Annotated in this window: 102 protein-coding genes, 5 tRNA genes, 1 other RNA gene, 1 pseudogene and 1 riboswitch (1 of these 110 running past the window's edge); of the genes and pseudogenes, 61 read left to right on the top strand and 48 right to left on the bottom strand. The window is 64.1% G+C overall.

Annotated elements, in window-relative coordinates; all coding sequences use genetic code 11:
* Positions 1-25, bottom strand: the start of a protein-coding gene (locus tag IR187_RS04565; protein WP_194953522.1) for a glutathione S-transferase family protein. It extends 608 nt beyond the left edge of the window; the window shows 25 of its 633 coding nt (coding positions 1-25); its start codon is at positions 23-25; its stop codon lies off the left edge, out of view.
* A complete protein-coding gene (locus tag IR187_RS04560) occupies positions 22-957 on the bottom strand; it encodes a DMT family transporter (RefSeq protein WP_194953521.1) in 936 nt (311 codons plus the stop codon). The genes IR187_RS04565 and IR187_RS04560 overlap by 4 nt, the downstream gene beginning before the upstream one ends.
* Positions 958-1,049: 92 nt before the next feature.
* Between IR187_RS04560 and IR187_RS04555 the strand changes: the two genes are divergently transcribed.
* Positions 1,050-1,125, top strand: a tRNA-Trp gene (locus IR187_RS04555).
* Between the two features lie 601 nt (positions 1,126-1,726).
* Positions 1,727-2,383, top strand: coding sequence for a sensor histidine kinase (locus IR187_RS04550; protein ID WP_228765542.1), 657 nt, complete (start codon positions 1,727-1,729; stop codon positions 2,381-2,383).
* A gap of 115 nt (positions 2,384-2,498) precedes the next feature.
* Here the strand turns inward: IR187_RS04550 and IR187_RS04545 are convergent, their stop codons facing one another.
* From IR187_RS04545 to IR187_RS17065, 6 genes are all read right to left on the bottom strand, one after another.
* Entirely contained in the window at positions 2,499-3,836 is a 1,338-nt protein-coding gene (locus IR187_RS04545; protein WP_194953519.1) for a glycine zipper 2TM domain-containing protein, read from the bottom strand.
* Between the two features lie 830 nt (positions 3,837-4,666).
* The gene (locus IR187_RS04540; RefSeq protein WP_194953518.1) at positions 4,667-5,737 is read right to left on the bottom strand and encodes a sensor histidine kinase; all 1,071 of its coding nucleotides are present in this window, start codon (positions 5,735-5,737) and stop codon (positions 4,667-4,669) included.
* A gap of 286 nt (positions 5,738-6,023) precedes the next feature.
* A complete protein-coding gene (locus tag IR187_RS04535) occupies positions 6,024-7,283 on the bottom strand; it encodes a cation:proton antiporter (protein ID WP_194953517.1) in 1,260 nt (419 codons plus the stop codon).
* A gap of 163 nt (positions 7,284-7,446) precedes the next feature.
* On the bottom strand, positions 7,447-8,505 hold the full coding sequence (locus IR187_RS04530) for a L,D-transpeptidase family protein (protein ID WP_407699070.1): 1,059 nt from the start codon (positions 8,503-8,505) through the stop codon (positions 7,447-7,449).
* A 106-nt stretch (positions 8,506-8,611) separates the two neighbouring features.
* Entirely contained in the window at positions 8,612-8,812 is a 201-nt protein-coding gene (locus IR187_RS17070; RefSeq protein WP_324187642.1) for a DUF1989 domain-containing protein, read from the bottom strand.
* Positions 8,809-9,009 carry a DUF1989 domain-containing protein gene (locus IR187_RS17065; protein WP_324187641.1) on the bottom strand — a complete coding sequence of 67 codons (201 nt, stop codon included), beginning with the start codon at positions 9,007-9,009 and terminating at the stop codon, positions 8,809-8,811. Before IR187_RS17065 ends, IR187_RS17070 begins: the two co-directional genes overlap by 4 nt.
* A gap of 429 nt (positions 9,010-9,438) precedes the next feature.
* Between IR187_RS17065 and IR187_RS04520 the strand changes: the two genes are divergently transcribed.
* Positions 9,439-10,263 carry an HAD-IIB family hydrolase gene (locus tag IR187_RS04520; protein WP_194953515.1) on the top strand — a complete coding sequence of 275 codons (825 nt, stop codon included), beginning with the start codon at positions 9,439-9,441 and terminating at the stop codon, positions 10,261-10,263.
* A gap of 156 nt (positions 10,264-10,419) precedes the next feature.
* Here IR187_RS04520 and IR187_RS04515 read toward each other — a convergent pair whose 3' ends face one another.
* Together IR187_RS04515 and IR187_RS04510 are read right to left on the bottom strand one after the other, a co-directional pair.
* Complete coding sequence (locus tag IR187_RS04515) at positions 10,420-11,700, bottom strand: glycoside hydrolase family 130 protein (RefSeq protein WP_228765541.1); 1,281 nt, start codon at positions 11,698-11,700, stop codon at positions 10,420-10,422.
* Between the two features lie 34 nt (positions 11,701-11,734).
* Positions 11,735-14,002, bottom strand: coding sequence for a glycosyltransferase family 4 protein (locus IR187_RS04510; protein WP_194953514.1), 2,268 nt, complete (start codon positions 14,000-14,002; stop codon positions 11,735-11,737).
* Positions 14,003-14,369: 367 nt separating this feature from the next.
* On the opposite strand from IR187_RS04510, the gene IR187_RS04505 reads away from it, so the two are divergent.
* From IR187_RS04505 to IR187_RS04480, 6 genes and pseudogenes are all read left to right on the top strand, one after another.
* Positions 14,370-16,511, top strand: coding sequence for a catalase (locus tag IR187_RS04505; protein WP_194953513.1), 2,142 nt, complete (start codon positions 14,370-14,372; stop codon positions 16,509-16,511).
* Between the two features lie 12 nt (positions 16,512-16,523).
* Positions 16,524-17,756 carry an NAD(P)/FAD-dependent oxidoreductase gene (locus IR187_RS04500; RefSeq protein WP_194953512.1) on the top strand — a complete coding sequence of 411 codons (1,233 nt, stop codon included), beginning with the start codon at positions 16,524-16,526 and terminating at the stop codon, positions 17,754-17,756.
* Between the two features lie 132 nt (positions 17,757-17,888).
* Positions 17,889-18,518 (top strand): annotated as a pseudogene (locus IR187_RS04495) (tyrosine-type recombinase/integrase).
* A gap of 651 nt (positions 18,519-19,169) precedes the next feature.
* Entirely contained in the window at positions 19,170-20,201 is a 1,032-nt protein-coding gene (locus IR187_RS04490; protein ID WP_324187640.1) for an extracellular solute-binding protein, read from the top strand.
* Between the two features lie 71 nt (positions 20,202-20,272).
* Complete coding sequence (locus IR187_RS04485; protein ID WP_194953510.1) at positions 20,273-21,778, top strand: ABC transporter permease; 1,506 nt, start codon at positions 20,273-20,275, stop codon at positions 21,776-21,778.
* 9 nt (positions 21,779-21,787) lie between these two features.
* Positions 21,788-22,825: an ABC transporter ATP-binding protein gene (locus IR187_RS04480; RefSeq protein ID WP_194953509.1), complete on the top strand. Its 1,038-nt coding sequence runs from the start codon at positions 21,788-21,790 to the stop codon at positions 22,823-22,825.
* Between the two features lie 44 nt (positions 22,826-22,869).
* Here IR187_RS04480 and IR187_RS04475 read toward each other — a convergent pair whose 3' ends face one another.
* The 9 genes from IR187_RS04475 to IR187_RS04435 form a co-directional block, all read right to left on the bottom strand.
* Positions 22,870-23,646 (bottom strand): ABC transporter ATP-binding protein, encoded by a 777-nt coding sequence (locus IR187_RS04475; protein ID WP_194953508.1) that lies wholly within the window; start codon positions 23,644-23,646, stop codon positions 22,870-22,872.
* Positions 23,640-24,638, bottom strand: a complete 999-nt coding sequence (locus IR187_RS04470) for a FecCD family ABC transporter permease (protein WP_194953507.1) — start codon at positions 24,636-24,638, stop codon at positions 23,640-23,642. Before IR187_RS04470 ends, IR187_RS04475 begins: the two co-directional genes overlap by 7 nt.
* Complete coding sequence (locus IR187_RS04465; protein WP_228765540.1) at positions 24,635-25,525, bottom strand: ABC transporter substrate-binding protein; 891 nt, start codon at positions 25,523-25,525, stop codon at positions 24,635-24,637. Before IR187_RS04465 ends, IR187_RS04470 begins: the two co-directional genes overlap by 4 nt.
* A 69-nt stretch (positions 25,526-25,594) precedes the next feature.
* Positions 25,595-27,448, bottom strand: coding sequence for a TonB-dependent receptor plug domain-containing protein (locus IR187_RS04460; protein ID WP_194953506.1), 1,854 nt, complete (start codon positions 27,446-27,448; stop codon positions 25,595-25,597).
* A 177-nt stretch (positions 27,449-27,625) separates the two neighbouring features.
* Positions 27,626-27,844: riboswitch (cobalamin riboswitch) on the bottom strand.
* A 104-nt stretch (positions 27,845-27,948) separates the two neighbouring features.
* On the bottom strand, positions 27,949-28,425 hold the full coding sequence (locus tag IR187_RS16695) for a PspC domain-containing protein (protein ID WP_228765539.1): 477 nt from the start codon (positions 28,423-28,425) through the stop codon (positions 27,949-27,951).
* A 143-nt stretch (positions 28,426-28,568) separates the two neighbouring features.
* A complete protein-coding gene (gene rpoD / locus IR187_RS04450; protein ID WP_194953505.1) occupies positions 28,569-30,596 on the bottom strand; it encodes an RNA polymerase sigma factor RpoD in 2,028 nt (675 codons plus the stop codon).
* A 31-nt stretch (positions 30,597-30,627) separates the two neighbouring features.
* Entirely contained in the window at positions 30,628-32,511 is a 1,884-nt protein-coding gene (gene dnaG / locus IR187_RS04445) for a DNA primase (RefSeq protein WP_194953504.1), read from the bottom strand.
* Positions 32,508-32,954, bottom strand: a complete 447-nt coding sequence (locus IR187_RS04440) for a GIY-YIG nuclease family protein (RefSeq protein WP_194953503.1) — start codon at positions 32,952-32,954, stop codon at positions 32,508-32,510. Before IR187_RS04440 ends, dnaG begins: the two co-directional genes overlap by 4 nt.
* A 111-nt stretch (positions 32,955-33,065) precedes the next feature.
* Positions 33,066-33,518, bottom strand: a complete 453-nt coding sequence (locus IR187_RS04435; RefSeq protein ID WP_194953502.1) for a GatB/YqeY domain-containing protein — start codon at positions 33,516-33,518, stop codon at positions 33,066-33,068.
* 131 nt (positions 33,519-33,649) lie between these two features.
* Between IR187_RS04435 and carA the strand changes: the two genes are divergently transcribed.
* The 5 genes from carA to IR187_RS04410 all read left to right on the top strand — a co-directional run bounded on the left by carA (position 33,650) and on the right by IR187_RS04410 (position 39,690).
* Positions 33,650-34,846 carry a glutamine-hydrolyzing carbamoyl-phosphate synthase small subunit gene (gene carA, locus IR187_RS04430; protein ID WP_194953501.1) on the top strand — a complete coding sequence of 399 codons (1,197 nt, stop codon included), beginning with the start codon at positions 33,650-33,652 and terminating at the stop codon, positions 34,844-34,846.
* 23 nt (positions 34,847-34,869) lie between these two features.
* Entirely contained in the window at positions 34,870-35,148 is a 279-nt protein-coding gene (locus IR187_RS04425; protein WP_194953500.1) for a hypothetical protein, read from the top strand.
* Positions 35,148-38,468, top strand: a complete 3,321-nt coding sequence (gene carB, locus IR187_RS04420; protein WP_194953499.1) for a carbamoyl-phosphate synthase large subunit — start codon at positions 35,148-35,150, stop codon at positions 38,466-38,468. The genes IR187_RS04425 and carB overlap by 1 nt, the downstream gene beginning before the upstream one ends.
* A 96-nt stretch (positions 38,469-38,564) precedes the next feature.
* Positions 38,565-39,041: a transcription elongation factor GreA gene (greA, locus tag IR187_RS04415; RefSeq protein ID WP_194953498.1), complete on the top strand. Its 477-nt coding sequence runs from the start codon at positions 38,565-38,567 to the stop codon at positions 39,039-39,041.
* A gap of 13 nt (positions 39,042-39,054) precedes the next feature.
* Positions 39,055-39,690 (top strand): rhomboid family intramembrane serine protease, encoded by a 636-nt coding sequence (locus tag IR187_RS04410; protein ID WP_194953497.1) that lies wholly within the window; start codon positions 39,055-39,057, stop codon positions 39,688-39,690.
* On the opposite strand, the gene IR187_RS04405 is transcribed toward IR187_RS04410, so the two are convergent.
* The 4 genes from IR187_RS04405 to IR187_RS04390 form a co-directional block, all read right to left on the bottom strand.
* Entirely contained in the window at positions 39,687-40,235 is a 549-nt protein-coding gene (locus IR187_RS04405; protein ID WP_194953496.1) for an NUDIX hydrolase, read from the bottom strand. The two genes, IR187_RS04410 and IR187_RS04405, sit on opposite strands and share 4 nt — an antisense overlap.
* A 273-nt stretch (positions 40,236-40,508) precedes the next feature.
* A complete protein-coding gene (locus tag IR187_RS04400) occupies positions 40,509-41,195 on the bottom strand; it encodes a TPM domain-containing protein (protein WP_194953495.1) in 687 nt (228 codons plus the stop codon).
* A gap of 12 nt (positions 41,196-41,207) precedes the next feature.
* Positions 41,208-42,044, bottom strand: coding sequence for a TPM domain-containing protein (locus IR187_RS04395; RefSeq protein ID WP_324187639.1), 837 nt, complete (start codon positions 42,042-42,044; stop codon positions 41,208-41,210).
* A gap of 1 nt (position 42,045) precedes the next feature.
* A complete protein-coding gene (locus IR187_RS04390) occupies positions 42,046-42,642 on the bottom strand; it encodes a LemA family protein (RefSeq protein ID WP_194953494.1) in 597 nt (198 codons plus the stop codon).
* A gap of 122 nt (positions 42,643-42,764) precedes the next feature.
* Here IR187_RS04390 and mscL point away from each other — a divergent pair, with 122 nt between their 5' ends.
* Both mscL and ssrA read left to right on the top strand, forming a co-directional pair.
* Positions 42,765-43,181 (top strand): large conductance mechanosensitive channel protein MscL, encoded by a 417-nt coding sequence (gene mscL / locus IR187_RS04385; RefSeq protein WP_194953493.1) that lies wholly within the window; start codon positions 42,765-42,767, stop codon positions 43,179-43,181.
* A gap of 27 nt (positions 43,182-43,208) precedes the next feature.
* Positions 43,209-43,563: a transfer-messenger RNA gene (gene ssrA, locus IR187_RS04380) on the top strand.
* Positions 43,564-43,652: 89 nt separating this feature from the next.
* Here ssrA and IR187_RS04375 read toward each other — a convergent pair.
* Entirely contained in the window at positions 43,653-44,063 is a 411-nt protein-coding gene (locus IR187_RS04375) for a MerR family transcriptional regulator (protein WP_194953492.1), read from the bottom strand.
* A gap of 68 nt (positions 44,064-44,131) precedes the next feature.
* Between IR187_RS04375 and IR187_RS04370 the strand changes: the two genes are divergently transcribed.
* On the top strand, positions 44,132-44,761 hold the full coding sequence (locus tag IR187_RS04370; protein ID WP_194953491.1) for a cation transporter: 630 nt from the start codon (positions 44,132-44,134) through the stop codon (positions 44,759-44,761).
* Between the two features lie 279 nt (positions 44,762-45,040).
* Here the strand turns inward: IR187_RS04370 and IR187_RS04365 are convergent, their stop codons facing one another.
* Complete coding sequence (locus IR187_RS04365) at positions 45,041-46,168, bottom strand: helix-turn-helix transcriptional regulator (RefSeq protein ID WP_194953490.1); 1,128 nt, start codon at positions 46,166-46,168, stop codon at positions 45,041-45,043.
* A gap of 255 nt (positions 46,169-46,423) precedes the next feature.
* Between IR187_RS04365 and IR187_RS04360 the strand changes: the two genes are divergently transcribed.
* Complete coding sequence (locus IR187_RS04360) at positions 46,424-46,858, top strand: VOC family protein (RefSeq protein WP_194953489.1); 435 nt, start codon at positions 46,424-46,426, stop codon at positions 46,856-46,858.
* 20 nt (positions 46,859-46,878) lie between these two features.
* On the opposite strand, the gene IR187_RS04355 is transcribed toward IR187_RS04360, so the two are convergent.
* Together IR187_RS04355 and IR187_RS04350 are read right to left on the bottom strand one after the other, a co-directional pair.
* Positions 46,879-46,954, bottom strand: a tRNA-Thr gene (locus IR187_RS04355).
* A 17-nt stretch (positions 46,955-46,971) separates the two neighbouring features.
* Positions 46,972-47,844, bottom strand: a complete 873-nt coding sequence (locus IR187_RS04350) for a hypothetical protein (RefSeq protein ID WP_194953488.1) — start codon at positions 47,842-47,844, stop codon at positions 46,972-46,974.
* A gap of 63 nt (positions 47,845-47,907) precedes the next feature.
* On the opposite strand from IR187_RS04350, the gene IR187_RS04345 reads away from it, so the two are divergent.
* The 11 genes from IR187_RS04345 (at position 47,908) to IR187_RS04295 (ending at position 58,206) form a co-directional block, all read left to right on the top strand.
* Positions 47,908-48,483: a NifU family protein gene (locus tag IR187_RS04345; protein WP_194953487.1), complete on the top strand. Its 576-nt coding sequence runs from the start codon at positions 47,908-47,910 to the stop codon at positions 48,481-48,483.
* Positions 48,484-48,520: 37 nt separating this feature from the next.
* Positions 48,521-49,114, top strand: a complete 594-nt coding sequence (locus IR187_RS04340) for a malonic semialdehyde reductase (RefSeq protein WP_194953486.1) — start codon at positions 48,521-48,523, stop codon at positions 49,112-49,114.
* Between the two features lie 18 nt (positions 49,115-49,132).
* Positions 49,133-49,750, top strand: a complete 618-nt coding sequence (gene tsaB / locus IR187_RS04335; RefSeq protein ID WP_194953485.1) for a tRNA (adenosine(37)-N6)-threonylcarbamoyltransferase complex dimerization subunit type 1 TsaB — start codon at positions 49,133-49,135, stop codon at positions 49,748-49,750.
* Entirely contained in the window at positions 49,747-50,229 is a 483-nt protein-coding gene (locus IR187_RS04330) for a GNAT family N-acetyltransferase (RefSeq protein ID WP_228765538.1), read from the top strand. The genes tsaB and IR187_RS04330 overlap by 4 nt, the downstream gene beginning before the upstream one ends.
* A 105-nt stretch (positions 50,230-50,334) precedes the next feature.
* Positions 50,335-50,760: a MucR family transcriptional regulator gene (locus tag IR187_RS04325; RefSeq protein ID WP_194953484.1), complete on the top strand. Its 426-nt coding sequence runs from the start codon at positions 50,335-50,337 to the stop codon at positions 50,758-50,760.
* 129 nt (positions 50,761-50,889) lie between these two features.
* The gene (locus IR187_RS04320; RefSeq protein ID WP_194953483.1) at positions 50,890-51,315 is read left to right on the top strand and encodes a Fur family transcriptional regulator; all 426 of its coding nucleotides are present in this window, start codon (positions 50,890-50,892) and stop codon (positions 51,313-51,315) included.
* Complete coding sequence (locus IR187_RS04315; RefSeq protein WP_194953482.1) at positions 51,287-52,072, top strand: lysophospholipid acyltransferase family protein; 786 nt, start codon at positions 51,287-51,289, stop codon at positions 52,070-52,072. Before IR187_RS04320 ends, IR187_RS04315 begins: the two co-directional genes overlap by 29 nt.
* 7 nt (positions 52,073-52,079) lie before the next feature.
* Complete coding sequence (gene miaB, locus IR187_RS04310) at positions 52,080-53,426, top strand: tRNA (N6-isopentenyl adenosine(37)-C2)-methylthiotransferase MiaB (protein WP_194953481.1); 1,347 nt, start codon at positions 52,080-52,082, stop codon at positions 53,424-53,426.
* Positions 53,427-53,569: 143 nt separating this feature from the next.
* Complete coding sequence (locus IR187_RS04305) at positions 53,570-54,562, top strand: PhoH family protein (RefSeq protein ID WP_228765537.1); 993 nt, start codon at positions 53,570-53,572, stop codon at positions 54,560-54,562.
* A 424-nt stretch (positions 54,563-54,986) separates the two neighbouring features.
* Complete coding sequence (locus tag IR187_RS04300) at positions 54,987-57,209, top strand: TonB-dependent hemoglobin/transferrin/lactoferrin family receptor (protein ID WP_228765536.1); 2,223 nt, start codon at positions 54,987-54,989, stop codon at positions 57,207-57,209.
* 22 nt (positions 57,210-57,231) lie between these two features.
* Positions 57,232-58,206, top strand: coding sequence for a DUF6607 family protein (locus IR187_RS04295; protein ID WP_194953479.1), 975 nt, complete (start codon positions 57,232-57,234; stop codon positions 58,204-58,206).
* A 283-nt stretch (positions 58,207-58,489) separates the two neighbouring features.
* On the opposite strand, the gene IR187_RS04290 is transcribed toward IR187_RS04295, so the two are convergent.
* Complete coding sequence (locus tag IR187_RS04290) at positions 58,490-58,870, bottom strand: DoxX family protein (RefSeq protein ID WP_194953478.1); 381 nt, start codon at positions 58,868-58,870, stop codon at positions 58,490-58,492.
* A gap of 141 nt (positions 58,871-59,011) precedes the next feature.
* Here IR187_RS04290 and IR187_RS04285 point away from each other — a divergent pair, with 141 nt between their 5' ends.
* The 6 genes from IR187_RS04285 to IR187_RS04260 all read left to right on the top strand — a co-directional run bounded on the left by IR187_RS04285 (position 59,012) and on the right by IR187_RS04260 (position 64,680).
* The gene (locus IR187_RS04285) at positions 59,012-59,467 is read left to right on the top strand and encodes a carboxymuconolactone decarboxylase family protein (RefSeq protein ID WP_194953477.1); all 456 of its coding nucleotides are present in this window, start codon (positions 59,012-59,014) and stop codon (positions 59,465-59,467) included.
* Positions 59,467-60,333 carry a sigma-70 family RNA polymerase sigma factor gene (locus IR187_RS04280; protein WP_194953584.1) on the top strand — a complete coding sequence of 289 codons (867 nt, stop codon included), beginning with the start codon at positions 59,467-59,469 and terminating at the stop codon, positions 60,331-60,333. Before IR187_RS04285 ends, IR187_RS04280 begins: the two co-directional genes overlap by 1 nt.
* Positions 60,334-60,682: 349 nt before the next feature.
* On the top strand, positions 60,683-61,189 hold the full coding sequence (gene ybeY, locus IR187_RS04275; protein WP_194953476.1) for an rRNA maturation RNase YbeY: 507 nt from the start codon (positions 60,683-60,685) through the stop codon (positions 61,187-61,189).
* 17 nt (positions 61,190-61,206) lie between these two features.
* Positions 61,207-62,148, top strand: coding sequence for a hemolysin family protein (locus IR187_RS04270; RefSeq protein WP_194953475.1), 942 nt, complete (start codon positions 61,207-61,209; stop codon positions 62,146-62,148).
* 41 nt (positions 62,149-62,189) lie between these two features.
* Positions 62,190-63,347: a glycosyltransferase family 4 protein gene (locus IR187_RS04265; protein WP_194953474.1), complete on the top strand. Its 1,158-nt coding sequence runs from the start codon at positions 62,190-62,192 to the stop codon at positions 63,345-63,347.
* 7 nt (positions 63,348-63,354) lie between these two features.
* The gene (locus IR187_RS04260; protein ID WP_194953473.1) at positions 63,355-64,680 is read left to right on the top strand and encodes a replication-associated recombination protein A; all 1,326 of its coding nucleotides are present in this window, start codon (positions 63,355-63,357) and stop codon (positions 64,678-64,680) included.
* Positions 64,681-64,734: 54 nt separating this feature from the next.
* Here the strand turns inward: IR187_RS04260 and IR187_RS04255 are convergent, their stop codons facing one another.
* Complete coding sequence (locus tag IR187_RS04255) at positions 64,735-65,151, bottom strand: GFA family protein (RefSeq protein WP_194953472.1); 417 nt, start codon at positions 65,149-65,151, stop codon at positions 64,735-64,737.
* 233 nt (positions 65,152-65,384) lie between these two features.
* Here IR187_RS04255 and IR187_RS16950 point away from each other — a divergent pair, with 233 nt between their 5' ends.
* Positions 65,385-66,275, top strand: a complete 891-nt coding sequence (locus IR187_RS16950; protein ID WP_324187638.1) for a phosphatase PAP2 family protein — start codon at positions 65,385-65,387, stop codon at positions 66,273-66,275.
* 6 nt (positions 66,276-66,281) lie between these two features.
* On the opposite strand, the gene ptsP is transcribed toward IR187_RS16950, so the two are convergent.
* The 3 genes from ptsP to IR187_RS04235 form a co-directional block, all read right to left on the bottom strand.
* On the bottom strand, positions 66,282-68,579 hold the full coding sequence (gene ptsP, locus IR187_RS04245) for a phosphoenolpyruvate--protein phosphotransferase (RefSeq protein ID WP_194953470.1): 2,298 nt from the start codon (positions 68,577-68,579) through the stop codon (positions 66,282-66,284).
* A gap of 85 nt (positions 68,580-68,664) precedes the next feature.
* The gene (locus tag IR187_RS04240) at positions 68,665-69,414 is read right to left on the bottom strand and encodes a hypothetical protein (protein WP_194953469.1); all 750 of its coding nucleotides are present in this window, start codon (positions 69,412-69,414) and stop codon (positions 68,665-68,667) included.
* A 32-nt stretch (positions 69,415-69,446) separates the two neighbouring features.
* A complete protein-coding gene (locus tag IR187_RS04235) occupies positions 69,447-70,451 on the bottom strand; it encodes an NAD(P)H-dependent flavin oxidoreductase (protein ID WP_194953468.1) in 1,005 nt (334 codons plus the stop codon).
* A gap of 192 nt (positions 70,452-70,643) precedes the next feature.
* Between IR187_RS04235 and IR187_RS04230 the strand changes: the two genes are divergently transcribed.
* Together IR187_RS04230 and IR187_RS04225 are read left to right on the top strand one after the other, a co-directional pair.
* Entirely contained in the window at positions 70,644-70,814 is a 171-nt protein-coding gene (locus IR187_RS04230) for a YezD family protein (protein WP_194953467.1), read from the top strand.
* Positions 70,815-70,903: 89 nt separating this feature from the next.
* Positions 70,904-73,429, top strand: a complete 2,526-nt coding sequence (locus tag IR187_RS04225) for a TonB-dependent receptor (RefSeq protein WP_194953466.1) — start codon at positions 70,904-70,906, stop codon at positions 73,427-73,429.
* Positions 73,430-73,495: 66 nt separating this feature from the next.
* Here the strand turns inward: IR187_RS04225 and IR187_RS04220 are convergent, their stop codons facing one another.
* The gene (locus tag IR187_RS04220) at positions 73,496-73,651 is read right to left on the bottom strand and encodes a hypothetical protein (RefSeq protein ID WP_194953465.1); all 156 of its coding nucleotides are present in this window, start codon (positions 73,649-73,651) and stop codon (positions 73,496-73,498) included.
* A 346-nt stretch (positions 73,652-73,997) separates the two neighbouring features.
* Between IR187_RS04220 and katG the strand changes: the two genes are divergently transcribed.
* Positions 73,998-76,193 carry a catalase/peroxidase HPI gene (gene katG, locus IR187_RS04215; protein ID WP_194953464.1) on the top strand — a complete coding sequence of 732 codons (2,196 nt, stop codon included), beginning with the start codon at positions 73,998-74,000 and terminating at the stop codon, positions 76,191-76,193.
* 177 nt (positions 76,194-76,370) lie between these two features.
* Entirely contained in the window at positions 76,371-76,865 is a 495-nt protein-coding gene (locus IR187_RS04210; protein WP_194953463.1) for a YdeI/OmpD-associated family protein, read from the top strand.
* Between the two features lie 38 nt (positions 76,866-76,903).
* Here IR187_RS04210 and IR187_RS04205 read toward each other — a convergent pair whose 3' ends face one another.
* Positions 76,904-78,151, bottom strand: a complete 1,248-nt coding sequence (locus IR187_RS04205) for an aspartate kinase (RefSeq protein ID WP_194953583.1) — start codon at positions 78,149-78,151, stop codon at positions 76,904-76,906.
* Between the two features lie 159 nt (positions 78,152-78,310).
* On the opposite strand from IR187_RS04205, the gene ubiG reads away from it, so the two are divergent.
* The gene (gene ubiG / locus IR187_RS04200) at positions 78,311-79,036 is read left to right on the top strand and encodes a bifunctional 2-polyprenyl-6-hydroxyphenol methylase/3-demethylubiquinol 3-O-methyltransferase UbiG (protein WP_194953462.1); all 726 of its coding nucleotides are present in this window, start codon (positions 78,311-78,313) and stop codon (positions 79,034-79,036) included.
* Entirely contained in the window at positions 79,033-79,626 is a 594-nt protein-coding gene (locus tag IR187_RS17060; RefSeq protein WP_194953461.1) for a YdeI/OmpD-associated family protein, read from the top strand. The genes ubiG and IR187_RS17060 overlap by 4 nt, the downstream gene beginning before the upstream one ends.
* 10 nt (positions 79,627-79,636) lie before the next feature.
* On the opposite strand, the gene IR187_RS04190 is transcribed toward IR187_RS17060, so the two are convergent.
* The 9 genes from IR187_RS04190 to IR187_RS04150 form a co-directional block, all read right to left on the bottom strand.
* A complete protein-coding gene (locus tag IR187_RS04190; protein WP_194953460.1) occupies positions 79,637-80,575 on the bottom strand; it encodes a hypothetical protein in 939 nt (312 codons plus the stop codon).
* A 34-nt stretch (positions 80,576-80,609) separates the two neighbouring features.
* Positions 80,610-80,945, bottom strand: a complete 336-nt coding sequence (locus IR187_RS04185) for a hypothetical protein (protein ID WP_194953459.1) — start codon at positions 80,943-80,945, stop codon at positions 80,610-80,612.
* Between the two features lie 61 nt (positions 80,946-81,006).
* On the bottom strand, positions 81,007-81,678 hold the full coding sequence (locus tag IR187_RS04180) for a glutathione S-transferase family protein (RefSeq protein WP_194953458.1): 672 nt from the start codon (positions 81,676-81,678) through the stop codon (positions 81,007-81,009).
* Between the two features lie 78 nt (positions 81,679-81,756).
* Positions 81,757-82,188 (bottom strand): hypothetical protein, encoded by a 432-nt coding sequence (locus IR187_RS04175; protein ID WP_194953457.1) that lies wholly within the window; start codon positions 82,186-82,188, stop codon positions 81,757-81,759.
* A 255-nt stretch (positions 82,189-82,443) separates the two neighbouring features.
* Positions 82,444-86,967 (bottom strand): glutamate synthase large subunit, encoded by a 4,524-nt coding sequence (gene gltB / locus IR187_RS04170; protein WP_194953456.1) that lies wholly within the window; start codon positions 86,965-86,967, stop codon positions 82,444-82,446.
* Positions 86,968-86,991: 24 nt separating this feature from the next.
* Positions 86,992-88,119 carry a DUF2059 domain-containing protein gene (locus IR187_RS04165; protein WP_228765535.1) on the bottom strand — a complete coding sequence of 376 codons (1,128 nt, stop codon included), beginning with the start codon at positions 88,117-88,119 and terminating at the stop codon, positions 86,992-86,994.
* 23 nt (positions 88,120-88,142) lie between these two features.
* Entirely contained in the window at positions 88,143-89,585 is a 1,443-nt protein-coding gene (locus tag IR187_RS04160; RefSeq protein WP_194953454.1) for an NAD(P)-dependent oxidoreductase, read from the bottom strand.
* A 158-nt stretch (positions 89,586-89,743) separates the two neighbouring features.
* Entirely contained in the window at positions 89,744-90,544 is an 801-nt protein-coding gene (locus IR187_RS04155) for an undecaprenyl-diphosphate phosphatase (protein ID WP_194953453.1), read from the bottom strand.
* Positions 90,545-90,615: 71 nt separating this feature from the next.
* Positions 90,616-91,548 (bottom strand): complex I NDUFA9 subunit family protein, encoded by a 933-nt coding sequence (locus IR187_RS04150; protein WP_194953452.1) that lies wholly within the window; start codon positions 91,546-91,548, stop codon positions 90,616-90,618.
* 202 nt (positions 91,549-91,750) lie between these two features.
* Here IR187_RS04150 and IR187_RS04145 point away from each other — a divergent pair.
* A tRNA-Leu gene (locus IR187_RS04145) sits at positions 91,751-91,837 on the top strand.
* A 107-nt stretch (positions 91,838-91,944) separates the two neighbouring features.
* Here the strand turns inward: IR187_RS04145 and IR187_RS04140 are convergent.
* Positions 91,945-92,020 (bottom strand) — tRNA-Thr (locus IR187_RS04140).
* Between the two features lie 288 nt (positions 92,021-92,308).
* On the opposite strand from IR187_RS04140, the gene IR187_RS04135 reads away from it, so the two are divergent.
* The 5 genes from IR187_RS04135 to IR187_RS04115 all read left to right on the top strand — a co-directional run bounded on the left by IR187_RS04135 (position 92,309) and on the right by IR187_RS04115 (position 101,990).
* On the top strand, positions 92,309-94,084 hold the full coding sequence (locus tag IR187_RS04135) for a M14 family metallopeptidase (protein ID WP_194953451.1): 1,776 nt from the start codon (positions 92,309-92,311) through the stop codon (positions 94,082-94,084).
* A 147-nt stretch (positions 94,085-94,231) separates the two neighbouring features.
* Positions 94,232-95,227 carry a LacI family DNA-binding transcriptional regulator gene (locus IR187_RS04130; protein WP_228765534.1) on the top strand — a complete coding sequence of 332 codons (996 nt, stop codon included), beginning with the start codon at positions 94,232-94,234 and terminating at the stop codon, positions 95,225-95,227.
* Between the two features lie 165 nt (positions 95,228-95,392).
* The gene (pgmB, locus tag IR187_RS04125; protein ID WP_194953450.1) at positions 95,393-98,323 is read left to right on the top strand and encodes a beta-phosphoglucomutase; all 2,931 of its coding nucleotides are present in this window, start codon (positions 95,393-95,395) and stop codon (positions 98,321-98,323) included.
* Positions 98,317-100,683 (top strand): TonB-dependent siderophore receptor, encoded by a 2,367-nt coding sequence (locus tag IR187_RS04120; RefSeq protein WP_194953449.1) that lies wholly within the window; start codon positions 98,317-98,319, stop codon positions 100,681-100,683. Before pgmB ends, IR187_RS04120 begins: the two co-directional genes overlap by 7 nt.
* A gap of 68 nt (positions 100,684-100,751) precedes the next feature.
* Positions 100,752-101,990: an MFS transporter gene (locus IR187_RS04115; RefSeq protein ID WP_194953448.1), complete on the top strand. Its 1,239-nt coding sequence runs from the start codon at positions 100,752-100,754 to the stop codon at positions 101,988-101,990.
* A 75-nt stretch (positions 101,991-102,065) separates the two neighbouring features.
* Here IR187_RS04115 and IR187_RS04110 read toward each other — a convergent pair whose 3' ends face one another.
* Complete coding sequence (locus IR187_RS04110) at positions 102,066-102,638, bottom strand: hypothetical protein (RefSeq protein ID WP_194953447.1); 573 nt, start codon at positions 102,636-102,638, stop codon at positions 102,066-102,068.
* 48 nt (positions 102,639-102,686) lie between these two features.
* Here IR187_RS04110 and IR187_RS04105 point away from each other — a divergent pair, with 48 nt between their 5' ends.
* Entirely contained in the window at positions 102,687-102,845 is a 159-nt protein-coding gene (locus tag IR187_RS04105) for a hypothetical protein (protein ID WP_194953446.1), read from the top strand.
* Between the two features lie 160 nt (positions 102,846-103,005).
* Here IR187_RS04105 and IR187_RS04100 read toward each other — a convergent pair.
* Positions 103,006-103,101: transfer RNA gene (locus tag IR187_RS04100), tRNA-Lys, on the bottom strand.
* Between the two features lie 240 nt (positions 103,102-103,341).
* Here IR187_RS04100 and IR187_RS04095 point away from each other — a divergent pair.
* On the top strand, positions 103,342-104,154 hold the full coding sequence (locus IR187_RS04095; protein WP_194953581.1) for a universal stress protein: 813 nt from the start codon (positions 103,342-103,344) through the stop codon (positions 104,152-104,154).
* A 53-nt stretch (positions 104,155-104,207) separates the two neighbouring features.
* A complete protein-coding gene (locus IR187_RS04090) occupies positions 104,208-104,900 on the top strand; it encodes a Crp/Fnr family transcriptional regulator (RefSeq protein ID WP_194953445.1) in 693 nt (230 codons plus the stop codon).
* A gap of 9 nt (positions 104,901-104,909) precedes the next feature.
* Here the strand turns inward: IR187_RS04090 and IR187_RS04085 are convergent, their stop codons facing one another.
* Positions 104,910-105,581 (bottom strand): OmpW/AlkL family protein, encoded by a 672-nt coding sequence (locus IR187_RS04085; RefSeq protein WP_194953444.1) that lies wholly within the window; start codon positions 105,579-105,581, stop codon positions 104,910-104,912.
* Between the two features lie 168 nt (positions 105,582-105,749).
* On the opposite strand from IR187_RS04085, the gene ccoN reads away from it, so the two are divergent.
* From ccoN to hemN, 10 genes are read left to right on the top strand one after another with little or no spacing between them, the layout of a single operon-like run.
* Positions 105,750-107,408: a cytochrome-c oxidase, cbb3-type subunit I gene (gene ccoN, locus IR187_RS04080; RefSeq protein WP_194953580.1), complete on the top strand. Its 1,659-nt coding sequence runs from the start codon at positions 105,750-105,752 to the stop codon at positions 107,406-107,408.
* 11 nt (positions 107,409-107,419) lie between these two features.
* Positions 107,420-108,193 (top strand): cytochrome-c oxidase, cbb3-type subunit II, encoded by a 774-nt coding sequence (gene ccoO, locus IR187_RS04075; protein ID WP_194953443.1) that lies wholly within the window; start codon positions 107,420-107,422, stop codon positions 108,191-108,193.
* Complete coding sequence (locus IR187_RS04070) at positions 108,190-108,348, top strand: cbb3-type cytochrome oxidase subunit 3 (protein WP_194953442.1); 159 nt, start codon at positions 108,190-108,192, stop codon at positions 108,346-108,348. Before ccoO ends, IR187_RS04070 begins: the two co-directional genes overlap by 4 nt.
* A complete protein-coding gene (gene ccoP / locus IR187_RS04065) occupies positions 108,341-109,270 on the top strand; it encodes a cytochrome-c oxidase, cbb3-type subunit III (RefSeq protein ID WP_194953441.1) in 930 nt (309 codons plus the stop codon). Before IR187_RS04070 ends, ccoP begins: the two co-directional genes overlap by 8 nt.
* On the top strand, positions 109,257-110,714 hold the full coding sequence (ccoG, locus tag IR187_RS04060) for a cytochrome c oxidase accessory protein CcoG (RefSeq protein ID WP_194953440.1): 1,458 nt from the start codon (positions 109,257-109,259) through the stop codon (positions 110,712-110,714). Before ccoP ends, ccoG begins: the two co-directional genes overlap by 14 nt.
* Entirely contained in the window at positions 110,711-111,181 is a 471-nt protein-coding gene (locus IR187_RS04055; protein ID WP_194953439.1) for a FixH family protein, read from the top strand. Before ccoG ends, IR187_RS04055 begins: the two co-directional genes overlap by 4 nt.
* The gene (locus IR187_RS04050; RefSeq protein WP_194953438.1) at positions 111,178-113,289 is read left to right on the top strand and encodes a heavy metal translocating P-type ATPase; all 2,112 of its coding nucleotides are present in this window, start codon (positions 111,178-111,180) and stop codon (positions 113,287-113,289) included. Before IR187_RS04055 ends, IR187_RS04050 begins: the two co-directional genes overlap by 4 nt.
* A complete protein-coding gene (gene ccoS, locus IR187_RS04045; RefSeq protein WP_194953437.1) occupies positions 113,286-113,441 on the top strand; it encodes a cbb3-type cytochrome oxidase assembly protein CcoS in 156 nt (51 codons plus the stop codon). Before IR187_RS04050 ends, ccoS begins: the two co-directional genes overlap by 4 nt.
* Positions 113,438-113,665: a hypothetical protein gene (locus IR187_RS04040; protein WP_194953436.1), complete on the top strand. Its 228-nt coding sequence runs from the start codon at positions 113,438-113,440 to the stop codon at positions 113,663-113,665. Before ccoS ends, IR187_RS04040 begins: the two co-directional genes overlap by 4 nt.
* Positions 113,666-113,721: 56 nt before the next feature.
* Positions 113,722-115,017, top strand: coding sequence for an oxygen-independent coproporphyrinogen III oxidase (hemN, locus tag IR187_RS04035; RefSeq protein WP_194953435.1), 1,296 nt, complete (start codon positions 113,722-113,724; stop codon positions 115,015-115,017).
* 87 nt (positions 115,018-115,104) lie between these two features.
* Here the strand turns inward: hemN and IR187_RS04030 are convergent.
* On the bottom strand, positions 115,105-115,343 hold a 239-nt coding region (locus tag IR187_RS04030), incomplete at its 5' end, for a transposase (protein WP_194953434.1).

Genomic DNA, 115,343 nt, shown 5'->3' with positions numbered 1-115,343 from the left:
AGTGATACAGGATCGGGCATGTCATGCGGCGACCTCCTTGGGACGATTGATGTGGCGACGATGTTCGCGCCAGGCGATGAACAGGCCCGACGCCACGATCAGCGGCGCGCCGACCCATGTGGTATCGGCGGGCAGGGTGCCGAAAAACCACCAGCCGGCGAGGATCGCCCACAGCAAGGCGGTATAGTCCATCGGGATCACGACCGACACCGGCGCCAGGCGCAGCGCTCCGGTCAATGACATCTGGACGATCGCCCCCAGCAGACCGAGGGCGACGAGGAGCAACCACACCGTCGAATCGTGCGGGGTGACGACAAAGGGCAGCGCGAGGCCCAGCGGCACCATCGACAACAGGCTGAACCAGAACACGATCGTCGCGGCATTTTCGGTGCGGCCAAGGTCGCGGACGGCAATGGTGATCAGCGCCGTCATCACCGCTCCCGCCAGCGCAACCAATGTGCCGACGCCGTGATCGCCGCCGAATCCGCCCGCAAAACCCGTCCAGGGTGCCAGCACAACGAGTACGCCCGCGAATCCGACGATCACCGCGCTCCACCGCTGCCAGCCCGTCGCTTCGCCCAGCAGCAGCGCGGCAAAGATCACGGCGAAGATCGGCACCGACAGGCTGATCGTCGTCGCCTCGGCCATCGGCAACAGGATCATCGCCCCGAAATTGCACGCCATACCGGTGAGGCCCATCAGCATCCGCCGCATATGTGCGCCGAGGCGCTGCGTCTTCAGCGAGGCGAAGCCGCCCGTCGCACGCACCCACAGCAGCAGGAACGGCAACACCAGCGCCTGGCGCCAGAACAGGCTTTCGACAATATGCACACCCGCCCGGTCGACATATTTGACCACGACAAACATCAGCGACAGGCTGATCATCGCCAGCAACCGCAATCCGATGCCGCCAAGATAATTCTGCGGCGCGGCGGTCGAGGCGGGGGCAGGGGGCATGCCCGATCGCGCATATCAGGCGCGACCGCGTTCGCAAGCCGCGATCCCCCTTGCCCCCCCACGCCAATCGGGCTAGGGGCGCACTCCGGCCTAGGGGTATAGCTCAGTTGGTAGAGCATCGGTCTCCAAAACCGAGGGTCGCGGGTTCGAGTCCTGCTGCCCCTGCCAGGCCGACCCAGAGCGTCCCATGACGTCCCACAGCGTCCCACCTTCAGCAGCGAAAAATTGGCTGAAAAGCGTTGGATTGAACGATCCCAAATCGTCCCGGGGCGTCTCACGCGGAATTTTCAGATTGAGCCCAGTTCGAGCAATTTGTTGGTACGATTGTTGGTATCCGGCCGAAGTCTGTCGACGCTTACCAACAATTCCCGAAATGTCCTGAATTCGAATCGTTAAATTTAGAATGGCCTAGCGTGGGCGGTTGTCGGGCACCATCCAAATCCGCGGCGCAGGTTCGAGTCCTAAGCGGTAATTTGAAGGCGCGAAAGGCGGCTTTGCGCCCGATTTCAGCCTTTCAGCCCGAGTCATTCGCCACCTGAAAGCGGTCGCTTGGCTTTAGTGAGCGATGGCGACACGAGGCAATACCGAACCCCTTGCTCAATCGATCGCGCGTAACCGCCGATGGAGCGGGATCTTGGCGCGGCGCGCCTGCATTCATGATATTCCGTCCCTGTTAGCGGCAGGCTTTTCGTATTCGCGAGCGCGCCGTTTCTCCCCGGACCCGGCTTTCAAGCTCGTCAGCTCTCTGGTCTCCCCGAAAGGGGCCATGATGACCCGCACCATCCATGTCTACGTTGCGCTCGATCTCGCGCTTACCGTCATTGCCGTCTCCGATGCACCCGCCCTTCTGCTCGACCAGGATTTCACGATCATCGCCAGCGTGCTCATGCAGTGCGCGAGGAGGGTGCAGTCGGAAAAGACGAGAAGCCATCTTCGCGATGCGCATAATCGCGTGATGTCGATTGCCACCGTCCAGCAACAACTTGCGGCGTCGCGGTTGGGCGAGGTCGAATTGCGCGCCTATTTCACGCAGTTTTGCCAGAGCCTCGGCGCCTCGATGATCTGCGACCCGGATATTGTCTCGCTCAAGGTGAGCGAGGACGACAGTATGGTGAATGCCGACATCTCGGTCAGCCTCGGGCTGATCGTGACCGAACTCTTCATCAATGCGCTCAAGCATGCGTGCCCGGGCGAACGCGGTGGAACGATCCTGATGGATTGTCATGCGCTGGGCGTGTCATGGACGCTGACGGTCCGTGACGACGGCGCAGGCACACCGCGCAAGCTGGCTGCGGCTAAGCCCGGCCTCGGGACCAGTATTGTCGAAGCCCTGGCGAGACAGCTTCACGCGACCGTCGAAACGGTGGGCGCCAATCCCGGAACCAGGGTTTCGATCGTGCACGACGCGCCGGTCGGTGCCGGCTGAAGCGGTCCGGGCCGGTTGACAAGATCTCCCTGCCAACTCCGCCATGATCGGGACAAGAAGCTGCCGCCCCCGCATTGAGCGGAAGCGGCAGATCCCCTTTTGATGGACGTTCGTTTTACTGCGGGCTGAGCCGCAGGCGAAGATTCAGGCGATCGATCCGCGACTGAAGCGCGGCTTCGTTGCGCGCTGACAGCCGGTCCATCCGGTCATGATGCATGGCTCGCTCGCTGGTGCGAATGGATCGCAGCTCGCGGCTGGCACTCATGGCCGTCCGGTTGTCGATCGTGCGCTCCGATCGGGCGGTGCGGACATATTGTTCGAGGTTGGCGAGCTGCGAGAGGATAGCGGGGCGGTTCGTTCCATCGTCGCTGCCCATGCCCTCGCGTCCGGTGGGGATCCAGCGACCGCGGGCGTCGTAATAGCCCGTCGTCGCTCCGGCGTTCCATCGGCCATTCCGATCATAATAGCCCGGATGCGGATCGGCGACCCAATGTCCGTTCGCGTCGCGGCGTCCGCCTGCCGCGCCGGCAATCCAGCGGCCGTTCGCGTCATAATGACCGATGGTTACGCCAGCGACCCACCGGCCGCGCTGATCATAGTGGCCGCTTGCGGCACCGGTTATCCAGCGATCATTGTCATCATAATAGCCGGCCGAAGAGGCTGGTATCCAGCGGTTCTGGCCGTCATAGCTGCCGCTTGCCGTTCCGTCCTCGCGCTGGGGAATCCAGTTACGCCGTTCGTCATAATAGCCGTTCGGCGTTCCGGTGACCCACTTGTTATCGCGGTCATAATAACCGGTAGCCCGGCCGCGCGCGGTCGATGTCGCGTGCCACGCGCCGGCGGGGTCGTAATAGCCATAGGCGTCGTCGCGGCGAGTTGGCGGGTTTGAAGCGGTGGTTCCGATCCAGCGCCCGCGATCGTCATACCGACCGCTTGCCGAACCCGGCACCCAGATGTCGTCGCGGTCGTAATAACCGTTGGCCGATGCGGGCACCCATTCGCCGCCCGGCCGATAGTCGCCTTCTCCGCGACTGGACGCCGCGTAAGTCACCCAGCGGCCATCGCTGCCATATCGACCGTTGGGCGGACCATCGACCCATATCCCGTCACGATTATAGTAGCCGCGGGCATCGGAGGATTTTACGCCGGTGGCGTGCCAGCGATTTTCATTGTCGTAATAACCAAATGCGTCGCGGCAATCGCGCGTCGGTTTAGCGATCTGGTTGGCGAGAGCGGCTCCTGCGGCGGCGCCGATCACGGTTCCGACCGTCTTGTCGCCACGACCGGCGACGACATTGCCGAGCACGCCGCCGGCTGCGGCGCCTCCGATGGTGGCGACGACGCGCGTTGAGCGCTGTTCTTCGCAGGTCGCCTGCGACTGCGTTCGTGCGCCGGCGATGGACGGAACAAGGGCGATAGCGGCGATATTCGCCGCGAAAATAAACCTGTACATTGGGGAGCTCCTGGAGCTGACAAAATGCCGCTCGCTGTTGATGAACACTCTGCAGTTGGTATTGTTCCTCTATATTTCCGCTTTATGAAATTATATTTTCAAGATTCGATACATTTCTTGCTATCGTGATAAATAGTATCGACAATATGTATTATTTTAATCGGGATTTTATCAACAGACTTGAGGCGACTGGAAACTTTGAGGAGACGCGCGCGAAATGCGCCCTCGCTGCCTGGGTCGCCACGCAAAGCTCGGACAGAAATGACGGGCTGGAGTGAATGCGCCGCTGGCCTTGGACACCAAGCAGCCTGCCGGGGGCGATCAGTGGCGCGCCGCGGCCCATATCGCCGTCAGTTGGCGAATGACCCGTGTGCGATGTTGATAGGTGCCGTACCGTTCGCTGACGCGCCCATTGGCGAAGTCGTCGGCGAGTTTTCGGGTCAGGCCTTCTATCTCCGCTCTCTGCATTTCGGAGTCGGTAACGGCCGGCTCGGGAATTGAGGCGCACGGCAGATGGAGGGGTGAGGTCTGCTCATCCCATGATGACCCCCTGAAGTCGTCATAATTTCCGTCGGAAGAGCGCAACTCTTGATATTTTCAGATTGGCAACGATGGAGGCTGCCCGGCGTAGTGATTGCAACCCCGTCTCCTGAGCGCCATTCGTCTCACGGCCGTTCAGGAGACGTGGCCGGCGCGTGCCGCCGATTGCTGCGCTCCAAGCGACCGAAAAATTTATGACCGCCCAGACTATGCCGACGAAACGTCGCTGGCGGGTGCGAAGCCGATGATCCAACGCACGGAATTCCCTTTCCTGATCGAGGGCGGGCAGATTACACCGCCGCGCTTTCCGCTTCGTCGTTCGCCGCGACCTGCCGCGCGATCTGCGCGGTGTGGGTCAGCGATACGCGCGTTCCCGGCGCGGCATCCTCGACCAGTATCTCCGCCCTCAATTGCTTGGCGAGCGCCTGAACGATGCGCGTGCCCAGCCCCGCCGCCGACCGCTCGGCATTTTCGGCCATGCCGATGCCATCGTCGGATACCGACAGCGTCCAGTCGTCGCCCGTCGCGGCATAGCCGACGACGACATGGCCGGGGCGCCCGCCCGGAAAGGCGTGCTTGAGCGCGTTGATCACCAGTTCGGTGACGACCAGCCCCATGCTGACCGATACATCGCCGTCGATCGACACCGGATCGACCGAGGTTGTCAGCGTCAATTGTTCGCGGTCATAGATCATCGACACACCGATGCTGGCGCACAACTGCGCCAGATAGGGTTCGAGCTCGACCGCGCCGCCCTTCGATTCGGCAAGGTGGCGTTGCAGCGTCGCGATCGACATCACGCGTTGATGCGCGTCGTTCAAATGGCCGCGCGCCTCGCTCGACTGCACCTTGCGTGCGCTCTGCATCAAGATGCTGGCGATGATTTGCAGGCTGTTGGCGACGCGGTGCTGCATTTCGTGGAGTAGCGTGGCGTTGGCGTGGACCAGCTCCTTGTGGCGCTTTTCGTTCTGCCGCTCCTCGGTCACGTCGATCACGGTGACCATCATCCGCGTGTGGTGGATGTCGCCATAGTCGAGGCGCTGCGCCTTGATCACGACGCAGCGCGAGGTCCCGGCGCTGGTCTCAATCTCCATCTCATAGGCTTCGACCTCGGCGGCGCCCGACAGCGTCGCTTCGATCAGCGAGTGGAGCCGCGGCAAGTCCCAGTGATGATGGTCGAGGTCATAGATCGTCTGACCGGTGACGGTTTCGGGGTTGATGCCGAACGCTTCGCAGAAACTGTCGCTCGCCGCGACGATCGCCAGATTTTCGTCGAGCAGCAGCAGCGGCGCGTCGGAGGCGAGCACCACCGCGAGCCCCAGCGTGCGGCCCAGATTGATCGATGGATTGTCGGCAGCCATGCGGCGCCCTTCCCGGTCGGCCCGGACCGCAGGACGCGGCCTTGTGGGGGACCAATATGTGGGGCAAGGTGGATCGACGTCGACGACCATTGCCCCGAAACCCGTGCTTAGCATGCGGGCAGCGCAGATCGTGCACGAAATCGAAATAGCCGCAATTTCCCTGCAACGGGTGAGAGGAAGGCCATAACCCCAATTCCCATGGCGGCGAGCGGCCTATTTACCGGAAGGATAATCGAAGTATCGCCCGCGGGCCGAAATCGGACCGGTCGCGGTGCCCGTCGATACGTCAGGTGCGTTCTCTCTGCTGGCGCCGAACGATATGATCGACGACCGGCCCCGCGGTGAACCCGTGCACGACGGTGGACAACAGGATCGTCAGCGCGATCGTCGCCCATAATTGTCCTTCGTTCACCAGCTCGAGGTGGCTGGTTGCATAAGCGAGGTAATAAATCGATCCGATCCCGCGCACCCCATAAAAGGCAACGACGAGCCGGTCCTGTGGCGGCAGGTCGGTGCCAAACAGGCTGAACCATCCGGCCAGCGGCCGCACGACGAACAACAGACCGGCGGCAATGGCGGCGTGCGCCCAGTCGAGTTCGCCGAACAGCAGCGGAAAGGTGCCACCAATGAGGATGAGCAGCAGCGCGGTGAGCGCGAGTTCGATAGCCTCGTTGAAGCTGTGGAGCTTGCCGTGGAATTCATGGCTCGCCTCGAACCGGCGAAGCACGATCCCTGCCACGAAGCAGGCGATAAACCCGTATCCCTCGGCCAATTCGGTCGCGCCATAGCAGAGCAATATCCCCGCGATCGCCAGCACGCCCGAGGCGGTGTTGGCCAGCACATTGCCGCGCGGGATGACGAACAGGATGCGCGCGAGCAGCCACCCGACCGCCGCGCCGCCGATGCAGCCAATAAGGATGCGATAGAGTACGTCGAGGAGCAGCCATTCGCCCAGCATCGCCGCGGAAAAGCCGGTCGTCCCGACGAGCAGGCCCAGATAGACGAATGGAAAGGCCAGCCCGTCGTTCAGCCCCGCTTCGGTGGTCAGCGCGAACCGGACCGGCTGTTCTTCGCCCCGCGTGGGCGGACCGACCTGGACTTCGCCGGCGAGCACGGGATCGGTCGGCGCCAATACCGCGCCGAGCAGGATGGCGCCCGCGAGCGTCATCCCGCCAAAGGTCAGCCCCATCAACGCCACCGCAGCGATGGTCAGCGGCATGGCGATCACCAGCAACCGGACCGTCGGCCGCCAGCGGCGATAGTTCGATAGGTCGTCGATCCGGATGCCGGTGCCGAACAGGGCGACGATCACCGCCATTTCGCTCGCGAGTTCCCAGAATCGGGGTGCTGTGCGCGGATCGAGCGCTTCGGCGACGTCGGGCAATAGCCAGTGAATCGCGATACCGAAAAGGATCAGCAGCGCCGACGCGGCGGGCTCGCGCCTCGACAGGAAGCGCGGCAACCAGAAGGCCGCGATTATCCCGGCGCCGATCAGCGCCATGCCGACATGATAGGTGCTGAGCGCAAAGAAGGGCTGCTCTTGCATTCGGTCCTGCTGGAAAGGCGAGGGGCGCTGGCGCCTTAGAGTCCCAACGGCGCGCCGGCGCCGACCGTTCCATCAGCGCCTGTGCGGTCGCGGCGGCGTCCCCTCCGGGCAGTGCGTGAAGATCGGAGCGTGGCGCCGGGTTCGCCCCGCCGGACGCGCGCCGTCAATTCTGGAAAATGGCAGGCGTGCCGGGTTTCACCATCTGCGCCAATCGCGCCGCATCCCAGTTGGTCAATCGGACGCAGCCATGGCTTTCGGCGCGCCCGATCGTGTGCGGTTCGCTGGTGCCGTGAATGCCGTAATGCGGCTTGTTGATGTCGATCCACGCGACGCCGACGGGGCTGTTCGGCCCGGGCTGCAGGAGCACCGCCTCCTTGCTGTCGCTCACATCCCAGAAGAGTTTGGGATTATAGTGAAATTCGGGGTTGCGGCTGACGCCCTGGATCTTCCACGTCCCAATCGGCAACGGATCGCGGCTGCTGCCCATCGTCGCGGGGAATTGCGCGATCAGCTTGTCGTCGCCGCCGAACACTTTCAGCACGCCTTCGGATTTGTCGACCACGACCCTGGCGGCGCCAGGTTGATCGGGCGCAACACCCAGCTGTTCGAGCGTCGCGTTCCAGCCGCGCGCATCCTCACCAAGCGTCGATCGGTCGATGTTGGGGATGTTGGGGACGCGGAACGGTCGACCAGCGCCCACCAGCGTCGCCGCACCGTTCAGTGCGACGAGCATTTCGGGCGTCGTATGGAACCGCTCGGCCAGCGCCTCGGTCAGGTTGCGATAGCCGAGCGCGGGCAATTCGGCCTGCTCAGCCGCGCCCTTGGGAAAGGCGGGGACGAACGGACCTTTTGCGAACCCGGCCGGAATGATGACGACCCGCGTTGCAGGCACCTGCCGCCATCGCTGCAATGCCCGTTCGGTCGGGGCATCGAGCTTGCCCGTGTCGGCAAGGTCATAGGCCTGCTGAAAACCGCGCAGCGCTGCGGCATAGGAGGCGCCTTCCTTGCCGTCGATGACGCCCGGCGAAAAACCGAGATGATCGAGCAGCACCTGCGCGCGCAGGATGGGCGTTTCGGTGAAAGCCCGCTGCTCCGGCTCGGCATCGGCAAATATCAGGCTGTCATCGGCCGCCTGCGTTTCGACGCGCGTCTTGTCTGCATCTTTATCGGGTGAGGCGTTGCAGCCGGTGAGCAGGAGCGCCCCGGCCAGACAGGTTGGAATTTTCAAGTGCCGGTCCTCTCGGTTGAAGCCTGTCCAACGTTTGCGCAGGCCAAAGGATGCGAGAGCTAGGGCGGTCGGACGCGCGATCTGCGGCTAGCGTTCGATTTCATAGTGGATCGGTTTGAAAGTCCGCCGCAATGCCATAGGGCGCCAGCGCCTCGACCAGATTGCCGAAACGGCCCCGATGCACGGGCTTGTCCTTGTAGAAATGGCGAAAGGTCGCCTCGCTGCACGGGGTCAGAAGGAAATTATGCGTGTCCGCGCGATCCTCGACAATCTCAGCATCGGATTGGATCGGTTCGATCACAATCGGTTACCCGTGGTGATCCGGATTGTTTCCTCATAATCGAACGTTCGCCCGCTCGAGACAGCTTTGCGGACATCGGCGCGCGCGAAGGCCAGCATGTCGGTGACCTGTCCACCCTCGGGATCGATCACGCGCAGCGTCTCGCCGCGGAGCAGGGGGAATGCCGTGCTGCTTCGCGGCGCGATAATCTCGGTCATGGATGGACTTTCGCGCGAGGGGTGTGCGGGACATTACGTGCGGCGCGCTCAAAAGCTGCCTCCGCGACCAGGCGCTTGCCATGCTTTCCTTGTTCCATGGGGGACTCCGCCATCTGCGAAGCGCCACCAACGCAAAAGGGCTTCACCGCTCCGGTGAAGCCCCTTCATCCTCTGAACGCGTGACCAAAGGAAGCCCCAACGACTTCCCGGGTCGCAGGGAAGCCTTTGCCTATCCTCGCTAGACCTATTGCGAAGGGAGTCGAGTCCTAAACCGGGCAATCGGGGATCGGGTTTAATCGGCAGCAGATTGTAATTCGGCCGCCGCGACACCACATAAGCTGTATCGACGGCTTCACGCGCGTGCCGGCGACTGAGAGACCCTTGCGCTCCCGCCGAACGGAGCGACGATATGGATCTCATTTCCACGCCATGAAACATCTCATCGCCTTCGATCTCGACGGGACGCTTGCCGCGAGTAAGCAGCCGCTCGAACCCGCAATGGGCGAAGCGCTCGTGGATCTTCTCGATGTTGTCGATGTCGCGGTGATCTCGGGCGGCGACTGGCCCCAGTTCGAAAAGCAGCTTGTATCGGGGCTTCCCGTTCGCGCGAATATCGCGCGCATGTGGTTGATGCCCACTTCGGGTACCAAACTTTATACCCATGGTTCCGGCGCCTGGCAGCCGGTCTATGCCGAGCTGTTCGCGGATGATGAAAGGCATCGCATCCTCCAGGCGTTCGATGCCGCCCTTGAAGCCACGGGCTTTGTACCCGAAGCGGTGTGGGGCGAGCGTATCGAGGATCGCGGGAGCCAGATCACTTTTTCGGCGCTTGGCCAGGCAGCGCCGATCGACGCCAAGGAAAAATGGGATCCCGACTTTGCGAAGCGCAAGGTCATTCAGCGCGACCTTCGCCAGCGGCTTCCGGGCATGTCGGTCAACATGGGCGGCGCAACTTCGATCGACGTCACGCGCGAAGGGGTCGACAAGGCCTATGGGCTGATGAAATTGCAGAGCGCCAGCGGCATATCGCTCGATGCGATGCTGTTCGTCGGCGATGCGATCTTTCCCGGCGGCAACGACTATCCCGCCAAGACGCTGGGGCTAGACACGGTATCGGTCCGCGATCCGCGGGAAACGCGTGCGGTTATCGCAACCCTGATCGCCTGCCTGAAACCGGCACCCACCGTGGGCGCAATTCGCCATGCGTCGGCTGCGAACGTTCGTGCGCAATCCGTTTTGGGGGCGGAGGCATGATTATCCACAGTCTCTTCGGCCGACATCAGGTCGATTTCAAGGCGAGCCATTGGGAAGGCGGGCGGTTCGTCAGTCACTGCGCGATATGCAAGGGCGAGATGGTTAAACCGCCGGGTCTGCCCTGGCGAATGAGCCAGCGGCGCGGGTGATGCGCCGTCATGCCGACGGATCGGCATGAATACCCATCGCCGCCAATATGCCCGCGATGGGCATGAAGGCAAAGCACACCGAGCTGTCGGCGACGCCATAAGGCAGAAAAAGATCATCGCCGACGCGGATCGCGCCGCAGGTATAAACGACGTTGGGGACATAGCCTTCGCGGTCCTCGTCCGCCGCGGACAGGAGCGGGTTCGGGGTGCGCCCCAGCAGCTTTGATGGGTCCTGCTTGTCGAGCAGGACCGCGCCGATCGCATATTTTCGCATCGCCCCGACACCATGCGTCAGCACCAGCCAGCCTTCGTCGAGCTCGATCGGGGCGCCGCAATTGCCGATCTGGACGAACTCCCACGGGAAACGCGGTTCGAGTAGCAGTTCGCCGCCTTCCCAATGGTCGATCGAATCCGATCGCAGCAGGTAGAGATTCTTGCCGTCCTGCCGCCCGATCATGCAGAATTTTCCGTCGATCTTGCGCGGGAACAACGCCATCCCCTTGTTGCGCGCGGCGTCCCCCTTGATCGGCGTCAGGGTGAAATCCCGAAAGTCCCGCGTCCGCAGCAATTCCGAACGAATGGCGCTGCCGCTGTAGGCGGTGTAGGTGCCGATCCACTCGCTCTTGCCGCTGTCGCGCTCGAATTCGACGAGGCGCAGATCCTCCAGCCCGTTGCGCTGCGCTTCGGTGATCGGGAAGATGACGGTCCCCGAAATGCTGCTGTCGGGGTCGCAGTGAACCGAAATGCGGTCCACCTGATTGCCCGCCTGATGGATGCCCAGCATAGCCGTGGTCGCAAAGGTCGGCTGGGGCATCAGCGTCAGTTCGCGGCCCGGCGACACGATTCCTTCGCGAAAGGCGATCGTCGAAATATGGCCTTCGCCGACGGCGCGCAGCGAAAGGATGATGCGCACACTTCCTTCCTGCAATCCCGTCTGGTCGGGGTGCCGCACGACGCTGGGGTTCATCAGCGCGGCGGCGGCATAGCTGTATTCATGACAGAAATAGGCGCCGATCAGCAGCCGCATTTCGCGTCTCAGCACCAGCCCGTCGAGCCCGAGCTTGGACTCAATCTCGACATATCGTTCTTCGAAGACTTTTTCGATCTGCCAGTGCCGGTCGGCAAAATCGCGTAGCACTGTTGCCAGTTCGCTCCGCACGGTGCGCATATCGAGCCCGACGACGTCGTGCGCCAGACGCTGTACCCGATCGAGGTCGGGGCCCGACGCTTGCCAGGCGAGATGGAACGGCCGCACGACGACCCGCGCCGGGTCGGCGTGGAGCCGCAAGTCGTGCTGAACGAGGTCGAGGGAGTGGGGGCGCCTAATGGATTTTCGCCGTCAAAAGGCGCAACGCGACGCAAGCGTGCTGATAGGCCAGTACCGATTCCGCGCCTTCGTTCAGGTTCACGCCGCGCCGGTTGATCCCGTCGCGGCAACTGCCGGTGCGCGGATCGGCAATCGCAATCCCGCGATCGTTTGCGCCGTAAAACCAGCGAAAGGCGCGCTGGGCATGGGCAAGCCAGATGGCATCGCCGGTAAGGTCATATGCCGCCGCGGCAGCGTCGATCGCGGCCCAAACTTCGACCGGTTGCTGGTCGAACGGACGCGGTTTTTCCCGATGCCGACCAAAGCTGTCGGACCCTACCGGACGGAAATGGCCGGCGGGCGCGATCTGGGCGGTGTTGAGCCAGCGCAGCGTGGCAAGGCCGCATTGCGCCGCGTCGGCGCGCTGCAACCGCATTCCGGCGCGGATAAGGGCTTCGGGGATGCGCGCATTGTCATAGGCCAGCACGGGTTCGAACCAGTCCCAATCGGTCCCGGCCACCTGTTCGTATAGCGCCAGCAGCCGATCGCTGCCGTTCGCCAAAATGGCGCGCGCGGACGCACTGTCTTCGGCGGCGAGAAGATAGTCGGCACCCAGCATGGCAAAGGCGATCGCGCGCGGCGACCGAAAGTGGGCCATCGACGGCGCCGCGCGGGCGAACAACCGACTGGCCCACAAGCGCGTGCTTGCGGTGCGGCCTTCCAATGCGGTCGCGCCAAGCGCCCAAAGCGTTCGTCCGCAACTATCCTGCGATCCGCTGTCTTCCAGCCAGGTTCGGCGATAGTCCATGAAATTTCGAAACTGTCCGCGCTCCTCGTTCCACGACGCCTCGACAAAGGCCGCGAAAATGCTGGCCAACCGGCCGCGATGCGGCTCCGTCTCCTTGCCCAGCCGGTTCGTCAACATCAGCGCGCGCGCATTGTCATCGACGCAATAGCCGTGCGCCCGGTTCGGGATGTCGTGGACGCTGTGCTGGAGGATGCCGGTGTCGTCACAAATGCGCAGCAGGCCGTCGATCCCGACATGCGCAGGGTGCGGCAAAGCCCGCGGGGTCACTTTTGCTGCATTTATCACCGCCAGCACCTGCGCCGCGAAAGCGGGCCAGATCATCAGCCGCCCGCGCTGGTAGGCACGTTTTTGCATCGCGCTAAGCTGGTCGCGATCGCTCAGCAGCCCAACGATCTCGTCCGCGATCGCTTGGCCGTCGCCAAAGGGGACGAGAATGCCGTGTCCGTCGTCGAGCAACTCGGTGGCATGGGCATAGGGCGTCGAGACGACTGCCTTACCGAGGGCCATCGCATAGGCGAGCGTTCCCGACGTCGACTGGCCCGCCCCGGTATAGGGGGTGACATAGATGTCGGCTGCCTCGATCAGGTCGAGCAACGCATCGGTTTCCAGAAAGGCGTCGATCCACTTGATATGGCTTTCGACGCCTAATGCCTTCGCCAGCGCCTGCAACCGTTCGCGATAGGCCTCGCCCTCGCGCGCGAGCAGGTTGGGGTGGGTCGCGCCGACGATGCAGTACAGGATGTCGGGGCAATCGGCGATCATCGCGGGCAAGGCGGCGATCGCTGCCTCGATCCCTTTGCCCGGCGACAGCAGGCCGAACGTCATGACGACATCGCGGCCCGTCAGGTCGGCGACGCCCTTCTGCTTTTCGGTACGCCCAAAGGGGCGGTCGGGCACGCCGTGCGGAATCACGACGATCTGCTCGTCATCAGCGCAATAGATTGATTTGAGCAGAATGCGCGAGCATTCGGACATGACGATGAGCTTGCTGGCGCTGCCAATCAGCCTTTGCATTACCCGCATCTGATCCGCGTCGGGTTCGGCCAGCACGGTATGCAAGGTCACGACAAGCGGTGCGCTGATCCGGTCGACGAGTTCGAAAATCATGTCGCCGGCAAATCCTCCGAACAGGCCGAATTCATGCTGCAGCCAAATCACGTCGGCGCCGCTCGCCTCGATACGGCGGGCCGCATCGGCAAAGCTGTCGGCGTCGCCTTCGGTGATTGTCGAACAGATTTCGGGATCGAAAGCGATCGCTTCGGGCGCGGGCGTCATCGCGTAAACGTCGACGGCAAGGCCCGGAACCGCGAGCTTCAACGCGGCATGAATGTCGGTCGTAAAGGTCGCGATCCCGCATCGCCGCGGGAGAAAACCTCCGACAAGTGCCAGACGCGTTCCCGATGCCGCGGCGGTGTCGGGCGCGTCGGCCGGCAGGCACGCTTCGTCAAACAGTGCGCGGTCGATGACTTCGTGCATCTTTTTTCCAACTTTCAGATGACGGCGCGGAGGTCTGTCCGCGCCGAATTGGGTGCCCGATTCCCGCATTTACTGGCGATTCCCCGATGGTATGTAAGAAATATAAACCTCAAAACAAGGCAATATGCATATATTTTGAATCAAATATGCAAAATATAACCTAAGTTAATGTCGATGAATATTTCATCCGATAATGTAAAATAGGCGAGTTTCGCGCGATTCTCTGCGATCTATTGTATCATCACAGGATCTCGTTGCTGATACCGATCCATGATGGTCCGCCGCAAATTCGATCGGGCGTCATGCAACATACCGGCAAGCGGGGGATTGTAGGATTGTCGCCCTTCCGCGGCGCAAGGAACGACCGATGCCCAAAATCCCCGCTTCGCCCGCCACTGATACCGCGCTCAGCGATCACCAGCCCGGCGCCGGTCAGGTCAAAATGACCGCAGAGCGCGGCAATGCCGACGAGCTGCACCAGATGGTGGCAGCCGGTGCCGACGCCGCTGCGCATCTCACCGATAATTTCGGGCATCGCATCTCCGACAACCAGAACTCGCTGCGGGCGGGCGAGCGCGGACCCACGCTGCTCGAGGATTTCGTCCTTCGCGAAAAAATCTTCCATTTCGATCATGAACGTATCCCCGAACGGATCGTCCACGCGCGCGGTTCGGGTGCGCATGGCGTGTTCGAATGCACAAAGGCGATCCCCGGCCTCACCAAGGCGTCGATCTTGCAAAAGGAGGGCGCGTCCTGTCCGGTATTCGTTCGCTTCTCGACGGTCGCCGGCGGAGCGGGCTCGGTCGATACCCCGCGCGACGTGCGCGGCTTTGCCGTCAAGCTCTACACCGACAGCGGCAATTGGGATCTGGTCGGCAACAATATTCCCGTCTTCTTCATCCAGGACGCGATGAAATTCCCCGACCTTGTTCACAGCGTCAAGATGGAGGCCGACCGCGGCTATCCGCAGGCCGCCAGCGCCCACGACACCTTCTGGGATTTCATCGGCCTGATGCCAGAGGCGATGCACATGATCATGTGGGCGATGTCCGACCGCACGATTCCGCGCAGCCTGCGCATGATCGAAGGATTCGGCGTCCACACCTTCCGCTTCGTCAATGAAAAGGGCGACGGCAAATTCGTCAAATTCCATTGGAAGCCCGTGCTCGGCATTCAATCGACGACTTGGGACGAGGCGGTCAAGATCGCCGGGGCCGACCCCGATTTCCATCGCCGCGACCTGTTCGAGGCGATCGACGCGGGCGACTTTCCGGCGTGGGACCTGGGCGTGCAGGTTTTCGACGAAACCTTTGCGGCGAAGCAGCCTTATGACGTGCTCGACGCGACAAAGCTGATCCCCGAGGAGGATATTCCGGTCGAGATCGTCGGGCGCATGACGCTCAACCGCAACGTCGACAATTTCTTTGCCGAGACCGAACAGGTCGCCTTCCTGCCGTCGAACATCATTCCCGGTATCGATTTCAGCAACGATCCGCTACTTCAGGGTCGGCTCTTCTCCTATCTCGACACGCAGAAGTCGCGGCTGGGGACGACGAACTTCCACCAGATCCCGATCAACGCGCCCAAATGTCCGTTCCACAATTTCCAGCGCGACGGGATGATGCAGACGCTCGTTCCGACCGGACGCGCCAATTACGAACCCAACAGCTTGGCCGAAGCGGGTGAGAATGGTGGCCCGCGCGCGAGCGCCGAAACGGGCTTCACGACCTTCGCCGCGAACGACGAACGGAACGATCCCGCGCAAAAGCTGCGTATTCGCGCCGAACTCTTCGCTGACCATTTCAGCCAGGCGAGGATGTTCTACCTGTCGCAGACTGAGAATGAGCAGGCGCATATTGCCTCGGCGCTGGTGTTCGAACTGTCGAAGGTCATGCTCGAACATGTCCGCGCGCGCGTTGTCGGTCAGCTCCGCAACATCGACGAGGATCTGGCGAAGCGCGTAGCCGCGGGTCTTGCGATCGACCTGCCGGCAAAAGAAAAGGCTGCGCGCGCGCCGGTCGATCTCAAACCCTCCGACGCCCTGTCGATCCAGAAGAATGCCGACGATACCATGGAGGGCCGCAAGGTCGCGATCCTCTTTGCGGAAGGCTCGGACAAAGTGGCAATCGACAAGCTGAAGGGCGATATCAAGGGCGCCGGCGGTACGGCCTTCCTCGTCGCGCCCAAAGTCGGCGGGATCAAGGTCAAGGGTGGCGCGCTCAAGGCCGACGGCCAGCTCGCGGGCTCGCCCTCGGTCCTGTTCGACGCCGTCGCCTCGATCCTGACCGAAGAACAGGCCAAGGCGCTGTCGGTGCAGAGCGCGGCGGTCCAGTGGTTCATGGACGCCTTTGGCCATTGCAAGACCATTGCGCATGACGAGGCGACGCAAATCCTGCTCGACAAGGCGGGCGTCGAAAAGGACGGCGGCGTCGTCGCGATCGACAAATTCGCCGATGTTGGAACGCGGCGCCACTGGGCACGCGAAGCGAAGGTGCGCGATCTTGCCTGATTGCCTGTCCTGGTGAGCCCGGCTTCGGCTACCCATCATCGCGATCTCCGGACCGGCCAGTCGATCTGGTCGGCACGGCGGCGTCCTGCCATCGCCGTGCAGCCGCTGACGCGAGACATCGCGTGCGACGTCGTCGTCGTCGGGGCGGGCGTGTCAGGCGCGCTGATCGCGGAGGGGCTGTCGGACGCTGGGCTCAGGACCGTTATCGTCGATCGCCGCGGCCCCGCCGAGGGATCGACCGCCGCGTCGACCGCGATGCTGCAATATGAGCTCGATACGCCGCTAACATTGATGGCGGAGCGGATCGGGCGTGAGAAGGCCGAACGCATCTGGCGCCGTTCACGCCTCTCGGTCGATGCGCTGCGCGAACGGACCGAACGGCTGGGCCTGGCCGTCGATGGCGCGACGCGCGGCTCGATCTATCTCGACGGAAATGTGCTCGATGCGGCGGGGCTCGCTCGCGAAGCCAAGGCGCGGAGGCGGGCGGGATTTGAAATCGAATTGCTCCAACCCGCGCAGGTCGAGGACCGCTACGGCATCAAGGGCCGCCATGCGATTATCGGCTACGGCAATTATTCGGCCGATCCGCGCCGCCTCGCCGCAGGCTATCTGAATGTAGCCATCTCGCGCGGGGCTCGGCTCTATGCCCCAGTGGACATTTGCGACATCACCCCCTCCGCGGCGTGCGTGACGCTCCGTTCCAAAGACGGACCTGCCGTCCGCGCGAAACATCTGGTCGTCGCAACGGGCTACGAAATGATGAAGGGCATCCCGCGCAAGGGAAACAAGATCATCTCGAGCTGGTCGATCGCGACCCGCCCGCAGCCCCGCGCTATCTGGCCGACCGCTGCGATGATCTGGGAAGCCGCCGATCCCTACCTTTACATCCGGACCACCCCGCGCGGCGAGATCATCTGCGGCGGCGAGGATGAGGAAATCGCCGATGCGGCGCTCCGCGACGCGAAACTTCCCGACAAGACCGCGACGCTGTCGCGCAAGCTTGCCGCCCTGTTGCCGGGCGTCGATGCGACGCCCGCGTTTAGCTGGACTGGCAGTTTCGGCGACAGTCCGGTCGGCACGCCAACCATCGGCCGCATTCCCGGCATGCCGAATTGCTATGCCGCGATGGGATATGGCGGCAATGGCATCACCTTCTCGATGATGGCCGCGCAGATGCTACGCGGCCTTATCTGCGGCTATGGTGACCCCGACGCCGATCTTGTCAGCTTTCATCGCAAATTTTGACTGCATAGACATCATTCTCGGAAAATTTCCGCTTTCCGGATTTGTCGGCCCACAAGTCGACCCTGCGCAACCGGCAATCAGCTTGACCTATGCGTTTTCCCTTTTGGCCATTGTGGCCGCAGGAGAACAAATATGGGTAGGTCAGAATTCGACTATTTACCTCCACGACCGGCGTGGAATGCCGGTCGAAAGGTTGGCGCCAAGCGACCGTTGAAGCCACGGCAGATATGGGCAATTCGCTTTCACCTGGACCGAGAGCAACGGCTTCGAGACAGGGCGCTTTTTGATCTTGCGATCGACAGCAAACTGAGAGGCTGCGATCTGGTGAAAATTAAGATCGGCGACCTTGTCACCGGCGGTGAGTTGAGAACGCGGGCGATGGTGATTCAGCAGAAGACTAGTCGACCAGTTCAGTTCGAAATCATGTCGGATGCTTGCGGGAGTCTCCTCGCTTGGCTCGAACGTCGTGGCGGATCCATCGAGGACTATGCGTTCCCGAGCCGCATCGATCACTCGGCGCATATGAGCACGCGGCAATAGGCGCGTCTCGTCGATGAATGGGTCACAGCGGTTGGTCTCCGGAGTGAAGACTACGGGACGCATTCTTTACGCAGAACAAAGGCGTCGATCATTTACAAGGCGACCGGAAACTTGCGTGCAGTGCAGATATTGCTCGGGCACACCAAGATTGAAAACACGGTGAGATACCTCGGCGTCGATGTTGAAGATGCGTTGACCCTGGCGGAAGGCATCGAAGTCTAACCAGGAAATATCGATATCCTAGAGAGCGAACGCTCTAGCTCGTGGCGGAACGTCCGCTCTCTTTGTTTGACACCTAAAAGCTGCCTGTCTCCTACCGGCCACTCCATGACGGTCTTTCAGCAATTCTCTCACTGCCGTTAAGGTGACGGTATTGGGAAGCGCCACCGTCAGGAGCGTGAGCGTACATCTCGGCGCTCGCTTTCACCCTCCGAAAATCTTATTCAGTGTGCCCGTGCAGGTCGTCGCACGAGCAAGTTGCGCGCTATTCAGAGGAGGTTTTGAACAGCTTGCCGCAAATGAACTTCCGGTCATCGAAAATAGCTGAATCGTCCCAACCAGTTCCACGACATCCCACGTATATCGCCGCAAAAGTGTTGGTATATTGCGATTTTTGCAACTCCGATACATTATTTTTCAAATACTTAGGTCTGGAATTTGAGTCCTGCTGCCCCTGCCAGGCCTTTTCCCATGCACCCTCGATTGCTCATCGTGCGACCATCGTCATCGGTCAGGTGTCAGTTGGCTGTTCGTCGCCCTTCGTCATGCTTTACCGGCGATGACTTGCAGGCGCTGTATCATTCGCGCAATGTTTTGCGAATCTCTCGCAATAGTGCTAGCGGCGAACCGAACGCGACGAGCAAGGAGATGATGGTGCAAAAGAAACTGGTAGCGGCGCTGGTGAGCGTAACGATGTTGGCTGGCTGTTCGGGCGGCGAAAAGGCAGCCGACTCGCAAGAGGTCAATCTGTACACCGCCCGCCATTATGACAGCGACCAGGCGCTTTACGACCGGTTCACCAAGGAGACCGGGATCAAGATCAACCGCATCGAGGGCAAAGCCGACGAGCTCGTCGCGCGCATGAAGAGCGAGGGGGCGAACAGCCCCGCCGACCTGTTTATCACCGCCGACGCGGGCGCGCTGTGGCGTGCGCAGCAGGCGGGTCTGTTCCAGCCGACCGAATCCGAAACGCTCAATGCGCGGATCCCCGCCAATCTGCGCGAACCGGGCGGCAACTGGTATGGTTTCATGCGCCGCGCGCGGGTCGTCGCCTATGACGCGGCGAAGGTGAAGCCCGAAGAGATCGACGATTATGCCAAGCTGGCCGGGCCGCGTTTCAAGGGCAAGATTTGCGTCCGTTCGTCCGACAGCGTCTATAATCTTTCGCTGGTCGGCGCGCTGATCGAGGCATGGGGCACCGACCGCGCGGGCGAATGGGTCAAGGGTATCGTCGCCAACATGGCGCGTCCCCCCGAAGGCGGCGACCGCGACCAGATCCGCGCCGTGGCTGCGGGCGTGTGCGAGGTCGCGATCACCAACAGCTATTATTATATCCGCATGGCGACGGGTGACGACGCGGCCGATCGTGCGGTGACCACCAAGGTCAAGCTCGGCTTCCCGAGCCTCGACGGCCAGGGCGCGCATGTGAATATCTCGGGTGGCGGGGTAGCGAAAAATGCGCCCAACCGGGCCAATGCGGTCAAACTGCTCGAGTTTTTTGCTTCGGCCGATACGCAGAAACATATCTCGGCGAACAACAACGAGTTTCCGGCCTCGCCCGACGTTCCCGCGCCGCCGCCGGTCGATGCCTTCGCCAACTTTACCGCCCATCCGATGAGCGTCGCGGCGTTCGCCGCCCGGCAGCCGGCGGCGCAATCGCTGATGAGTGCGGCGGGCTGGCGCTGACCCGTGCCATAACCCTCCGCCGCCTCGCGCCACCCCCGCTCGCCGGCCTCGCCGCGCTGGCGGGGCTGGCGGTGGCGTTGCCGCTGATCGGGGTCGTCCTTGCGGCGCTCGGCAGCGGTACCGCCGATATCGCGGCACGCGACATTGCCCGCTATGCCCTGACATCGGCATGGCTGGCATTGCTGGTCGGTTTTCTGACAGCAGTAACGGGCACGCTGGCGGCCTGGCTGGTGGTCATGTACCGTTTCCCCGCCCGCGGCTTTTTCGCGTGGGCGCTGGCGCTGCCGCTCGCGACCCCGGCCTTTGCGCTGGCTTATGGATATGCCGACCTGTTCGACGTCGCCGGCCCGCTGCGTAGCTGGCTGCGCGCCGCGACGGGGCACGACCTGCCATTTGAATTGCGCAGCACCGGCGGCGCGGCCTTCATTCTGTCGGCAGCCTTCTATCCCTATGTCTATCTTGCAATGCGCGCGGCCTTTCTGAACCAGTCGGTGAATGTGCTGGAGGCAGCGCGGATGCTCGGCTGTACCGGCGGGCGGGCGCTGTGGCGCGTCGCGTTGCCGATGGCGCGTCCGGCGCTGGCTGCCGGGGTTGCGCTCGCGGTCATGGAAACGCTTGCCGATTACGGCGCGGTCCAGTTTCTCAGCGTCCAGACGCTGACCACCGGCGTGGTGCGCGCCTGGTCGGTTTACGGCTCGACGGTCAGCGCGGCGCGGTTCGCGCTGCCGTTGCTTGCGGCAGCGGCGCTGCTGCTGTGGATCGAGCGGGCCAGCCGCCGCGGCGCAACGCATGAAACGGGCAAGGCGCGCTGGCGGACGCTCGACGTCCAGCCGCTGGCAGGGGTGCGGCGCTGGCTCGCGTTCGGATTTTGCCTGTCGCTGCTGACCGCTGGCTTGCTGCTCCCTGTCGGCTGGTTGATCTGGAATCTCGCGCAAACCAGCCCTGACTGGGTGCGGCTGGCGGCGGCAACGCGCAACAGCCTGTTGCTTGGGTTCGGGGGTGCAATCCTTACTGTCGCGCTCGCGACCATGCTCGCGTTGGGCACACGGCAATGGCCGGTCGCGGCACGGATCGCCAGTCTGGGTTATGCGACGCCGGGCGCGGTGATGGCGATCGGGCTGCTGGCGCCCGCGGGGCTGATCTGGAATCTGGCGCCGGGATCGGGGATGGCGATCGCCATCCTGCTGCTGCTGTTCGCCTATGCGGCGCGGTTGATGGCGGCGGCGCTCGAACCGATCGACGCCGGGATGGCGCGGGTCACGCCGTCGATGCGCCATGCCGCACGGACACTCGGCCGCGGCGAGACCGGCGCCGCCTTTGCCGTCGATTTGCCGGTCGCACGCGGTGCGTTGCTGACCGCCCTGTTGATCATCTTTATCGACGTGCTGAAAGAATTGCCCGCAACCTTGATCTTGCGCCCGTTCAATTTCGACACGCTGGCGGTGATCGCCAACAATTATGCGCTCGACGAACGACTGGGGCAGGCGGGGCTGCCGTCGCTGCTGATCGTCGCCATCTCGCTGCCCGCGGTGATCTGGCTGACGCGGCGCATTGCGACCGCCCGGCCCGGTGTTTAGGGCAACGGCGTGAGCGACGAACCTGTTCTGGAAATCTGCGACGTCGTGCGCGCCTACCCCGGCCGCCGGGCGGTCGACGGCGCGTCCTTTACGCTGCCGCGCGGCGGCATCTCCTGCCTGCTTGGTCCTTCGGGCTGCGGCAAGAGCAGTCTGTTGCGGCTGATCGCCGGGCTCGAACCCGTCGATGCCGGAACGATCCGGCTACGGGGAGAGACCGTTGCCGCCGCGGGGCTGACCGTTGCCCCCGAACGGCGCGGCGTCGGGCTGGTGTTTCAGGACAATGCGCTGTTCCCGCATCTCGACGTCGCCGCCAATGTCGGCTTCGGGTTGGCGGGGTTGGCCGCGGAGGATCGCCGCGCGCGCGTGGCTGCGCTGCTCGATCGTTTTCATATCGCGCATCTTGCCGCCGCCTGGCCGCATATGCTGTCGGGGGGCGAGCAGCAGCGCGTCGCGATCGCGCGGGCGCTGGCGCGCGAACCATCGCTGTTGCTGCTCGACGAGCCGTTCTCGGGGCTCGACGGCCATCTGCGCGAGGCGGTGCGCGACGCGCTGCTCGCGGACCTGCGCTCCGCGGGGACCAGTGTGTTGATCGTGACGCACGATCCCGAGGAGGCGATGATGATCGCCGACAAGCTGGTCCTGATGGCGGAGGGACGCATTCTCCAGACCGGAAAACCGCAGGATTGCTATCATCGACCGGTGTCGATCGCCGCCGCACGCCTGCTCGGCGATCTGGTGGTGACGGAGGCCGTCGTGACCGGCGGAGTCGCCACGACGCCGTTCGGCGCAGTCCCGACACCGAATGCTCCGGACGGCACCGCGCGGCTGGTCGTACGCCCTGACGCGCTGATACCGGGCGCATCGGGATTGCCCGCGACCGTCACCCGCTCGCGCTTTGCCGGCGGCTTCTATCTTGTCGATGCGACCGGGGCAGGCGGCCGGCATGTCAGCTATCGCTGTGCGGGCGACCCGCCCGCGGCCGGTGCGCCGGTGACCTTGACCCTGCGCGCCGATGCCCCCGCGATGATCGTTCCGGCGGACGAATAACGGCCAGCCGTCCGCGCGGCCTATATGTCGTCGGCGACGTCGTGTTATCCGCTTGCGCGGCCGAGGGTCGTGATCGTCGGCCAGTCGCCGCCGGTTTCGACGTGCGCATCGATGCCATAGACGGCGCGAAGCCGCTCGGCGGTCAACACCGCCGCTGCCGTGCCGTCAGCGATCACCCGTCCTTGGTCGATGAGCAGCAACCGGTCGCAATAGCGCGCCGCGAGCGTCAGATCGTGGAGCACCGCGATCACCAGCGCGCCATCGGCTGCCTCGGCGCGAAGCAATACCATCGCGTCGATCTGGTGGCCGGGATCGAGGCTGGCAAGCGGTTCGTCGACGAGCAGCGTAGGCGCCTCGACCGCCAGCGCCCGCGCGAACAGCGCCCGCGCCCGCTCGCCGCCCGACAATTCGGTCGCGACCCGATGGCGCAGGTGCAGTACATCGGCGCGCGCCATCGCGCGCTCGATCGCCGCAGTGTCGGCGTCGCCGATCCGGGACATCGGCGCAAGATGGGGCAACCGTCCGAGCCCGACCAGCCGTTCGACGCTCAGCGGCCAGTGCAGGGTCTGGCCTTGCGGGACATAGGCGATACGACGCGCCAACTGGCCGCGCGGCATCGCCGCAACATCCTCGCCATCGATCCGCACCGTCCCGCTGGCCGGGACAAGCGCCAGCATGGCGCGCGCCAGGGTCGATTTGCCGGCACCGTTGGGACCGATGATGCCGGTGAGGGTGCCCGACGCGAAAGCGGTATCGATTTTATCGAGAACGCGGCGGTGACCCAGCGTCACGTCCAGCTGTTCGATGGTGATTTTTACCATAGCCGCCGTTCCCGCATCAAATAAAGGAGAAACACCGGCACCCCCAGAAAGGCCGTCACCACACCCAGGTTGAGCTCGCTGGTGGTCGGGATCAACCGCACGCCGAGATCGGCAAAAGTCAGCAGTGCGGCACCCCCGAGCGCGGAGGGTAGGAGGATCGCCGAGGGGCTGCGATCGGTGAGCGGGCGGATCAGGTGCGGAACGATCAGGCCCACGAAGCCGATCGCCCCCGACACCGCGACCGCGCCACCGACCCCGATGGCGGTGCCGATCAGCAATCGGAACCGGGTCCGCCGCAGGTCCGTACCCAGCGCCTGCGCCGCATCTTCGCCGAGCGTCAGCGCATCGAGAGCACGACTATTCCACAGCAGCATCGCCATGCCGACCGCGATGCAGGGCAGCGCGATCCACAGATGGGCGAATGAACGGTTTTCGAGGCTGCCGAGCAGCCATGTCATGATTTCCATCGCCGCGAACGGGTTGGGCGACAGGTTGAGCGCCAGGCTGATTCCTGCGCCCGCCAGCGTGGCAAGCGCAAGGCCGGCCAGAATCAGCGTGAGCGGGCTTTCCGCGTTCCCGGCGAGCAGGAACAAGATGCCGAGTGACACCAGCGCGCAACCAATGGCCAGCAGCGGCAGCACCGCAGGGTGAATTTGCGCCAGCCCGAAATAGAGCGCGGCCACCGCGCCCAATGCTGCCGCATTCGACGTACCGAGTACCGACGGTTCCGCAAGCGGGTTGCGCAGATAGCCTTGCAGAGCGGCGCCGGCGAGGCCGAGCATCGCGCCGACCGCGAGCGCCAGCAAGGCACGCGGCAGACGCAGGTCGAACAGGATGATCGACGCGACGCGGTCGCCGTCGCCGGTTGCCGCGGCGATCAACCGCGCCAGCGACAGATCGACCGCGCCGAACAGCAGCGAGGTCATCGCCGCAACGGCGGCCAGCCCCGCCAGTGCCGCGATCAGGACGGGGCGGGGGATCGCAAAGGTCATCGCGCACGCTCGTCATGTTGCGCGATCTGTGTGGCAACGCTGCGCGCCGCCTTGACATAGGCAGGGCCGCCGCAAACGGTCCAAGCCTCGGGCACGACGATACGCGGGATGCCGGACAGCGCCGGATGGTGAAGCATCTCGGCGCCGCGATCGTCGACGGTCATGGTCGCGCGCTCGACAATCAGGAAGTCGGGGTTAGCCGCGACCATTTCTTCGACACTCAGCTGTGCCAGCGGTGGCTTGCCCAGCTTTTCCGCTAGATTGACCAGGCCGACGCGTTTCATCATGTCATCGACCAGCGTTCCGGTGCCGGTCATATAGCCGCGCCGCTGATAATAAGCGGCGATGCGGTTGCGACCGGGCGATGACAGGTGGGTGAGGTCGCGCTCCATGTCTGCGATCATCGCCGCACCGCGAGCAGGATGGCCGACGGCCGCAGCCGTCTGTTCGATCGTTTGATAGATCTCGTCGAGGCGATTGGCGAGGTCCACATCGACCAAAGGGTAACGATGCGGAGCCAGCGCTGCGAGCGCCGCGCTGCCGCTGGCCGGCATCCCGATCACCAGATCGGGATCAATCGCGAGTATCTGTTCGGCGGAATTGCCGAGCAGCGGCAGGCCGCGGGCCGCACTCGCCTGATCCGACATCCCGGGATCGACGGCGTTGCGCGTCAGTCCCGCGATCTGCTGACGGTCGGCGAGCGCGAGCACGAGCTGGTCGGTGCAAAGGTTGATCGACACAATGCGCTGGGGCGTCGTGGGCGGCGACTGCTTGTGGCTGGTCGACGCAGCGGACAGCGCACCGACGACTGCCACCGATACTGCCGCGGCATACGCGAAAAGGCGGAGCGACGCGATCAACGCGCCGCGGCTCGCGGCGTCGTGCAACGATTATTGCTCATGCCTTGCCTCCCATCCGGGACGGCGCTGTCGATCTGCACCGACAGCGCCCTGTCATCAGAATCGCGCCCGAACCCCGCCATAGGCGGCGCGGCCATAGGTGCCATAGTTGAATGCCGTCGCATAATCGGCGTCGAACAGATTATCGACACGTCCGTACACTTCGACCCGCTCGGTGAGGGCGAACGACGCGCGCACCCCGGCGAGTGCAAAGCCGTCGAGCCGCACCGTGTTCGCCGCATTGTCGAAACTGTCGCCGACCATCGTGATCGTCGCGCCGGTCGACAGCCCGAACGACCAGTCATAGTCGGCCGACAGGCTGACTGCGTGATCGGCGCGGCGCGGCAGGCGCTTGCCGTCGAATGCGGGGCGCCCCGACCGGTCGCGCGCGTCGATATAGCTGTAGGATGCGGTGACGTTCAGCGCATCGACGGGACGCAGCGCGAGCGTCGCCTCCACGCCCTTGGCGCGGGCGCGGTCGATATTGCCGTAAGTGAAGGTCGCATTGTCATAATTGATCTGGTTGACGGTGTTGCGGAGGAACGCCGTCACCGAGATCAACGCCCGGCCGTCGGCGAGGCGCTGGTCGATGCCGATGTCGTAACTTTTCGACTCTTCGGGGCGCAGCGCCGCATTGCCGCTGAAGCTGTCGTAAAGCTGGTAGAGCGACGGCGCCTTGAAACCCTCGCCATAGCTCAGCCGGACGTTGGTTGCGCCGCCGTTGGGCGAATAATTGGCATTGGCGCCAAAGGTCGTCGCGCCGCCGAACTGGCTGTGATCGTCGTGACGAACGCCGCCGGTCAGCGACAGGCCGGTGATCGGCTGGACGATGCCCAGCGCATAAACGCTGTCGATATTGGCCTTCTGGCTGTCGGTCGAACCAAAGCCGAAGAAGTCGTAATCGGGGCGCTCATGCTCGTAACCGAACACCAGCTTGGCGCTATCGACGGGCGCTACGACGCCCTGATATTCGAAGCGCAGGTTGGTGCCCTTATAACCATAGTCGGGTGCGGTGCCGCGGACGAAAAAATAATCGCGCTCGTTGCGCATCCACGTGACCGCCGCGCGGCTGGTAAAACGGCCGTCGAACAGGCCGAGGTTGAGCCCCGCGTAGCCGACATATTGATCGAGCTTAGCCACATCGCCGCTGTCGGCGGGGGCACCGAAAAAGCTGTCATAATCAAGGTCGGCGTTGATGTAATAGCCGCGCAGGTCGAGGCTGAGCGCGTCGCTGAACGCAATTTTCAGCCGCGCGTTGCCCGCGAAATTCTTGTAGCCGTCGCGCTCGGTGCCGACCGCTGCCGACGAAATGCCGTCGGTGCGAAAATAGGCGCCGCCGATGCCGCCCGATACCGCCCCGGCGGTGCCCGACAGGTCGGCCTTGGCGGTCACGGTATCGCTATAGCCATATTCGGCCGAAGCGCGACCCGCAAAGACAGCGTCGGGCGTTACGGTCATCAGGCTGACCACGCCGCCGATCGCCTGGCTGCCGTGCACGACCGAGTTCGATCCGCGCAGCACCTCGATGCGGTGGATGTTGCCGGTCAGCAGATGGCCGAAGTCAAATCCGTCGCCGATGCCACTGGGATCGTTGACCTTGACCCCGTCGATCAGCACCAATGTCTGCGTCGTTTCGGCGCCGCGGATCGAGATGCCCGCGACCGAGCCGGTGCTGCCGGTGCGGTTGAAGCGGATGCCGGGAGTTGTCGCGAGCAGGTCGACGACGTCGGTCGTCTGGCGCTTCTCGATCGTGTCGGCATCGATGACGGTGATTGCCTGCCCGACCTCGTCGCGCGATTGTGCGATGCCCGACGCCGTGACGACGATGTCGTCTGGACTGGAAATTTCCTGCGCCGCGACCGGCGTTCCGGCGACAAGGGCGAGAAGAGAAATGCTCGAATATTTCAACATGGGAGACTCCCGCACGCCGGCAACGAAGGCGGAGCCTGCCGAAACGCGCGCGCGATCGACCGCTGTCGGTGTCGCAAGTGGCGTCAATGCCTGCGGCCCCGGCACCGAAGCGGCTCCAGCCGCTTGGTCGTCGCTCGACGGAATTCTCCGTGCCGTGGCCTTTCCCTGGACCCAGGCATTGAGCGACCCACGCCGGCAGGTCTCCTGGCTCGCGGGTCACAGCTCGATGCACGCCTTCCCAGGTTGCCCCAGTGGCTGTCCGGGTCGGAACCCGAACGGTGCATCTCGCTCGCCGCTTACAGTTGCAGGGACAGCCTCGGTTTCGGCGCGCCGTGTCGGCGCGCCTACCGCGTTCCCTATTAAGCCCTTTCGGGCACCGGCGCGATCATACGCAGGGCAAGCCCTGCACGCGCCGCCCATAGCGAAATGCGGGGCGGGTGCAATAGGGATTTGTCTGGAGCGGCTCGCCCCTCCCCCTTGATGGGAGAAGGGCCGTTCGCTCAAGCCGCGAGGGCAAACTCCTCGGCCTTTTCTTCGCGCGGTGCGCTGTCGGTCGCCACCGTCAGGGCCGGAGCGACGGCATTCGACTTGGCGGGGAAGATCAGGCGCGAGGCCAGCACCACCGCGCCGAGCGCAAAATAGCCAATGAAGGTCTGCACCGGGAAGAAGAACAGCGGCGCAACGATCGCCAGCCGCAGCCACAGCGGGTTAAAGCCGAAATCCTGGCCCACGGCCTCGCAGATACCGAAAAATGTATCGCGACGGCGGAAGAGATTGGTGGTGTCCGTATCCATTTTTTTCTTGTCCTCTTGGCTGCGGGTTGGTCCCCGTGTTTCTGACCCTTGTAAAGCAAAGGCTGTGCCAATTTTTCCGGTGCGCGCATTTCCAAGGCTTTTGCCAGCCGCGCCGACCGTTACGGCCTGCTCGTCACGGGATTCGATCCCATTGATCGGGAAATTACGCCAACCGATTGTCATTATATTCATGGCGCGAAACTCGGGGAGGGGAGAGCGCCGCCCATTTGGGTGGCCGCAAGACTTTTACAAGCTTTCAAAACATTACGGGCGCCTGGTTAGACCAAGCGCCCGTTCATTTCGACGAAGTGGGAGGTCGTTTTACGTTACTGGTCGAGGAAACTGCGCATTTTGCGCGACCGCGACGGGTGCTTCAGCTTGCGGAGCGCCTTTGCCTCGATCTGGCGGATGCGTTCGCGCGTCACGCTGAACTGCTGGCCGACTTCCTCCAGCGTATGGTCGGTGTTCATGCCGATGCCGAAGCGCATGCGCAGCACGCGCTCCTCGCGCGGGGTGAGTGAGGCTAGGACGCGGGTGACCGTTTCCTTCAGGTTCGACTGCACGGCGGCGTCAACCGGGATCACCGCATTCTTGTCCTCGATGAAATCGCCCAGATGCGAATCTTCCTCGTCGCCGATCGGCGTTTCAAGGCTGATCGGCTCCTTGGCGATTTTCATCACCTTGCGGACCTTTTCGAGCGGCATCGACAGCCGCTCGGCCATTTCCTCGGGCGTCGGCTCGCGGCCGCTTTCGTGGAGGAACTGGCGGCTGCACCGCACGAGCTTGTTGATCGTCTCGATCATATGGACCGGGATGCGGATCGTGCGCGCCTGGTCGGCGATCGAGCGGGTGATCGCCTGCCGGATCCACCAGGTCGCATAGGTGCTGAACTTGTAACCGCGGCGATACTCGAACTTGTCGACCGCCTTCATCAGGCCGATATTGCCTTCCTGGATCAGGTCGAGGAATTGCAGCCCGCGGTTCGTGTATTTCTTCGCAATCGAGATCACGAGGCGCAGGTTCGCCTCGACCATTTCCTTCTTGGCGATGCGCGCTTCGCGCTCGCCCTTTTGCACCATGTTCACGACGCGGCGGAATTCGGTCAGGCTCATGCCCGCCGCCTGCGCGATTTCGCTGATCTCGATGCGGATGCGGTCGACCGCGCCGGCTTCATTCTCGGCGAACGCCGCCCATTTCTTGTCGAGACCCGCCACCTGGTCGAGCCAGTTTTCCTCGAGCTCGCGGCCGACATAATTGTCGAGGAACGACTTGCGCGGCACCTTGTGACGCTCGGCCAGGCGCAGCATCTGGCCGCCGAGCGCGGTCAGGCGACGGTTGTAGCTGTACAGCTGGTCGACCAGATATTCGATCTTGGTGCCGTGAAACTGCACGCTTTCGACCTGCGCGGTCAGTTCCTCGCGCAGCTTGTGATATTTCTTCTCCGAAGCCGCCGGGAACTCGCCGCCCGACGACAAGGCTTCGAGCCGCGTTTCCTGCAGCTTCGAAAAGGCCTTGAAGCTTTTGGTGATGTTCGCGAATTTTTCGAGCGCGTCGGGCTTCAGCAGCTCTTCCATCGCGGCGAGGCTGAGCGTGTTGTCTTCTTCATCTTCTTCAAAGCTCTCGCGCTTGCCCGACGTGCTTTCGCCGTCCTCGTCGTCACCGTCGGCGGCGGGCTCTTCCTCGACCTCGTCCTCGTCCTTGAACGAGACACCGGCGGTCTTTTCGCTGATCTCGCCGTCGTCCTCGGCGCCTTCTTCCTCAAGATTTTCGGGCGCCGGGTCTTTCGACAGCATGGCTTCCAGATCGACGATCTCGCGCAGCTGCATGTCGCCATTGTTCAGCGCGGTCGACCAGTCGATGATCGCGTTGAAGGTCAGCGGGCTTTCGCACAGCCCCAGGATCATCGTGTCGCGGCCCGCCTCGATGCGCTTCGCGATCGCGATTTCGCCTTCGCGGCTGAGCAATTCGACCGCGCCCATTTCGCGCAGGTACATGCGCACGGGATCGTCGGTGCGATCAACCGTTTCCTTTTTCTTCTCGATCGCGGGGTTGGACACGGACCCCGTGCCGGCCGAAACATCGACTTCGTCGTCCTGTTCCTGCTCGGCCTCTTCCTGCACATCCTCGTCGCTTTCGACGATGTTGATGCCCATATCGGAAATCGCCGACATGATGTCCTCGATCTGCTCGGACGACATTTCGTCCTGCGGCAGCGCCGCATTCAGCTCGTCATAGGTCAGATACCCGCGCTTCTTGCCGCGCGCGATCAGCTTTTTGACGTCGGCCTCGTTCAGGTCGATCAGCGGGCCGTCGGTGTCGGCTTCGGTTTCGGCGGCGGTGTTCTTGGTGGCCATATATGTTCCTGCCTAGGGGGCAATCGGTGGGTCAGCGCTGGCTGCTGTCGGACAGCGCGGCCAGGCGGCGGGTCAGTTCTTTGTCCATCGCGAACAGTTTTTGCTGTCGCGCAAATCCTTCGTCGTTCATCGTGCGCTGGAATTCCGCGGTGGCTTCGGCGAGCCGGGCGCGGATTTCGGGCTGCGTCACCAGCACACCAATATATTCGTCAAGGTCACGCAGCGCCGTTTCGCGCGCTGTATCAACCTCTTCGCCTTCAAGCCTGCGATTGAACGAGAAGTGCATTCCGTCGGCTCTGAGCAATGTCGTCGCCCTATTATACACTTTCATTGGCTCCAATATGGCAAGCAACCCCTCGCAATCAAGCCCTTCTTGGGCATTTGCGATGTCAAGCATCTGGCGCAGCAGTTCGGCGTCGCCGGGGTCGGCAATCGCGATGCGCGTCAGCGCCTCCTCGTGGCGCCGCATGGCAGCGGGATAGCGCAGCAATCCGGCGATCAGGGCGGCGGCATAATGACCGCCAATTCCGATCTGGCCGATCGACCGTGCCTCGTCCGCGGGCGGCTGGAGCCGCGGGTCGGGGGCGAAGCGGCGCCCGCCTCCACCGCGTTGTGGTTGCGGCGCCCACGGCGCGCGCGTGGTACGATCGGGACGCGGCCGCGAGAACAGCGTGTCCAGCCGCTCGCGGAAAGCCTCGCGATAATGGTGGCGGACATCGGCATCCTCGATCGCGTCGGCATGCGCGAGCAATCGCGTTTTGAGCGCCGCACGCTCCTCGGGGGTGGCGAGCGATCCGGCGGCGACCTCATGCGCCCACAGACGCTCAACGAGCGGCTGGGCTTCGTCGAGCAAGGCGGTGAAGCCTTCGGCACCGCGGGCGCGGACGATGTCGTCGGGGTCTTGGCCAGGGGGTAGCGTCGCAAAGGCGAGGCTGAAACCCGGACGGAGCAGCGGTAGCGCGCGCATTGCGGCGCGCATCGCGGCCTTCTGTCCCGCCGCGTCGCCGTCGAAACACAGCACCGGCACCGGCACCATCCGCCAGATCAGCCCCAGCTGCGCCTCGGTCAGCGCGGTGCCGAGCGGCGCGACGGCGTCGGCGATCCCCGCCTCGGCCAGCGCGATCACGTCCATATAGCCTTCGACGACGATGATCCGGTTCGTCTGCCGAGACGCTGGCGATGCCTTGTCGATATTGTAAAGGACGCGGCCCTTGTCGAAGAGCGGCGTGTCGGGCGAGTTCAGATATTTGGGCTCGCCGTCACCCAAGATGCGCCCGCCGAACGCGATCACCCGCCCGCGCGCATCGCGGATCGGGATCATCAACCGGCCGCGGAAGCGGTCGTAGGGCTCCTTGTCGTCAACCGCGATCAGCATCCCCGATTCGACCAGCATCGCGGTCGGGAATTTCTTGAGCGCTTCTTTCAGCGCCGAGCGGCTGTCGGGCGCCAGTCCAAAGCCGAACGCCTTGCGCGTCGCCTCGGAAATCCCGCGCTTCGCGAGATAGTCGCGCGCCGGGGCGCCGTTGCTGCTGCCCAGCTGCTGCGTGAACCAGTCGGAGGCGGCTTGCACAACATCGCGCAGGCTCGCCTGTTCCTCGGCCTTTTTTGCGGCGCGCGGGTCGGCAGCGGGCACTTCCATCCCGGCTTCGGCGGCGAGTTCCTTCACCGCATCCATGAATGACAGCCCGCGCTGGTCGGTCATCCACCGGATCGCATCGCCGTGGGCGCTGCACCCGAAGCAATGGTAGAAACCCTTCTCGTCGTTGATCGTGAAGCTGGGGGTCTTTTCGTTATGGAAGGGGCAACAGGCCTTATACTCGCGACCGGCGCGGGTGACCTTCACCGTCCGGCCGATGAGGGTCGACAGCGTGATCCGCGATCGCAATTCGTCCAGCCATTGCGGGGTGAGGGTCACTTAACCCCCCTACCGTCCTTGCGCGGGGAGGCCATACCCCCACCTCCGTTTGTGTCGAGCGAAGTCGAGACACGTTGGCGCCCGGCCTCACGTCCCTCGACTTCGCTCGGGACGAACGGGGAGGGGGTATGCTCCTTCGAGGACATTGTAAGGGGCGGGCGTTCATGGGGTGGTTTAGCGAAATGGCTCACCTTTTCCCAGTCGCCGCAGATCAGCGCCTCTTTTTTCGCACGCGACCAAGGCTTAATTCGGCGCTCGGCCTCCAGCGCTTCGACGCGCGTCGCAAAATGCTGCGACCAGACCAAAGTCACAGGCCGCCGCCGCGAGGTGAAATCGCAGAACCCGCCATGTTGATGTTCGGCGAAGCGGCGTTCCAGATGATCGGTGTGTCCCGTGTAATAGCGGCCGTCAGCACAGAGCAGAATGTAGGTCCAGAACGCCATCCCATCTCTCTACCCGTTCGTATCGAGCGAAGTCGAGACACGTTGGTGCTGGACTATACGTCCCTCGACTTCGCTCGGGACAAACGGAGAGCGGAGCGTTTGTTCGCGGCTCTAGCTCAAAGCCGCCTTCACCCACCCGCTCGCCTTGCTCATGTCCAGTTCGGACCCGTGACGTTCCTTCACCGCCGCCATCACGCGCCCCATGTCCTTCAAACTTGAAGCGCCCAGCTCCGCCGCAATCGCCCGGATCGCCGCCTGCGCCTCGTCGTCGCTCAGCTGCGCCGGCAGGAAATCCTCGATCACCACAACTTCGGCCGCCTCGATGTCGGCCAGCTCCTGCCGCCCGCCCTGCTCGTACATCGCGATCGATTCGCGGCGCTGCTTGACCATTTTCTGCAGCACATCGGTGACCAGCACATCGTCGTCGGCCGGCGCGGTGCCGGTGCGCAGTTCGATGTCCTTGTCCTTGATCTTGGCCAGCATCAGCCGGATGGTGCCGAGCCGCGCCTTGTCGCCGGCTTTCATCGCGGCGACCTGCGCAGCCTTGATGTCGTCACGAATCATACGTGTCCCCATGCGCTGCAAATTTCGGAAAGGCCCTCTCTAGCGCCAAGATTCCAAATTCGATAGCTTGTGAATCACTTTTTTGCTGCCTACTTGATCGGCCGTTTAGCCCCCCGTCCGGAGCATGTTGAATGGCACTTGCCAACCCCTCTGCCGCGCCCAAAACCCAGCCCGATGGGGCGACGGGCGTCCTCGTCCTTGCCGACGGCACGATCCTGTGGGGGATCGGTTATGGCGCGGGCGGTGCGGGTGTGGGCGAGATTTGTTTCAACACCGCGATGACCGGCTATCAGGAAATCCTGACCGACCCCAGCTATGCGGGCCAGATCATCACCTTCACCTTTCCGCACATCGGCAATGTCGGCGCGAACCCCGACGATATGGAGCGTGACAAGCGCGCCGCGATCGGGTGCGTCACCCGCGAGCTGCCGACCGCGCCCAGCAATTTCCGCAGCGTCCAGACCTTGCCCGAATGGATGGCGGCGCAGGGGCTGATCGGCCTCGCCGGCATCGACACGCGCGCGCTGACCCGCCGCATCCGCGACGGCGGTGCGCCGACCGGCGTTGTCGCGCACAACCCCGAGGGCAAGTTCGACCTCGATAAGCTGTTGATGCTGGCGCAGGGCTGGCCGGGGCTGGAGGGCATGGACCTCGCCAAGACCGTGACGCGCGAGCGGCAGGGCGCGTGGGATGCGGGGGTTTGGCATCTGGGTTCGGGTTATGACGTGTCGGAGCACAAGCGCGCCGCCGACGCCGCGCCCCACGTCGTCGCGGTCGATTATGGCGCGAAGGACAATATCTTCCGCAACCTGGTCCAGGCCGGCGCGCGCGTCACCGTGGTGCCCGCAAAGACCAGCCTCGAAGACATCGTCGCGCTGCGCCCCGCGGGGGTGTTCCTGTCGAACGGCCCCGGCGATCCGGCGGCGACGGGCGAATATGCGGTGCCGGTGATCAAGGGGCTGCTCGAACGCAATGTCCCGATCTTTGGCATCTGCCTCGGCCACCAGCTCCTCGCGCTCGCCGCGGGCGCGAAGACCGTGAAGATGCATCAGGGTCACCGCGGCGCGAACCACCCGGTGCAGCGCGTCGGGGGTGATTTCGCGGACGGCGTGGTCGAGATCACCAGCATGAACCACGGCTTCGCGGTCGATGCCTCGACCCTGCCCGGCGGCGTGGTCGAGACGCACAAGAGCCTGTTCGACGGATCGAACTGTGGCATCGCGATCACGGGGAAGAATGCGTTTTCGGTGCAGTATCATCCCGAGGCGAGCCCGGGGCCGCAGGATAGCTTCTATCTGTTTGAGCGGTTTGTGGGTGGGCTGAAGTGATTGCCCGCGCCGTTCCGACAATCATGTCCGTTCTGCTGTTGACGGGATGCGCCACGAGTCCAGCAGATTCCCAAGCGGATAGGCTGAAAGCTGGGCTGGTGCGTGTGGAGACGCAGTGCGGTGTAAAGCCGGGTACCTTGAAACTTAATAGTGATAACTTGGTCGCCGTGATGCCGGCATCCGATGCAAAATACGAAACGATTGAGTGCGTGTTTCGAGAGCTGAAGAAGCCCGAATTCGCAGACCACATCAAACTCGGCTTCGTCGGCAACGAAGCATACGCAGCAGAAGAACAAAAATAATGCCCAAAAGAACCGACATCCAATCCATCCTCGTCATCGGCGCCGGCCCGATCGTTATCGGTCAGGCGTGCGAGTTCGACTATTCGGGGACGCAGGCGATCAAGGCGCTGAAGGAGGAGGGCTATCGCATCGTCCTCGTCAACTCCAACCCGGCGACGATCATGACCGATCCCGATCTCGCCGACGCGACCTATGTCGAGCCGATCACCCCCGAGATCGTCGCGAAGATCATCGCGAAGGAACGCCCCGATGCCGTGCTGCCGACGATGGGCGGGCAGACCGCGCTCAACACCGCGCTCGCCTTGTTCAACGACGGCACGCTGACCAAATATGGCGTCGAAATGATCGGCGCCGATGCCGAGGCGATCGACAAGGCCGAGGACCGGCAGAAGTTCCGCGACGCGATGGACAAGATCGGGCTGGAAAGCGCGCGTAGCGGCGTCGCGCACACGCTCGACGAGGCGTTTGCGGTGCTCGAACGCACCGGGCTGCCCTCGATCATCCGCCCGTCCTTCACCTTGGGCGGTACCGGCGGCGGCATCGCGTATAACCGCGAGGAGTTCGAGCAGATCGTCCGCGGCGGCCTGATCGCCTCGCCGACCACCGAAGTCCTGATCGAGGAATCGCTCCTCGGCTGGAAAGAATATGAGATGGAGGTGGTGCGCGACCGCAAGGACAATTGCATCATCATCTGCTCGATCGAAAATGTCGATCCGATGGGCGTGCATACCGGCGACAGCATCACCGTCGCCCCCGCGCTGACGCTGACCGACAAGGAATATCAGATCATGCGCAACGCCAGCATCGCGGTGCTGCGCGAGATCGGGGTCGAAACGGGCGGGTCGAACGTCCAGTTCGCGGTCAACCCCAAGGACGGTCGCCTGATCGTGATCGAGATGAACCCGCGCGTGTCGCGCTCGTCGGCGCTCGCGTCGAAAGCGACCGGCTTCCCGATCGCCAAGGTCGCGGCGAAGCTGGCAGTCGGTTACACGCTCGACGAGATCATGAACGACATCACCGGGGTCACCCCGGCGTCGTTCGAACCGACGATCGATTATGTCGTCACCAAAATCCCGCGCTTCGCCTTCGAGAAATTCAAAGGCGCCGAGGCGGTGCTGTCGACCGCGATGAAATCGGTCGGCGAGGTGATGGCGATCGGCCGCAACATCCATGAGAGCATGCAGAAGGCGCTGCGCGGGCTGGAAACCGGTCTGTCGGGCTTCAACTTCGTCGATCGGCTGAAGGGCGCGACCCACGATCAGCTGCGCAGCGAACTGGCGCAGCGCACGCCCGACCGGCTGCTGATCGCCGCGCAGGCGATCCGCGAGGGGCTGGGCCTTGCCGAAATCAACCGCATCGCCGGGTACGACATGTGGTTCCTCGAACGCATCGCCGAGATCGTCGCCGCAGAGGAGGAAATCTGCCGCGACGGCCTGCCGCGCGACGCGGCGGGACTGCGCCGTCTGAAGGCGATGGGCTTTTCGGACAAAAGGCTCGCCTATCTGGCGCTGCAATCGGCCAACCTGCCGGCAGGCGCGCGCACTGCGACAGCGCGCGGCAGCGGGCTGATCCACGAAGCAGTGAAAGCAATGACCGGCGGCGTCACCGAAATGGAGGTCCGCCAGCTTCGCCACAAGCTCGGCGTCCGCCCGGTGTTCAAGACGATCGACACCTGCGCCGCCGAATTTCAGGCCAAGACCCCCTATCTCTACTCGACCTACGAAGCCCCGACCTTTGGCGAGCCCGAGTGCGAGGCGAACCCGAGCGAGCGCAAAAAGATCGTCATTCTCGGCGGTGGTCCGAACCGGATCGGGCAGGGGATTGAGTTCGATTATTGCTGTTGCCACGCCTGCTTCGCGCTCGAAGAGGCTGGCTATGAAACGATCATGATCAACTGCAACCCGGAAACGGTGAGCACCGATTATGATACGTCCGACCGCCTCTACTTCGAGCCGCTGACCGCCGAAGATGTGCTGGAAATCCTGGCCGTCGAACAGTCGAAGGGCACGCTGGTCGGCGTGATCGTCCAGTTCGGTGGCCAGACCCCGTTGAAGCTGGCGCAGGCGCTCGCCGAGGCCGGCATCCCGATCCTCGGCACCTCGCCCGACGCGATCGACCTGGCCGAGGACCGCGAACGCTTTGCGGCGCTGGTCAACAAGCTCGGCCTCAAACAGCCCGAAAACGGCATCGCGCGCAGCCGCGAAGAGGCGATCGCGGTCGCGACGCGCATCGGCTATCCGGTGCTGACGCGTCCCTCCTACGTGCTCGGCGGACGCGCGATGGAGATTGTCGACGATCAGGCGCAGCTGGAAAATTACATCGAGACCGCGGTGCAGGTGTCGGGCGATTCGCCGGTGCTGATCGACCGCTATTTGCGCGACGCGATCGAGGTCGATGTCGATGCCTTGTGCGACGGGACCGACGTGGTCGTCGCGGGGGTGCTCCAGCATATCGAGGAAGCCGGCGTCCATTCGGGCGACAGCGCCTGTTCGATCCCGCCCTACAGCCTGTCGCCCGCAATCATCGCCGAGATCGAGCGCCAGACCGAATTGCTCGCGCGCGCGCTCGAAGTCCGCGGGCTCATGAACATCCAGTTCGCGGTCAAGGGCGACGAGGTCTATCTGATCGAGGTCAATCCGCGCGCGAGCCGCACCGTGCCGTTCGTGGCCAAGGCCGTCGGCTCGCCGATCGCCAAGATCGCCGCGCGGGTGATGGCGGGCGAGAAGCTGGCCGACCTGCCCAAGATCAACCGCGACATCCAGCATGTCGCGGTCAAGGAAGCGGTGTTCCCCTTCGCGCGCTTCCCCGGCACCGATCCGGTGCTGTCGCCCGAGATGAAGTCCACCGGCGAAGTCATGGGAATCGATAGCAATTTCAACCTCGCCTTCGCAAAAGCGCAGCTTGGCGCGGGCGATCGTTTGCCGACAACCGGCCGCGTGTTCGTGTCGGTCAAGGACAGCGACAAGCCGCGCATCATCGACCCCGTTCGCCGCCTGACCGACTGGGGCTGGCGGGTGATCGCGACCGGCGGCACCGCCGATTATCTGGCCAGCGCGGGGATCGAGGTCGAGCGCGTCAACAAGGTTGCCGAAGGCCGTCCGCATATCGTCGACCGGATCAAGGACGGCGACGTCCAGCTGATCTTCAACACCACCGAGGGCTGGCAATCGCTCCAGGATTCGCAGTCGATCCGGGCCTCGGCGCTCGCCGGCGACGTCGCTTATTACACGACGGCGGCGGGCAGCGACGCCGCGACCCATGCGATCGGGGCGCTGCGCGCGCACTCTCTTGAAGTAAAGCCGCTTCAAGACTATTATTGAAGGACCGCTCCACCTCCCCGACATTACGGATAAGCGGCTCAGCCGCCCCGGCGAAGTTTCGCTGGCGGTGGATTATTGACGAAGGACAACAGGATAATGGCAAGCGTTGAAAAGGTACCGATGCTGCAGGAAGGCTATGAGAAGCTGACCGCGCAACTCGCGGCGCTCAAGGCCGAGCGACCGCTGATCGTCGATGCGATCGAGGAAGCGCGCGCGCACGGCGACCTTTCGGAAAATGCCGAATATCACGCCGCCAAGGAACGCCAGGGCCAGGTCGAAGCGACGATCGGCGATCTGGAAGACAAGCTTTCGCGCGCGCAGGTCATCGACCCGACGACATTGTCGGGCGACCGCATCGTGTTCGGCGCGACCGTGACGCTTGCCGACGAGGACGACAAGCCGGTGCGCTACCAGATCGTCGGCCAGGCCGAGGCCGACGCCAAGGACGGCAAGATCAGCTATAACTCGCCGCTCGGCCGCGCGCTGATCGGCCGCCGCATCGACGACGAGATCGAGGTCACCGTGCCCGCGGGCGACAAATATTATCTGGTGACCAAGATCGAATTCATCTGATGGGTTGCCGGCGATGAAGCCGCAGGACGCGCCGCTGGTCACGGGCTATGCGCTGGCCTGCGTCGTCCTGCACATCCTGCTGGCGATCACCGGGTTCCAGATCGACGCGATCGTGCGCGCGGGCTTTGTTCCCGCGCGCCTCGGGCATGAGCTGATCCTGCCGCCGGGGGCGATGGTTCCCTTTGCGCTCACCCCGCTGTCGTCGGCATTCCTCCACGGCGGCGTGCTGCATCTCGTCTTCAACGTCATCATCCTGCTGTTTGTCGGGCGCCAGCTCGAAGCGCCGCTGGGGGCGAGGGCGATGGCGGTGCTGCTCGTTGCCGGTGCCTATGCCGGGGCGCTGGCGCAATTTCTGTCCGATCCCGCCTCGGCGGTGCCGATGATCGGCGCCAGCGGCGCGATCTCGGCTTTGATCGCGGTGTTCGCGCTGATTTTCAGCCGCAGCCAGACACCGGCGATCGGGCCGATCCCGGCGCATTGGGTGCGCGCGCTGTGGCTCGCCGCGGCATGGATCGGGCTCCAGCTGCTGATCGGCTTCGCGGGTGGCGGCGGCTTCGGCGCGATCGCGATCTGGGCGCATGTCGGCGGCTTTCTCGCCGGCCTGTTGCTCGCCCGCCCGCTGCTGCGCTGGCGCTTCGGCGCGCGTTAGAGCGCCGCGAGCAGCCCACCGCTCAGCAGCATCGCCACCCGCACGTCGATTCCGCACCCTTCGGCGCGCTTCGCGGCAACGAATTCGGCAACTTCCGCGAGCGGCACGCAGTGGACGACAATATCCTCGCCCGCGACCCCGCCGCCGTCGCCGACCTTCGCCAGCCCCGTCGCGACCAGCAACGTAAAGCTCTCGCTGACCATCCCCGGCGAGCTGTAAAATTCCCCGACCGTCCGCCAGCGCGCGGCGCGATAGCCGGTTTCTTCTGCCAGTTCCCGCGCGGCGGCCATTTCCACCGCTTCGCCCGCGCTTTCGTCACCCACCAAGCCCGCCGGCAATTCGAGGCAGTTCTTGCCCATCGGCACCCGATATTGCTCGACCAACAGGACATGGCGTCCGTCCGCCGCATCGTCGATCGCCAGGATCACCGCGGCATGGATGCCCCGCGAGCGCGAGACATATTCCCACGTCCCTTGTTGCCTGACCGTGATGAAGCGGCCTTCCCACCGCGTTTCGACGGGGTCGTCGGGTGCGGGGCGGGTCATGGCGCGCTTAGGGTCAGGACTCATTAATTCCACGTTCGAGGCGTCGAAATGGCGAAGATATCGGGCCTTGGCGGATGCAGCGGGTAGCATCGCTACCCGCAAGGCCGCGAAGGTTCGAGATCGAAGCCATTTCGACGTCCCTTCGGGATTTGACCGATTTTGCCCATGACAGCGTCGAAAAGTCTGGAAATATAATCATATTCCTGCGCCCTTTCTCCTCGCCCTGAGCAAAATCGCTGCAAACCTCGATCGCGGAATTAATGGGTCCTGACCCTAAATCTCGATCAGCCGGTCGGGCAGTTCGTTGGGATTGTCATCACCCTTCGGGAAATGCTCGGCCAGCACGACGCCCATCTGCGTCACGGCGGCGGCCATGCCTTCGCCGGGGCGGCCACGGCGCACATGCTCGATCAACGCCGCCATCGCGTCGCCCCAGACCTCGGGTGAAACCTTGGCCGCGATCGTCTCGTCGGCGACGATGTCGGCGCGGTGTTCGGCCAGACTGACGAACAGCAGCACCCCGGTCCGGCCGATCGTTTTCGACTCCGCGCCGACGCGGAACAGCTTGACCGCGCGGGCGCGCACGCGCTGGGCCAGAATCGCGCGCGGGGTCAGCCACAGGCGCAGCGGGCGCCACAGCAGGATCAGCCACACCCCGATCCATTTGGCGGCACCGAATGCGATCACCGTGCCGAGCCACTGGTTCGCCGTCAGTTCATGCCCCCAGCCGCCGGTCAGCATGTCGTAAATGCCGCGAAAGAAATCGGGGAACAGGGCGACCGCCGACATCGCGACAAAGGCGGCCGCGCTCGCCCACAGCAGCGCGACATCGTCATAATCATCCGATTGCGCCGCGATCACCGTGACGATCTCGCCACTCGTCTGCGCCTCGGCGGCGGCGACTGCCGCGGTCACGATCGCATGGTCGGCTTCGCTGACATGGTTGATTTTGCCGGGCATCGTCGCTGCTCCCTACCAGCCGCCAGAGGCGCCGCCGCCCCCGAACGAACCGCCGCCACCCGAAAAGCCGCCGAAGCCGCCGCCACCGCCCCACGACGATCCACCGCCCCATGACGATCCGCCGCCACCGCCGCCCCAGTCGCCGCCGCCCCAGATGATGATCGGGGCGTCCCAGGCGCCGCGTTTCTTGCGCCGTTTCTTGCCGCGATTGGCGCGGCTGGTCAGCCAGGGGATGATGAAAAATATCAGGATGATAAAGCCGAGAAAGAACAGGCCGCCGAAATTGCCGTCCTTGGCGCGTGCGCGGTCTTTCGCCGCTGCGGCCGCGGCGCGCGCCTGCGCCTCTTCGGGCGGCAGCTGGATCTGCTCGGCGATCGCATCGACCCCTGCCTTGATGCCTCCCGGCATGTCGCCCGCCTTGAACAGCGGGGTCACCGTGTCGCGGATGATCCGTCCCGACAGCGCGTCGGTCAGCACCGGTTCCAGCCCGTAACCGACCGAAATGCTCATCCGGCGCTCGTTCGGCGCGATCAGAAAGACGACGCCGTCGTCCCGTTCCGCGTCGCCGATCTGCCATTCGCGGCCCAGTCGATAGCCATAGTCGGCGACGTCGCGACCCTCGAGATCGCTGACGGTCGCGACGACCAGCTGGTGCCCGGTGGTCTTTTCGAGCTCGAGCAACTGCGCATTGAGCGCCGCTTCTTCGGCCGCGGGGATGATGTCGGCCTGGTCGACGACGGGGTTGCCCGCCAGCTTGGGAAAAGTTTGCGCGGTAACGGGCATCGACAGCAACAGCAGTCCGGAAAGGACCGCCGTTGCCAGGGTTTTCAACAGGGTGGGTGCGTTCACCTTATTGTCCGAAATCGACCTTCGGCGCCTGATTGGCGTTCGGCGTCACCGCACGATACGGCGTCATCGGCTTGGCGCCATGGACGATTTTTGCGCCGATGATGTCGGGGAAGGTGCGGATCGTCGTGTTATAGTCCTGCACCGCGCCATTATAATCCTGAACCGTTACATTGATCCGGTTTTCGGTCCCCTCGAGCTGGGTCATCAGGTCGGCAAAGCGCTGCTGGCTGGCGAGGGTGGGATATGCTTCGACCGTGGCGAGCAGACGGCTGAGCGCGCCGGTCACCTGGCCCTGCGCCTGCTGGAACGCCTGAACCTTGGCGGGATCGTCAAGGTCGTCGGTGGACAGCTTGACCTGTGTCGCCGACGCGCGCGCCTGAATGACGCCCTCCAGTGTCGATCGCTCGATCTGCGATGCGCCCTTGGCGGTTTCGACGAGGTTGGGGATCAGGTCGGCGCGGCGCTGATACGCGGCCTCGACATTGGCCCATTTTGCCTTCGCGGCCTCTTCCTTTGTGGGAACGCTGTTGATGCCGCAGGCGGACAGGCTCATCGCGGCAACCGGCAGGATCAGCCAGCGGGCAGTACGAGTGGTCATGGTCAAAAACTCCCTCCGGCGGCGTTTTGCCGCAACAATACACATAATAGGAAGCTGCTTGCCTTTGTGCAATCGTCGCGGCACCGTGACCGGGCAAGATCAACCAGCCGGGGAGCGGCAACATGCTGTCAGAGTTCAAGGAATTTATCGCGCGCGGCAACGTCATCGACCTGGCGGTCGGCGTCATCATCGGCGGCGCATTCGCGACCATCACCAAGTCGCTGACCGAAGACGTCATCATGCCGGTCGTCGGTGCGATTTTCGGCGGGGTCGATTTCTCCAACATGTTTATCCGCCTCGGCCCGGTGCCCGAGGGCGTCGCGGCGACGGATTATGCCGCGCTGAAAGAGGCGGGCGTCGCGATGTTCGGCTATGGTGCCTTCATTACCGCAACGATCAATTTCCTGATCCTCGCCTTCATCATTTTCCTGCTCGTTCGCACGGTGAACCGGATGGTCCGCAAGGAACCGGACGCGCCCGCCGGCCCAACCGAAGTCGAACTTCTCTCCGAAATTCGCGACGAACTCCGCCGGAAATAGTCGCTTTTTCGAGGCGTGCGTCGGGCCACCCTTTTATTCCGCGGACCTTCATCCTATATAAGGGGGGTCGGTTTCGGCCGACTATGAGGATAAATGGTGTCGTGGAATAGACACAGCGGACCCGGGGGCAGTACCCGGCGGCTCCACCACAAACCCGTGCTTGCAACCGCGGCGCGGGCTTCTGACGGGGCCGAACCAGGATCGACGTGTGTTCAAAGACGATATTTTCTTCCGGGCTGAGTAACCCGTTCAAGGCTCAAAACCAATAGGTGCTAACGATAACGAAGCACTCGCTCTGGCTGCCTAACCGATAAGCCTCACGGCCTAAGGTTAGACAAATAGAACGCGGTTCGGACCGAACCGGGCAACAGAATCGGATACCAGCGGCTGGGGACGAGCCGGGCAACAGAATCGTCCCACCTTTTCCTATTTTCGATATCGCTGCGCTTGCAATGACGACGAGCGAGATCGTCAGTGCGCCCCCGCACATCGGCCATGATCGCCCAGCGCCTCGATCACGCGGCAATCGGCGGCGGCCCCGCCGCGACAGCGCCCGACGATGCGCGTCAGCTCGTTGCGGAGCAGCGTGAGCTGCGCGATCTTTTCCTCGACCTGTGCCAGGTGGCGGCTCGCAATGCGGTCGGCCTCGCCGCAATCGCGCCCCGGATCGTCGGACAGGTCGAGCAGCGAGCGAATTTCTTCGATGGTGAAGCCCAGTTCGCGCGAATGGCGCACAAAGGTCAGCCGCGCGCGGTGCGGGTCGCCATAGTCGCGATAATTGGCCCGCGTGCGCGCGGGCTGCGGCAACAGGCCGATGCGCTCGTAATAACGGATGGTTTCGATGTTCGCCCCCGTTGCACGCGAAAGTTCGCCAATTTTCATCGCTTGACCCCGTAGTTGCTACAGGGTGCATATAGGGCATCGACTCGGGAAACCAAGGAGCCCTGATTGTGTCGAACCATTGTTGCGCAAGCGGTAGCGGCGCCAGCGCGCTGAATGATCCGCGCTGGCGCCGAATTCTCTGGATCGCCTTGTTGATCAACGCCGCGATGTTCGCGGTCGAGATTGTGGCGGGGGTGGCCGCGGACTCGCGCGCGCTTCAGGCCGATGCGCTCGATTTTCTGGGTGATGCCGCCAATTATGCGATCAGCCTTGGCGTCGCGGGGATGGCGCTCGCCTGGCGCGCCCGCGCGGCGATGTTCAAGGCGGTGACGATGCTCGCCTTCGGCCTGTGGGTGCTGGGATCGGCGCTTTGGGGTTTTCTGGCCGGGACCGCGCCGCACGCCGAAACAATGGGGCTGATCGGGGCGCTTGCGCTCGCAGCCAATGTGGCGGTCGCACTGATGCTTTATCGCTATCGCACCGGTGACGCGAATATGCGCTCTGTCTGGATATGCTCGCGCAACGATGCGATCGGCAATCTCGCGGTGCTCGGCGCGGCGCTCGGGGTGTTCGGAACCGGGCAAAGTTGGCCCGATCTGCTCGTCGCGACGATCATGGCGACGCTGGCGATATGGGGCAGCGTCGAAGTATACCGCCAGGCGCGTCGCGAGCTGACTGTCGGCCATACGACGGCGTGATCCTGCCCCTGACGCCCGGGCTCGGCTGACGCGAAAAGAGCTCCGCCGAAGGTCGACGGAGCTCTTCCAGGTCGCACACACATGTTACTGGCGAGGACCCTCGCCCTGCCGATCTGGGTCGCATTGACCGGCAGGAATTCCCTCGAGCCCATCCCGTCGATGGCGGATCGCGCCTGTCGGCGTCCGATTCCGCGCATCGACGGGGCCGCTCCCCTTAGTCCTTGCAAACGGACCCTTATTTCGCGTCGGCGAGGCAAGCATCCCCCTGTAGGGGGATGGTCAACTGAGGATCGGGGCCAGCAGCCGCATCAACCCCGCTTCGCCGTCGATGCCGCATTTCAGATAGATTTGCTTGATCTGTCCGCGCAGCGTTTCCGCAGTCACCCCGCGCGCTTCGGCAATATCCGATCGCTTCCTGCCTTCGAACAGCCGCACCGCAATGTCGGCCTCCGCAGGGCTCAGCCGATAAATGGCGGCCAGATAGGCGGCGACGCCGGCGCGGTCGCGGCGCGGCCCGTTGGCAATCAGGATGGCATGGGGCAATTTGCCCAGCGACCAGCTTCGGTCGGGCAGGCGGAACCCTTCGATCATCAGCGGCGGGCGCCCCGCGGGCGTAGCGAGCTTGGTGCGGATGTGATCGAGCCCGTCCTCGGCGACCAGCGCCTGAACGGCCTGGCGCATCGAAAAGGGGGCGCCCGCGCCGTCGAGCACCCGTCCCGACAGGCGTATGTCGCCGACATCGACGATCGCGTCCGCGCCCGCGCTGTGCGCCAGCACCCGCCCGCGTATGTCGATGATGAAGGCGCTGACCTGGATCGCGTCGAAAGCGCCCGCCAGCAGCTTGGCCTGCTCGCCCTCCAGCTTTTCCTGCAACCGCACGGCGCGCCGCGCCGCCTTGGCACCGAGGGCAAAGGTCCGCCGCTGTGCCGGCGTCGTCCGCCCGTCGCGGCGGCTGCGCAGCGTGGCGAGCCCCACGACGCCGAAATTGTCGATCACCAAATTGGTCTGGCACCCGAAAGGGATGCCGATTTCCTCGCACCAGTCGACATAGTCGCGCGACGCCAGGTCGGGTATCACCCGGTCATAATCGGCTTCGTGCAGGACCGGATCGTAAAAGCCGCGCTCGACATGCCGGTTCGACGCCGCAACCCGAAAATTGTGACTTTCCGACGTCCAGCCGCTCGCCGCGAAAAAATCGATCATGTCCGCGTCGAAATTGGTGACGATATTGAACGGAATTTCGCGCACGCCGCCGACCCCGATCAATTGTCCGTGCGTCGACCCAGTGCGTGTCGCCAGCGTATCGAGCGCCGCCAGCCACAGGTCGGGCTGCAGCGCCGCCTGCATGAAAATATCGTCCCAATCGCCGTCGATCCGCTGGCCCATCGTCCCCGCCGCTTGCCCCACCCATCCTTAGTAAGCGAATTATCGACCAACTTTATGACAAATGCCATAATTTAACTTGGCTGTTGATTTTTTGCGTGCGGCACTCCGGGTTGAATCGGGGCGAGACGCTGTCGGGGCTTGGCCGTCGTCGCACGAACCCTTCGTGCGCCGGAGCGACCTGTCGGTCGCGGATAACCTTCAGGGTAATTGCGCGGCCCCATCCCCCGGGCGAAATTATGGCCATTCGACATTATCGAATTTCACAGGAGCCTTCCGATGAAATGTACCAGCTTTTACCCGGTCATCATGACCGCCGCCGTCGCCGAAACCGCGGCCTTTTACACGCGACATTTTGCCTTTCGCGCGGTGTTTGAGGCGGACTGGTATGTCCACTTGCAGGCGGAATCGGATCCGTCGGTCAATCTGGCGATCCTCGACGGCCAGCATGCGACGATTCCCGCCATCGGGCGCGGCAGCGTGTCGGGGCTGCTGCTGAACTTCGAGGTGGACGATGTCGACCAGGAATATCGGCGCCTGGTCGACGCGGGCTTGCCGATCCTCCTCGCGCTGCGCGACGAGGATTTCGGGCAGCGGCATTTCATCACCGCGGACCCCAACGGCGTCCTGATCGACGTCATCAAACCGATCCCGCCGTCGGGCGACTATGTCGATCAATACGACCCCGACGTTCTGCCGGTTGCCGCCGAATGAGCGTAGGGGGCGGGCGGTGCTGGTGCCGGCTGTCAGACTCGAACTGACGACCTACCGCTTACAAGGCGGTTGCTCTACCAACTGAGCTAAGCCGGCGCGGAACGCCCCTTGCGTCAAATTATGCCAAAGGTCCAGCCTTCGGTTCGCGCCAGCGCCGGGGTTAGCGGCGCTGGCGACCAGGGCGCGACGTCGGAGGCGACCGCGCGCAGCCAAGCGGCGGTGAGCAGGGCGTCGCTCGCATGGTCGCTGATCGCGCCGGTCGCGCCGAACGGGCGCGAGCCGAGGCGCGCCAGCGCGATGTCGAGCGTGCCGCCGTCGCGGATCTTGCTGCGCCCGGCGGGCAGTCCCGCCGCCCGCGCGGCGACGCCGGTGTAGATTTCGACGAGCAACGGCCCCGTCGCGGGCACGGGATCGAGCGGCCATAGCGGCAAGCGGCCGCGCAGGCGGTGCAGCAACCGCATCCCGGCGAGGCTGGCCTTGCCGACTTGCGCCGCGCCGACCAGGTTGAAATTGCTGACGCTCGCCGCCTGCCGCGTGTCGCGCTGGTGCCGCTCGACGACGCGCAGGCGTCCGGTGCCCGGCACAAAAAGGTCGCCGACGTCGCCGCGCGCGTGGCGGAAATGGCGCCGCGCCGCCGGGTGCGCGAGGAAACTGCCGATTTCATAATGCGGATCGCTGGCCGAAAGTCGCTCGACTAGCGCCCAGAGCGCCGGGAGGGCGGCGGGGCTTGCATCCCAGGCGGGAAAATAGGCGCCGCAGTCGGCAAAAGCGAAGGCGGCCGAGAAATCGAAGCCGATCAGCATGTCGGTTTCCGACGCCGCGATATCGGCGAGCCATGCCAACACTTCGGCGCGCGACCAGATATGGCCAGGGCGCAGCAGGGCAGGGCGCGCCGATCCCGAAGCGTGCGCCACCGCGATCCCGCGCTGCCGCTCGCCACGGGCGCCCGACCAGTCGATGGCGGCAAAATGGGTAAAGCGGCGCATCGGCGGGCTTTAGCGCATCCCTGCGGCCTTGCACAAAGCCCCGCGCGGTCCCACATGCAGCCCATGCTGATCGAAACCGAATCGACGCCCAATCCGGCGACGCTCAAATTCCTGCCTGGCCGCGCGGTCATGGAGTCGGGCACCCGCGATTTCGCGACGCCCGAAGAAGCCGAAGCGTCGCCGCTCGCCGCGGCGCTCTTTTCGCTGGGCGATGTGACCGGCGTGTTCTTCGGCCGCGATTTCGTGTCGGTCACCGCGGCGCCGGGGGTCGGCTGGAGCGATCTCAAACCCGACGTGCTCGGGATATTGATGGATCATTTCCTGGCCGAGGCGCCGCTGTTCAACGCCGCCAGCGCCAATTTTTCGGTACCGCCCGAGGCCGAAACGGGGTTTGCCGACGATCCGGCCGATGCCGACATCATCGAACAAATTAAGGAATTGATCGAAACGCGCGTGCGGCCGGCGGTCGCGAACGACGGCGGCGACATCGTGTATCGCGGGTTCGACAAGGGCAATGTGTATCTGAAGATGCAGGGCGCCTGCGCCGGATGTCCGTCGTCGACGGCGACGCTGAAGAACGGGATTGAATCGCTGCTCAAACATTATGTGCCGGAAGTCACCGCGGTTCACGCCGTCTGACCGTCCGCCCCACGACCACATCATCAGGAGACCTGCCATGAGCGAGCCGCTATCCGACAGCGCCCTCGACCAGCTTTTTCGCACCGCGCGCACCTATAACGGCTATCTCGACAAGCCGGTCTCGGAGGCGCAGTTGCACGCGATCTGGGACCTGATGAAATTCGGGCCGACGAGCGCCAATTGCCTGCCGGCGCGCCTCGTCTGGTGTACGTCCGATGACGCCAAACAGCGGCTTGCCGCGCTGGCCTTGCCCGACAACGCCAAAAAGATCCTGGCGGCACCGGCTACGGTGATCATTGGCATGGACCTTGAATTTTATGAAAATCTGCCCGAACTGTTTCCGCACGCAGACGCGCGCAGCTGGTTTGCCGGGAATGACGAGCTTGCGAAGGCGACGGCGTTTCGCAACTCGAGCTTGCAGGGCGCCTATTTCATCCTTGCCGCGCGCGCGCTCGGGCTTGATACCGGACCGATGTCGGGGTTCAGCAACGATGCAGTCGATGCGGCCTTCTTTGCCGACCAGCCCAAGGTGAAGAGCAATTTCATTTCGACCTTGGGTTATGGCGATCCAGCGAGCATTTTCGAGCGCAGTCCGCGTCCGGATTTCGCGCGCTTCAACCGCGTCGCTTGAACGTTCCGGTCCGATCCCATGCGCCAGCTGGTGATCGATTCGGCGAGCGAAGCCTGTTCGGTCGCGCTGATCGAGGCAGGGAGGGTGATCGATCACCGGCACGAAGTGATCGGCCGCGGGCATGCCGAGCGGCTGATCCCGCTAATTGCGGAGCTGAGCGGGGGCGGCCGTGCCGATGCGCTGGCGGTCGGCTGCGGTCCGGGCAGCTTCGCCGGGGTGCGTATCGCGATCGCGGCCGCGCGCGGCCTTAGTTTGGGGTGGAGCATACCCGTGCGGGGATTTTCGACGCTGGCGCTCGTTGCCGCGTCCGCCGCCGATGCCATTGCCGCCGCCGATGGGGCGCTGGTCGTCATGGAGGGCGGTCACGGGCAATGGTTTGTCCAGCCTTTCGCCGGCGATCTCTCGCCGGTGGCCGACGTCCGTTCGTTGTTGCCGGGGGAGGCGGTGACTCTGTCGACCGCACTCGTCGTCGGCAATCGCGCCGATGCCTTTGTCGCGCTGCGTGGCGCCGGAACCGCGATTGCGGCGCTCCCCGATGCGCGTGCGTTTCCGAGCCTGCCCGCTGCCGCTCTGCGCGACGGCCCGACGCCGATCTATGGCCGCGCGCCCGACGCCAAGCCGATGGCGACGGCATGACCGAAGCGGTGCATCTTGCGACCGCCCGCGTCGGCGATCTGGCGGCGGTGATGCGCGTGATGGATGCGGCGTTCGATCCGCTTTTCGGCGAGGCGTGGAGCGGCGCTCAATTGTTGACGCTGTTTGCCTTGCCGTCGGCGCGCGTCTGTCTCGCCTGGCACGGCGAAGAACCGTGCGGCTTTTCCGCCGCGCGCATCGCTGGACCGGAGTCCGAATTGTTGCTGCTGGCGGTCGACCCGGCGTGGCGCGGTCGCGGGATCGGTCGGTTACTGCTCGATGACTGGCAGGCCTGGGCCAGTGCGCACGGGGCCGACGATTATTTTCTTGAAATGCGCGCCGATAATGATGCGGCACATCTTTATTCGCGTGCTGGATTTGTCGAAGTCGGGCGCCGCGCCGCCTATTACCGCGGTAACGACGGCCAGATGCGCGATGCGATAACGATGCGGCAGCGGCCATCGCCGAAAAGTGGTGATTGATCGGACGTTGCGCACTTCCTGCCAAAGTGGCAACATTGTAACTGGCGCAAATAGAGTTCCGATGTTCGCCATGTGAAGCCAGCTATAATGATAAGGAATAGTCTCATGTCCGACCCAAACGACACCAGCGAAATGCTGGTAACACTGACGGCCGACATCGTCGCCGCCCACGTCAGCAACAATAGTGTTGCGATTTCCGATCTTTCCTTGCTGATCAACAATGTCCACGCCGCCCTTTCCGGTCTGGGCGACGCTCCGGTGGTCGAGGAAAAGCCGGTCCCGGCTGTCTCGGTCCGCAGTTCGGTCAAGCCCGACTACATCATTTGTCTGGAAGACGGAAAAAAGCTGAAAATGCTGCGCCGTCATCTCATGACGCATTACGGCATGACGCCCGACGACTATCGGACGAAATGGGGACTGCCCGCCGACTATCCGATGGTCGCGCCCAACTATGCTGAAAAGCGCCGGGCGCTGGCGAAGGCAATCGGTCTCGGCACCAAGGGCCGCGGCGGCGGGCGCAAGCGCAAATAGCGGCGAACGACGGGACTTCGCGGCAAGGGAGGGGCGGCGCTGCCGGGCGCCGCCCTTGTCCTATCGCCGGGGCGACCCTATACAGAATGGAGAGCAAAGACGCGGCTGCATCTTGCAGGAAAGGCGAGCATGTCCGGTACCATCGATCTTGAAGCCCTGTGTCATGAAAAGGGGCTGCGCATTACGGAGCAGCGCCGCATCATCGCGCGGGTCATCTCGGAATCCGAGGATCATCCCGATGTCGAGACGCTCTACGAGCGGGCATCGAAGATCGACAGCGGCATCTCGATCGCCACCGTTTATCGCACCGTGCGCCTGTTCGAAGAGGCGGGGATTCTCGATCGTCATGATTTCGGCGACGGTCGCTCGCGCTACGAAGCCGCGCCCGAGGCGCATCACGATCATCTGATCGACGTCGAAACGGGCAAGGTGATCGAATTTGTCGATCCCGAACTCGAAGCGTTGCAAAAGGTGATCGCCGAACGGCTGGGCTTCCGCCTCGTCGATCATCGCATGGAGCTTTATGGTGTCGCCATCGATCGCAAGCGCGACTGATCGCGCCGCGATCACCTGGCGGACTGTCGCCCGCCTGACCCTGATGGTGCTGGCGCTGCTGTTTTTGATCGTCCCGCACCTGCTCTACCGCGCCGTCGGTCGGCCTTCACCGATGGTCATGGCGTTCCTGAACGCCGCCGGATGGATCGCGGGGCTGCGGATCCGCACCACTGGCACCCGGCTGCGCCGCGACGTGCTGTTCGTGTCAAACCACGTCAGCTGGCTCGACATTCTCGCGCTCGGCGGCGCCGCGCGCTCGGCGTTCGTGTCAAAGGCGGAAGTGAAAACGACGCCCGTCGTCGGCTGGCTCGCCGACCAGAACAGCACCATCTATGTCCAGCGCGACGCGAAGCGCGACATTCACAATCAGGCGAACAGCCTGCGCGACGCCCTCGCGCGCGGACGCCCGGTGACGCTGTTTCCGGAGGGGACGACCGGACCCGGCGACGGCTTGTTGCCCTTCCGCGCTTCGCTGTTCCAGGCGATCATCCCGACCCCGCCCAATCTTCAGGTTCAGCCGGTGTTCCTCGACTATGGGCCGGAGGCGAGTAATATTGCCTGGCTCGACCCCGAATCGGGGCTCGACAATTTCAAGCGGCTGCTCGCGCGCAAGCGGCCAATCCCGCTGACCATCCACTATCTCGAACCGCTACCCGATCAGGCCGAGCATGACCGCAAGGTCATCAATGAGGCGGCGAGGGCTGCCATCGCCGATGCGCTCGCGGCGGCTTCCGCCGCGCCGCGGCATCGCCTATAGCGCGCCGATGAAATCCGACTCCCAACCCAATCCTGCCAAGACTTTCCACGTCAAATCCTTCGGTTGCCAGATGAACGTCTATGACGGCGAGCGCATGGCCGAGATGCTGGGCGCCGAAGGCTATGTTGCCGCCGCCGACGGCGCCGATGCCGACCTCGTCGTGCTCAACACCTGCCACATCCGCGAAAAGGCCGCCGAGAAAGTCTATTCGGACATCGGCCGGCTGAAGCGTTCCGACGGTAGCCGTCCGACGATCGCCGTCGCGGGCTGCGTCGCGCAGGCCGAGGGCGCCGAGATCGCACGCCGCGCCCCCACCGTCGACGTCGTCGTCGGCCCGCAAGCCTATCATCGTCTGCCCGACCTGCTCGCGCGCGCCGCGCGCGGCGAGAAAGCCGTCGACCTCGACATGCCCGCCGCCAGCAAGTTTGGCGCCTTGCCAAAACGCGGCGCGGGCCAGCGCCCGACCGCCTTCCTGACCGTGCAGGAGGGCTGCGACAAATTCTGCACCTATTGCGTCGTTCCCTACACCCGCGGTGCCGAGATCAGCCGCCCCTTCGTGGACCTGATCGCGGAGGCGCGCGCGCTGGTCGCGGGCGGAGCGCGCGAGATCACCCTGCTTGGGCAGAACGTCAACGCCTGGGACGGCGAAGACGACAAGGGTCGCACGATCGGCCTCGACGGCCTGATCCGCGAACTCGCCCGCGAGGACGGGCTGGAGCGCATCCGCTATACGACCAGCCACCCCAACGATATGACCGACGGGTTGATCGCCGCGCATGGCGAGGTCGACAAGCTGATGCCCTTCCTCCACCTGCCGGTGCAGGCGGGCAGCGACCGCATTCTTGCCGCGATGAACCGCAGCCACAGCAGCGAAAGCTATTTGCGCGTCATCGAACGCGTCCGCGCGGCGCGCCCCGACATCGCGATTTCGGGCGACTTCATTGTCGGCTTCCCCGGCGAAAGCGAAGAGGATTTTCAAGCGACGCTCGATATCGTCCGCGCGACCGAATATGCGATGGCGTACAGCTTCAAATATTCGCGCCGACCCGGCACCCCCGCGGCGACGATGGAGGGCCAGATCGACGAAGCGGTGATGAACGACCGGCTCCAGCGGCTGCAAGCATTGCTCAACGAGCAGCAACAGGCGTTCAACGAAGCCACCGTCGGTCGCACGACACGCCTGCTGCTCGAACGCACGGGCAAGCGCGACGGCCAGCTGATCGGTAAATCGCCGTGGCTGCAATCGGTCCATGTCACGGCGCCCGGTCTTGCGATCGGTGACATGGTCGATGTGCGCATCACCTCGGCCGGTCCGAACAGCCTTGGCGCCGAACCGCTTATGGCGGTTGCATGATCCCGCGCTGCTGCGCCCCTGCGAAGGCAGGGGCCCATCACGGGCCGTCGAATTTCAAGAGCATCGGTGATGGACTCCCGCCTTCGCGGGAGTACAGTTGATTTGATCCCTGAAGGAGCCTTGCCCACGTGTCGAAACGCCCGATGACCGCCGCTACCCCCGCCGAACCCGGCGATCGCGTTCGACTGACGGCCGAATTTGAACGGACACAATTACTGGGCATCCTGTTTGGCGAGTTCGACCGCAACCTGGTCGCGATCGAAAACCGGCTCGGCGTCTATATCTCGGCGCGCGGCAACCGGGTGCAGATCGAGGGCGAGGCCGAAGCGGCGGCGCGCGCCCGCGACGTGCTGACCGATCTTTATGACCGCATCGAAAAGGGGCAGGAGGTCGACGCGGGCATGGTCGACGGGGTGATCGCGATGTCGGCGCAGCCGACGCTCGACGGCATCATCCGCCACGACGCGAGCGAGACGCCGACGGTGATGATCCGCACGCGCAAGAAAACGATCGTCCCGCGCGCGCCATCGCAGGTTCCCTATATGCAGGCGCTCGCGCGCGACGACGTGATCTTCGCACTCGGCCCCGCGGGCACCGGCAAGACCTATCTCGCCGTTGCCCAGGCGGTGGCACAGCTCATCACCGGCAGCGTCCAGCGCCTGATCCTGTCGCGCCCCGCGGTCGAGGCGGGCGAGAAGCTGGGTTTCCTGCCGGGTGACATGAAGGAAAAGGTCGATCCCTATCTGCGCCCGCTCTACGACGCGCTCCACGACTGCCTCCCCGCCGAGCAGGTCGAACGCCGCATCGCGAGTGGCGAAATCGAGATCGCGCCGCTCGCCTTCATGCGCGGCCGCACGCTCGCCGATGCCTTCATCATCCTCGACGAGGCACAGAATACGACGATCCCGCAGATGAAGATGTTCCTGACGCGTTTCGGCATGAACAGCCGCATGGTGATCTGCGGCGACCCCAAGCAGGTCGACCTGCCCGTACCCGCAACCTCGGGCCTCGCCGACGCGGTCGCGCGGCTCGAAGGGCTGGAGGGCATCAACGTCAGCCGCTTCACCAGCGCCGACGTCGTCCGCCACCCGATCGTCGGGCGCATCGTCGAGGCGTATGAGGGGCCGGGGAGCTAAGGGCGGACGATGACGGCTTTGGGTTAGGGATCGGACGGTAGCGTAGAACTACGCCCTCCCCTTCAGGGGAGGGCAGCGAGACTTACGAATTTGTTCGTTAGTCGCAGCGGGTGGGGTCCATCGGCCTTGCACTAGGCCGATGGACCCCACCCCAACCCCTCCCCTGAAGGGGAGGGGCTTTATGTCCGCAACCCGTCGCTTCCTGCCATTCTTCAAACAATAGACGTGGCGTACCTCAGCCGAGCGCGAGCTGAGCGCGACATCTCATACCGTTCCAACCGGCCGGGTACGACGCCCTTCAACGCCACCTGTACGCCAATATGCTTATGTCGCGATTAGTTCGCAATAGCATATTGACGGCGCAGTTTGACGCCCCTAAAGCGCCGCTATTGCGAATCACTCGCAATCAATAAGGGGAAGAAAATTGACCAGTTACCGCGCGCCGTTCCTGTCCCGTCTTGCCGTCGGCAGCGCATTGAGCCTCGCGCTCGCCGCGACCGCGCAGCCGGCGTTCGCGCAGGACAATGACGGCGAATATTGGCTGGCGCGCAAGAACCAGATCGTCGTCACCGCGACGCGCACCGCGGTGAAGGTCGAGGACGTGCCGGTCACCGTCACCGTCAAGTCGGCCGAACAGATTGCCGACGAATTGGTCACCGACATCCGCGACCTCATCCGGTTCGAGCCCGGGGTCAGCGTCCAGCGCCAGCCCGCCCGCTTCGGCGCCGCGCTCGGCGCCACGGGTCGCGCCGGCAACGACAGCTTCAACATCCGCGGCATCGGCGGCAACCGCGTGCTGATCCAGGTCGACGGCGTCCGCGTCCCCGACGGCTTCAGCTTTGGCGCGCAGGCATCGGGGCGCGGCGATTATGTCGATCTCGGCCTGATCAAGTCGGTCGAGATCCTGCGTGGTCCCTCGTCCGCCCTTTACGGCAGCGACGGGCTGGCGGGCGCGGTCAGCTTCATCACCGCCGACCCGGCCGACTTTCTGGAGCAAGGCAAAAGCGTGGGTGGTCTGCTCCGCGCCGCGTATAGCAGCGCCGATCGGGAGTTCAGCGAAACCGCGATCCTCGCGGGGCGCAGCGGCGACTGGTCGGCGATGGCGGCCTACACGCGCCGCGATTATCAGGAATTGGACAATCGGGGCATCGTCGGCGGCACCGGCGCCGCGCGGACGCGGCCCAATCCGCAGGATGGCCGTTCCGATGCCGCCCTGGTCCGCCTCGTTTACGACCCGGCGAACGGCCACAAGCTGCGCCTGACCGGCGAATATCTCGACACGCATCTTTATACCAACGGTCTCTCGGGCCTCAGCGCTGCTGTCGACCGCCTCGAAGGATTCGACAGCGGTAATCGCAAGCGCGTATCGCTCGACTGGAGCTGGGAAGGGGAGGGGGCGATCGATTTCGCCCGCGTCGCGCTGTACTGGCAGGACGGCGAGGATCGCCAATATACCGAGGAGGATCGCACCACCCTCCCGGACCGCACCCGGCTTAACACATTCGAAAACCGGGTGATTGGCGCATCCGCCGATGCGCGCGCCGATTTCACCACCGGCGCGATCACCCACCGCCTCGTGTTCGGCGGCGACATCAGCCAGACGCGTCAGCGCGGCCTGCGCGACGGCACCGTGCCGCCGGCGGGCGAGGTGTTTCCGACACGCGCCTTTCCGACGACCGACTTCACCCGCGCGGGCCTGTTCGTCGGCGACGAGATTTCAGTCGCGGACGGACGCCTGCTGCTCTATCCGGCGCTGCGTTTCGACTGGTACGATCTGTCGCCCGACAATGACCCGCTGCTGCCGACCTTTGCCGGGGCGAAGCAGGACGGATCGCGGCTGTCGCCGAAATTCGGTGCGGTGTGGAAAATCACCGATCAGGTGCGGCTGTTCGCCAATTATGCGACCGGGTTCAAGGCGCCCGAGCCCGGACAGGTCAACCAGTTCTTCGAAAACCTGACCTCGCCCTTCTTTTCCTATCGCTCGATCCCCAATCCCGATCTTGGCCCCGAACGCAGCGAAAGCGTCGAGGGCGGCATCCGCTTTGCCAGCGATGCGGTCAGCCTCGACGTCACCGGTTTTTCGGCGCGCTACAAGGATTTCATTAGCCAGGAACAGATTGGCGGCGCCGGGACGATCGCCAACCCCATCCTCTATCAATTCGTCAATCTCGATCGCGTCCGCGTCAAAGGCGCCGAAGCGCGGTTCGAGGGGCGGGCGTCCTCCGGCCTCTATGCGACGCTCGCCCTATCCTATGCCAAGGGCGATGTGATCGATCCCGCGGGCGGGCGTTCGCCCCTGTCGACGATCGATCCGCTCAAGCTCGTCGCCGGGGTCGGCTATCGCGAGCGGCAAGGTCGGTTCGGCGGGCAGGTCATCATGACGCACAGCGCCCGCGTCAGCGCATCGCGCACGACCGGGATATGCACCCCCGACTGTTTCCGCCCCGACGCTTTCACCATTCTCGACGCAACGGCATTCGCGCGGATTGTCGACGGCCTGACGCTGCGCGCCGGGATATTCAACATCCTCGACAAGAAATATGCCTGGTGGAGCGACGTCCGCGGCCTCGCGTCCACCTCGACCGTCACCGACGCCTACACCCAGCCGGGCCGCAACGCGTCGGTGTCGCTCAGTTTCCGTTTCTGACCACGCTTGAAGGACTGCCAAGATGACCAAATATCGCAAAATCGCCGCGACCTTGCTGCTCTGTGCCGCGGCGCTTCCCGCTACCGCACCGGCGCACCCGCCGATCGCCGCCGACGCCGCTGCGGCCACCTTCGAACAGGATCGCGCCGACATTCTTGCCATGGCGGGCAACTACAAGGTGCGGTTCGACATGCAGGAATCGACGCGCTGGGATCCGGCCTATCAGCCGCTCGAGCCGAAGAAATCAGGCGGCAATGAAGTGGTGCGCGTGATCGAGGATACCGGCCGCAAGATCGTGCTGCAGCATCTGCTCGTCATCGAGCATGAGGGTAAGTCGCACATCATCAAGCATTGGCGACAGGATTGGGAATATGAACCCGCCAAAATCCTCGCCTATTCGGATCGCAACAGCTGGGCATGGGAAGATGTGCCCGAACGGATGCGCACCGGGCGCTGGTCGCAGACCGTCTATCAGGTCGACGACAGCCCGCGCTATGCCGGCTGGGGCCAGTTCGAGACACAGGGCGGCGTCCGCCGCTGGCGTTCGAGCTGGACCTGGCGCCCGCTCGCGCGCCGCGATGCCGTCCGCAATCCCGTCTATGACCGCTATCTGTCGATCAACCGCCACCAGAGTTCGCCTGACGGCTGGGTCCACTGGCAGGACAATACCAAAATGGGGACCAAGGACGGCAAGCTTGTGCCGATCGTGCAGGAGTATGTCCTCAACACCTATACCAAGAACGACCAATATGACGTGAAGGCCGCCGACGATTATTGGGCGGCGACAAAGGATTATTGGGGCGCGGTGCGCGCCGAATGGGACCGCGTCGCGGCGACAAAGGGCGGCATCGCGATCGACGAGGAAGCGCAGACCGGCACCGTGATCAGCGGCCGCCTGCTCGAAATCGCCGACGAGGTGCAGGGTAAGAAACTGACCACCGCGAAGGCGATCGCCGAAGCGAAAAAGTTGATCGAGGCGAATACCCGCAAGCTTTGATACTCTTCACTATGTGAAGCCCGCAACTGGGGGCGGCCGTATCGGTCGCCCCCGTTTTGTGGCGGTGCGGTGTCGGCTTTGGGGTAGGAAGCTGCTCTTGACGATCCTCCCCGTCGCGCAGCGATGGGGAGGGGGACCGTCCGCGTAGCGGATGGTGGAGGGGCGACGACGTTTGCGCCAAAGCCCCTCCGTCAGCGCTTCGCGCTGCCACCTCCCCATCGCTGCGCGACAGGGAGGATCGATGTCCGCAACCGGTCGAAAACGGCCACTAACCCATAATGCGCTACGCTTTCCGCGCCCCATCGACGCTCCAGATCCCCGCCCCGCGCGTTGCGATGAACAGAAAGATGAAGCAATAAAGCGCGATCGTCTCGCCGCCATTGGCGATCGGAAAGGGGCTTTGCATCCCGTGCGCGACCCAATAGCCGACCGCCGACATGCCGCTGGCAATGAAAGCCGCGGGGCGGGTGAGCAGGCCGATGGCGATCAGCCCGCCCGCGACCAGTTCGATTGCGCCCGCAGCGTACAGCATCGGATTGAGCGGATAGGGAAAATCGGCGGGGAAGTTGAAGAATTTCTGCACCCCATGCGCCAGGAACAACAGACCCGCGACGATGCGCAGCAGCGCATAGGCCTGTTCGCCGAAACCATCGAGAAACTTCATGATTGGACCCCTCCTCATCATTGTCGAGGGGCGCAGGCTACCGGATTTTTTCACAAGCGCGCAGAATTTTTTCGTGCGCCATGTCACAGCTGCCGATCCTGCCTCGTCATGTCCGTGTAACCCCTTGGAAGGAGACATGACATGACCCGCGTAACCGACCCCTTCGCCGCCGCACCGCAGCTGATGAAGCAGTGGATGGGCGCCTCGCTCGCGATCGAAAAGAGCCTCGAAAAAAGCCTGGTCGAACTCGTCAAGATCCGGGCGTCGATCCTCAACGCCTGCGCCAATTGCATCAACATGCACACTGCGGATGCGCGCTCGCTCGGCGAAACCGAACAGCGCATCTACCTGCTGGCGGCCTGGCGCGAGGCGCCCGTCTATACGCCGCGCGAACGTGCCGCGCTCGCGTGGACCGATGCCTTGACCACCTTGTCGCAAGGCCACACACAGGAGGCCGCGAAAGAAGCGATCGAGGCGCATTTCACGCCGGAGGAACAGGTGAACCTCACCCTGATGATCAACATCATCAACGGCTGGAACCGGATCGCGGTCGGTTTTGACCTGTGGCTCGAAACCCCGGCGGCGAAGGCTGCCTGATGGCGGCGACGCGCCCCGGTGACGCGATGGACGCGGCGGGTGTTTTCGACCCGCTGCGCCCGCTGCTCACCCGCGTTGCCTACCGCATGCTCGGCTCGGTCGCCGATGCCGAGGATGTCGTGCAGGACGCCTTCATCCGCTGGCTCGCCGCCGACCGCGCCGCGGTGCGCGAGCCCGCGGCGTTCCTCCGCCGTACCGTGACGCGGCTCTGCCTCGACCAGCTCAAATCGGCGCGTCGTCGGCGCGAGACCTATGTCGGCCCATGGCTCCCCGATCCGCTGGTCGGGGACGAGGAGGAAGACGATGTCACGCTGCCGCTGATGCTCGCGCTCGAACGGCTCTCCCCCCTCGAGCGCGCCGCTTTCCTCCTCCATGACGTCTTCGGCGTCGGTTTCGACGAGGTGGCGGCGACGATCGATCGCGATCCCGCGGCGACCCGCCAGCTCGCCGCGCGCGCCCGCGCCCACGTCCGCGACGCGCGTCCGCGCTACAAGCTTGAAAAGGAGCGCGGGATGGAGATCGCCAACGCCTTTTTCGCGGCCTCGCGCAGCGGCGACATGGCCGCGCTCGGCGCGCTGCTCGCCGCCGACGTCGGCATGTGGGCGGACGGCGGCGGCAAGCGCCCTGCCGCCGCGATTCCGATCCTGGGCAAGGCGCTGGTATTGAAAGTGCATCGCAGCGTTGCGGTACTCCTGCGCAAATATGGCTCGACGCTCGTCCACACCGGGATGATCAATGGCCTGCCGGGCTTTGTCACGCGCGAGGCCGACGGCGAACTGCAAACGACGGCGCTCGAGATCGAGGATGGCAAGGTCACCGGCATCTATGTGATGCGCAACCCCGACAAGCTGAGGCATGTGCATTAAGGGTGATGGGCGAGTGACAACGGCGGCCAGCGATCCTCCCTGTGGCGAAGCCATGGGGAGGTGGCAGCGCGAAGCGCTGACGGAGGGGCCATGGCGCTGCCGTCGCTGCCCCTCCACCCCTCGCTTCGCGAGCGGTCCCCCTCCCCATGGCTTCGCCACAGGGAGGATTGATGGCTACTCCCCACCTCAAACCGGAACCGGAAAAAACGCTGTCCTACATTCCCGCGCCGCGGTAGCGGATAGGCATGACCTTCAACGATCATCCAGCAGGCGCGCGCGCCGCCCGGAAAACGCGAATTGCGAGTGAAGTTACCCAGTTTTCCGCCATTTCCCTTGCGCGAGATATTGCGTGCTGAGCGTCGAAACCCATGAAGCCACGCCCTGGCCCGATACGCTCGATTGGGAGGCACGTGCCGCGGAAGCGGTGGCGGCCGCCCTCGCGCTGACGCCTTACGCGGCGCTGGCCAATGCGGCGCCGCTGGTCGAGGTCGCGGTGCGGTTGACCGACGACGCCGAAGTGCAGACCCTGAACCGTGATTTCCGCGGCAAGGACATGCCCACCAACGTACTGTCCTTTCCGCAAGTGCAGGACGATCTGCTCGAAGGTCTGGCGAACAGCGACGACGGCGAAATCCTGCTCGGCGACATCGTGCTGGCGCTTGAAACCTGCGGCCGCGAAGCTGAAGGCAAAGGGGTCTCGATCGCCGACCATGCGACGCATCTGATCGTCCATGGCACCCTGCACCTGCTCGGCTATGACCATATAGACGACACAAGCGCCAATGCGATGGAGGCGCTGGAAACGAAAGCGCTTGCATCGCTGGGCATCGCCAATCCATATGTTGATCAGGATTAACGGAGAAATGTGCCGCAATGCCCGACGACCAAGGGTCTTCAAACCGATCGGAAGAGGACAGTAGATCCGGACTTTTGTCCGGGCTTAAACATTTGCTCTTTGGTGGGAACAACGAACCTTCGCTGCGCGAACAGATCGAAGAGGTCATCGACGAGGCCGAGGAAGAAGGTCACGACCGGCGTGGCAGCAACATCGTTGGCGATATGTCGCCGATCGAACGCAAGATGCTGCGCAACCTGCTCCATTTTGGCGAACAGACGGTGGACGATGTCGCGGTGCCGCGCGCCGACATCATTGCGATCCCGGAGAGTACGGCTTTCGTCGACATCGTTGCCGCCTTTGCCGAGGCGGGGCATAGCCGCCTGCCGGTGTACCGTGAAAATCTCGACGAGGTGGTCGGGATGATCCACGTCAAGGATGTGTTTGCGGTGCTCGCCGAGGGGCGCCCGCCGCCCCCGCTGATCGACCTGATCCGCCAGCCGCTTTACGTACCGCAGTCGATGGGCGTGCTCGACCTGCTCGCCGAAATGCGCGCCAAGCGTACCCATCTCGCGATCGTCATCGACGAATATTCCGGCACCGAAGGCCTGCTGACGATCGAGGATCTGGTCGAGGAAATCGTCGGCGAGATCGAGGACGAACATGATGACGAACCCACCGCGCTGTTCGCCCCCGGCGACGACGGCTGCTGGAACGCCGACGCGCGCGCCGAACTCGACGATGTCGGCGAGGCGATCGACCCGCGGCTGGCCGACATCGACGAAGATGTCGACACGCTGGGCGGCCTTGCCGCGGTGCTGGCGGGGCACGTCCCGGAGGTTGGCGAGATCCTGCTCCATCCCAGCGGCTGGCGGATCGAGGTGACCGAGGCCGACGAACGCCGCGTCCACCGCGTTCGGCTGCATCCGCCCGTTGTCGTCGATCTGGAGGCAACGTTCGACCGCAACGACGAGTTCTGATCCGATTGCCTTTGCGCGCCCAAGGGACTAGCGCAGGCGAAATGGACGTTTCCGACCTGCGTATCGCGCTATTCAGCGGCAATTACAACATGACCACCGACGGTGCGAACAAGGCGCTGAACCGCCTCGTCGGCTATCTGCTGGCCCAAGGCGCCGCGGTACGGGTCTATTCGCCGACGGTGGCAAACCCGGATTTCCAACCGACCGGCGATCTGGTCAGCGTGCCGTCCTTCGCTATCCCCGGTCGCAGCGAGTATCGCATTCCGGTCAGCTTTTCGTCGCGGGTGCGGCAGGACATCACTGAATTTGCGCCCAATATGCTCCATATCTCCAGCCCCGACCGCGTCTCGCGGCAGGCTGCGGCCTGGGCGCGGCGACGGCGGATCCCGGTCGCCTGTTCGGTCCACACCCGGTTCGAGACATATTTCCGCTACTATAATCTGTCGTTCCTCGAACCGGTGATCGTCGCCTGGCTGCGCAAATTGTATCGCAAATGCGACGCGCTGATCGCGCCGTCGGAAAGCTTTGCTCAGGTGCTGCGCGACCAGAGGATGAACTACGACATCGGCATCTGGACGCGCGGTGTCGAGCAGGACGTCTTCAACCCAGGTCGCCGCGACATGGACTGGCGCCGCGGGCTCGGGATCGAAGATGATATTCCCGCGATCGCGTTCCTCGGTCGACTGGTGATGGAAAAGGGGCTCGACGTGTTCGCCGACGCCATCGACGCCCTGGCGCGCCGGCGTGTCCCGCACCGGGTTGTCGTGATCGGTGAGGGACCAGCGGGCGACTGGTTCGAATCGCGCCTGCCCGACGCGCATTTCATAGGATTTCAGGGCGGCGTGGATCTGGCGCGGGCGCTTGCTTCGTGCGACATCTTTTTCAATCCGTCGGTCACCGAAACCTTTGGCAATGTGACCCTGGAAGCGATGGCGTGCGGGCTTCCTGTCGTCGCGGCGCGCGCCACGGGCAGCGCCAGCATCGTCAAACATGGCCGGACCGGCTATCTCGTGGCGCCCGGCTCGATCACCGGCTTTGCCGATCATCTCCAGCATTATTGCGACGACATCCCGCTTCGGGGCGATCATGGTGCGGCCGCGGTGAGCGAAAGCGGAGCCTATCAGTGGGACGCGATCAACCAGGCGGTCGCCGACACTTATCTGCGCCTGATCCGCCAGAAACAGCGGCACGGGGGCTGAGGGCCGCATGGCCGATAACCTGTTCGGCGACGACGCCCCGGTCGGGCGCGAGGACGCCGCGAACGGCCTGGCGCCGCTTGCCGAGCGATTGCGCCCGCGCACGCTGGCCGACGTCGTCGGGCAGGAGCATCTGACCGGACCGGAGGGTGCGATCGGGCGCATGGTGGCGGCGGGGCAATTGTCGTCGATCATCCTGTGGGGACCGCCGGGGACCGGCAAGACGACGATCGCGCGCCTGTTGGCCGAAGCGGTAGGGATGCGGTTTTCGGCTCTCTCGGCGGTGTTCTCTGGGGTTGCCGACCTGCGGACCGCCTTTGCCGATGCCGAAAAAATGGCCGCGGCGGGCAAGCGAACCTTGCTGTTCGTCGACGAGATTCACCGATTCAATCGTGCTCAGCAGGACGGGTTCCTGCCCTATGTCGAGCGCGGCACGGTGGTGCTCGTCGGCGCGACGACCGAGAACCCCAGCTTCGCCCTGAACGCCGCGCTCTTGTCGCGGGCGCAGGTGCTGGTGCTGAACCGGCTGGGTGAAGACGCGCTCGCGCTTTTGGTTGCGCGCGCCGAGGCCGACGTCGGGCGCGGCCTGCCTGTTACCGACGAGGCGAAGGTCGCGCTGGTCGCGAGCGCCGACGGCGACGGCCGCTTCCTGCTCAATCAGGTTGAGACGCTGTTCGCCGCCGCAATCCGCAACCCGCTGGGATCGAGCGAGCTCGCGCAGTTTCTGCACCGCCGGATGCCGGTCTATGACAAGGATCGCGACGGCCACTACAATCTGATTTCTGCGCTGCACAAGGCGCTGCGCGGGTCGGACCCGCAGGCGTCGCTCTATTACCTTGCACGGATGCTGGTAGCAGGCGAGGAGCCGCTCTATGTGCTGCGGCGACTGGTGCGCTTTGCCAGCGAAGACGTCGGCCTCGCCGATCCGCAGGCGCTGGTGCAATGCCTCGCCGCCAAGGACGCCTATCAATTTCTCGGCTCACCCGAGGGCGAACTCGCGATCGTGCAGGCGTGCCTCTATCTGGCCACTGCGCCCAAATCGAATGCCGCCTATGCAGCGCAAAAAGCGGCGTTCGCGTCGGCGCGCGACACCGGGTCGCTCGCGCCGCCCGCGAACATCCTCAACGCGCCGACGAAGCTGATGAAGGATCTCGGCTATGGCGCGGGTTATGCCTATGATCATGACGCCCCCGATGGCTTTTCAGGCGCCGATTACTGGCCCGAAGGGATGGGCGCGCAGACCTATTACCAGCCCACCGATCGCGGGTTCGAAAAACGGATCGCCGAACGTATCGCCTGGTGGGACGAGCAACGCCGGATGCGGGGCGGGGGATGATGCGCTGCCGCGCGCAAACAAGACCAAAGCTGCGCAAACGATCCGCGCCGCGCCCTATTCAAACGGCGGATAACGCTCGAACGCGGGCAGGCTGTCCAGCTTTTCTATCCAGCCGATGCGTTCGGCGGTCTGGATCTGCACCTGCGCCGGGATCAGGCCGGGATCATCGAGCGTCGCGGACTGGACGTCGATCTGCCCTGGAAAAATCGCCTCGCTGGTATAGAACAGCCCGGTGCCGCACTCGCCGCAGAAATGGCGGCGGCCATGCTCGGACGACGCATAGATTTTGGGCGTACCCGTAGTCTCGATCTCGTCCTGTCCGACGAGCGCCCATCCGACCATCGGCGCACCTGCATGGCGCCGACAATCGCTGCAATGGCACAGCGCATGATGCTGCACGGTGGTGGTCATCGAATAACGGATCGCGCCACAATGGCATTGGCCGGTGGCGCGGGGAGCTTCATCGTTCATATATTCTCCTTTTTGCTAATCAGAACATATCATAAACATTTTACTTGTCACTGTCGGATTTGTTCCCGATGGCAGGGAGCGGACAGGGCTGATTTACAGGATCTTAATTGGGCGCGGATAGTTAACGCCGTCCGATGGCCACAACATCCCTTCAGCCCGCGCGTTTCGATCTGCGCAGTCTTGTTGCCCACTGGACCGCGGTGGCGAATCGCGAAGAGCTTGTCGCGTCAATAGTGGTTGCAGCGGGCAGCGCGGTGCTTTTCGCTGCGCTTGGCGGACTATGGCTATTCGCGAATGTCCGTCTGGTACCTGATTTGTCCCGGCTGGGAATTGCGGCGGTCGCAGGTTGTTTAGCCGTATTGTATTGCACGGTTCGTTTCAGACCGGTCTTTGCCACAACGCTCGGCTTTGTGCTGGCGCTTCAACTGGGCAGCATATTTGGCGCGGCAACGGGCTATCTGGTCTATTCCGCGGGTGCCCACTTCCCGTTGGTCGACGATAATCTCTACGCGATCGACCGGGCTATGGGTTTTGACTGGGCTGCGATGCTGCGCTGGTTCGCCGGTTATCCGGCGTTGGTAGACCTGACCCGGTTTGCATATGAGCAGGCCGGGCCGCAGGTGGGAGTGATATTTTTGGCGTTGCTTTTCGCGTGCCAGAATGTCCGTTTGATGAAGTTCGTGACCGCCCAATTCCTCGCGCTGGTTGTCGTCCATATCGTTGCGATTTTCCTGCCCGCAGTCGGCGCGTACGGCTATCTTGGCCTGACCAGCGCAGATCATCCGGCAATGGTGCTGACGTCCGAAGGACACACCGTGGTCCAGGTCATGCAGCTCCGGACGGGCGAATTGTTCGACCTCGCGCGTGCGCCGATGATGGGGTTGATTACCTTCCCGAGCTATCACACCGTCATGGCCCTGCATTCGGCATGGGCGTTGTGGCCGATCCGCGCGCTACGCTGGCCCGCGGTGACGTTCAACATCCTTGTGTGGGTCGGGACCCTGCTGCACGGCAGCCACCATCTGATCGATACGATTGCGGGAGCGGTCGTCGCGGTGCTTTGCATATATGCCGCACACCGTCTTTGCGCGCTGGTTCAACCTTGGCTGTTCGGCAAGGGCTGAAAAAGGTCACACGCCTAAATCGACCTGATGCGCCTCCGCCCACGCCTGATACTGGGCGCGGGGGCTTGATGACGGCTGCGCCAGAATCGCCGGCATATCTGCGCGCAGCGCGCCGAGGTCGAGCGAGCGGATCATCGCCTTGACCGGGCCGACACCTGCGGGGGTGATCGACAGGCGTTCGATACCGACGCCCAGCAGGGCCATGGCTTCGAGCGGCCGCCCGCCCATTTCGCCGCATACGCCCAGCGCGACCTTGGTTCCCGCCACCGTCCGCACGACGCGCGCCAGATAGCGCATGACCGTCGGCGACAGCCAGTCGTAACGCTCGGCAAGCCGCGGGTGCGCGCGGTCGGCGGCGAAGAGGAACTGGGTCAGGTCGTTCGTGCCGACCGACAGGAAATCGAGATGCGGCAACATCAGGTCGAGCGTTTCGAGTAGCCCGGGCACCTCAAGCATCGCGCCGTATCGAATGGCGACAGGCAGCCTTTTGTTATGCTGTGCCAGCCAGGCGCGCTGTGCGACGAACAGGTTGCGTGCCGCCTCATATTCCCAGGGTTCCGACACCATCGGGAACATGACGTTCAGTGTCCGCCCCGCCGCGGCTTCCATCAACGCGCGCGCCTGAACCTTCAGCAGGCCTTCGCGTTCCAGCGCCAGACGCAGCGCGCGCCAGCCCATCGCGGGATTTTCCTCGAGCGCCGCGTCGCGCACATTCATATAGGGCAGCGCCTTGTCACCGCCGATATCGACGGTGCGAAAGATCACCGGACGGTCACCCGCGGCGTCGAGCACATCGCGATACAGCCGCTGCTGGCGTTCTCGCGCGGGGAGGGTGGCGGACACCAGAAACTGGAATTCGGTGCGGAACAGCCCGATCCCGCGCGCGCCGGTCAGGTCGAGCGCCGCGACATCCTCGCGCAGCCCGGCATTGATCATCAACTCGATCGCGACACCGTCCTTGGTCACCGCGGGCAGGTCGCGCAGCGACGCCAGATTGGCGCGCCGTTTCTGTGAAATCTCGAGCTTCGCGTCGAACGCGTCCTGCACCGCCTGCGTCGGGCGGACATGCACCGCGCCGGCGGTGGCGTCGAGGAGCAGCAGATCGCCCTCGCGGATCGACGAGCGGACATCGCTGACCCGGCCGATGACCGGTACCCCCATCGCGCGCGCCACGATGATCACGTGCGCGGTGAGCGATCCTTCCTCGAGCACCACGCCCTTCAGCCGGCGCCGATCATATTCGAGCAGTTCGGCCGGACCCAGGTTGCGCGCGATCAGGATCGAATCCTGCCGCAGGCCCATTTGCGCCGCAGTTCCCATCTGCCCCGACACGATGCGGATCAGGCGGTTCGACAGATCCTCAAGGTCGTGCATCCGGTCGCGCAGCAGCGGATCGTCGATCTGGCGCATCCGCATCCGGGTGCGCTGCTGGACGCGCTCGATCGCCGCCTCAGCGGTCAGGCCGCTGTCGATCGCTTCGTTGATCCGCCGCGACCAGCCTTCGTCATAGGCGAACATCTTGTAGGTCTCGATGACCTCTTCATGCTCGCCGCCGACGCCGAAATCAGCCTGGCTGGCCATGCGGTCGATCTGTTCGCGCATCTTGTCGAACGCCGCATAGACGCGGTGGCGCTCGGCCTCGGTATCGTCGGCGACGGTATGTTCGATGGTGATGCGCGGCTGGTGGAACACGGCCACGCCCGCGCCCATGCCGTCGACCAGCTTTTGCCCGGTCAGCCGCTGCGCCGACTGGTCGGCGGCGGCGGCATCGATCCGCGCCGCGGTATCGACCAGATCGGCGTTGGCGATCAGTTCGGACAACACCATCGCGACCGTCTGCAGCGTTTCGATCTCGATGTCGGCGTAGCGCCGCGGGTCGGCGTGCTGGACGCACAGGACGCCGACCGCGCGCTCGCGGCGGATGATCGGCACCCCGGCAAAGCTGTGGAACAATTCCTCGCCGGTTTCGGGACGATAGGAAAAATCGGGGTGTGCTGCGGCTTCGTCGAGGTTGAGCGTTTCGATCTGGTCGGCGATCATCCCGACCAGTCCTTCGCCAAGGCCCAGGCGAGTAACGTGAACCGCTTCCTGTTTCAGCCCACGGGTTGCGTAGAGTTCGAGCGCGCCGTCGCGCAGCAGATAGATCGAGCAAACCTCGCTATCGAGACATTCGCCGATGATCCCGACGACCTGGTTGAGCTTGCCCTGCGCGTTGGCGCGCGACGCCATCACCTCGTGCAACCGGGTCAGAATGGTGCGCGCCGACTGGGCGGCCGAAGAGGGGGGAGGGGGGGCGTTGGTCATTGCGCCCCTGCTAACAGATGGCGCACCCGAACGCTATTGCCCGCGCGCTGCCGCCCCCAACAATCGGCGATTGCGGCGCTGCCGGTCAGTTGGTTCCCGTCGGCGAGGTCGGAGCTTGCGGTCCGGCGGCGCTGCTGTCGCTGGTGGTGGTCGGCCCCACCGGCGCGGCGGGCGCGCTCATGATCGGCGGCGGCGGCGCATATTTTGCGTCCCAGGCCACAACGTCGGCCTGATAGCGGGCATAGGCCTCGTAAAAATCGTGAAACGGCTCGTCGAGACGCGCGAGATGCAGGGGGGCTTGTTCGACGATCTGTGCGGTCGGCACGGACGACACCAGCTGCGCGACTTCGTTGGCGCGCGCGCAGAACGCCCGCTGCGCCGGCGGCTGCGCGAAATAGTTGAACAATTGCGTCGACAACCGGTCGCGTTCCTTGATGCCGTTGGTCTTGTTTGCCTTGCCCAGGTCGGTAATCACCGTTTTTTCGGTCGATTTAATGACCCGCGCGTGGGTTTTGATAATCCCGTTATAGGCGGATACCAGCGTGGCTTCCTCCACGCCCCGACACCCGATGGCCGCGACGTTGAGGGCGATCTTCAGCTGCCAGAAGGCGCGGTCGCCGGTGACGCCGCTGTTCGCGGTCACGAACCGGCCGTCGATGCCGCGACCGGGGAGGATCTGGGTCAGCGACGCATTGCCCGGCGGCAACGGGCGCGGCGGGATCACGACCACGACGGGCGGCGGCGGCGGCGGGGGAGGCGGCGGGGGCGGCTTGGGCGCACAGGCAGCAACGCTGGCCAGCAAAACCGCGACGACGATCTTCCGCGACAAATTCATAATCCACTCCCCAACCGCATGACCATGCGGCATCAACCCCGCGCCTGCAACGCGGCTTCGGCCTGTTGCACCAAAGTTGCGACGATTTCGGCGACGCTTTCTTCTTCGGATACCATACCGACAGATTGCCCTGCCATTAACGAACCATTTTCGACGTCGCCGTCAATCACCGCGCGGCGCAATGCGCCGGCCCAATAATGCTCGATTTCCAGCTGCGCTTCCATCATGTCGACTTCGCCCCGGTCGAGCTTGTTGGCGACCTCGCGCTGCTTGGCGGTGAACGCCTCGGTCCCCGCGTTTTTCAGCGCGCGGACCGGGATGACGGGCAGGCGCGGGTCGATCTGCACGCTGGCGACGGCTTCGCGCGCCGATGCCCGCATGAACGCCTTTTTGAAATTGGGATGGGCGATGCTCTCGGTCGCGCACACGAAGCGGGTGCCGAGTTGGACGCCCGAGGCGCCCATTTCCAGATAGGCGGCGATCGCTTCGCCGCGGCCGATGCCCCCCGCGACAAAGATCGGCACCTCGTCCGCCAGCGTGGGCAGGATTTCCTGCGCCAGCACGCTGGTCGATACCGGACCGATGTGGCCGCCTGCCTCCATGCCTTCGATCACCAGCGCGTCGACGCCCGACCGGACCAGCTTTTTGGCGAGCGCCAATGTCGGCGCAAAACAGATGACCTTGGCACCCGACGCCTTGATCGCCTCAAGGCTGCCCTTGGGCGGCAGCCCGCCCGCCAGCACGACATGGCCGACGCCATGCTTGGCGCAGACATCGATCAGTTCGAACAATTGCGGGTGCATGGTGATCAGGTTGACGCCGAAGTTCCGCGTCGCGAGCGCCCTGGTCGCGGCAATTTCGGTGTCGAGCAGTTCGGGGGTCATCGCGCCGCACGCGATCACGCCGAACCCGCCCGCATTGCTGATCGCGCTGACCAGTTGGCGTTCGGAAACCCAGCTCATCGCGCCGCAGAGGATGGCATAATCGCTGCCGAGCAGGTCGGTCCCGCGCGCCATCAGTTCGTTCATTTTGCTCATTGTGGCTGCCTTTGCCAGCACTGGGACTCGCGCGCAATCCCTTGCGATTTACATCGCGGCGAACCGAGTAGACATCGCCGTGCGCTTGGCCGCACGAACCGAACCTTTCGGCGCAGAAAGCAAATCAATTATTGTCAACTAAAACACTTGGCATATACTTTCGGGGCGAATCGCATCAGGGAAAGGAAAATCGTGACCACTTCGTCCAACCAGAAAGCTGGCGACCCGGCCCCGCCCTCGCGCGCCGTCCAGACGGTGCTCGATGCGCTTGGAAAACTGCGCTTCGGCGCGATCCAGCTTACCGTCCACGAGGGGAAGCTGGTGCAGGTCGATGTCACCGAACGCCACCGCTACCCCAATTAAGCCGCCTCCCGACGGGGCAATGAAGCCCCCACTCTATGCCGCAGACCGGACCACCGGATGTGGCAATTTCTTTGCAACAGGAAATTGCCATGACTGCTCGAAATTTTTTCGGCCGCCGATCCGTGCGGCCCACGCCTTTTGCCCTCGGACTGATACTTGCGATCGCGGCCCATCCCGCCGCCGCGGCCGAGTCGGCGACGGCCGCGTCGTCGGACCCCGCCGTCACCGCTCCGCAGGTCGACGATGACATCAGCCGCGGCGACATCATCATCGTCACTGCGCGTCGCCGCCAGGAAACCGCACAGGAAGTGCCGGTCGCGATTTCGGTCATCCGCGGTGATTCGATCGAGGCGACCGGCAACTTCAACGTCGTAAAGCTGCAACAGCTCGCCCCGACGCTTCAGGTCTATACGACGAACCCGCGCAACACGTCGGTCAATATCCGCGGCATCGGGGTGCCTTATGGCCTGACCAGCGACGGGTTCGAACAGGGCGTGGGCATCTATGTCGACGACGTCTATAACTCGCGCGTTGCCGCCGCGACCTTCGACTTCCTTGACGTCGATCAGGTCGAGGTACTGCGCGGGCCGCAGGGCACGCTTTACGGCAAGAACACCACCGCGGGCGCGATCAACATCACCACCAACCAGCCGACCTTTGATTTCGAGGGGCGGGCGGAAGTCAGTGTCGGCAATCTCAACTACCGGCAGGCGAAAGCCGCCGTGTCGGGGCCGCTGACCGACAAGATCGCCGCGCGCATCGCGATCGCTGCGACCAGCCGCCGCGGTACGTTGTTCAACACCCGCACCGATCGCTGGATCAACGAACAGGACAATCTCGGCCTGCGCGGCCAGCTGCTGTTTCAGCCCAACGAGGATCTCAGCATCACGCTGGCCGGCGATTACAGCCAGCAGGATCCCGAATGCTGCGGCACCGCCTTCGTCCGCGTCGGGCCGACCCAGCGTGCGCTGAACCGCCAATATGACGCGATCATCGCGCGGCTTCAGGCAGCCAATCCCGGCTATAATTACACCGTCCCCAGCCGCAATGTGTACGACCGGCTGACCGACATCGATGCCAGCCTGAGCGCGGGCAACAAGATTGGCGGCGTATCGCTGCGCGTCAAATGGGATGTCGGGCCGGGCACCTTGACCTCGATCACCGCGTGGCGCTTCTGGGACTGGAAGCCCGAGAATGATCGCGATTTCACCGGCGCGTCGGTGGTCTCGCGCTCGCAAAATCCGTCGCAGCAGGACCAGTACAGTCAGGAGTTCCGCTATAATTATGAGGGCGACACGATCGATTTCGTCGCGGGACTGTTCGCTTTCCGGCAGCGGATCGATACGCAGGGCACCGAGCAGCAAGGCATCGACGCGACGCGTTACAGCCTCGCGCCATCGACCGATCCGAACAATGTCTATAACCGGCCCGAGGTGCTGAACGGTCTGACCGCCTCCAACACCCAATTCCTGAAAGCCGACAGCGCCGCTTTCTATGGACAGCTCAGCTACAAGCTGACCCGCGAACTGACCATCCAGCCGGGCATCCGCATCAATTATGACAAGAAAGAAGGCTTTTATCAGCGTGTCGTGACCACGGGTGCGGGGCAGGTGATTGCCAGTTGCGCCCCGGCGGCAACCGCCGACAATGCGGTGCTCACCGCACAGTGCGGCGTCTATCAGCCGCAGCTGACCGAGCCGTCGGTCAGCGACTGGAATTTCAGCTATGATCTGAACGTGAACTACAAGCTCGCACCCGACGTGCTCGCCTACGCCACCTATGCGAAAAGCTTCAAGACCGTTGGCATCAACCAAAATGGTTTGCCGCTCGACACCAACAACCAGCCGGTGCTGAGCGCGAGCACGGTCAAACCGGAATCGGTCAATCATTACGAGATCGGGCTCAAGACGCAATTCCTGAACCGCCTCGCGACCTTCAACCTCACCGCGTTCCGGACCGAGATCAAGAATTTCCAGGCGACGGTGAACGGCGGCCAGTTCGGCACGGTGCGCGGCTATCTGGCGAACGCCGAAAAAGTGGTGTCGCAGGGTATCGAGGCAGACTTCAAGATCCGCACCAGCGACCGGTTCACCGCTTATGCCAACGGCGCCTATACCGATGCCAAATATAAAAGCTTCACCAACGCGCCATGCCCGCCCGAATTGTCCGGCGGGACATTCCAGCCAGCGAATGCGGCGCCCGATTATTCGCAGCCCGGCGTCCCCGGTGCGCTCAGCCCGCGCGAGTGCGATATTTCGGGGGCTGATCTGCCGGGGGTGTCGAAATGGGCCTTTTCCTATGGTGCGGAAACCAACATTCCCGCCACGTTGCTCGCAAAGGATGGCCAGGTCTATCTGGGCGTCGACGGCAATTATCGCTCACGCTGGAACTCCAATGCGTCGCCTTCGATCTACACCGATGTAAAGGGCTATGCGCTGACCAATTTCCGCGTCGGCTTCCGCGCCGAGGGGTTCGATATTTTTGGCTGGGTCCGCAACGCCTTCGACGTCAATTATATCGAAACGCTGCAAGTGGCGCCGGGCAATGTCGGGCTGATCGCCGGGCAACCGGGCGACCCGCGCACCTGGGGCGGGACGGTCAAAGTCAGTTTTTGACGACCCGCACCGACCAAAATGAAAAGGGGCCGCCCGTGGGCGGCCCCTTTCACATGCGCATCATGCTCAGCGCTGCTGGCGGTTTTCGCGATCGGCGTCGGGGCGCTCGTCGCTTCCCGGTTGACGGTTCTGTCCGCCCTGCTGCTCCTGCTGGCGGCGCCGTTCTTCGTCGCGTTCTGCCTGCTGGTTCTGCTCGTTCTGCTGGTTGGGGCTGTTGGCCACTTTCCTTCTCCTTCAGTCGCCGGTTGACGGTGGCGACATCGGAGCAACCGGCCACCACCCGCCAATGTTCCGCGCGCCCGGCGGCATTCGCCGGGGCGTGGCAGTTCCGCGGTGGAGCCCCGCGACGCGGCGCGGGCAGTGCGGTAATGATCGGCATAGTCAATTACTGAGTTCAGCTTATTCGGTTAGGTCGATTGGGCGTGGCCGCCTATCCTTGCCTGGTCAAATCAAGGGAGACGCTCCGACTCGCGCCGCGCGCGACGCAAATTCCTTCCGCAACCCGGCCCCCTGTCACGCGCCGGTCATTGCGACAGGCCATCGATCAAAACCATAAAGGAGAGACTGTATGAACGATCAGACCCCCATCGACGCCGCCGGCGGTTGCCCGGTCCATCAGGGTGGCGTCCGTTCGCTGCTCGGCCGCACCAACAAGGATTGGTGGCCCGAAATGCTGGCAACCGAAATCCTCAACCCGAACGGCCCCTCCAATCCGCTCGGCGACGATTTCGATTATGCCGAAGCTTTCAAGTCGCTCGACTATCAGGCGCTGAAAGATGACCTGAAGGCGCTGATGACCGACAGCCAGCCGTGGTGGCCGGCCGACTACGGCCATTATGGCCCGTTCTTCATCCGCATGGCGTGGCACGCCGCGGGCACCTATCGCACCGCGGACGGCCGCGGCGGCGCCAACAGCGGGCAGCAACGCTTTGCGCCGCTCGACAGCTGGCCCGACAATGGCAACCTCGACAAGGCACGCCGCCTGCTGTGGCCGATCAAGCAGAAATATGGCAACAAGATCAGCTGGGCCGACCTGTTCATTCTGACCGGCAACGTCGCGATCGAAAGCATGGGCGGCCCGGTGTTCGGCTTCGGCGGCGGCCGCGCCGATGTGTTCGAGCCCGAGCGCGACATCTACTGGGGCAGCGAAGACAAATGGGTCAATGAGGGCGTTCAGACCCGCATCGATCCCGACAAGGGCATGGAAGCGCTCGAAGGCCCGCTCGCCGCGATCCAGATGGGTCTGATCTATGTCAACCCGGAAGGGCCGGGCGGCAATCCCGATCCGCTGCAATCGGCGCGCGACATGCGCGCGACCTTTGAGCGCATGGCGATGAATTCGGAAGAAACCGTCGCGCTGACCGCGGGTGGCCACACCTTTGGCAAGGCGCATGGCAATGGCGACGCGTCGCTGCTCGGCGCGGCACCTTCGGGTGGCGATCTGGCGGCGCAGGGTTTCGGCTGGGTCAGCAGCCACGACAGCGGCGGTATCGGCGAACATGCCGTGACCAGCGGCATCGAAGGATCGTGGGTCAACACCCCGACCGAATGGTCGGAGAATTATTTCCGCCTGCTGCTCGATTATGATTATGAGCTCGTCCATTCGCCCGCGGGCGCGCAGCAGTGGCAGCCGATCAACCAGAAGCCGGAGGATATGGCCCCGGCGGCGTGGGATCCCAACATCAAGGTTCCGACCATGATGACCACCGCCGACATGGCGCTGAAAATGGATCCCGAGTTCCGTGCGATCAGCGAGAAGTTCCGCAATGACCATGAAGCGTTCAAGGATGCCTTTGCGCGCGCGTGGTTCAAGCTGTGCCACCGCGACATGGGGCCCAAGATCCGCTACCTCGGCCCCGAAGTTCCCGCCGAGGACCTGATCTGGCAGGATCCGATCCCGGCGGGCACGATGCCGTCGGACGCCGAAGTGGCGGCGGTGAAGGAAAAGATCGCCGCGAGCGGTCTGACCGTCAGCGAGTTGATCAAGACCGCCTGGGCGTCGGCCAGCACCTATCGCAAGTCGGACCACCGCGGCGGCGCCAATGGCGCGCGCGTTCGGCTGGCGCCGCAAAAGGACTGGGAGGTCAACGAGCCCGAGATGCTGGCCAAGGTGCTGAGCACCCTCGACGGCCTGCGCGGATCGATGTCGATGGCCGACGCCATCGTGCTTGGCGGTGTGGTCGGGCTGGAAAAGGCGATCAAGGATGCGGGTTTCAACGTCGCAGTGCCCTTCACCGGCGGCCGCGGCGACGCAACCGCCGAACAGACCGACGCCGACAGCTTCGCGGTGATGGAGCCCGAAGCCGACGCCTTCCGCAACTATCTCGGCAAAAAGAAGCTGGCGGTGAAGACCGAGGAAATGATGCTCGACCGCGCGTCGCTGCTCGGCCTCTCGGTCCCCGAAATGACGGTGCTGGTCGGCGGCTTGCGCGTCCTCGGCGCCAACCACGGCGAGCGCGGCCACGGCCATTTCACCAAGCGTTCGGGCCAGCTGACCAACGACTTCTTCGTCAACCTGCTCGACATGACCAATGTCTGGAAGGCCGTCGACGGGTCGGACGATCAGGAATATGTCGCCACCGACCGCAAGGGCGGCGGGGAAACTTGGCGAGCGACCCGCGCCGACCTGGTGTTCGGGTCCAATTCGGAACTGCGCGCGGTCGCCGAAGTCTATGCGCAGTCCGACAATGGCGAAAAATTCGTCAAGGACTTCGTCCAGGCGTGGACCAAGGTGATGAACGCCGACCGTTTCGACCTCGCCTGATCGTGCGCACCGGTCCTGCCTCATGCCGCGGGGCCGGTGACATCACATCGGCGACGGGTCGTGACCCGCTCGCAGGGACATGGGCCTGCGGGCGGGTCCTTTTTCAAGCCGCCTCCCCAATGTTCGCGGCGTCCTATTGCGCGCTCGCCAATCCCATCCTTCTGTTACAGGAGCGAGATGAATTTTAGAGCGAAGATCGAACTGCGGGGCATCAACCCCTATGTGTGGGTAACCCGGGCGCGCGCAGGTCGGATCAAGGCCGGGTGGAGGCGACCGATGCCCGTGCTTGTCCAGATCAATGGACAGCCGAATCCGCCCCGGCGGGTCAACATGATGCCTGCGGGCGACGGAGGCTTCTATCTCTATCTCGACGGCGTTGCTCGCAAAGCATCGAACAGTCGTCATGGCGACATGGTCGATGTGGCGGTTGTTTTCGACGAGGAGTATCGAAGCGGTCCGCAGCACGACATGCTGCCCGACTTCGTCGTGCGCCTCGACAACAATCCAACGGCGAAAACGCGTTGGGATGCCCTCGCGCCCAGCCTGCAGAAAGAGATATTGCGCTATCTGGCCAATCTGAAATCGGACGTGGCGCGGCGGCGCAATGTCGAACGCGCCATTGCCGTGCTGGGCGGTGCGAAGGAGCGTTTCCTGGCGCGCGATTGGAATTGAGCGGGACTGGGGTCAGGACCCTAGGTGCGCCCCCTCCGTCAGTCGGCGTCGAGCCCGTAAGCCGTGTGCAGCACGCGCACCGCGAGTTCGGTTTCATCCTCGTCGATCAGCACGCTGACCTTGATCTCGCTGGTCGAGATCGCCTGGATGTTGATGCCGCGGTCGGCCAGCGCGCGGAACATCGTGCTCGCGACGCCCGCGTGGCTTTTCATGCCGACCCCGACGACGCTGATCTTCGCGACCTTGTCGTCGCTGATGATGCGGTTGAAGCCGATCTTTTCCTTCGCGGCCTCAAGCAGGTCGATCGAGCGCAAAAGGTCGGTTTGCGGGACGGTGAAGGTCACGTCGGTCTCGCCCTTGTCGCGGCCGACGTTCTGGATGATCATGTCGACGTTGATCCCCGCCGCGGCGAGCGGGCCAAAGATATTGGCGACGCCGCCCGGCCGGTCGGGCACGCGGGTGACGATGACCTTGGCTTCATTCTTGTCGTGGGCGATGCCGGTGATCAGCTGCCGTTCCATCTGATGTTCCTCTATTTCCTCGTCGCTGACGATCATCGTGCCGCGGGCGGGGGCTTCGTCGCCCTCGACAAAGCTGGACAGGACTTGCACGCGCACACCCTCTTTCATCGCCAACCCGACCGAGCGCGTTTGCAGCACCTTTGCCCCGACGCTCGCCAGTTCGAGCATTTCTTCATAGGTGACGTAATCGAGCTTGCGCGCGCGCGCGACGATGCGCGGGTCGGTGGTATAGACGCCGTCGACGTCGGTGTAGATGTCACAGCGATCGGCTTTCAGCGCGGCAGCGACCGCGACGGCGCTGGTGTCCGATCCGCCGCGGCCGAGCGTCGACACGCGGCCGTCTTCCATCAGGCCTTGGAAGCCGGGGATCACCGCAACCTCGCCGCGCGCCATCGCGGCGGCGAGCGCGCCGGTGTCGATGTCGGCGATGCGCGCGCGGGCGTGCGCTTCTTCGGTGCGGATCGGGAGTTGCCAGCCGAGCCAGCTGCGCGCGGGGGTGCCCATCGCTTGAAGGGTGAGCGCGAGCAGGCCCGACGTCACCTGTTCACCCGACGCGACCACGACATCATATTCGGCCGGGTCATAGCGCGGGTTCGCTTCACGGCAGAAGTTCACAAGACGGTCGGTATCGCCGGCCATCGCCGAGACGACGACGGCAACTTCATTGCCATTGGCGACCTCGCGCGCAACCAGCTTCGCGACGGTGCGAATCCGCTCGGTGCCCGCCATCGACGTGCCCCCGAATTTCATCACGATCCGCGCCATCTCGCCCTGCTTTCCCGAACTGGTTTCGACCGCAACTTTTCCAAGCATTTCTGCGGCGTCCGGCTGTTAGGGAAGGGGAAAGGCGATGGCAAGCGCGCGAAGGACCGCGTCGGATAGAATTTCTTGCACCGGCGAAGGCGCAGTGCCACATCGTTGCGCATGAACGCCGCCACGATCAACCCGCACGAAGCCGCGCATTTCGGGGCGCTCGCCGCCGACTGGTGGGATCCGCACGGATCGTCGGCGATGCTGCACAAGCTGAACCCGGTGCGCCTCGCCTATATCCGCGAGCAGATCGACACGCATTGGCACGTCGACGCGCGCGAGCGCCAGCCGCTCGCCGGCAAGCGCGCGCTCGACGTTGGCTGCGGAGCCGGACTGCTCGCCGAGCCGCTGGCGCGGATGGGTGCGGCGGTTACCGGGGTTGATGCGGCGCCCGAGAATATCGCCGTGGCGAAGGGTCATGCCGCGGGCCAGGGGCTGGCGATTTCCTACTTCTCAGGTGAACTGGCGGCGTTGCCGGCGGGCCAGTTCGATCTCGTCACATCGATGGAGGTCGTCGAGCATGTCGCCGATCCCGCGGCCTTTATCGGCGAACTTGCGGCGCGCCTGGCGCCCGGCGGGCTGATGATCCTTTCAACTCCGAACCGCACGATCGCATCGAAACTGCTGCTCGTCGAGGCCGCCGAGCGCATCGGCGCGGTGCCGCGCGGGACACACGACTGGGACCATTTTTTGAAACCCGAGGAACTGACCAAGCTGATCGCAGATGCGGGTCTCGAGGCTTTCGGCCGCACAGGCCTGTCGCCGTCGGCAGCCAAGGGCTTCAAGCTTGGCGGCAGCGAGGCGCTCAACTATCTGCTCGCGGCGAGACACGCGGAGTGAGCCGCGACCCGCGCGTCGACGATTATATCGCGAAGCGCCAGCCGTTCGCGCAACCGATCCTGACCCATCTTCGCGAACTCGTCCACCAACATGCGCCGGGCGCGGAGGAAACGCTCAAATGGGGCGTCCCCCATTTCGTGCTGAACGGACAGAATCTGGCGAGCATGGCGGCGTTCAAGGGGCATGCGACCTTCGGTTTCTGGCGCGACGAGGAGGTCACCGGATCGCCGCGTGACACCGGAGCGATGGGCAGCCTGGGGCGGCTGACTTCGCTTGCCGACCTGCCGGGCGACAATGCCCTTGCTGCCGATATCCGGAAGGCGGCGGCACTGTGTGCTGAAGGCAAGCCCAAGCGCGCGGCGCCAGCGCCCAAGGTCGCGCTCGACCTGCCCGATGATCTTGGTACCGCGCTCAGGGCCAATGCCGCAGCGCAAGGCCATTGGGACGCCTTCTCGCCTGGCAAACGGCGCGACTATATCGAATGGGTGATCGAGGCCAAGCGCGGGGAAACGCGCGTCAAACGGATCGAGACGACCGTCGCGCAGGTCGCCGACGGCAAGGAGTTGCACTGGAAATACAAGGCATGCTGACGAACCAACGCTATCGCCGCGACGCGGGGCGGTGTTTGCACACCTCACCCGCGTCGGACAAGAGGCCGTTGCGCGCTTCATCGGCATTCGTCCCCTTGAACTGTTGCGCCAGAATTCCAACCGCAGCAAGGCAGTCGGCGACGCCCGCATGCTCGGAAAGATTCTGTGCAGCAATTCCCGTTGCAAATATCTTGCCGCCGGTTAGCGATGCGCCTTTGGCATCGCCGGTACCGCCACCCCGAAATGTACCGTAAACCGACAGCGCATCCTCCCGCGATCCCTGCGTGTCCGGGATAAGCTGTAGGCGGAGCCGGGCGATGTCGTTGTTGACCGCAGTCAGCCGCTCGGTTTTGGCCTGAAGCAATGCGTTCGCCGCAGCCACGCGTGCTCGCTCGGTTGTCGCGTCGGAGGTGCCAACACCGGCAGCGGTCGCCAAGACCAGCTGAGCATCCGCCCGCGCCTGGGTCTGCGATGCCAGCTCTCCTTCGGTCGGTATGGTTCCCAGCCTTGCCAACGCTGCTCGTGCTTCCGATCGCCGCTCGAGCAACTGCAAATTGCTCTCTGCCGTCTTCTTTTCCAGCTCTATCTGACGAATGTCGCTGCTCAGTTTGATGACTTCTTCCTGATTGGAGGCAATGGCGGCGTCGATCGCGCGGTTTGCAACGGTATCCACCTTTCCGCCGCGGATTATCTGCATCGCGTAGGTCGCGTTGGTGCAGTTGGTTGGACTGGAATAGCGGCAATATTTTGCCACCGCGACCGGAACGAGCGCTACATTGGTTTCCTTGAAACCGATCGTCACATCGAGTCCGGGATTTTCCGGCGTGCCGGCTGTGACCCCGACACCGATGGTCGATTTAGACGCATACACCAGCGGCGCCTGTTCCATCGGATAACAGCCCGCGAGAGCCGGTACCGCCAGTATCGCGACCAAGATCGCTTTGTTCATTCTACCATCCCCCCAATGATATCGAGCGACCCGATTATTTCTTGATACAGATATCCTTATGTGTTTGCGCCAATTCGCGCCAAAACCGGCGGCCTTCTTCATCCAATTTGGCATCGAATAGGATGATCGCGCAACTACTGCCAGCAATCTGATATACTAGGCTTTCGTCCTGATAGCCCAGTGTGACGTTACCAGCCCCGCGGATCAGTCCGAACCCGCGGGATTGGACGGCGATAACCTCGGCATTGTCCGGTGCTACAATGCGCAGACTTCCTGCGTGCATCTTTGCTTGCCCCCCGTCAATATTGACGATGGTACACCCGGCCGCAAGCATTAAAAATGGCACTAATATCAGTTCTGGCGTCCGCACAAATCCCCCGATTCATGCGCAATGCTATCATGGCTGTCCCGATTATCCTAACCGCCCCGGATCAAAAATCCACATCCTCATAATATTTCGGCGGGGTGACGATTTCCATCCGCTCAGCGAGCAGCGGGCGGAAGCTGGGGCGCGATTTCAGGCCCGAATACCAGCCCTTTGTCTGCTCGTGTCCCGTCCAGTCGATCCCGCCGAGATAGTCGGCGACCGAAATATGCGCCGCGGCAGCGAGATCGGCGAGGCTCATCGTCGCACCGGCCAGCCAGGTGCGGTGATCGATCAGATAGTCGATATAGTCGAGATGGTTGTTCGCCGCCTTCATCGCCTCGCGCAGCGCCCCGCCGTCGGGCGGCTGGCGATGGACGATGCGTTTCTGCATCCGTTCGAACAGTAACGGGCCGGTGACTTCATAGTAGAAATCATGGTCGAACCAGGCAGTCAGCCGGCGGATTTCGGCGCGGTTGGCAGCGGTGCCGTTGATCATCGCCTTGCCTTCGACGGTTTCCTCGAAATATTCGGCGATCGCCATGCTGTCGATCAACACCTGTCCGCGCGCCTGATCGACCATCACCGGGGTGCGCCCCGCCGGGTTCAGGTCGACGAACTCGTCGCGGCGTTCCCACGGCGATTCGCGGATCAATTCATATCCAACGCCTTTTTCGCCCAGTAGCAGACGGACCTTGCGCGAAAAGGGACAGAGCGGGAATTGATAGAGTTGCCACATGGGTCCGGCATAGCGGCAGCGGGGCGCCGTGCGCAACGGCTATGGCGCCACGCGTGTCCTCGATCGTGGATTATCGTATCAGCGGCGCGCGGCAGCGCGTTCGCGTTCCCATTGCGCGGCCAGGTCACGCGCCATGTCTTTCAGAACCGGCGCATAAATCGCCAGTGCCGATGCTGCTTGCCCGGCCATTCGGGTGGTCGCCCGCACGTCGGCGCCCATCCGGTCGGCATAATCGGGATCGCGTCCGGTGACGTCGCCGACCGTCGCGTCGGACGGGACATAGGCGGCATCGGAATAGGGATCGACGCGGGCGACCGCCTCGGCCAGCGGCCCGACCGGCATCCGCAGCAGCGCGCCGACGATCGCGCTGACCGTATCGGCCATGCGGTCCTGCACCACCGGGTCGTTCAGCGTCGCGACGGTATCGCGCAACTCGGGGTCGGCGGCGAGCGCGGGCAGCGGCGCGGCGAGCGCGAGCAGGGGGAGGGCGATGAGGGCGAAGCGGGTCATGGCTTTCATCCTTCCAAGGGACGCAAGGTTCGGTAAAGGCAGTGTGTCTAGCGATGTAACGCTTTCGCTGGGCTGAACGTGCCACCACATTGCGGTGAAGTGCAGCCGGAACGGGATGAGCGATCCTCCCTGTCGCGCAGCGATGGGGAGGGGGACCGCTCGCGAAGCGAGGGGTGGAGGGGAGCAACGTCGCGCTATTGCCCCTCCGTCAGCGCTTCGCGCTGCCACCTCCCCATGGCTTCGCCACAGGGAGGATTATTCTGCAGCGACCACCTCGGCCTCGGCATCGCTGAGCGGATGCGCGAGGCGGCTGAGCATTTCCTTCGGACATACCTGCCAGAACTGGTCTTTCCAGCGGTCCCAGTCGGCGAGGATTTCGCCCGACCATTTGCTGCCGGTGGCCTTGGCATGATCCTCGACCAGATCCTTCAGCACGCCTTCCCAATGCGCGCTGTCGATCCGTTGCCAGACGATCGACTCGGCATTGGCTCGGCGGGTGAACTGGCCGTCGGTATCAAGGACAAAGGCCATGCCGCCGGTCATCCCGGCGCCGAAGTTGGAGCCGACAGGGCCGAGGATCACGGCAACGCCGCCGGTCATATATTCGCAGCCGTTGGCGCCGCAGCCCTCGACGACGACCTTTGCGCCCGAGTTGCGGACCGCGAAACGCTCGCCCGCCTGACCCGCGGCGAGCAAGGTGCCCGACGTCGCGCCATAGAGGACGGTGTTGCCGATGATGCTGTTGTGCTGGCTGACCAGCGGGCTCGACACGGTCGGGCGCACGACGATGCGGCCGCCCGACAGGCCTTTGCCGACATAGTCGTTGGCGTCGCCGAACACTTCCAATGTGATGCCGCTGCACAGGAAGGCGCCGAGCGACTGGCCCGCGGTGCCGCGCAGGCGGACCTGGACGTGATTGTCAGCGAGCCCGTTCATGCCGAACTTGGCCGTCACTTCGGCCGACAGGCGGGTGCCGACGGCGCGGTGGGTGTTGCGGACATTGTACGTCAGCTGCATCCGCTCGCCGCGCTCGAACAGCGGCTTCGCGTCGCTCAAAATCTGCGCGTCGAGGCTGTCGGGGACCGGATTACGGAGCAGCCCGTGCGAGCGGCGCTGGTTGTCGGGCGCGTCGACCTTGGCGAGGATCGGGTTGAGGTCGAGATCGTCGAGATGCTCGGCGCCGCGGCTGACCTGGCGCAGCAGCTCGGTGCGACCGATGACTTCGTCGAGGCTGCGGCACCCGAGTTTAGCCAGGATTTCCCGCACTTCCTCGGCGATGAAGGTCATCAGGTTGATGACTTTCTCGGGGCTGCCGGTGAATTTCGCGCGCAGCTTTTCGTCCTGCGTGCAGACGCCGACCGGGCAGGTGTTGCTGTGGCACTGGCGCACCATGATGCAGCCCATCGCGACGAGGCTCAATGTCCCGATGCCATATTCCTCGGCGCCGAGGATCGCCGCGATGACGATGTCGCGCCCCGTCTTGAGCCCGCCATCGGTGCGCAGGCGGATGCGGTGGCGCAGGCCGTTGAGCGTCAGCACCTGATTGACTTCGGACAGGCCCATTTCCCACGGCGTGCCGGCATATTTGACGCTGGTCTGAGGCGAGGCGCCGGTGCCGCCGGTATTGCCCGCGACGAGAATGACGTCAGCATGCGCTTTGGCCACCCCTGCCGCGACCGTGCCGATGCCCGCCGAACTGACGAGCTTCACGCAGACGCGCGCCTTCGGGTTGATCTGCTTGAGGTCGTAGATCAGCTGCGCCAGATCTTCGATCGAATAGATGTCGTGATGCGGCGGCGGGCTGATCAGCGTCACCCCCGGCGTCGCATGGCGCAGGCGGGCGATGAACTCGGTGACCTTGAAGCCGGGCAGCTGGCCGCCCTCGCCGGGCTTGGCGCCCTGTGCGACCTTGATCTCGATCTCGTCGCAGGCGCCGAGATATTCGGCGGTGACGCCGAAGCGGCCCGACGCGATCTGCTTGATATTGCTGTTGGCATTGTCGCCATTGGCATAGGGTTGGTAACGCTCGCTCGCCTCGCCGCCTTCACCGGAGACGGCCTTGGCGCCGATGCGGTTCATCGCGATCGCCAGCGTCTCATGCGCTTCGGGCGACAGCGCGCCGAGCGACATGCCGGGGGTGACGAAGCGCTTGCGGATTTCGGTGATCGCCTCGACGCTGTCGAGCGCTACGCCCTGCGCCGGATAGTTGAATTCCATCAAGTCGCGCAAATACACGGGCGGCAGGTCGGCGACGCCGCGCGAGAATTGCAGATAGGTCGAGTAACTGTCGGTCGCGACCGCGGTCTGGAGCAGGTGCATCAGCTGCGCCGAATAGGCGTGCGTCTCGCCGCCCGCGCGCTGGCGATAGAAGCCGCCGATCGGCAGGGTGGTGGCGCGCTGGTCGAATGCCGCTTCATGCTTCTCGGTCGCGTTGATGAACAGCGATTGATAGCCTTCGCCCGAAATCTTCGCCGGCATACCGGGGAACAAGTCGTTGACGAGTGCGCGGCTCAACCCCACCGCCTCGAAATTATAGCCGCCGCGATAGCTCGAGATCACCGCGATCCCCATCTTCGCCATGATCTTGAGCAGCCCGTCGTCGATCGCCTTGCGGAAGCGCAGGCGGCAGTCGTCGAGGCTGAGGTCGCCGAAGAGCCCCCGTGCGTGGCGGTCAGCGATCGCGGCTTCGGCTAGATAGGCGTGGACGGTGGTCGCGCCGACCCCGACGAGCACCGCAAAGGCGTGGGTGTCGAGCACCTCGGCCGAGCGCACGTTGATCGAGGCGTAGCTGCGCAGCCCCTTGCGCACGAGGTGGGTGTGGACGGCGGCGGCGGCGAGCACCATTGCCATGCCGACGCGTGTTTCGCCGATGCTCTGGTCGGTCAGGAACAATTCGCTGCGCCCGGCGCGCACCGCATCCTCCGCCTCGCGGCGGACGCGCGCGATCGCTTCGCGCAGGGTCGCGGCGTCGCCGCCGACGGGGAAGGTGCAATCAATGTCGGCGACCGCATCGCCGAAATAGGCGCGCAGCCGGTCCCAGTCGTCGCCGACCAGCACCGGCGAATCGATCGCGAGGACATGGTCGCTCTGCCCCTTTTCGTCGAGGATGTTGGCGAGGTTGGCGAAGCGCGTCTTCAGGCTCATCACATGCCGTTCGCGCAGACTGTCGATCGGCGGGTTGGTGACCTGGCTGAAATTCTGGCGGAAGAATTGCGCCACGTGGCGCGGTTTGTCCGAAATGACCGCAAGCGGGGTGTCGTCGCCCATCGAGCCGACGGCTTCCTTCGCATCCTCGACCATCGGCGACAGGATCAGCTCCATATCTTCCATGGTCAGCCCTGCGGCGACCTGGCGGCGGAGCAATTCGCTGCGCTCGAAGACGGGCAGGCTCGATTTGCCGCCCTTGGGCAGGTCGGCCATGGTGCGGAAGCCTTTGACCCGCGCGCCATAATCATGCGCGCCCGCGATCTTGTCTTTGATCGCGCGGTCCTCATAGAGGGTGCCCTTCTCCAGATCGACCGCGATCATCTGCCCGGGGCCAAGACGGCCCTTTTTGCGGATGGATGCTTCGGGGAGCAGCACCATGCCGCTTTCGGAGCCGACGACGAGCAGATTGTCGGCGGTCAGCGTATAGCGCAGCGGGCGGAGCGCGTTGCGGTCCATGCCCGCGACCGCCCAGCGGCCGTCGGTCATTGCAAGCGCCGCAGGGCCGTCCCAAGGCTCCATGACACTGGCGAGATAGGAGTACATCGCCTTGTGCGCGGCGGGCATTTCGGTTTCGTTGATCCACGCCTCGGGCACCAGGATCAGCTTCGCGGTCGGCGCATCGCGACCGGCGCGGCACAGCGTCTCGAACACCGCATCGAGCGCCGCGGTGTCCGATGCGCCCGCGGGGATCACCGGCTTGATGTCTTCCGAATGCTCGCCGAAGGCGAGGCTCGCCATCTTGATCTCGTGGCTTTTCATCCAGTTCTTGTTGCCGCGGATCGTGTTGATTTCGCCATTGTGCGCGAGGCAGCGAAACGGCTGTGCCAGCCACCATTGCGGAAAGGTGTTGGTCGAATAGCGCTGGTGGAAAATCGCGACGCGGCTTTCGAACAGCTTGCTGGTCAGGTCGGGATAAAAATCGGCGAGGCTCTCGGCGAGGAACAGCCCCTTGTAGATGATCGAGCGGCACGACAGGCTGCACACGTAGAAGTCGGCAATCTGCGCCGCGATGACCTTTTTCTCGATCCGGCGGCGGACGAGGTAGAGCTGCTTTTCGAACTCGGCGAGCGAGGCTTCGTCGGGTAGCGGTCCGGCGATCATGATTTGCTCGATCTCGGGCCGGGTGCGCTGCGCCTTGTCGCCGATCACTGAAACGTCGACCGGCACTTGGCGCCAGCCGTAGATAGTGAAACCGGCGTCGATGATCTCGGCCTCTACGATCGTGCGGCATTCTTCCTGCGCGCCCAGATCGGTGCGCGGCAGGAAGACCATGCCGACGGCGAGGCGGTTCGGGCGCACCTTGTGCCCCGACGCCGCAATCGCATCGTCGAAGAAACGGACCGGCAGGTCGACATGGATGCCCGCGCCGTCCCCCGTCTTGCCATCGGCATCGACCGCGCCGCGATGCCACACGGCACGTAAGGCTTCGATCGCTGCCTCGACGACGCGGCGCGACGGCTTCCCGTCGGTCGCCGCGACCATGCCGACGCCGCAGGCATCGGATTCGAGGTCGGGGCGATACATGCCATGCTCGGCAAGCCGCGCGTGGTCGGGGGTGGGGTAGTGGGTCATCGTGTGTCCTGACAGTCGGGCGACTTATTCGGATGGATCGGGCAGGCCGAGCTTTTTGCGGGCGTTGGCAATCGCCGCTTCGCGCGCTTCGAACGCAGCGGTCGCGGCGGCGTCGGACGCTTCCTCTGCGGCCTCTACTTGCGCCAGATCGGCCTCCGACCAGTTGGCACGGTTCCACGACGGATCGTCATAAACCGCGTCCGCAGCCGCATCGGCAGCAGCCTCTGCGGCGTCGGCCGCGATCGTCACGGCATCGTCGCTCTCCGTGTTCCACAGATCGCGGTGCTCTTTCAGCGTCTTGACGTTGACCTTCAGCAGTTTGGCCAGCTTGTTCAGTTCGGCGTCGCTGAAATCGCCCAGTTGTTTTTCCTTGGGCAGCTCTTCCATGCTCTTGAATTGACCCTCGAGCTCCGGCGCCCGGTCGATGAATTTTCCGACCATCGCCGGAACGGCGCGCACCATCGCCACCATCACTTCGGGATCGGCCTGTAGCGCCAGCGATTCGCCCGCGAACATGCGGCCGGTCGGCGTCGCGAAGAAGCCGTTCATCTCGGTCAACTGCTCGACGCTGAACTTGCGCGCATAGGCCTTGGCCAGCCCCGCGCGCATCGGCGCTTCCATGTCGGCCAGCACTTCGCTGACCAGCGGCCGGATGAACTTCAGCATCTGGTCTTCGCGTTGCTGGCGATAAGGGTCGAACATGTCGGAGACGGTTTTTTTGGTCTGCTCGTCGAGCATCGCGATCTTGTCGTTCTCAACCCCGGTCTTGATCGACAGCATGATGTCCGACGTGCCGCCGATCTCGCCCATGAGGGTCGAGAGGAACTTGCCGTACATATTGTCCATCATCTTTTCGAGCGCGCCGCGCGGGATCAGCGCGTCGCTCGTCTGCTGCGCCAGCGCCAGCCGCGCCGGTTCGATCGGGGGCAGGTCGCTGGTGTCGAAGATCTTTTCGACCAGCGCGATGATTTCGTTCATCTCGCGCTGCATCTTGGCCTTCGCTTCTTCGGTCATCGCCGCGCTGTCCGGGTCGCCGGCGTCCGCCGTCACGACTTCGGCCTCGGGTGCCTCCTGCGCCGCGGCAGCGACGGGCAGGCCGAACGGTGTCAGCGCCATCGTGCCGGCGAGCAGCAGCATCTTGAACTTCGACATCATGAATTTCCTTCCCCTGTTGGTCATGCTGCCTTCATTTCGCCTTTTGCTTTCGCCTTCAACCACTTTGCCATCTGGTCGCTGACGTCGCGGCCGTCGCGGATGCCCCACACCACCAGGCTGGCGCCGCGCACGATGTCGCCCGCGGCGAAAACGCCCGGCAGGCTGGTCATCATCGTCTGATGATCGACGCGCAGCGTACCCCAGCGCGTGACCGACAGATCGGGTGAACCGAACAGATGGGGCAGTTCCTCGGGATCGAAGCCCAGCGCCTTGATCACCATGTCAGCGGGCAGGTCGAATTTGCGGCCGGGATCGACCTCGGGGCTGCGGCGGCCGCTGGCATCGGGGGCGCCGAGGCGCATGCCCGCGACCGCAACCTGTTTCACCTGCCTGTCGGCGGTGAAGCTTTCGGGCGCCGACAGCCAGACGAATTCGATGCCTTCCTCCTCGGCGTTCGACACTTCGCGCTGCGACCCCGGCATATTGTCGCGGTCGCGGCGATAGAGGCATTTGACCGACTTCGCGCCCTGCCGCACCGCGGTGCGGACGCAGTCCATTGCGGTGTCGCCGCCGCCGATGACGACGACATGCTTGCCCGCGGCGTCGAGGCGGCCGTCGTCGAAGGCGGGAACCGCATCGCCGAAACCCTTGCGGTTCGACGCGACGAGATAGTCGAGCGCGGCGATGACGCCGTCGGCTTCGTTGCCCGGAACATGGATCTCGCGCGCCTTATAGACACCGGTCGCGATCAGGATCGCGTCATGCTTCTGGCGCAATTGGTCGAGCGTCGCGTCGGCGCCAACCTCGAAACCCAGATGGAATTGAATGCCGCCCGCGACCAGCCGGTCGATGCGCCGCATCACGACGTCCTTTTCCAGCTTGAAGCCGGGGATGCCATAGGTGAGCAACCCGCCGGCACGGTCGTGGCGGTCGTACACATGCACCTCATGCCCCGCGACGCGCAGATATTCGGCGGCGGTCAGCCCCGCGGGGCCGGCACCGATGATGCCCACCGACTGGCCAGTCGCGGTGCCCGGATGCAGCGGCTCGACCCAGCCCTCGGCCCAGGCGGTGTCGGTAATATACTTCTCGACGCTACCGATCGTCACCGCGCCATGGCCCGAAAATTCGATGACGCAATTGCCCTCGCACAGCCGGTCCTGCGGGCAAATGCGTCCACAGATCTCGGGCATCGTCGAGGTGGCGTTGCTGAGCTCATAGGCTTCGCGCAGCCGCCCCTCGGCGGTCAGGCGGAGCCAGTCGGGGATATGGTTGTGCAGCGGGCAATGCACCGAGCAATAGGGGACGCCGCATTGCGAGCAGCGCGCGGCCTGTTCATCGGCATCGGGCGCGGCGTAGCGTTCCGCGATTTCGCGGAAATCCTGCGCGCGATCCGCGGCGGATCTTTTGTCCGGATAGGATTGTTCACGCTCGACAAACCGGAGCATGCGATCGGTGGCCATGCAAATTCCCCTTCCGAGCGGGGCAGATGCATGGCCGGGCCTGCGCTGTCACGAAGGAAAACGGGTTTGGGTCAGTAATAATGACCTAAAATTTCATCCAATTCGACACGTCGCGAAATCAGGCGCAACATTGTTTCATATATAATACCAAATCGGCCCTATCTGACCGAGAGCCAGATCAGTGCGGTAGTCCCGACAACGATTCGGTACCAGGCGAAGGGTGCGAAGCCGAAGCGACCGACGATCGCAACCAACGACTTGACCACCGCGAGCGCAACAACAAAGGCGACGACCAGCCCGATGGCGATGGCGCTCAGATCATCGATCACCAGCACGTCACGGTCTTTCCACAGCGCATAGACCGTGGCACCCGCCATCGTCGGAACAGCCAGGAAAAAACTGAACTCGGCGGCGGTCTTGCGCTCCACCCCCATCAGCAGCGCCCCCATGATCGTCGCGCCCGAACGGCTGACCCCCGGGATCATCGCGATGCACTGGATGGCGCCGATGGCGATCGCGGTCCCCAAAGGCATTGCTTCAACGCTTTCCACTTTCACCACCTTGACCATGCGCTCGATGACCAGGATCGCAATGCCGCCGAGCACCAGCGCCACGGCGACGGTCGTCGGCGACTGAAGCAGCGCGCGGACGCCTTCATAAGCGACGGCGCCGATCAGCATCGCGGGCAGAAAGCCGATCAGGATGTTTCGCGTAAACAGGATCGAATCGCGGTCCTGTCGCAGCAACCCCATGCCGACGTTCCAGAAACGCTGGCGATAGGCGACGAGCACCGCCAGGATCGCGCCGAGTTGGATCGAAATTTTGAACGCCGCCGATCCTTCGCCGGTGAAACCGAGCAGTTCGGCCGCGAGAATCAGGTGTCCGGTAGAGGAAACCGGCAGAAACTCGGTCAACCCCTCGATGATGCCGAGAATGATGATCGTGGCTAGGTCGTGCATAGATGTCCTGGGGTTGGTTTACCCCAGCGACCAGAATGATCGGGCGGGGTGGGGGGTGCCTGTGCTGCAGGTCAGGCGTGCTGGGCAAAACGCCCGAACCGCCGGTACTGGACCAGCCAGCCGTCGGCCACCGCCGCCAGCGACGTCGGCACGATGCCCAGCTGCGCCAGCCCGGCGGTGTCGGCAGCGGCGACATTGTCCTGTTGCAGCATCAGCCACTGGTCCTTGGTGATCGGCGCACCCGGTGCCCATCCAAGACCGCTCGCCAGCCCCGACGCGACAAAATCGGGGACGTCGACGAACAGCGGTGACCGGCCCGTCGCATTGGCGATCCAGCGCAGCAGCGCGGCCATGGTCAGTACCTCCGGCCCGCCCAGTTCGTACAGCTGGCCCGCCGCCGCCGGCGCCAGCGCCGCCACGACGGCATCGGCTACATCGCCGACATATACCGGCTGGAACTTTGTCGCGGGTGCGATGACCGGGATCACCGGCGACACACGCATCATCGCGGCGAAGCGGTTGATGAACTGGTCCTCGCGGCCAAAGACGATCGACGGACGCAAGATGGCGGCGCCGGGAAGGGTCGCGCGCACCGCCGCTTCGCCGTCGCCCTTGCTGCGGCCATAGGCCGACAGGCTGTCGCGGTCGGCACCGATTGCCGAGACATGAACCAGCGTGCCGACACCGGCGGCCGCCGCAGCCGCCGCGACATGCCCGGCGCCGTCGGCCTGCACCGCCTGCATGTCGCCGAACGCGCCGACGAGATTGATGACGGCATCGCTGCCCGCAACGGCGCGGGCGACACTCGCCGCATCGCGGACGTCGGCGGCGACAAACTGGGTCTGGCCGAGGCCGCCGAGCGGCTTGAGAAAGGTCGCCGCGCGCGGATTGCGCTGCGCGATCCGCACCCGCGCCCCGCGCGCCAGCAGCCGCTGCACCGCATAGCGGCCGACGAAGCCGCCGCCACCCAGCACCGTGATCAATTGCCCGTCCAGTTTCTGCATAACGTCCGCCTGTGATCGATTCTCTTTGGCCGCGCCTGGCGCGCGGCGCCCGCCACCCCATGCCGCGAAGCGGGGAAGGGGGCAAGGGGCGAGGCAGGCTGACGGGCCGATTCCGGCGCCTTGGCAAATAAATGATGTCCGATCCGCGCGCCGCGGTTGACAAGCGGCCAGCCGCGCCGCTAAGCGCCCGCTCCTACCCCGTGCCCAGATGGCGGAATTGGTAGACGCACCAGCTTCAGGTGCTGGCGATCGCAAGGTCGTGGAGGTTCGAGTCCTCTTCTGGGCACCATTTTCCTGCGCGGCGACGGGACTTCTGAAAACTGTTGGCAAATGACGGCGCGCAGCGGCGTACCGGCGTCGTTCGACACCGGCAGAATGATCGCGCTCGGGGGAAAGTGGTGCCGCTTACAGGACTCGAACCTGTGACCCCATCATTACGAATGATGTGCTCTACCAACTGAGCTAAAGCGGCAACGAGGCGCGCGTCTATCAGCGTGTCGGGGCGAAAACAAGCGTGCTTGCGCAGATTTTGATTGCGGGCCGGAAACGGTGCTGGGGCGACGGCTGCGGGTGTCGGCGGACCCCGCGTCGCGTGCTATCGGATCGCAGGCGCGTTGCCTTTGCAACCGCCGGTAAAGTTTCGCGGATATGGGATGACAAGCCCGAACCGGCGCCGCATAGATCGCCGCCACGGCGCCGCTGCTGCATATGAAACGCCGACAATAGACCCTGTAAACGGGATGATGGAGAGGATTGCCCGATGATTCGATGCCTGGCCGCCGCACTCGCGCTTGTCTCATGCCCCGCCGCGGCAGAGCAGGCGGCGCCGTTGCCGCCGCTGGTGCAGTGGAGCGGGGCGAGCGAAAAGCTGGTCGTGGCAGCCGGCGACCCCTGGATCACCCCCGCGGAGCAGAGCGGCTTTGCCGAAACGCCCGATTATGCGGCGACGCGCGCGTGGCTCGACCGGCTCGTCGCGTCGGCGCCGCAGCTCCTGTCGATTGAGCGCTTCGGTACGACCGCAGAGGGACGCGAGCTCTATTTCGTCCGCGCCAGCAAGGGCGGGGCAGACAAGCCGGTGCTGCTGGTCCAAGCGGGCATCCATGCGGGCGAGATCGACGGCAAGGACGCGGGTATGATGTTGCTGCGCGACATTGCGCACCGCGGCAAGCACCGGCTGCTCGACCAGGCCGATCTGGTGTTTGTGCCGATCTTCAACGCCGACGGGCATGAACGCTCGGGTCCGTGGAACCGCCCGAACCAGCGCGGACCGCGGTCGATGGGGTGGCGCACCACGGCGCAGAATTTGAACCTCAACCGCGATTATTTGAAAGCCGATGCGCCCGAAATGCAGGCGATGCTGGCACTGATCAACCGGATCGACCCGGCGCTTTACCTCGACCTCCACGTCACCGACGGCACCGACCATCAATATGATGTCGCCTATGCCTTTGCCGGGTGGCGCGGGCTTTATGCCAATTCGCCCGCGATCGGCCGCTGGCTCGATACGAAGCTGCGCCCGTCGATGGACGCCGCGCTGACGCGCGCGGGGCATACGCCGGGGCTTTATGTCAGCGCGCTCGACAATCGCGATCCGGAGAAAGGCATTCGCCACGACCCCGACACGCCCCGCTTTTCGACCGGCTATGGCGATTTCCGGCGGCTGCCGACGGTCCTTGTCGAGACACATTCGCTGAAACCCTATCGCCAGCGGGTGCTCGGCACCTATGTGCTGGTGGAGGAGGCGCTGCGGCTGGCGGGGCAGGAAGGTGCCGCGCTGCGCGCCGCGATCGAAGCCGACCGCGCCGCGCGGCCGCGCGATATGGTGGTGAAATGGAAACCGCGAACCGACCCGCTCTACACGGTCGATTTCAAGGGGATCGTCCACGAGCGCTATCGTTCGGCGGCGTCGGGACGCGATGAAATACGCTGGCTTGGCCGGCCGGTCGCGCAACAGATGCCGGTGTTCGGCAGCGAACCGGAACAGCGGGTGACGCTGCCCGCGGCCTGGTGGGTTCCGGCGACCGCGCCGCAGGTGATAGAGCGGCTGGAGGTCCATGGCATCGCGTTCGAGACGATCGACGCGCCGCGCCGGATGACGCTCGACATGGTGCGGATCGAGGACCCCAAACTTGGTGCCGCGAGTGAAGGGCATGTGCCGCTGAGTGCGGCGGGATACCGGCACGAACAACGCAGCGAGACCTTTCCCGCGGGGTCGGTGCGCGTGCCCGCCGACCAGCCGCTCGGGCTGCTCGCCGCCGCTATGCTCGAGCCCGAAAGCGCGGATTCGCTGCTCGCATGGAATTTCTTTCCGGGGATGCTGCAACGCACAGAATATATCGAAGCCTATGCGATCGCGCCGCTGGCCGACCGGATGCTGGCCGAGGATGCGGCGCTGCGCCGCGAGTTCGAGGCGAAGCTGGCCGCCGATCCCGCCTTTGCCGCCGACGGCAACGCCCGGCTCGCCTGGTTCTACGCGCGTACGCCCTATTATGACGAACGCTACCTGCTCTATCCGGTCGGCCGCGAGCTTCCCTGAGCGGGAGCATGGCAGCCCGCCGGCGGGTCCCGGCGCGGTACCGATGCGCCGCCAAAGAAGCTTGTGAAAGCGCCAAGCCGAACGGTAGGGAAGGTGCATGGCGCAACATAATGATTCCCCGCCGCCCGCCACCCCGCGCAGCCGCGGATGAGCCGCAACGGTCACGGCGAGCGGACACGGCCGACGATGGCCGACGTCGCGCGCGAGCTTGGCGTCGCCAAGATCACGGTTTCGCGGGCCTTGTCCGATCATGCGACGGTAAAGGAAAGCACCCGCAAGCTGATCCGCGAGACGGCGGAGCGCATGGGCTATCGCCTCAATGTTTCGGCCCGCAATCTGAGGCAGCAGCGGACGCGAACGATCGCCGTGGTTATCGAGATGGCGCCGTCGCACGATCGCCTGATGAGCGAACCCTATCCCTTGTCCTTGCTGGGCGGCATCATGCAGGAACTGACCGCGGCCGGTCAGAATATGGTGCTGACGACCATCGATCTGTTTGCGGAACATCCGCCCTCGACCGATGGCGTGATCCTGTTGGGGCAGGGCGTCCATGACGATGCCGCAGCAGCGGTGGAGGCAATGGGGTTACCCTATGTGGTATGGGGCGCCGCGCACGGTCCGCCCGAACGCATCGTCGTCGGCAGCGATAATCGTGCCGGCGGGCGTCTTGCCGCCGACTATCTGTCGGGACGCGGGCGGCGGCAGCTGCTCTTTCTGGGCGATACACAGCATGGCGAGGTCGAGGACCGGTCGAGCGGCTTCGCGGACGGCCTGGTGGGCAGGGATGCCGCAATCGTCGCGCAGCTGGCCTGCGCGTTCACAGTAGCGGGAGCGCGTGAGGCGGTCACCCATGTGATCGAACAAGGTACGTCGTTCGACGGCATTTTCTGTGCCAACGACGCGATTGCCATGGGCGCGATCGACGCGCTCGTGGCGCATGGCCGTTCGGTTCCCGCCGACGTGTCGGTCGTCGGATTTGACGATTCACCGGGGGCATCGATTTTTTCGCCCAAGCTTACCAGTGTCCGACAGGACTGGGCGCTGGGCGGGGTATTGCTCGCGCAAAAAGTGCTCGATCTGGTCGGCGGGCGCGCGGTCGAGTCGCATATGATGCCCGTCCAGCTCGTCGCTCGCGAAAGCTGATCTCCCGGTACAATTGTCGTTGAAAATCATGCGTTTCGCAAAATGGTATCGATAACTTGACATCGATACCATTTTGCGGGAATTGTCTTTGGCGAGCCGGGGCCAGAGCAGCCCGGGCCATGGGTGAGGACAAAGGTGGCGATTTCCGCAAATACTTCCGATGCGATGCGCCTTGTGCGACGCGGCGCCGCGTCGCGTGATGCGGAAGCGGCCGCACTGTTCGCATTGGCGAACGGATGGGTCGGGGTCGGGGGTGTTTTCGACGAGCTCGCCGACGCGCCCTGCGCCTATCTGCCCGACGCTTATGTACGTCGGCCGATCACTTATCACGAGAGCTTTCCGGGCTACGCGGAAGCAACCGATACCCGGATCGCTTGTCCCAGCCCCGTTCTGATGCGGTTGGCGATTGATGGCACGGCGGTCGATTTCACGACGGCGAAACTCGTCGAAAGCGAGAGTGTGCTCGATCTCGCGACCGGCCAGCTTCAACGTCGGTCGCGATGGGCGATCGGCGGTGACCGATCGATCGAAATTGCCGTTGACCGGATCGTGCCGATTGCCGGTGGGGCGTGTGTGGCGTCGCAGATCCGCATTTGCCCGATCGGTTTTTCCGCCCGTTTCGAAATCGGGTTATATTATGGCTGCGAGGGCGGCGGCGAAGGCGGCGATGCCGACGATCCGCGCATTTCGGGTCGGCTCAGCCCCGCCTGGACTATCCTTCCCCCCGCGACGGGTGACACCACCTCGGTCACCCGATTCGCCCAGGATGTCGTCGAACTCGCCTATCTCCAGCAGGTCGCCTGTCCTGCCGCTGACGTCGCGGCGGTACCGGCGGGTCATCTGGTGCGGGGCGATTTGGTCGCCGACGACGTCCTGACCATCGACCGGGTGGTCGCCATGGCTTGCGCCCGCGGCCGCCCGGTCGACTTGGCTGAGCTGCCGACCGTGACCAGCGGTTTCGACGCTGTCGCCGCCGATCAGCAAGCCGCGGTCGCACGCCTGTGGGAAGCGGCGGCTGTTTCGATCGAGGGGGATGCGACGCTTGACGCGGCGCTGCGATTCAACCTGTTCCAGCTTCACCAGTCGGCAAACCGCGATCCGGGTCACAGCATCGGCGCCAAGGGTTTGTCCGGCGAGGGATATGAGGGCCATTATTTCTGGGACGCCGAAGCCTTCATGCTACCGGTGCTCGTGTTGCAGGCGCCGGACCGTGCCCGGTTGTTGCTTGCTTACCGGATCGGGAAGCTCGACCATGCTCGCGCCCATGCGCGCGCGCTCGGCCACGTCCGCGGCGCGCTCTATCCCTGGCGGACCATCGGCGGCGACGAATGTTCGTCGCACTATCCGACCGGATCGGCGCAATATCATATCAATGGCGACATCGCGCACGCGCTCGCCTTGTATGTCGCGGCAACCGGCGATGAGACGTTCCGCGCCGAAGCCGCTGAAATGCTTTTCGAGACGGCACGAATTTGGATGGAAGTCGGTGCCTTTGATCCGCGCCGGGGAGGCGCCTTCTGCATTTACGGAGTGACCGGACCCGACGAATATTCGGCTCTCGTCGACAATGATTTTTATACCAATGCGATTGCGCGCCGGCATCTGGCCTATGCGGTGGAAACCGCCGAATGGCTGCGCAAACAGGATCGGTTTGGCGTGATCGCCGGTGCCATCGGCCTTGGCGACGACGAGATTGCCGGGTGGCGGCGCGCCGCCGACGCGATGTGGCTGCCGACCGATCCGGTGCTTGGGATCAATCCGCAGGACGATGCTTTTCTGGGTCGCCCCGAAATGCCGGGCCTTGCGACATCGGGTGACCGCCATGGACCTTTGCTCATGCGCTATCACCCGATGGTGTTGTTCCGCCACCAAGTCGCCAAACAGGGCAATGTGGTGCAGGCAATGGCGATGGACCTGACCGCGATGCCCGTGTCGCGCCAGCGGTACAATTTCGACTATTATCGCCGCGTCACAACGCATGATTCGACGCTGTCGTCGGTGTCGTTCGCGATCGTCGCAGCGCGGCTCGGCGATGACGCAGCGGCGCTTGACTTCATGCAGGAATGTGCGCTGGTCGATCTCGAAAATCGCCATGGCAACACGGCGCACGGCCTGCACATGGCCGCGCTGGCAGGCAGTTGGCTCGTTCTTGCTCAGGGGTGGGGCGGCTTGCGGCTCGACGCCGCGGTGCCGTCCTTCTGCCCACGTTTGCCCGACGCATGGACCATGTATCGTTTTCGCGTGCAATGGCGGGGAAGCGTGGTCGAGCTGGCGGTCGACCGAAAGGGATGCACTTATCGGCTGTTGTCCGGGCCGCCTCTGGAGGTTGCCGATCACGGTCGGCGGCTGCGCGTCGACGAGCAACCGGTTCACATGCTCCGGCCGCTCCGCAAAGGCGTGATTTTCGACCTTGACGGCGTGCTCACCGACACGGCCGAAGACCATTATCTGGCGTGGCAGGCGTTGGCCGATGCCCATGGCCTGAGTTTCGACCGCGAAGCGAACCATGCGCTGAAGGGTGTCGATCGCGCCGGTTCGCTGCGGCTGATCCTGAAACGATCGGGCCGCGCCGTCGAACCGTCGAAGTTCGAGGCAATGCTCGCCGAGAAAAACGCCAGCTATGTCGCGCGGCTCAGGGGCTATTCGCCCGCCGATTTGTTCGACGGCGTCGATCGACTGTTCGCCGACCTGCGCGCGGCGGGGATGAAGATTGGCATGGCTTCGGCCAGCCGCAATGCGCGCGACGTCGTGGCGCGGCTCGGCATTGCCGATGCGTTCGACTTCATCGCCGACGCAGGCGCGGTAACCAACCCCAAGCCGGCGCCCGACATTTTCGTGGCTTGTGCCGCCGGCATGGGCCTGTCCCCGGACGAATGCGTCGGCGTCGAAGACGCGCGCGCCGGAATAACGGCCATCCATGCGGCGGGCATGGTGGCCATAGGCATCGGGTCAGAAGAGGCGCTGCCCGATGCCGATCTCAACATTCCCGCTATCGGCCAGCTGACGGTGGAGCAGATCCTGTCGACAGAACAGGGGGCGGCATCGCGCGCGGGTCTTTCAAACCGACCAGGAAAAGTGGAGGAAACCTCATGTTGAACCGGACTCGCCTGCTGGCGTCGATTGCGCTTTTGGCGCTGCCGACGACGGCTTTCGCGCAAGCAACGCCTCAAGCCGCCGATGCGGCAGCCGCCGATGACGAGATCATCGTGACCGGTACTGCCGGTGGCGGAATCAACCGCCAGGCCGCGGCCTTTGCGATCACCAACATCACCTCGGATGCCATCGAAAAGGCAGCACCCAACAGTACTGCCGATCTGTTCAAGGTCATCCCCGGCGTCTCCGCCGAAAGTTCGGGCGGACAGAACGGTGCCAACATCTTTGTGCGTGGTTATCCGTCGGGTGGTGATGCCGAGTTCGTGACGCTGACCGTGCAGGGCGTCCCCTTCTTTTCTCCGCCGACGCTGTCCTTCCTGGAAAATACGCAACTCATCCGGATCGACGAGACGATCGAGCGCGTCGAAGCGGTGCGCGGCGGTACCGGTGCGCTGTTCGGCAACGGCCAGCCCGGTCTGACCGTCAACTTTGTGCAAAAGGAAGGCGGGCGCGACTTTGCGGGGATCGTGAAGGCGAGCATCGCCGATTATGGCGACATTCGCGGCGACCTTTTGTTGTCCGGCCCGCTCGGCGACAACACGACGTTCATGGTCGGCGGCTATTATTCCAGCGGCAATGGCATCCGCAATCCGCGCTTTACCGCTGAAAAGGGCGGACAGATTACCGGCAACATCCGGCATGATCTCGACCGGGGATCGATCCTCGTCTTCGCCCGCTATCTCAACGATCACGGCCAGTGGTTGTTGCCAATCCCCGTCGTTCGTGACGGCAACAAGGTGCGCAAGTTCGGCAATATCGATCCGGGGACGGGCGTCCTCGCCGGCCCCGAAACGCGGCTCAGCCTGCTCCCCGACGGTACCCGCGCCAATCTTGCCGACGGTCGCGGCGCCAAGCTTGTTAACCTGGGCACCAATTTCGATTACGAGATCGGCGACGGGCTGCAGGTGCGCTATCGCGCCAGCTATTTAAAGGGCGACGCCGACACGACGGGGCTGGTGCCCGCCAGCACGGCGACGACCGCCAGCGCATACGCCGCCTCGCTTGGCAGCACGGTCGGCAGCCTGACTTATGTCAACGGCGGTCAGGCGCTTCCCGGCACGCAGCAGGTGATCCGCGCCGGCACCTGGATCGTGCGCAAGCAGATCGAGGATTTTACCAACGATCTCGCGCTTGAATGGGACAGCGGCAACAACAAGTTCACGGTCGGCGCCTATTACTCGGATTTCTCGTCGAACGACCAATGGAACCTCGGCAATGTCCATCTGCTCACCGCGGAGAACAACGCCCGGCTGCTCAACCTTACCCTCGCCAACGGACAGGTGGTGACGAACAACGGCTTTACCCAAGGCTCGTTTTTCAATGTCAATGCGGCCTATGACGGCCGCGAATATGCCTTTTACGCGGTCGACGAGTTTCAGATCACGCCTGACCTGCGTTTCGACGCGGGGGTTCGTTACCAGCACTACAAGGCGACCGGCACGCTTGAGAACAACGATTTCGGCGTCGACACCGACGGCAACCCGAACACGCTCTATAACAATGGCACTGCTTTGCTGAACGGCACGTTCCGCAACATCGCCTACAAGAAAGGCGCCTGGTCGTGGACGGCGGGGCTGAACTATGACTTCTCGTCGTCGGTCGGTGCCTATGTGCGCTACAACCGCGGCAACACCAATCCTTTCTTCGACAATCTGCGCGACGGTATCTTCGTTTCGCCGCGGGTCGACAATTATGAAGGGGGGGTCAAGGTTCGCACCGACCTGCTGGCGCTTTATGCCACGCTGTTCCACACTCGGTTCAGCGGTTTGGTGACGACGGTGATTCAAAATGGAGCGCCGGTCGCCGACATCGGCGGTGCGCGCAGCACGGGCCTGGAACTCGAAGGTCGCCTGCGACCGGTCGACAATTTCACGATCGCCTTTTCGGGCACCTGGCTCGACGCCAAATACCGCAACTTTTTTGCCGGCGGCGGCACCGTCGACCTCAGCGGCAACCGCGTGCAGCGCCAGCCGAAATGGCAATGGCGCGTGACCCCCTCCTATGACATCGAATTTGGTAGCGACAGCAAGGTTTCGTTGTTCTCCACCTTCTCCTACGTCGGCGACCGCTTCTCGGACACCGCCAACACCCAAAGCCTGCCGCATTATTTCAAGATCGACGCAGGGGTCAGCGTCGATATCAACCGCGCGTTGAGCCTGGCGGTCACTGCCGACAATCTGACCGACAAGGTCGGGCTGACCGAGGGCGACCCGCGGACCCTTGGCCAGACCGGGGGCGAGGTTGTCAATGCGCGCCCGATCCTTGGCCGCTCGTTCCGGTTCAGCGTCGGCTATAAATTCTAAACCACTCTCCCTCCCTGGGGTGGCCGCGGCCTCTTCGCAGCCACCCCTTCTTTTTCTAAGGACAGCCGATGGCCCGCACCCGACTGATCGCCGCGCTGATCCTGACCTATGTGGCTTTCGCGATGCTGCTGAACAGCGTCGGGACGGTTATCCTTCAGTCGATTTCCAGTTTCGGCGTGAGTAAGCCGCAGGCGAGCACTCTGGAAGGCTTCAAGGACGTCACGATTGCGGTCGTGTCGTTCGCGACCGCCAGCTATCTGGCGCGGATCGGCTTGCGACGGGCGTTGATCGGCGCGTTGACTTTGGCGATCGCGGGCTGTCTGGTCATGCCTGTTTTCGGCAGCTTCACCGTCGCACAGCTCCATTTCGCGATGGTTGGCGCGGCCTTTGCGGTAGCGAAGGTGGTCGTTTATTCGATGATCGGGCTTGTCACCGACAATCCGCGCCAGCACGCCAGCCTGACCAGTCTGATCGAAGGCATGTTCATGGTCGGCGTGCTGTCCTCCTACTGGGTGTTCAGCGCCTTTATCGATCCTGCCGGACTGCGCTGGCTGGATGCCTATTGGGTGCTTGCGGGGGTGACCGCGCTGGCTTTGGCGCTGCTCCTCGTTTCGCCGGCCGATGAACGGCGCGCGCGCACGGATGAACAGACCGGCACCGAAGGACCAGCTTTCGTCGCCATGCTCAAGCTTGCGGCGCTGCCGCTCGTTCTCGTGTTCGTTGCCTGTGCCTTCCTGTTCGTGCTGATCGAACAGGGCATTCAAAGCTGGCTGCCGACGTTCAATAACGAGGTGTTGCACCTGCCCGCTCAAATGAGCGTTCAGGCGGCCAGCCTGTTCGCCGCGTGCCTGGCGATCGGGCGGTTTGCGGCCGGCGCGGTGATGGCGCGCTTTGACTGGTATCCGGTGCTCAATATCTGCCTGGCCGCGCTCGCCGCGGTGATTATCCTTGTGCTGCCGCTCGCCGACGGGCTGACCCCCGGCACGATCGCGGCATGGCGCGACGCGCCCGCCGCCGCCTTCCTGTTTCCGCTGATCGGCATTGCGCTGGCACCCATTTATCCGACGATCATCTCGGTGATGCTGAGCGCGATGCCCCATCGCGAACACCCGCCGCTGATGGGCCTCGTCGTCGTCTTTTCGGCGCTGGGCGGGACGACAGGATCGGTGATCACCGGCGCGTTGTTCGCGCACCTCGACGGCCGCACCGCCTTTACGCTGATGCTGGTGCCGACCGCGCTGCTTGCCGCAGGTCTGTTCCTGCTCCGGCGCCGGATCGAACACCGCGCGGATCGCGCGCCAGCCTGAGTCGGTGCCGGGCCGGTTTATCCCGGGTCCGACTGCGAGATATTTGCTGCCATCGTTCTGTCCTTGTTCTGCCGATCAATAGTTGCCGGACAGCGCCGTGGTGACGTCCGACTGGAGCGAGCGGGCCACGTTGAGCGTGAGGCCGAAAGCGAGGACTTCATTCTTGCTGCTCGATTTGAGGCGGGCCATCAGTGCGTAGGAGCGATTGCGCATCTCCATTCCCGTCGCTGCTCCCGCCGTTGCCGCAACCCCGCTGAGATATTGCACCATTTCTGCGCCGCCCTTGTCGAACGGCAAGCCGACGATCAGCTCGCGGATATCGTCACTGCGATACAAGCGCTCCCCGATTGCGATCCCCTGATCGGTCACGGTCATCCGGACCGGGACGCGCTCGTACCGGGCGTTCAACCGTTTGAACATCAGAATGCCGGCGCCCCCGATGGCGCCGATGAAAGCGCCGCTCCAAAAGGCGCCGCCGCCATCCTCCCCCGCAGCCATGCTGCCGAGCGCGACAAATCCGCCGATCGCCGCCATGACGTGCAGAAAGCCCATCAGGCATCCGAACGACGCCGGCATCGATGCCGCGACAATGTCGAACTGTACCCCGTCAGGGGTCTCGTTCGCCGAAAAGAAAGCTTCCTTGGTCACGCGTATCTCCCTTGTGCCGCCAATCGCCGCTTCGCTGCGGCGGGCGCGATGATCGAGGGGCTGGACCGCGAGAAAGTGGCAGAGCTGACCGGGCACGCGGACTTCGGCCCGATGGTCGATCTGGCTGCCGCCGAAATCGCGCTGGGCCAAGGCGACCCGGGCTCCGCGCGGCGCCATTTTAATCGGGTCAGAGCGCCGGCGCGGTGACAGATCGCGTTTGGGCGAACGCGTGGCCATCGTCGGACGTCGGGGAAGCTTGGCAGCGAGCCGCGCGAAATGAACTATTTGCCGCAATCATAAATGTGACACCGTAAGGGAATTGAGCCCGTTTCGGCGGTTTCAACGATCATGGAAGGTCATTGAAAAATGGTGGACGCACTAGGGCTCGAACCTAGGACCCGCTGATTAAGAGTCGGTCCGTTGTGGTATATTGGATAGCATTATCAGATACTTAGATGCATCCGTATTAAACGGCTGTTCCAATATGCCACAACGGACAACATCGCACTACAATGCGTAACGTCACAAAAACGCCTACAACCCGCTCGTACCGCAATTGGCCGCTTTGCGCCTGATGTCGGTCATTGCGGCTTTTGGCGACGAGTGCCCGAAAGCGGACGTTCGCTTCTCGGCCACTTTGACTGCGATCAATGACGCGGCGCGCATTGCGCCCTCATATGGCTGTCGCAGCAGGAGATTTGACGTGCGCAATATTTTGATTCACGCCGACGATGGTCCCGGAATGTCGGCGCGACTAGAGAGCGGGCTGGCGATCGGACGGCGGCATCAGTCGCATCTGGATCTGGTGATCAGCTCGCCGTTTCAGCAGTTCATTGCGACCGACCCGTTTGGCGGCATGTATCTGGCGGGCGAGCAGCTGGCCAAGGCACAGGCGGTCGACGCGGCGCTCGAGCGGCGGTTGCGCGCGGACCTTGAACGTGAAGACGTGCCTTGGGAGGTGACGTTGGCAGATGGCGATGTACTGTCGACGCTGACGCTCGCGGCGACATTGACCGACCTGGTCATCGTGTCGCTCGGCACCGCCGACCGGCGCCGCAGCTTTGCCCCGCCGATGATGGCGGGCGATCTGGCGATGGCGGTTCCGGTCCCGGTACTCGCCATTCCCGAGACTTGCGGCCCGGTCGATCTCGACGCGCCGGTCATGATCGCCTGGAATGGCAGCGCGCAGGCGGCCCATGCCTTGCGGGCCGCCGTGCCGCTGATACGCCACGCGCGGCAGGCGGTGCTTGTCACCGTCGGCGGACATGAGGGGCAGGTCGCCGCCGACGACGCGCTGCGCTATCTGTCGCGCCACGGCATCCATGCCGAATGGCGTCAGGTAGAGCGTGGTGTCGAGACGATTGAAGAGGCGCTCGAGCGGACCGCCCGCGACATGGGTGCCGGCCTGATCGTGATGGGCGCGTTCGGTCACACTCGTTTGCGCGAGACGTTTTTCGGCGGCGTGACCCGGTATCTGCTGGGATCCGCGCCCGCGCCGTTGCTGTTGGCGCACTGACCGGCCTGGCGGCTTGGCTTTCCAAAATCGGCGCGCTGCTGTACGGCGGCGGCATGACCGACTGTTCCACCTGCGTCGTCCGTAACCGCGCAATTTGCGCCAGCCTCGACGCGACGGAAATTCTGGCGCTGGGCAAAATGGGCCGCAAGCAGAAGGTGCGGGCGGGGCAGACGCTGCTGTGGGAGGGCGACGGTGCACCGGTCGTCGCCAACGTCCTGACCGGGGTGCTGAAACTGGTCGTGTCGACTGCCGATGGCCGCGAACAGATCGTCGGGGTCGTGTTCCCGTCCGATTTCATCGGTCGCCCGTTCGGTAAGGAAAGCCCCTACAGCGTCACTGCGATGACCGACGCCGAAGTGTGCATCTTCAACCGCAACAATTTCGACGAGTTTGCGAGCGCGCATCCCGACCTGCAACAAAAGCTGCTGCGCCGCACGCTCGACGAACTCGACCGCGCGCGCCATTGGATGATGCTGCTCGGGCGCAAGTCGGCGTCGGAAAAGGTCGCGTCGTTCCTGCTCGAAATGTCCGAACGCCTATCGGGGCAAGGATGCGACGCGACAAATCCCAAGGGCGGGTTCGAGCTGCCTTTTGGCCGGCAGCAGATTGCCGACATCCTGGGGCTGACGATCGAGACGACCAGCCGCCAGCTCACCAAAATGCGCGGCGAAGGCGTGCTCGACCTGCCGTCTCGCCGCGAGATCGTGATCAACGACCGCGCGGCGATGGAGGCGATGGCGGGCTGACCGGCTGCGTCAGAAGCGGAACGCGAGCCCGGCGCTGACGACCCACGGGTCGAGCTTGTGCCGCGTGCGCAACACTTCGGTCGGTCCGGCGAACCAGCCCGCGGTGGGGCGCATGACATAGCGTTTGGCATCGAAGGTCACCGCCAGCCCCTTGGCATTCACCGGGACATCGACTCCGGCCTGAAACGCCATGCCCAGCGAATCGCCCATCTTTTGCCGGGTCGCGCCGAGTGCGACCGCCGTCGCCCCGGGCTTTTCGTCGATGAAGATGAAATAGCTGGGACCGGCACCGACATATGGCCGCACGCCGCCATCTTTGCCGAAATGATATTTCAGCGTCAGCGTCGCGGGGACGATGTTTGCGTTCGACACCAGCCCTGCACCCGCCAGGCCGCCGCGACCGACGACATCGTGCTGGGTGACGCCCGCGATCGTCTCGACCGAGATATTGTCGGCGACGAAATATTCGATCGCGACCGTCGGCACGACATTGTCGTCGGCCTTGGTCTGCGTCCCCGCAGGCAAGCCGATCAGGTCAAGCTTCACATCTTTGATCTTGCCGTCGGGCGCGACATAGGTCGCGAGCAGCTTGAACTGGACGTCGCCGCTTTTCGCCGCGGCTTGCCCGGGAACCGCCAGAGCGACGGCTAGCGCGGCGAGGGAGAGATATTGGGTCTTCATGAGTCCTGGCTCCTGTTGTTGATGGAGCCGTCTCTGTCCCGCCGCCCGCTGCGCCGCATTGATGAAGCGCAAACCATTCGTTGATCCCGATCAATGTTTCGGCGGACCCGCGCGTCCATGAGCGAAGCGAAGCGCGGCGCGAGAGCCGCACCAAGCGGGGACAAGCATATGGACGGTCTGGTAATCAAAGCGGGCGGCTGGCTGGCGCTGGCGCTGCTCGCGCTGGTGATGGCGGCGCTGGCGGTCGATGCCCCCTTTGCGGTGCATATGGGCATCGTTGCCGTCGCCGCGCTGACCGTGCTGTGGACGACCGTCTCGCAGGCCGATTATGGCGCGATGGCACGCGGCGTGCTGAAGATGCCCGCCAGCGATGGCACTTATGACGATGACCCGATCCGCTGGGGAGTCATTGCCACCCTGTTCTGGGGGATCGCCGGGATGGCTGCGGGGCTGTTCATCGCGTTGCAGCTCGCGTTCCCGGTGCTCAACTTCAACCTCGAATATACGACCTTTGGTCGCATCCGACCGCTGCATACCTCGGCAGTGATCTTTGCCTTCGGCGGCAACGCGCTGATCGCGACGAGCTATTATGTCGTGCAGCGCACCTGCCGCGCCCGGCTCGCCTTTCCCAAGCTCGCTCGCTTTGTCTTCTGGGGCTACCAACTGTTCATCGTACTCGCCGCGACCGGCTATCTGATGGGCGTCACGGCGGCCAAGGAATATGCCGAGCCCGAATGGTATGTCGACCTGTGGCTGACGATCGTCTGGGTTGCCTATCTGGCGGTGTTTGTCGGCACGATCGTCAAGCGCCGCGAACCGCATATCTACGTCGCGAACTGGTTTTACCTCAGCTTCATCATCACCATCGCGATGCTCCACATCGTCAATAATCTGTCGATGCCTGCGAGCATTTTCGGGTCGAAAAGCTACGCCGCCTTTGCCGGGGTGCAGGATGCGCTGACGCAATGGTGGTACGGGCATAATGCGGTCGGTTTCTTCCTGACCGCGGGCTTCCTCGCGATGATGTATTATTTCGTGCCGAAGCAGGCCGAGCGGCCTGTTTACAGCTATCGCCTGTCGATCATCCACTTCTGGTCGCTGATCTTCCTCTACATCTGGGCCGGTCCGCACCACCTACACTACACCGCGCTGCCCGACTGGGCGCAGACGCTCGGCATGGTGTTCTCGATCATGCTGTGGATGCCCAGTTGGGGCGGGATGATTAACGGGCTGATGACGCTCAACGGCGCGTGGGACAAGATCCGCACCGACCCGATCATCCGCATGATGGTGATGGCGCTCGCCTTTTACGGCATGAGCACCTTCGAAGGCCCGATGATGTCGATCAAATGGGTCAACTCGATGTCGCACTATACCGACTGGACGATCGGCCATGTCCATTCGGGCGCCCTCGGGTGGAACGGCATGATCACCTTTGCCTGCGTCTATTATCTGGTGCCGCGCCTGTGGGGGCGTCAGCGGCTCTACAGCCTGCGCATGGTCAACTGGCACTTCTGGCTCGCGACCGTGGGGATCGTTTTTTACGCCGCGTCGATGTGGGTGGCGGGCATCATGCAGGGGCTGATGTGGCGCGAATATGGCGCCGACGGTTATCTGGTTTACAGCTTTGCCGAGAGCGTCGCGGCGATGCACCCGATGTACCTGATCCGCGCCGCGGGCGGGGCGATGTACCTCGCCGGCTTCCTGATCATGATCGTCAATGTCTGGGCGACGCTCGCCGGGCGGGTCCGCGATGAAAAACCGATGACCGAAACCCCTTACAACGCCGCCGCGGACCGCCCGCTCGCGCTCGTTCGCGCCGCTTAAGGAGCCGCACGATGGCCACCCAACCCACCGAAAAGCGCTTCAGTCACAAAAAGCTTGAGCGCAATGTAACGCTGCTAGGTTTCTTCTCGCTGATCGCCGTCACCATCGGCGGCATCGTCGAGATCGCGCCGCTGTTCTGGATCGACAATACGATCGAAAAGGTCGACGGGATGCGTCCCTACACCCCGCTCGAACTGGCGGGCCGCAACATCTATATGCGCGAGGGCTGCTACACCTGTCACAGCCAGATGATCCGTCCGTTCCGCGACGAGGTCGAACGCTATGGCCATTATAGCCTCGCTGCCGAGAGCATGTATGACCATCCGTTTCAATGGGGATCGAAACGCACCGGACCCGATCTGGCGCGCGTCGGCGGGCGCTATTCGGACGAATGGCACAAGGCGCATCTGATCGACCCGCGCAGTGTCGTGCCGGAATCGATCATGCCGCCCTATGCGTTCCTCGCCGAGCGCGACCTTTATGTCGGCGACATGCGGAACGACCTTACCGCGCTGTCGCGCGTCGGTGTGCCCTACAGCAAGGAAGCCGTCGCAGCGGCGAATGAGGATCTGAAGGCGCAGGTCGATCCGGCGGCGGGCATCGACCTGCAAAAACGCTATCCCAAAGCGCAGGTGCGCGATTTCGACGGCAATCCCGATCGCTTGTCCGAAATGGATGCGCTGATCGCCTATCTCCAGATGCTTGGCACGCTCGTCGATGTCGAAAAGGCCGCCCCGCAGGAGCAGGGCGCCGCGCCCGCCGCGCCGCGGGAGAAGGCGCGATGACCTACAACGACCTGCGCCATTTCGCCGACAGCTGGGGTCTGCTCGCGATGACCATCCTGTTTCTTGGCCTTGTCGCCTGGCCGTTCCGCAAGGGCGCGCGCCGCCACAATGAAGAGGCCGCAATGATGATCTTCAAGGACGACGAGCATGGCTGACCGCAAGCGTATCGACGAAGCCACCGGCACGAGCACCGTCGGGCATGAATGGGACGGCATCGAGGAACTCGATACACCGATGCCGCGCTGGTGGCTGTGGACTTTCTACGCCTCGATCGTGTGGGCGGCGGGCTATGTCGTCCTCTACCCCGCCTGGCCGATGCTCAACAGCGCCACGCAAGGCGTGCTGGGGTGGAGCAGCCGCGGCGATCTGGAGCGCGAGATGCAGGCGCACGCGGAACGCCGCGCGCCGATCACCAATGCCATTGCCGCGACGGCGCTGACCGATCTGCCTGCCAAACCTGAGCTGATGCAAGCGGCGGTGCAGGGCGGCGCGGCGGCGTTTCGTGTCCATTGCGTCCAGTGCCATGGCGCGGGCGGCGCGGGGGTGAAGAAGCTCTATCCCAGCCTGACCGACGACGACTGGCTGTGGGGCGGCGACCTCGCGAGCATCGAATATACGATCGCGCACGGCATCCGGAACCCCGATCATAAGGCGACGCGCGTCAGCCAGATGCCCGCGTTCGGGCGCGACGGCATCCTCGATGCAGGGCAGATCGCCGATGTCGTCAGCCATGTCCGCGTCATCAGCGGGCAGGAAAAGCCAAGCGCGGCAGCAGCGCGCGGGGCGGTGCTGTTCCAGGCCAATTGTGCGGTCTGCCACGGTGCGACGGGCGCAGGGGATCGCACCGTCGGCGCGCCGAAGCTGACCGACGCGGTCTGGCTCTATGGCGGCGACCGCGACAGCCTGACCGCGACGATTGCGCAACCCCGCAACGGCGTGATGCCGCGCTGGGCGCATCGGCTCGACCCGGTGACGGTCAAGATGCTCGCGACCTATGTTTATTCGCTTGGCGGCGGCGAGAAAGCGGCGCCGCCGGTCGCGAGCAATGAAGGGCAGGGAGCCGATGGCCAGCCCTGACGACCTGACCGGTCCCGCCGCGCCGCTGTATGAAAAGCGAAAGGGCGTTTACCCCAAAAAGGTCGACGGTCCCTTTCGCCGCTTCAAATGGGCGATCATGGGGATCACGCTGGCGATCTATTACGGCACGCCCTGGATTCGCTGGGATCGCGGTCCTTATGCGCCCGACCAAGCGGTGCTCGTCGATCTCGCGAACCGGCGCTTCTATATGTTCCAGATCGAAATCTGGCCGCACGAGTTTTACTATGTCGCGGGCCTGCTCATCATGGCGGGGATCGGGTTGTTCCTCGTTACCAGCGCGGTGGGCCGCGCCTGGTGCGGCTATGCCTGTCCGCAGACGGTGTGGACCGACCTGTTTCAGCATGTCGACCGGCTGGTCGACGGCGACCGCAATGCGCAGGTCCGGCTGGCCAATGGCCCATGGACCTTCGAAAAAACTTCAAAGCGGACGATCAAATATCTCATCTATCTGACGATCGCCTTCTGGACCGGCGGCGCGTGGATCATGTATTTCGCCGACGCACCGACGCTGACCGCCGATTTCTGGACCGGGCAGGCGGCGCCGATCGCCTATGGCACCGTCGCCGTGCTGACCGCGACGACCTTCATCCTCGGTGGTTTCATGCGCGAACAGGTGTGCATCTATATGTGTCCCTGGCCGCGTATCCAGACCGCCATGATGGACGAAAAATCGCTGCTGGTCACGTACAAGGACTGGCGCGGTGAACCGCGCGGCAGCGTCAAAAAGGCGCAGGCGCATCCGGGCGCGTTCGGCGACTGCATCGACTGCAACCAGTGCGTCGCCGTCTGTCCGACGGGCATCGACATTCGCGAAGGGCCGCAAATCGGATGCATCACCTGCGCCCTGTGCATCGATGCGTGCGACGACGTGATGGGCCAGATCGGACGACCGCGCGGGCTGATCGATTATTGCACGCTCGACGATGCGGCGGTCGAAAAGGCGGGCGGCATCGGCAAGCCCGTTCGCAAGACGCTCTTCCGTCTCCGCACGCTTGCCTATTTCGGCGTGTGGTGCGCAATCGGGGCCGCGATGCTCTTTTCGCTCGGCCAGCGGACCCGGCTGGACTTGGCCGTTCAGCACGAGCGCAGCCCGCTCTATGTCCAGCTCTCCGACGGCCATATTCGCAACAACTACACGCTGAAACTGCGCAATATGGAAACGCGCCCCCGCCGCGTCGCGGTGACGGTGGATGGGCTGTCAGGCGCCGCGCTGTGGACCGAGGCGGGATCGCGTGAGACCGCCAAGCAACGCATCGAAATAGCGCTAGCGCCCGACAGCGTTACGCGCGTCCGATTGTTCGTCGCGGCACCCGGCGACGGACCGGCGCGGCAGGATTTCACCATTGCGACCCGCGGCCTCGACGGCGACCCGCGCGGCGACAGCGACATCATCCAGTTCGACCGGCCGGAGGCAGGACAATGAGCGACAAACCGATCCGCAAGGTCTTCACCGGCTGGCACATGACCACGATCCTCGTCGGCTTCTTTGCCGTCGTCATCACGGTCAATTTCACCATGGCACGGCTCGCCATGTCGACCTTTGGCGGCAAAGTGGTGGAGAACAGCTATGTCGCGAGCCAGCACTACAATGTCTGGCTGGCGCGCGCGGAGGCGCAGGACCGGTTGGGCTGGATACCGAAAATCTCGCTTGATGGGGATCGCCATGTTCGCGTCGAAGTTCGCAAGGATGGCCGCTCGCTGACCGACCTGCGCGTCGCCGCAACCGCCAGCCATCCGCTCGGGCGCACCGCCCCCGCCACCCTCCGGTTCGAAGGGGTGGCGGACGGCGCGTGGCGCTCGGTCGAGCCGCTGGCGGTGGGGCGCCAGCGGCTCGACATCGTTGTCGGTCGGGGGGCCGACGAGGCGCGCTATCGGATGGACATGAAATGATCGCCGCCGCTTTGATCGAACGCGATTTCGCCGTCCCGGACATTCGCTGCGCGGGATGTATCGCCAAGCTGGAGCAGGGGCTGGTTCGCGATCGGCGGATTGCCGCGGCGCGCGTGAACTTCACCGAAAAGCGCGTCCATCTGTCGTGCGTCCCCGATGCCGAAATGCCCGACCTGATCGGCGCGTTCACGACGCTTGGGTTCGAGGCGCATCCGATCGGCGATGCGTTGGGCGATGCCGATCCGGCGGAGGGAGGTAGCCGCGAACTGCTGCGCGCGGTTGCCGTTTCCGGCTTCGCGATGATGAACATCATGTTGCTTTCGGTATCGGTGTGGTCGGGGGCGTCGGGCGCGACGCGTGACCTGTTTCACTGGCTGTCGGCAATGATTGCACTGCCGACGATCGCCTATGCCGGGCGGCCCTTCTTCCGCTCGGCGTGGCGCGCGTTGCGTCATCGCCAGACGAACATGGATGTGCCGATCAGCATTGGCGTTCTCATCACCACCGGGCTCAGCCTGTTCGAAACCGCGACCAGCGGCCCACATGCCTATTTCGACGGCGTCGTCATGCTGCTGTTTTTTCTACTCTGTGGTCGCTGGCTGGACAGCGTGATGCGCGACCGTGCGCGCGGCGGCGTCACGGCTTTGCTGCGCAACATGGGCACCGGCGCGATGGTGCTGGGCGACGATGGCAAAAGCCGCTGGACCGATGCCACGGGGCTCGAACCCGGCATGGTGATGCTGGTGGCCGCGGGCGAGCGGCTCGCCGCCGATGGCGCGGTCCTGCGCGGCGCCAGCAGGCTCGATCTGTCGTTGCTCACTGGCGAAAGCGCGCCGCAACTGGTCCGTGTCGACGACCGCGTCCACGCCGGCACGCTCAACCTCGATGCGCCGATCGAGGTTCGGGTGTCTGCGGTCGGCGGCGACACCGCGCTGGCCGACATCGCGCGCCTGATGGGCGAAGCGGCGCAGGGCAGGTCGCGCTACGTCCGCATCGCCGACCGCGCGGCGCGGCTCTATGCCCCCGCGGTTCATGCGCTGGCGCTGATCGCCTTTATCGGCTGGATGATGGTCGGGGCGGGGTGGCATCACAGCCTGCTGATTGCGGTTGCGGTGCTGATCATCACCTGCCCCTGCGCGCTCGGGTTGGCCGTCCCCGCAGCGCAAATTGTCGCGGCAGGGGCGTTGATGCGCGTCGGGGTGCTGATCAAGGACGGGTCGGCGCTCGAACGATTGGCCGAGGTTGACCGGGCCATGATCGACAAGACCGGTACGCTGACGCTGGGCCGCCCCGAGGCGCGCGATCTCGAACGCCTCGATCCGCAGCTTCAGTCGCTCGTTCTCGCGCTGGCGCAGTCCAGCCGCCACCCGCTCAGCGAAGCGTTGACGCGCGGCTTGCAGGCGCTCGATGTCGCGCGCGCGGATGTCCAATCGATTCGAGAAATCCCGGGCTTTGGCGTGGAAGCGGAGTGGGGCGACCATATCGTCACCCTTGGCCGCCCAGGCGATCCGGTGGAGGGTGACGCCCTCGCAACGCAGCTGTCGATCGACGGCGCGCTCGCCGCGACCATCCATTTTGCCGACCATCTGCGCCCCGATGCGCGCGCGGCGATCGATGCGTTGCGCGCCGAGGGCGTCGACGTGTCGATCCTCAGCGGCGATCGCGCCGCGGCCGTGGCTCCCGTCGCCCGCGAACTGGCGATGACCGCTCAAACGGGCATGAGTCCGCAAGACAAGCTGGCCGCGCTCGCGCGGCAGAGCGCGACGCACAAGGTGCTTATGATCGGCGACGGGCTGAACGACGGTCCGGCGCTAGCGGCGGGGCATGCGTCGATGGCGCCGGGATCGGCTAGCGATGTGGGCAAGAATGCCGCCGACTGCATTTTTCTCGGCGACCGGCTGATGCCCGTCGTCGCGGCGCTGCGTATGGCGCGGCGGACGCAGTCGATAGTCCGGCAGAATTTCGCCCTCGCGATCGGTTATAATGTGATCGCGGTGCCGCTGGCCTTCCTCGGCTATGTCACCCCGCTTGTCGCGGCGCTCGCGATGTCGGGGTCGTCGCTGATCGTCGTCGGCAATGCGATGCGGCTCAAAAGGGCGATCCGGTGAACGGCCTCGCGCTGCTGATCCCGATCGCGCTCGGGCTGGGACTGCTCGGGCTGGCGGCCTTTTTCTGGTCGCTGCGCCGCGGCCAGTTCGACGATCTCGATGGCGCGGCGCTGCGCATCTTTGTTGAGGATGAAGAGGAGGGGACGGCATGATCGGCCGCGCCTTCGTGTCGCTGGCCGGCGCTACCGCGCTCGCATTGACGCCACTGACGGTCGATGCCCGGATGCTGATCATTCCCGATTGCGGTGGCGGTCGCCACATGCTGCTGGTGCCGGACGGATCGGACAAGCCGGGCGGTGACAGCTGCGCCAAGGCGTGTCACGCGACGACCGATCGGCGCAGCAAATCGACGGGCGTTCGGAAGGGCTGCTGCTGATGATGCCGTTGATCTGCGTCAATGCGTTCGCGCGCTCGTCGTCATAAATGCCCTCTATGTGGAGCTATCACCCCGACCTGCTGGCTACGCCGGTCCCGCGCTACACCAGCTATCCGACCGCGGTCGAATTTACCAACGCCGTCGGCGCTGACGATTATACGGCGGCGCTCGACCGGATCGCTTCGGCGACCCCCGTCTCGCTCTACGTCCACATTCCGTTCTGCGACCAGATCTGCTGGTACTGCGGCTGCAACACCGGCGCCGCCAACCGGACCCAGCGCCTCGCCGACTATCTGACCGCGCTCCGCTCGGAAATCGCCATGGTCGCCAAACGCCTCGGCGGCCGCGCGCGGGTTCAGCGGATCGCGTTCGGCGGCGGCAGTCCCAACGCCATCGCGCCGGTCGATTTTGTGCGTCTCCTCGATCGTATCCTGACCGTGTTTGACGCCAGCAACCCCGATATTTCGATCGAGATCGACCCGCGCGGTTTTTCGGCCGATTGGGCGCGCGTCCTCGCGGCCTCGTCGGTCGCGCGCGTCAGCCTTGGGGTGCAGACCTTTACGCCGCAAATCCAGCAGGCGATCGGACGGGTCCAGCCGCTTACCGACATCGAAAATGCAGTGGCCAGCCTGCGCCTGCGCGGGATCGACGCGATCAATTTCGACCTGATGTATGGCCTTCCCGGGCAAAGCCTCGCCGATCTCGACGAAACCCTCGACGAAACGATCCGCCTCGCGCCCAGCCGTATCGCATTGTTCGGCTATGCCCATCTGCCCGCGATGATCCCGCGCCAGCGGCGGATCGACGCCAGCAACCTGCCGGATCTCCGGCTGCGTTTCGAACAGGCTGCGCTCGGTTTCGACCGCCTCACCGCGGCGGGTTATGTCCCGATCGGTTTCGATCATTTTGCGCTGCCCACCGACACGCTCGCCATCGCGGCGGGCGAGGGACGGGTGAACCGGAACTTCCAGGGCTTTACCGACGATGACACCGACCTGCTGATCGGCTTTGGCGCCAGCGCGATCAGCAAATTTCCCGAGTTGCTCGTTCAAAACGAAAAGCGGGCGGGACATTACCGCGGCCTGATCGCCGAAGGTCGGCTGACGGCGACGCGCGGGGTGTCGATTGATGCGGACGAGCGGGCGCGAGGTAATATAGTTCGTAATCTGCTTTGCAGTGGTCGCGCGCGCATCCCGACGCCGATGATTGAGACGACGCGTATCGCGATGGCCGCTCTCGAACATCGGGGCCTAATCGGCTGGGAGGCCGATAATCTAATCATCCGCGATTGTGGTCGCCCCTATGCCCGTCATGTTGCAGCGCAATTCGATCGGGTCCGTGGAAAGCTGTAATTGCGGTGATCAGCCAAGAGGGACGCAAGAACGAGACAACTCGTAATTGGCAGCGTAATTTTGCGTCCTAGGGTCAGGACTCATTGATCAGAGCCAGAAGATGACGGTTGCGGCGAGGGCTACGGCGGAGAAGAAGGCCGTCGGGCACCGATCGTAGCGGGTTGCGCCGCGCCGCCAGTCCTTGAGGCGGCCGAACATGATCTCGATACGGCCCTGGCGTTTGTAGCGGCGCTTGTCGTATTTGACGGTCTTGTTTCGTATTTTCCGGCCCGGGATGCAGGGTGTGATGCCCTTTTCCTGCAAGGCGTCGCGGAACCAGTCGGCAT

Origin of the sequence: Sphingopyxis solisilvae, from assembly GCF_015475875.1 — a bacterium.
Taxonomy (GTDB): Bacteria; Pseudomonadota; Alphaproteobacteria; order Sphingomonadales; family Sphingomonadaceae; genus Sphingopyxis; species Sphingopyxis solisilvae.
This window is presented reverse-complemented; position numbering and strand designations above follow the sequence as displayed.

Bases quoted from the DNA above. Each gene is read 5' to 3' on its own strand.
- IR187_RS04360 (WP_194953489.1), top strand. From the start codon at position 46,424: ATGAAATGTACCAGCTTTTACCCGGTCATCATGACCGCCGCCGTCGCC.
- IR187_RS04180 (WP_194953458.1), bottom strand. From the start codon at position 81,678: ATGTGGCAACTCTATCAATTCCCGCTCTGTCCCTTTTCGCGCAAGGTC.
- mscL (WP_194953493.1), top strand. From the start codon at position 42,765: ATGCTGTCAGAGTTCAAGGAATTTATCGCGCGCGGCAACGTCATCGAC.
- katG (WP_194953464.1), top strand. From the start codon at position 73,998: ATGAACGATCAGACCCCCATCGACGCCGCCGGCGGTTGCCCGGTCCAT.
- IR187_RS17065 (WP_324187641.1), bottom strand. From the start codon at position 9,009: ATGACCGAGATTATCGCGCCGCGAAGCAGCACGGCATTCCCCCTGCTC.
- IR187_RS04055 (WP_194953439.1), top strand. From the start codon at position 110,711: ATGAGCGACAAACCGATCCGCAAGGTCTTCACCGGCTGGCACATGACC.
- IR187_RS04090 (WP_194953445.1), top strand. From the start codon at position 104,208: ATGACCGACTGTTCCACCTGCGTCGTCCGTAACCGCGCAATTTGCGCC.
- IR187_RS04135 (WP_194953451.1), top strand. From the start codon at position 92,309: ATGATTCGATGCCTGGCCGCCGCACTCGCGCTTGTCTCATGCCCCGCC.
- IR187_RS04305 (WP_228765537.1), top strand. From the start codon at position 53,570: ATGACCGCCGCTACCCCCGCCGAACCCGGCGATCGCGTTCGACTGACG.
- gltB (WP_194953456.1), bottom strand. From the start codon at position 86,967: ATGACCCACTACCCCACCCCCGACCACGCGCGGCTTGCCGAGCATGGC.
- greA (WP_194953498.1), top strand. From the start codon at position 38,565: ATGGCAAGCGTTGAAAAGGTACCGATGCTGCAGGAAGGCTATGAGAAG.
- IR187_RS04050 (WP_194953438.1), top strand. From the start codon at position 111,178: ATGATCGCCGCCGCTTTGATCGAACGCGATTTCGCCGTCCCGGACATT.
- IR187_RS04270 (WP_194953475.1), top strand. From the start codon at position 61,207: ATGCCCGACGACCAAGGGTCTTCAAACCGATCGGAAGAGGACAGTAGA.
- IR187_RS04115 (WP_194953448.1), top strand. From the start codon at position 100,752: ATGGCCCGCACCCGACTGATCGCCGCGCTGATCCTGACCTATGTGGCT.
- ccoO (WP_194953443.1), top strand. From the start codon at position 107,420: ATGGCCACCCAACCCACCGAAAAGCGCTTCAGTCACAAAAAGCTTGAG.
- IR187_RS04330 (WP_228765538.1), top strand. From the start codon at position 49,747: ATGACCGAAGCGGTGCATCTTGCGACCGCCCGCGTCGGCGATCTGGCG.
- carA (WP_194953501.1), top strand. From the start codon at position 33,650: ATGGCACTTGCCAACCCCTCTGCCGCGCCCAAAACCCAGCCCGATGGG.
- IR187_RS04325 (WP_194953484.1), top strand. From the start codon at position 50,335: ATGTCCGACCCAAACGACACCAGCGAAATGCTGGTAACACTGACGGCC.
- IR187_RS04150 (WP_194953452.1), bottom strand. From the start codon at position 91,548: ATGCAGAAACTGGACGGGCAATTGATCACGGTGCTGGGTGGCGGCGGC.
- IR187_RS04550 (WP_228765542.1), top strand. From the start codon at position 1,727: ATGACCCGCACCATCCATGTCTACGTTGCGCTCGATCTCGCGCTTACC.
- IR187_RS04425 (WP_194953500.1), top strand. From the start codon at position 34,870: ATGTCCGTTCTGCTGTTGACGGGATGCGCCACGAGTCCAGCAGATTCC.
- IR187_RS04205 (WP_194953583.1), bottom strand. From the start codon at position 78,151: ATGGCGCGGATCGTGATGAAATTCGGGGGCACGTCGATGGCGGGCACC.
- IR187_RS04190 (WP_194953460.1), bottom strand. From the start codon at position 80,575: ATGAACAAAGCGATCTTGGTCGCGATACTGGCGGTACCGGCTCTCGCG.
- IR187_RS04545 (WP_194953519.1), bottom strand. From the start codon at position 3,836: ATGTACAGGTTTATTTTCGCGGCGAATATCGCCGCTATCGCCCTTGTT.
- IR187_RS04475 (WP_194953508.1), bottom strand. From the start codon at position 23,646: ATGGTAAAAATCACCATCGAACAGCTGGACGTGACGCTGGGTCACCGC.
- ccoN (WP_194953580.1), top strand. From the start codon at position 105,750: ATGGACGGTCTGGTAATCAAAGCGGGCGGCTGGCTGGCGCTGGCGCTG.
- IR187_RS04260 (WP_194953473.1), top strand. From the start codon at position 63,355: ATGGCCGATAACCTGTTCGGCGACGACGCCCCGGTCGGGCGCGAGGAC.
- IR187_RS04340 (WP_194953486.1), top strand. From the start codon at position 48,521: ATGAGCGAGCCGCTATCCGACAGCGCCCTCGACCAGCTTTTTCGCACC.
- IR187_RS04120 (WP_194953449.1), top strand. From the start codon at position 98,317: ATGTTGAACCGGACTCGCCTGCTGGCGTCGATTGCGCTTTTGGCGCTG.
- ccoP (WP_194953441.1), top strand. From the start codon at position 108,341: ATGGCTGACCGCAAGCGTATCGACGAAGCCACCGGCACGAGCACCGTC.
- IR187_RS04105 (WP_194953446.1), top strand. From the start codon at position 102,687: ATGATCGAGGGGCTGGACCGCGAGAAAGTGGCAGAGCTGACCGGGCAC.
- IR187_RS04345 (WP_194953487.1), top strand. From the start codon at position 47,908: ATGCTGATCGAAACCGAATCGACGCCCAATCCGGCGACGCTCAAATTC.
- rpoD (WP_194953505.1), bottom strand. From the start codon at position 30,596: ATGGCCACCAAGAACACCGCCGCCGAAACCGAAGCCGACACCGACGGC.
- IR187_RS04390 (WP_194953494.1), bottom strand. From the start codon at position 42,642: ATGACCACTCGTACTGCCCGCTGGCTGATCCTGCCGGTTGCCGCGATG.
- IR187_RS04405 (WP_194953496.1), bottom strand. From the start codon at position 40,235: ATGACCCGCCCCGCACCCGACGACCCCGTCGAAACGCGGTGGGAAGGC.
- IR187_RS04440 (WP_194953503.1), bottom strand. From the start codon at position 32,954: ATGGCGTTCTGGACCTACATTCTGCTCTGTGCTGACGGCCGCTATTAC.
- IR187_RS04375 (WP_194953492.1), bottom strand. From the start codon at position 44,063: ATGAAAATTGGCGAACTTTCGCGTGCAACGGGGGCGAACATCGAAACC.
- IR187_RS04155 (WP_194953453.1), bottom strand. From the start codon at position 90,544: ATGCACGACCTAGCCACGATCATCATTCTCGGCATCATCGAGGGGTTG.
- miaB (WP_194953481.1), top strand. From the start codon at position 52,080: ATGAAATCCGACTCCCAACCCAATCCTGCCAAGACTTTCCACGTCAAA.
- pgmB (WP_194953450.1), top strand. From the start codon at position 95,393: ATGCGCCTTGTGCGACGCGGCGCCGCGTCGCGTGATGCGGAAGCGGCC.
- IR187_RS04165 (WP_228765535.1), bottom strand. From the start codon at position 88,119: ATGTCGAAGTTCAAGATGCTGCTGCTCGCCGGCACGATGGCGCTGACA.
- IR187_RS04510 (WP_194953514.1), bottom strand. From the start codon at position 14,002: ATGCACGAAGTCATCGACCGCGCACTGTTTGACGAAGCGTGCCTGCCG.
- IR187_RS04160 (WP_194953454.1), bottom strand. From the start codon at position 89,585: ATGGCCACCGATCGCATGCTCCGGTTTGTCGAGCGTGAACAATCCTAT.
- IR187_RS04040 (WP_194953436.1), top strand. From the start codon at position 113,438: ATGATCGGCCGCGCCTTCGTGTCGCTGGCCGGCGCTACCGCGCTCGCA.
- IR187_RS04240 (WP_194953469.1), bottom strand. From the start codon at position 69,414: ATGAATTTGTCGCGGAAGATCGTCGTCGCGGTTTTGCTGGCCAGCGTT.
- IR187_RS04235 (WP_194953468.1), bottom strand. From the start codon at position 70,451: ATGAGCAAAATGAACGAACTGATGGCGCGCGGGACCGACCTGCTCGGC.
- IR187_RS04225 (WP_194953466.1), top strand. From the start codon at position 70,904: ATGACTGCTCGAAATTTTTTCGGCCGCCGATCCGTGCGGCCCACGCCT.
- IR187_RS04320 (WP_194953483.1), top strand. From the start codon at position 50,890: ATGTCCGGTACCATCGATCTTGAAGCCCTGTGTCATGAAAAGGGGCTG.
- tsaB (WP_194953485.1), top strand. From the start codon at position 49,133: ATGCGCCAGCTGGTGATCGATTCGGCGAGCGAAGCCTGTTCGGTCGCG.
- IR187_RS04070 (WP_194953442.1), top strand. From the start codon at position 108,190: ATGACCTACAACGACCTGCGCCATTTCGCCGACAGCTGGGGTCTGCTC.
- IR187_RS04085 (WP_194953444.1), bottom strand. From the start codon at position 105,581: ATGAAGACCCAATATCTCTCCCTCGCCGCGCTAGCCGTCGCTCTGGCG.
- IR187_RS04285 (WP_194953477.1), top strand. From the start codon at position 59,012: ATGACCCGCGTAACCGACCCCTTCGCCGCCGCACCGCAGCTGATGAAG.
- ubiG (WP_194953462.1), top strand. From the start codon at position 78,311: ATGAACGCCGCCACGATCAACCCGCACGAAGCCGCGCATTTCGGGGCG.
- ccoG (WP_194953440.1), top strand. From the start codon at position 109,257: ATGGCCAGCCCTGACGACCTGACCGGTCCCGCCGCGCCGCTGTATGAA.
- hemN (WP_194953435.1), top strand. From the start codon at position 113,722: ATGTGGAGCTATCACCCCGACCTGCTGGCTACGCCGGTCCCGCGCTAC.
- IR187_RS16695 (WP_228765539.1), bottom strand. From the start codon at position 28,425: ATGACAATCGGTTGGCGTAATTTCCCGATCAATGGGATCGAATCCCGT.
- IR187_RS04130 (WP_228765534.1), top strand. From the start codon at position 94,232: ATGAGCCGCAACGGTCACGGCGAGCGGACACGGCCGACGATGGCCGAC.
- IR187_RS04470 (WP_194953507.1), bottom strand. From the start codon at position 24,638: ATGACCTTTGCGATCCCCCGCCCCGTCCTGATCGCGGCACTGGCGGGG.
- IR187_RS04290 (WP_194953478.1), bottom strand. From the start codon at position 58,870: ATGAAGTTTCTCGATGGTTTCGGCGAACAGGCCTATGCGCTGCTGCGC.
- IR187_RS04535 (WP_194953517.1), bottom strand. From the start codon at position 7,283: ATGCAAGAGCAGCCCTTCTTTGCGCTCAGCACCTATCATGTCGGCATG.
- IR187_RS04410 (WP_194953497.1), top strand. From the start codon at position 39,055: ATGAAGCCGCAGGACGCGCCGCTGGTCACGGGCTATGCGCTGGCCTGC.
- carB (WP_194953499.1), top strand. From the start codon at position 35,148: ATGCCCAAAAGAACCGACATCCAATCCATCCTCGTCATCGGCGCCGGC.
- IR187_RS04295 (WP_194953479.1), top strand. From the start codon at position 57,232: ATGACCAAATATCGCAAAATCGCCGCGACCTTGCTGCTCTGTGCCGCG.
- IR187_RS04210 (WP_194953463.1), top strand. From the start codon at position 76,371: ATGAATTTTAGAGCGAAGATCGAACTGCGGGGCATCAACCCCTATGTG.
- IR187_RS04280 (WP_194953584.1), top strand. From the start codon at position 59,467: ATGGCGGCGACGCGCCCCGGTGACGCGATGGACGCGGCGGGTGTTTTC.
- IR187_RS04540 (WP_194953518.1), bottom strand. From the start codon at position 5,737: ATGGCTGCCGACAATCCATCGATCAATCTGGGCCGCACGCTGGGGCTC.
- IR187_RS04350 (WP_194953488.1), bottom strand. From the start codon at position 47,844: ATGCGCCGCTTTACCCATTTTGCCGCCATCGACTGGTCGGGCGCCCGT.
- IR187_RS04560 (WP_194953521.1), bottom strand. From the start codon at position 957: ATGCCCCCTGCCCCCGCCTCGACCGCCGCGCCGCAGAATTATCTTGGC.
- IR187_RS04400 (WP_194953495.1), bottom strand. From the start codon at position 41,195: ATGCCCGGCAAAATCAACCATGTCAGCGAAGCCGACCATGCGATCGTG.
- IR187_RS04255 (WP_194953472.1), bottom strand. From the start codon at position 65,151: ATGAACGATGAAGCTCCCCGCGCCACCGGCCAATGCCATTGTGGCGCG.
- IR187_RS04460 (WP_194953506.1), bottom strand. From the start codon at position 27,448: ATGTTGAAATATTCGAGCATTTCTCTTCTCGCCCTTGTCGCCGGAACG.
- IR187_RS04175 (WP_194953457.1), bottom strand. From the start codon at position 82,188: ATGACCCGCTTCGCCCTCATCGCCCTCCCCCTGCTCGCGCTCGCCGCG.
- IR187_RS04435 (WP_194953502.1), bottom strand. From the start codon at position 33,518: ATGATTCGTGACGACATCAAGGCTGCGCAGGTCGCCGCGATGAAAGCC.
- IR187_RS04520 (WP_194953515.1), top strand. From the start codon at position 9,439: ATGAAACATCTCATCGCCTTCGATCTCGACGGGACGCTTGCCGCGAGT.
- IR187_RS04505 (WP_194953513.1), top strand. From the start codon at position 14,370: ATGCCCAAAATCCCCGCTTCGCCCGCCACTGATACCGCGCTCAGCGAT.
- ptsP (WP_194953470.1), bottom strand. From the start codon at position 68,579: ATGACCAACGCCCCCCCTCCCCCCTCTTCGGCCGCCCAGTCGGCGCGC.
- IR187_RS04265 (WP_194953474.1), top strand. From the start codon at position 62,190: ATGGACGTTTCCGACCTGCGTATCGCGCTATTCAGCGGCAATTACAAC.